This is a genomic window from Stenotrophomonas sp. STEN013 (genome assembly GCF_056760355.1).
Window position 1 is genome coordinate 171,903 of sequence record NZ_JBRREO010000004.1, and the last position, 115,343, is coordinate 287,245.

The 115,343-nt window shown below is 66.0% G+C and carries 79 protein-coding genes, 1 tRNA gene, 1 pseudogene and 1 riboswitch (2 of these 82 cut by a window edge); of the genes and pseudogenes, 35 read left to right on the plus strand and 46 right to left on the minus strand.

Features of this window, described 5'->3' with window-relative positions:
• The 3 genes from ACVOMH_RS10535 to ACVOMH_RS10545 all read right to left on the minus strand — a co-directional run.
• A protein-coding gene (locus ACVOMH_RS10535; protein ID WP_481551926.1) for a DUF885 domain-containing protein crosses the window boundary here: on the minus strand, positions 1–306 show its start. It extends 1,482 nt beyond the left edge of the window; 306 of the gene's 1,788 nt are visible here — the first part of the coding sequence; its start codon is at positions 304–306; its stop codon lies beyond the left edge, outside the window.
• A 111-nt stretch (positions 307–417) separates the two neighbouring features.
• Positions 418–753, minus strand: coding sequence for a lipid-A-disaccharide synthase N-terminal domain-containing protein (locus tag ACVOMH_RS10540; protein WP_054657716.1), 336 nt, complete (start codon positions 751–753; stop codon positions 418–420).
• 2 nt (positions 754–755) lie between these two features.
• Positions 756–1,478, minus strand: a complete 723-nt coding sequence (locus ACVOMH_RS10545; RefSeq protein ID WP_481551927.1) for a glycosyltransferase family 2 protein — start codon at positions 1,476–1,478, stop codon at positions 756–758.
• Positions 1,479–1,938: 460 nt separating this feature from the next.
• Between ACVOMH_RS10545 and ACVOMH_RS10550 the strand changes: the two genes are divergently transcribed.
• Complete coding sequence (locus tag ACVOMH_RS10550; protein ID WP_481551928.1) at positions 1,939–3,888, plus strand: LTA synthase family protein; 1,950 nt, start codon at positions 1,939–1,941, stop codon at positions 3,886–3,888.
• A 186-nt stretch (positions 3,889–4,074) separates the two neighbouring features.
• Here ACVOMH_RS10550 and ACVOMH_RS10555 read toward each other — a convergent pair whose 3' ends face one another.
• The 6 genes from ACVOMH_RS10555 to ACVOMH_RS10580 all read right to left on the minus strand — a co-directional run bounded on the left by ACVOMH_RS10555 (position 4,075) and on the right by ACVOMH_RS10580 (position 8,627).
• Complete coding sequence (locus ACVOMH_RS10555; protein ID WP_481551929.1) at positions 4,075–5,040, minus strand: SDR family NAD(P)-dependent oxidoreductase; 966 nt, start codon at positions 5,038–5,040, stop codon at positions 4,075–4,077.
• Entirely contained in the window at positions 5,037–5,339 is a 303-nt protein-coding gene (locus tag ACVOMH_RS10560; RefSeq protein WP_054657710.1) for a helix-hairpin-helix domain-containing protein, read from the minus strand. Before ACVOMH_RS10560 ends, ACVOMH_RS10555 begins: the two co-directional genes overlap by 4 nt.
• Before the next feature lie 33 nt (positions 5,340–5,372).
• Positions 5,373–6,287 (minus strand): ParB/RepB/Spo0J family partition protein, encoded by a 915-nt coding sequence (locus ACVOMH_RS10565; protein ID WP_057505670.1) that lies wholly within the window; start codon positions 6,285–6,287, stop codon positions 5,373–5,375.
• Positions 6,287–7,084: a ParA family protein gene (locus tag ACVOMH_RS10570; RefSeq protein WP_057505671.1), complete on the minus strand. Its 798-nt coding sequence runs from the start codon at positions 7,082–7,084 to the stop codon at positions 6,287–6,289. The genes ACVOMH_RS10565 and ACVOMH_RS10570 overlap by 1 nt, the downstream gene beginning before the upstream one ends.
• Before the next feature lie 165 nt (positions 7,085–7,249).
• On the minus strand, positions 7,250–7,888 hold the full coding sequence (rsmG, locus tag ACVOMH_RS10575; protein ID WP_057505672.1) for a 16S rRNA (guanine(527)-N(7))-methyltransferase RsmG: 639 nt from the start codon (positions 7,886–7,888) through the stop codon (positions 7,250–7,252).
• A 145-nt stretch (positions 7,889–8,033) separates the two neighbouring features.
• Complete coding sequence (locus ACVOMH_RS10580; protein WP_481551930.1) at positions 8,034–8,627, minus strand: 4'-phosphopantetheinyl transferase family protein; 594 nt, start codon at positions 8,625–8,627, stop codon at positions 8,034–8,036.
• 102 nt (positions 8,628–8,729) lie between these two features.
• Here ACVOMH_RS10580 and ACVOMH_RS10585 point away from each other — a divergent pair, with 102 nt between their 5' ends.
• Positions 8,730–8,984, plus strand: a complete 255-nt coding sequence (locus tag ACVOMH_RS10585) for a GlsB/YeaQ/YmgE family stress response membrane protein (protein WP_054661002.1) — start codon at positions 8,730–8,732, stop codon at positions 8,982–8,984.
• Between the two features lie 101 nt (positions 8,985–9,085).
• Here the strand turns inward: ACVOMH_RS10585 and xth are convergent, their stop codons facing one another.
• A complete protein-coding gene (gene xth, locus ACVOMH_RS10590; protein ID WP_481551931.1) occupies positions 9,086–9,853 on the minus strand; it encodes an exodeoxyribonuclease III in 768 nt (255 codons plus the stop codon).
• A 476-nt stretch (positions 9,854–10,329) separates the two neighbouring features.
• Between xth and ACVOMH_RS10595 the strand changes: the two genes are divergently transcribed.
• Both ACVOMH_RS10595 and ACVOMH_RS10600 read left to right on the plus strand, forming a co-directional pair.
• On the plus strand, positions 10,330–10,800 hold the full coding sequence (locus tag ACVOMH_RS10595) for a helix-turn-helix domain-containing protein (protein WP_481551932.1): 471 nt from the start codon (positions 10,330–10,332) through the stop codon (positions 10,798–10,800).
• A gap of 252 nt (positions 10,801–11,052) precedes the next feature.
• A tRNA-OTHER gene (locus tag ACVOMH_RS10600) sits at positions 11,053–11,172 on the plus strand.
• 149 nt (positions 11,173–11,321) lie between these two features.
• Here ACVOMH_RS10600 and ACVOMH_RS10605 read toward each other — a convergent pair.
• Positions 11,322–11,861 (minus strand): SHOCT domain-containing protein, encoded by a 540-nt coding sequence (locus ACVOMH_RS10605; RefSeq protein WP_481551933.1) that lies wholly within the window; start codon positions 11,859–11,861, stop codon positions 11,322–11,324.
• A 119-nt stretch (positions 11,862–11,980) separates the two neighbouring features.
• Between ACVOMH_RS10605 and ACVOMH_RS10610 the strand changes: the two genes are divergently transcribed.
• Both ACVOMH_RS10610 and ACVOMH_RS10615 read left to right on the plus strand, forming a co-directional pair.
• Positions 11,981–12,190, plus strand: coding sequence for a helix-turn-helix domain-containing protein (locus tag ACVOMH_RS10610; protein ID WP_481552030.1), 210 nt, complete (start codon positions 11,981–11,983; stop codon positions 12,188–12,190).
• Between the two features lie 299 nt (positions 12,191–12,489).
• The gene (locus ACVOMH_RS10615; RefSeq protein WP_481551934.1) at positions 12,490–17,349 is read left to right on the plus strand and encodes an AAA domain-containing protein; all 4,860 of its coding nucleotides are present in this window, start codon (positions 12,490–12,492) and stop codon (positions 17,347–17,349) included.
• A gap of 640 nt (positions 17,350–17,989) precedes the next feature.
• Here ACVOMH_RS10615 and ACVOMH_RS10620 read toward each other — a convergent pair.
• The 4 genes and pseudogenes from ACVOMH_RS10620 to ACVOMH_RS10635 all read right to left on the minus strand — a co-directional run.
• The gene (locus tag ACVOMH_RS10620) at positions 17,990–18,223 is read right to left on the minus strand and encodes a helix-turn-helix transcriptional regulator (protein ID WP_481551935.1); all 234 of its coding nucleotides are present in this window, start codon (positions 18,221–18,223) and stop codon (positions 17,990–17,992) included.
• Positions 18,224–18,323: 100 nt separating this feature from the next.
• Positions 18,324–18,911: a hypothetical protein gene (locus ACVOMH_RS10625; protein ID WP_481551936.1), complete on the minus strand. Its 588-nt coding sequence runs from the start codon at positions 18,909–18,911 to the stop codon at positions 18,324–18,326.
• Between the two features lie 36 nt (positions 18,912–18,947).
• Entirely contained in the window at positions 18,948–19,895 is a 948-nt protein-coding gene (locus ACVOMH_RS10630) for a tyrosine-type recombinase/integrase (protein WP_481552031.1), read from the minus strand.
• Between the two features lie 39 nt (positions 19,896–19,934).
• A pseudogene (locus tag ACVOMH_RS10635) lies at positions 19,935–20,237 on the minus strand (Arm DNA-binding domain-containing protein); the annotation flags it as partial.
• A 312-nt stretch (positions 20,238–20,549) separates the two neighbouring features.
• Here ACVOMH_RS10635 and ACVOMH_RS10640 point away from each other — a divergent pair.
• The 12 genes from ACVOMH_RS10640 (at position 20,550) to ACVOMH_RS10695 (ending at position 39,144) form a co-directional block, all read left to right on the plus strand.
• Positions 20,550–21,407 (plus strand): HpcH/HpaI aldolase/citrate lyase family protein, encoded by an 858-nt coding sequence (locus ACVOMH_RS10640; RefSeq protein ID WP_481551937.1) that lies wholly within the window; start codon positions 20,550–20,552, stop codon positions 21,405–21,407.
• 150 nt (positions 21,408–21,557) lie between these two features.
• Entirely contained in the window at positions 21,558–23,924 is a 2,367-nt protein-coding gene (locus tag ACVOMH_RS10645) for a sodium:solute symporter family transporter (RefSeq protein ID WP_481551938.1), read from the plus strand.
• Positions 23,925–24,010: 86 nt separating this feature from the next.
• Positions 24,011–24,892, plus strand: coding sequence for a LysR family transcriptional regulator (locus tag ACVOMH_RS10650; protein WP_057505676.1), 882 nt, complete (start codon positions 24,011–24,013; stop codon positions 24,890–24,892).
• Positions 24,893–25,138: 246 nt separating this feature from the next.
• A complete protein-coding gene (locus tag ACVOMH_RS10655) occupies positions 25,139–27,313 on the plus strand; it encodes a TonB-dependent receptor (protein WP_481551939.1) in 2,175 nt (724 codons plus the stop codon).
• 105 nt (positions 27,314–27,418) lie between these two features.
• Complete coding sequence (locus ACVOMH_RS10660; protein WP_481551940.1) at positions 27,419–29,554, plus strand: TonB-dependent receptor; 2,136 nt, start codon at positions 27,419–27,421, stop codon at positions 29,552–29,554.
• Positions 29,554–30,933 (plus strand): serine hydrolase domain-containing protein, encoded by a 1,380-nt coding sequence (locus ACVOMH_RS10665; protein WP_481551941.1) that lies wholly within the window; start codon positions 29,554–29,556, stop codon positions 30,931–30,933. Before ACVOMH_RS10660 ends, ACVOMH_RS10665 begins: the two co-directional genes overlap by 1 nt.
• Positions 30,930–31,883, plus strand: a complete 954-nt coding sequence (locus ACVOMH_RS10670; protein ID WP_481551942.1) for a ribokinase — start codon at positions 30,930–30,932, stop codon at positions 31,881–31,883. The genes ACVOMH_RS10665 and ACVOMH_RS10670 overlap by 4 nt, the downstream gene beginning before the upstream one ends.
• 37 nt (positions 31,884–31,920) lie before the next feature.
• A complete protein-coding gene (locus ACVOMH_RS10675; RefSeq protein ID WP_481522456.1) occupies positions 31,921–34,110 on the plus strand; it encodes a formylglycine-generating enzyme family protein in 2,190 nt (729 codons plus the stop codon).
• Positions 34,107–35,963, plus strand: a complete 1,857-nt coding sequence (locus ACVOMH_RS10680) for a glycoside hydrolase family 127 protein (protein WP_481551943.1) — start codon at positions 34,107–34,109, stop codon at positions 35,961–35,963. Before ACVOMH_RS10675 ends, ACVOMH_RS10680 begins: the two co-directional genes overlap by 4 nt.
• A 161-nt stretch (positions 35,964–36,124) precedes the next feature.
• On the plus strand, positions 36,125–37,315 hold the full coding sequence (locus ACVOMH_RS10685) for a CaiB/BaiF CoA transferase family protein (RefSeq protein ID WP_481522454.1): 1,191 nt from the start codon (positions 36,125–36,127) through the stop codon (positions 37,313–37,315).
• A gap of 16 nt (positions 37,316–37,331) precedes the next feature.
• The gene (locus tag ACVOMH_RS10690) at positions 37,332–38,291 is read left to right on the plus strand and encodes a transaldolase (RefSeq protein ID WP_481551944.1); all 960 of its coding nucleotides are present in this window, start codon (positions 37,332–37,334) and stop codon (positions 38,289–38,291) included.
• Positions 38,292–38,301: 10 nt separating this feature from the next.
• On the plus strand, positions 38,302–39,144 hold the full coding sequence (locus ACVOMH_RS10695; RefSeq protein ID WP_481551945.1) for an acid phosphatase: 843 nt from the start codon (positions 38,302–38,304) through the stop codon (positions 39,142–39,144).
• A 108-nt stretch (positions 39,145–39,252) separates the two neighbouring features.
• On the opposite strand, the gene ACVOMH_RS10700 is transcribed toward ACVOMH_RS10695, so the two are convergent.
• The 4 genes from ACVOMH_RS10700 to ACVOMH_RS10715 all read right to left on the minus strand — a co-directional run bounded on the left by ACVOMH_RS10700 (position 39,253) and on the right by ACVOMH_RS10715 (position 44,335).
• Positions 39,253–40,668 (minus strand): coniferyl aldehyde dehydrogenase, encoded by a 1,416-nt coding sequence (locus ACVOMH_RS10700; protein WP_481551946.1) that lies wholly within the window; start codon positions 40,666–40,668, stop codon positions 39,253–39,255.
• A 101-nt stretch (positions 40,669–40,769) separates the two neighbouring features.
• Positions 40,770–42,491 carry a cation acetate symporter gene (locus ACVOMH_RS10705; RefSeq protein ID WP_057505681.1) on the minus strand — a complete coding sequence of 574 codons (1,722 nt, stop codon included), beginning with the start codon at positions 42,489–42,491 and terminating at the stop codon, positions 40,770–40,772.
• Positions 42,488–42,805, minus strand: a complete 318-nt coding sequence (locus ACVOMH_RS10710; protein ID WP_054658381.1) for a DUF485 domain-containing protein — start codon at positions 42,803–42,805, stop codon at positions 42,488–42,490. Before ACVOMH_RS10710 ends, ACVOMH_RS10705 begins: the two co-directional genes overlap by 4 nt.
• Positions 42,806–42,955: 150 nt before the next feature.
• Positions 42,956–44,335, minus strand: a complete 1,380-nt coding sequence (locus tag ACVOMH_RS10715; protein WP_481551947.1) for a DcaP family trimeric outer membrane transporter — start codon at positions 44,333–44,335, stop codon at positions 42,956–42,958.
• A 249-nt stretch (positions 44,336–44,584) separates the two neighbouring features.
• Here ACVOMH_RS10715 and acs point away from each other — a divergent pair, with 249 nt between their 5' ends.
• The 3 genes from acs to ACVOMH_RS10730 all read left to right on the plus strand — a co-directional run bounded on the left by acs (position 44,585) and on the right by ACVOMH_RS10730 (position 48,137).
• A complete protein-coding gene (gene acs, locus ACVOMH_RS10720; RefSeq protein WP_054658385.1) occupies positions 44,585–46,528 on the plus strand; it encodes an acetate--CoA ligase in 1,944 nt (647 codons plus the stop codon).
• 128 nt (positions 46,529–46,656) lie between these two features.
• On the plus strand, positions 46,657–47,322 hold the full coding sequence (locus ACVOMH_RS10725) for a response regulator transcription factor (RefSeq protein ID WP_481551948.1): 666 nt from the start codon (positions 46,657–46,659) through the stop codon (positions 47,320–47,322).
• 58 nt (positions 47,323–47,380) lie between these two features.
• Positions 47,381–47,545: riboswitch (yybP-ykoY riboswitch) on the plus strand.
• 7 nt (positions 47,546–47,552) lie between these two features.
• On the plus strand, positions 47,553–48,137 hold the full coding sequence (locus tag ACVOMH_RS10730; protein ID WP_057505683.1) for a manganese efflux pump MntP: 585 nt from the start codon (positions 47,553–47,555) through the stop codon (positions 48,135–48,137).
• 28 nt (positions 48,138–48,165) lie between these two features.
• On the opposite strand, the gene ACVOMH_RS10735 is transcribed toward ACVOMH_RS10730, so the two are convergent.
• The 6 genes from ACVOMH_RS10735 to ACVOMH_RS10760 all read right to left on the minus strand — a co-directional run bounded on the left by ACVOMH_RS10735 (position 48,166) and on the right by ACVOMH_RS10760 (position 69,169).
• Positions 48,166–51,606, minus strand: a complete 3,441-nt coding sequence (locus tag ACVOMH_RS10735; RefSeq protein WP_481551949.1) for a hybrid sensor histidine kinase/response regulator — start codon at positions 51,604–51,606, stop codon at positions 48,166–48,168.
• Positions 51,607–51,792: 186 nt separating this feature from the next.
• A complete protein-coding gene (locus tag ACVOMH_RS10740) occupies positions 51,793–52,818 on the minus strand; it encodes an OmpA family protein (RefSeq protein ID WP_481551950.1) in 1,026 nt (341 codons plus the stop codon).
• Positions 52,819–52,828: 10 nt separating this feature from the next.
• Entirely contained in the window at positions 52,829–56,209 is a 3,381-nt protein-coding gene (locus ACVOMH_RS10745; protein WP_481551951.1) for a hypothetical protein, read from the minus strand.
• Positions 56,206–65,796, minus strand: a complete 9,591-nt coding sequence (locus ACVOMH_RS10750; RefSeq protein ID WP_481551952.1) for an SdrD B-like domain-containing protein — start codon at positions 65,794–65,796, stop codon at positions 56,206–56,208. The genes ACVOMH_RS10745 and ACVOMH_RS10750 overlap by 4 nt, the downstream gene beginning before the upstream one ends.
• 335 nt (positions 65,797–66,131) lie before the next feature.
• Entirely contained in the window at positions 66,132–66,866 is a 735-nt protein-coding gene (locus ACVOMH_RS10755) for a winged helix-turn-helix domain-containing protein (protein WP_481551953.1), read from the minus strand.
• A gap of 158 nt (positions 66,867–67,024) precedes the next feature.
• Positions 67,025–69,169: a S46 family peptidase gene (locus ACVOMH_RS10760; RefSeq protein ID WP_481551954.1), complete on the minus strand. Its 2,145-nt coding sequence runs from the start codon at positions 69,167–69,169 to the stop codon at positions 67,025–67,027.
• A gap of 97 nt (positions 69,170–69,266) precedes the next feature.
• Here ACVOMH_RS10760 and ACVOMH_RS10765 point away from each other — a divergent pair, with 97 nt between their 5' ends.
• Positions 69,267–70,649, plus strand: coding sequence for a hypothetical protein (locus ACVOMH_RS10765; protein WP_481551955.1), 1,383 nt, complete (start codon positions 69,267–69,269; stop codon positions 70,647–70,649).
• On the opposite strand, the gene ACVOMH_RS10770 is transcribed toward ACVOMH_RS10765, so the two are convergent.
• The 5 genes from ACVOMH_RS10770 to glyQ all read right to left on the minus strand — a co-directional run bounded on the left by ACVOMH_RS10770 (position 70,613) and on the right by glyQ (position 79,939).
• On the minus strand, positions 70,613–71,077 hold the full coding sequence (locus tag ACVOMH_RS10770) for a hypothetical protein (RefSeq protein ID WP_481551956.1): 465 nt from the start codon (positions 71,075–71,077) through the stop codon (positions 70,613–70,615). The genes ACVOMH_RS10765 and ACVOMH_RS10770 overlap by 37 nt on opposite strands.
• A gap of 103 nt (positions 71,078–71,180) precedes the next feature.
• Complete coding sequence (locus ACVOMH_RS10775) at positions 71,181–74,993, minus strand: translocation/assembly module TamB domain-containing protein (protein ID WP_481552032.1); 3,813 nt, start codon at positions 74,991–74,993, stop codon at positions 71,181–71,183.
• Positions 74,994–75,037: 44 nt separating this feature from the next.
• Positions 75,038–76,834 (minus strand): autotransporter assembly complex protein TamA, encoded by a 1,797-nt coding sequence (locus tag ACVOMH_RS10780; RefSeq protein WP_481552033.1) that lies wholly within the window; start codon positions 76,832–76,834, stop codon positions 75,038–75,040.
• A gap of 124 nt (positions 76,835–76,958) precedes the next feature.
• Complete coding sequence (glyS, locus tag ACVOMH_RS10785) at positions 76,959–79,031, minus strand: glycine--tRNA ligase subunit beta (RefSeq protein WP_481551957.1); 2,073 nt, start codon at positions 79,029–79,031, stop codon at positions 76,959–76,961.
• Positions 79,028–79,939, minus strand: a complete 912-nt coding sequence (gene glyQ / locus ACVOMH_RS10790; protein WP_054660686.1) for a glycine--tRNA ligase subunit alpha — start codon at positions 79,937–79,939, stop codon at positions 79,028–79,030. The genes glyS and glyQ overlap by 4 nt, the downstream gene beginning before the upstream one ends.
• A 107-nt stretch (positions 79,940–80,046) precedes the next feature.
• Here glyQ and ACVOMH_RS10795 point away from each other — a divergent pair, with 107 nt between their 5' ends.
• From ACVOMH_RS10795 to ACVOMH_RS10805, 3 genes are all read left to right on the plus strand, one after another.
• A complete protein-coding gene (locus tag ACVOMH_RS10795; RefSeq protein ID WP_481552034.1) occupies positions 80,047–81,837 on the plus strand; it encodes a GspE/PulE family protein in 1,791 nt (596 codons plus the stop codon).
• A complete protein-coding gene (locus ACVOMH_RS10800) occupies positions 81,834–82,562 on the plus strand; it encodes a glutamine amidotransferase (RefSeq protein ID WP_481522439.1) in 729 nt (242 codons plus the stop codon). Before ACVOMH_RS10795 ends, ACVOMH_RS10800 begins: the two co-directional genes overlap by 4 nt.
• Before the next feature lie 207 nt (positions 82,563–82,769).
• Positions 82,770–83,666, plus strand: coding sequence for a BPSS1780 family membrane protein (locus tag ACVOMH_RS10805; protein WP_054660930.1), 897 nt, complete (start codon positions 82,770–82,772; stop codon positions 83,664–83,666).
• A gap of 282 nt (positions 83,667–83,948) precedes the next feature.
• Here ACVOMH_RS10805 and tatC read toward each other — a convergent pair whose 3' ends face one another.
• From tatC to ACVOMH_RS10825, 4 genes are all read right to left on the minus strand, one after another.
• Positions 83,949–84,698 (minus strand): twin-arginine translocase subunit TatC, encoded by a 750-nt coding sequence (gene tatC / locus ACVOMH_RS10810; protein ID WP_481522438.1) that lies wholly within the window; start codon positions 84,696–84,698, stop codon positions 83,949–83,951.
• Positions 84,695–85,147 carry a Sec-independent protein translocase protein TatB gene (tatB, locus tag ACVOMH_RS10815; RefSeq protein ID WP_481551958.1) on the minus strand — a complete coding sequence of 151 codons (453 nt, stop codon included), beginning with the start codon at positions 85,145–85,147 and terminating at the stop codon, positions 84,695–84,697. The genes tatC and tatB overlap by 4 nt, the downstream gene beginning before the upstream one ends.
• Before the next feature lie 15 nt (positions 85,148–85,162).
• The gene (gene tatA / locus ACVOMH_RS10820; protein WP_054660714.1) at positions 85,163–85,390 is read right to left on the minus strand and encodes a Sec-independent protein translocase subunit TatA; all 228 of its coding nucleotides are present in this window, start codon (positions 85,388–85,390) and stop codon (positions 85,163–85,165) included.
• A 73-nt stretch (positions 85,391–85,463) separates the two neighbouring features.
• Positions 85,464–86,366 carry a lipid-binding SYLF domain-containing protein gene (locus ACVOMH_RS10825; protein ID WP_057505691.1) on the minus strand — a complete coding sequence of 301 codons (903 nt, stop codon included), beginning with the start codon at positions 86,364–86,366 and terminating at the stop codon, positions 85,464–85,466.
• 154 nt (positions 86,367–86,520) lie between these two features.
• On the opposite strand from ACVOMH_RS10825, the gene hemH reads away from it, so the two are divergent.
• The 4 genes from hemH (at position 86,521) to ACVOMH_RS10845 (ending at position 91,142) form a co-directional block, all read left to right on the plus strand.
• Positions 86,521–87,483 (plus strand): ferrochelatase, encoded by a 963-nt coding sequence (gene hemH, locus ACVOMH_RS10830; RefSeq protein ID WP_054660528.1) that lies wholly within the window; start codon positions 86,521–86,523, stop codon positions 87,481–87,483.
• Entirely contained in the window at positions 87,480–88,343 is an 864-nt protein-coding gene (locus ACVOMH_RS10835) for an alpha/beta fold hydrolase (RefSeq protein ID WP_481551959.1), read from the plus strand. Before hemH ends, ACVOMH_RS10835 begins: the two co-directional genes overlap by 4 nt.
• A 127-nt stretch (positions 88,344–88,470) precedes the next feature.
• Positions 88,471–88,959, plus strand: coding sequence for a hypothetical protein (locus tag ACVOMH_RS10840; RefSeq protein WP_481551960.1), 489 nt, complete (start codon positions 88,471–88,473; stop codon positions 88,957–88,959).
• Between the two features lie 14 nt (positions 88,960–88,973).
• Positions 88,974–91,142 carry a methyl-accepting chemotaxis protein gene (locus tag ACVOMH_RS10845; protein ID WP_481551961.1) on the plus strand — a complete coding sequence of 723 codons (2,169 nt, stop codon included), beginning with the start codon at positions 88,974–88,976 and terminating at the stop codon, positions 91,140–91,142.
• A gap of 190 nt (positions 91,143–91,332) precedes the next feature.
• Here ACVOMH_RS10845 and ACVOMH_RS10850 read toward each other — a convergent pair whose 3' ends face one another.
• The 4 genes from ACVOMH_RS10850 to ttcA all read right to left on the minus strand — a co-directional run bounded on the left by ACVOMH_RS10850 (position 91,333) and on the right by ttcA (position 97,853).
• The gene (locus tag ACVOMH_RS10850) at positions 91,333–94,683 is read right to left on the minus strand and encodes a GH92 family glycosyl hydrolase (RefSeq protein WP_481551962.1); all 3,351 of its coding nucleotides are present in this window, start codon (positions 94,681–94,683) and stop codon (positions 91,333–91,335) included.
• A gap of 436 nt (positions 94,684–95,119) precedes the next feature.
• Complete coding sequence (locus ACVOMH_RS10855) at positions 95,120–95,926, minus strand: M48 family metallopeptidase (protein ID WP_481551963.1); 807 nt, start codon at positions 95,924–95,926, stop codon at positions 95,120–95,122.
• Positions 95,927–95,978: 52 nt separating this feature from the next.
• Positions 95,979–96,887, minus strand: coding sequence for a recombination-associated protein RdgC (locus ACVOMH_RS10860; protein WP_054659591.1), 909 nt, complete (start codon positions 96,885–96,887; stop codon positions 95,979–95,981).
• Between the two features lie 48 nt (positions 96,888–96,935).
• On the minus strand, positions 96,936–97,853 hold the full coding sequence (gene ttcA, locus ACVOMH_RS10865) for a tRNA 2-thiocytidine(32) synthetase TtcA (RefSeq protein WP_054659589.1): 918 nt from the start codon (positions 97,851–97,853) through the stop codon (positions 96,936–96,938).
• A 68-nt stretch (positions 97,854–97,921) separates the two neighbouring features.
• Here ttcA and ACVOMH_RS10870 point away from each other — a divergent pair, with 68 nt between their 5' ends.
• A complete protein-coding gene (locus ACVOMH_RS10870; protein ID WP_089153165.1) occupies positions 97,922–98,116 on the plus strand; it encodes a YdcH family protein in 195 nt (64 codons plus the stop codon).
• Between the two features lie 130 nt (positions 98,117–98,246).
• On the opposite strand, the gene plsB is transcribed toward ACVOMH_RS10870, so the two are convergent.
• From plsB to ACVOMH_RS10890, 4 genes are all read right to left on the minus strand, one after another.
• Positions 98,247–100,871 carry a glycerol-3-phosphate 1-O-acyltransferase PlsB gene (gene plsB, locus ACVOMH_RS10875; RefSeq protein ID WP_199398888.1) on the minus strand — a complete coding sequence of 875 codons (2,625 nt, stop codon included), beginning with the start codon at positions 100,869–100,871 and terminating at the stop codon, positions 98,247–98,249.
• Positions 100,872–100,879: 8 nt separating this feature from the next.
• A complete protein-coding gene (locus tag ACVOMH_RS10880; protein ID WP_481522428.1) occupies positions 100,880–101,821 on the minus strand; it encodes a hypothetical protein in 942 nt (313 codons plus the stop codon).
• A gap of 390 nt (positions 101,822–102,211) precedes the next feature.
• Positions 102,212–102,931, minus strand: coding sequence for an orotidine-5'-phosphate decarboxylase (gene pyrF, locus ACVOMH_RS10885; RefSeq protein ID WP_057505698.1), 720 nt, complete (start codon positions 102,929–102,931; stop codon positions 102,212–102,214).
• Positions 102,928–103,818, minus strand: a complete 891-nt coding sequence (locus ACVOMH_RS10890) for a 5'-nucleotidase, lipoprotein e(P4) family (protein WP_481551964.1) — start codon at positions 103,816–103,818, stop codon at positions 102,928–102,930. The genes pyrF and ACVOMH_RS10890 overlap by 4 nt, the downstream gene beginning before the upstream one ends.
• Before the next feature lie 106 nt (positions 103,819–103,924).
• Between ACVOMH_RS10890 and ACVOMH_RS10895 the strand changes: the two genes are divergently transcribed.
• Positions 103,925–104,590 carry a YceH family protein gene (locus ACVOMH_RS10895; protein WP_057505732.1) on the plus strand — a complete coding sequence of 222 codons (666 nt, stop codon included), beginning with the start codon at positions 103,925–103,927 and terminating at the stop codon, positions 104,588–104,590.
• Positions 104,591–104,596: 6 nt separating this feature from the next.
• On the opposite strand, the gene ACVOMH_RS10900 is transcribed toward ACVOMH_RS10895, so the two are convergent.
• The gene (locus ACVOMH_RS10900; RefSeq protein WP_481551965.1) at positions 104,597–105,118 is read right to left on the minus strand and encodes a GNAT family N-acetyltransferase; all 522 of its coding nucleotides are present in this window, start codon (positions 105,116–105,118) and stop codon (positions 104,597–104,599) included.
• 76 nt (positions 105,119–105,194) lie between these two features.
• Positions 105,195–107,180 carry a UvrD-helicase domain-containing protein gene (locus ACVOMH_RS10905; RefSeq protein ID WP_481551966.1) on the minus strand — a complete coding sequence of 662 codons (1,986 nt, stop codon included), beginning with the start codon at positions 107,178–107,180 and terminating at the stop codon, positions 105,195–105,197.
• 242 nt (positions 107,181–107,422) lie between these two features.
• On the opposite strand from ACVOMH_RS10905, the gene ACVOMH_RS10910 reads away from it, so the two are divergent.
• The 3 genes from ACVOMH_RS10910 to ACVOMH_RS10920 all read left to right on the plus strand — a co-directional run bounded on the left by ACVOMH_RS10910 (position 107,423) and on the right by ACVOMH_RS10920 (position 109,798).
• Entirely contained in the window at positions 107,423–108,103 is a 681-nt protein-coding gene (locus tag ACVOMH_RS10910; RefSeq protein WP_481551967.1) for an SEL1-like repeat protein, read from the plus strand.
• 42 nt (positions 108,104–108,145) lie between these two features.
• Entirely contained in the window at positions 108,146–108,766 is a 621-nt protein-coding gene (locus ACVOMH_RS10915; RefSeq protein WP_054659739.1) for a thymidine kinase, read from the plus strand.
• 249 nt (positions 108,767–109,015) lie between these two features.
• Positions 109,016–109,798 carry an SGNH/GDSL hydrolase family protein gene (locus tag ACVOMH_RS10920; RefSeq protein WP_481551968.1) on the plus strand — a complete coding sequence of 261 codons (783 nt, stop codon included), beginning with the start codon at positions 109,016–109,018 and terminating at the stop codon, positions 109,796–109,798.
• Between the two features lie 97 nt (positions 109,799–109,895).
• On the opposite strand, the gene ACVOMH_RS10925 is transcribed toward ACVOMH_RS10920, so the two are convergent.
• Positions 109,896–112,550, minus strand: coding sequence for a TonB-dependent receptor (locus ACVOMH_RS10925; RefSeq protein ID WP_481551969.1), 2,655 nt, complete (start codon positions 112,548–112,550; stop codon positions 109,896–109,898).
• A 241-nt stretch (positions 112,551–112,791) separates the two neighbouring features.
• Between ACVOMH_RS10925 and ACVOMH_RS10930 the strand changes: the two genes are divergently transcribed.
• Entirely contained in the window at positions 112,792–114,312 is a 1,521-nt protein-coding gene (locus tag ACVOMH_RS10930; RefSeq protein WP_481551970.1) for a glycoside hydrolase family 30 protein, read from the plus strand.
• Positions 114,313–114,727: 415 nt separating this feature from the next.
• On the opposite strand, the gene ACVOMH_RS10935 is transcribed toward ACVOMH_RS10930, so the two are convergent.
• On the minus strand, positions 114,728–115,343 hold the 3' portion of the coding sequence (locus ACVOMH_RS10935) for a glycoside hydrolase family 3 protein (RefSeq protein WP_481551971.1). It continues 1,964 nt past the right edge of the window; the window shows 616 of its 2,580 coding nt (coding positions 1,965–2,580); the start codon falls outside the window, past its right edge — the gene reads right to left on this strand; the stop codon is at positions 114,728–114,730.

Sequence of the window (115,343 nt, forward strand, 5' to 3'; positions counted from 1 at the left end):
GAGCGTGGCCGGATCGATCGCCTCAAGCTGCGCGAGCACTTCCTCCCACACCTTCAGCCGCGCCTGCTGGGCCTCGGCGCCCACATCGGGCAGCCGGGTGGCATTGGCCGGGGCATCACCGTCCTCGCTGGCCTCGCCACCGCCGGCCTGACGCCAGGCCCATTCCTTCTCGTAGATCGCCTTGAACTGCTCATCGGCGCTGTACGCGGCCAAGGTGGCCGGCGCCGCGGATTTGGCCGGTGCGGCCTGCAGCGCGGTGGGCAGTGACAGGGCGAGCAGCAGAGCGACGGAGAGCGAGGTTTTCACGAGCAGCGGATTCCCGGATTGCGAGCACCGATCATGGCATCGCAGGCCGTTGCCTGACATGGTTCGAAAGTCCTGCCCGCACCCTCCGGCCGGCGGACCGCCCCATCCGCGTCAGTCGCCGGCCCTGTCCCGCTTCCAGCCGTGATGGCGGATATCCAGCCGCAGACTGTAGAGCGCGGTGAACGCCGGGAACAGGTTCTGGATCACCCCCACCGCGTCCTGCTTGGCGGAAAACAGGAAATAGCTCAGCGTCATCAGGCTGCCCAGCACGCTCATGTACCAGAACAGGCGCGGGATCACCGGCTTGCCGGCGCGGCGCGAGGCCGTGAACTGCACCAGCCAGCGGCCGCCGAACATCAGCGCCCCGGTCAACCCGATCAGCTTCCACGGCGACATGTGCACGCCGGTCCACTCCAGCCAGACCAGCGGCTGGTTCATGAACTCCATGCTCAGACCTCTTCCACTGCGGTGCGCCGGGAGCGCGCGATCAGCCAGGCCACGCCACGCAGGTCGCGGATGCCGACCAGCGCGCGGCCCAGGTTGTTGTACTTGGACACCCCGGCGGTGCGATGGCGATGGTTGACCGGCACGCTGACCGTCTTCCAGCCGGCGCGCTGCATCAGCGCCGGCAGGTAGCGGTGCATGTGATCGAAATACGGCAGTTCGAGGAAGGCCTCCCGCTCGAACAGCTTGATGCCGCAACCGGTATCGGGGGTGTCATCACGCAGCATGCGCGCACGGATCGCATTGGCCCATCGACTGGCCCAGCGCTTGGAGCCGCTGTCCTGGCGGTGGACGCGCCAACCGGCAAACAGTTTCACCGTGGCCGGGGCGGTATCCCGCTCGGCCAGCAGTCGGGGGATATCGGCCGGGTCGTTCTGGCCGTCACCGTCGAGGGTGGCGATCCACGGCGCCCGCGCCGCCTTCACCCCGGTCCGCACCGCGGTGCTCTGCCCGCTCTGGCTGACGTGGTGCAGCACCCGCAGCTCGGGATTGTCGGCCTTCAGCGCCCGCAGCAGCTGCAACGTGTCATCGCTGGAATGGTCATCGACGTAGACGATCTCGAACGCCAGCCGCCCGCGCAGCGCGGCGGTGATTTCACTGACCAGCGAGGCGACGTTGTCACGCTCGTTGAAAACGGGAACAACCACGGAAAGCGCGGGGTGATTCATTACAGGATCCGTAAGGCAGGCAGGGTCATGGGGCATGCGTATTAAGGAAACGGAACCGGCATTCTCCCGGGCACGACTTAGCACAGCGTGAAATCAGGCGCGCGATCCAGAGCAGGCGCAGCGCCCGGGCAGCGGAACACCCGACGGCCAGATACTGCCACGCCGACGGCGCGACGGGGACGGCGGCTGTAGCGCAGCCAACTGCCGAGAGTGGCCGCCGGAGGTGACAACCTCGGGAAGATAGCGGCGACGATGTCGGAAACATGTGTGAACTCACCCGGCCACCCGGCCTCACCGGTGCCACGTCCACGGCGGCGGTGGAGGGCAGGGGCGAGGCGCGTATTCAGGGTAATATTTCCCGGTTATGCGACGCCCATGACAGCCGGCCCGGGAGGTTTCCCCGGCGGTGCGATGAAGGGACTTCAGGCGTGTTGTGCACCACCTTCAACGGATCTCGGCGTTGCGTAAGCTCACCTGGCGTTTCCTGCTGCTCACCCTGGTTTTCCTGACCCTGTGCCGGCTTGGACTGGCGCTGTGGCTGTGGCCGCGGGTGCAGCCGGCCGGTGGACTGTGGCCGATCCTGGCCGGCGGCTGGCGTATCGATCTGAGCCTGCTGGCCATGGTCTGCGCCATTCCGGCGCTGCTCTCGCCCTGGCTGGGGCACCGCACCTGGCCGACCCGTATCACCGGCTGGTGGTACCGGCTGTGGTGGCTGCTGTTCGTGCTGCTGGAGGTGTCCACGCCGCAGTTCCTGCTGGAGTACGACACCCGCCCGAATCGGCTGTACGTGGAATACCTCAACAGCCCGCAGGAGGTCTCGGCGATGCTGTGGCAGGGCTACAAGGGCGTGCTGGCGCTGGCCGCGCTTGGCCTGGCGCTGCTGGGCTGGGCCGGATTCCGCTGGCTGCGGGCGCCGCGCGATGCGGCGTCGCTGAAACCCTGGCTGCGCGCGGCGGTCACCGCCGGCGCCTTTGTGGTGCTGTTCCTGGCCGCGCGCGGCACCCTGGACCACCGCCCGCTCAATGCCTCGAAGGTGGCCTTCAGTGACGATGCGATGATCAACGCGCTGCCGCTGAACTCGCTGTACAACGTGCTGCACGCCATCCGCGGCATGACCGGCGAACGCTCGGCCGCGCAGGTCTATGGCGCGATGCCCGAGCCGGAAATGCACCAGCTGGTGCGCGAGGCCGCCGGCATCACCGGGCCAGTGCTCGATCCGCTGCACCCCAGCGTGCACCGGCAGCAGGCCAGTGCCGCACCGGCCAAACCGCTGAACCTGGTGGTCATCGTCGAGGAAAGCCTGGGCGCGCAGTACATCGGCACGCTGGGCGGGCAGAAGCTGTCACCGCAGTTCGACGCGTTGGCCGAACAGGGCTGGCTGCTGGCACGGGCCTACGCCACCGGCACCCGCTCGGTGCGCGGACTGGAGGCGCTGAGCACCGGTTTCCTGCCCACCCCGGCCGAGGCGGTGCTGAAGCTGCCGCGCAGCCAGAGTGGCTTTTTCAGCCTGGCCGGCCTGCTCGGCCAGTTCGACTACCGCTCGCGCTTCCTCTACGGCGGCGAAGCGCACTTCGACAACATGAAGGCATTCTTCCTCGGCAACGGTTTCGATGAGGTCATCGACCGCCCGCGCTTTGCGGTCAAACCCGGCTTCGTCGGCTCGTGGGGCGCCTCCGATGAGGACATGTTCAACGAGCTGCATCACCGCCTGCTGCACGATGACGGCCAGCCGCGCTTCACGATGGCCTTCAGCGTCTCCAACCACAGCCCGTGGGAATACCCGGCCGGGCGCATCCAGCCCAGCACACCGGCCGCCAGCGTGGAGAACACCGCCCGTTATGCGGACTGGGCGCTGGGCCAGTTCTTCGCCCGTGCCAGGCAGTCGCCGTACTGGGAGAACACCGTGTTCCTGGTAGTGGCCGACCACGATTCACGCGTGTTCGGCGCCAGCCTGGTGCCGGTCAAGCACTTCCACATCCCGGCGCTGATCCTCGGCCCCGGGGTGCCGGTGCAGCGCGACGAGCAGCTCGTCAGCCAGATCGACCTGCCGCCGACACTGCTGTCACTGATCGGCATCAGCAGTACCCATCCGATGCTGGGCGTGGACCTGACCGTGCGCCAGCCGGGCCGCGCGATCATGCAGTACGGCGACAACTACGGCTATCTGCAGGGCGAGCAGTTGCTGGTCCTGCAGCCACAGCAGCCGGCCGAGCAGTTCCACTACCGGCGCGAGGGCGAGACGCTGACGCCTGCCGCGGTGGATCCGGCGCTGGCCAGATTGACCTTGGCCCACGCGCTGTGGCCCAGCTGGGCCTATAACCAGCAGCGTTATGCGGTGCCGGCCCGGGAACTGCAGCCCCGGTCAACCCCGCCCGCCCCTGGGCGCCGGCCGGTCGCTGCGGAACGATAGCCCGCCGGCCGGAGCCCTGAAAAACATAGCCGGGAAGTGGCGGGGTTATTCGATTCGAATTGAGGACGACCCGGCTAGCGGTCCGCCCGGTGGCAGCGCTCAACCAGATGCCTACCGGGCGCCTCGACCGCGCCTGCTGTCATCGAAACGGCGCCCTCGTACCCGTACCGGCGCGGCAACGCCGGCTCAGGCGGCGCTGCCGAAATACTCGCGGCACCACTGCACCACCGGTGGCAAGCCGGTTTCGATCGGGGTGCGCGGCGCGTAACCGAACGCGGCGTGGGCGCGGCGGGTATCGGCCATGGTTTCGACCATGTCGCCGGGCTGCATCGGCCGGTAGATCTTGTGCGCCGGGCGCCCGGCGGCGGTGGCGATCACCTCGATGAAATGTTCCAGTTCCACCGGCGTGTGGTTGCCCAGGTTGAATACCTGGTGCGGCGTGGGTTCGGCCGAGGGCTGCGCCAGCGCCCCAAGGATGCCGGCCACGATGTCCGACACATGGGTGAAGTCACGCCGCATGCGCCCCTCGTTGAAGACCTCGATGCTGCGCCCGGCCAGTACCGCCCGGGAGAACAGCAGCGGTGCCATGTCCGGCCGGCCCCACGGGCCATACACCGTGAAAAAGCGTAGGCCGGTGGCCGGCAGGCCGTACAGCTGGGCATAGGTGTAGGCCATCAGCTCATTGGCCGCCTTGGTCGCCGCGTACAGCGAGCGCGGCCGGTCCACCCGCTGGTCTTCGGAGAACGGCGGTGTGGCCGAGTCCCCATAGACCGAGCTGCTGGAGGCATACAGCAGGTGCTGCACGCCGCGATGGCGGCACAGCTCCAGCACATTGACGAAGCCCACCAGATTGCTTTCAACGTAGGCGTGCGGATTCTCCAGCGAGTAGCGCACCCCGGCCTGCGCGGCTAGATGGACCACGCGGGTCGGCTGGACCTCGTCGAACAGCGCGGCCAGGCCATCGCGATCGGTGAGGTCCAGCGTGCGGATATCCACCTGCGGACACAGCGCGGCCACGCGGTCGCGCTTGAGCTGCGGATCGTAGTAGTCGTTGTAGTTGTCCAGCCCGACCACCCGCTCGCCACGGGCAGCCAGCGCCTGGCAGGTGTAGGCACCGATGAAGCCGGCCGCGCCGGTGACCAGGATGCTCATAGCCTGAGCGGCTCCCGGGCCAACGCCGCCTTGCGCTCCTTGCTGAAGGCCCACCACGGCTGCGGCGCCTCGCCCGCCATGAAGCGCACCACCGACAGGAACACGTCGATCACGCAGGGGTCGTGCTCCACGCCGGTTTTCAGGCACAGCTGCGCGTACATGTCGTAAGGATCACGCCCGCGCAGATGCGCGGGAACCCGGATTCCGATCAGACGGAGATCCTTTTCACAGGCCGGCCCCACATTCGGGAGGTCGGTCAGACGCAGCAAATGATTGCGGTCGACCTTGGTGGGGTTCATTGCGGTAGGTGCACCTCGGAAAAGTGGATGACGTCAGCCCGGCTGGCGGACGCGCAGCCGTTCCAGCACGCCATCGAGCGTGTCCAGATCGGTGTAATGGATGACCAGTTTGCCCCGGCCACCGCGGCCGTGGGCGATCGCCACCTTGGTGCCCAGCGATTCGGACAGCTCGGTCTCCAGCGAGGCGATGTCGGCCTGCGGCGCGCTCGGACCCGGCTTGGCCTTGCGCGCGCCCGGCACCTTGCCGGCGGCGAACTGCTGCGCGCGGTGCTCGACTTCGCGCACCGACCAGCCCTCATCGGCCGCGTCCTGGGCCAGTTTGGTTGCCAGTTCCGGCGCCAGCGTCAGCAGCGCGCGGGCATGGCCCATTTCCAGGCGGCGGGTTTCCAGCAGCACGCGCACCCCAACCGGCAGATCGATCAGGCGCAGCAGGTTGGACACCGAAGCGCGCGAGCGGCCCACCGCCTGCGCCGCTTCGGCGTGGGTCAGCGAGAACTCGCTGACCAGCCGTGCCAGCGCTTCGGCTTCTTCCAGCGGATTGAGGTCTTCACGCTGGATGTTCTCGATCAGCGCCATCGCGATGACGGTGCGGTCTTCCAGCTCGCGTACCACCGCCGGCACTTCGTCCAGCCCGGCCAGGCGCGAGGCGCGCCAGCGGCGTTCACCGGCGATGATTTCGTATTTGCCGCCCTCGATCTGGCGCACCAGGATCGGCTGGATCACGCCCTGGGCGGTGATCGACTCGGCCAGCTCGGCCAGCTTGCCTTCGTCCATGTCGCGACGCGGCTGGTACTTGCCCGGCTGCAGGGCATCGATGGGCAGCTTGCGCAGCACTTCCCCCGGCTGCGGCTCGGCCACGGCGGCAACAGAGACCGGTGTCACCGCGCCGCGCGGGCCCAGCAACGCATCCAGCCCGCGGCCCAGACCGCGCTTCTTCGCCGTACTCATCAGACAGCCTCCGCGGCGTGGACGGCCGGTTTGCGTTCGGTGTTGCGGCGGATGATCTCGCCGGCCAGGCCCAGATAGGCCACCCCGCCACGCGAACCGCGGTCATAGCCGACGATGCTCTGGCCATGGCTGGGGGCCTCGGCCAGGCGCACGTTGCGCGGCACGATGGTGCGGAACACGCGGTCGCCGAAGTATTCGACCAGCTGCGCGGACACCGCGTTGGCCAGGTTGTTGCGCACATCGAACATGGTGCGCAGCACGCCTTCGATCTCCAGCGCCGGGTTCAGGTTGATCTTCAGCGCCTCGATGGTTTCCACCAGCGCGCTCAGGCCTTCCAGCGCGTAGTACTCGCACTGCATCGGCACGATCACCGAATCGGCGGCGGCCAGCGCGTTGAGCGTGAGCAGGGACAGCGCCGGCGGGCAGTCGATCAGGATGTAGTCGTATTCCTCGCGGATCGGTGCCAGGGCGCGCTTGAGCCGCTGCTCGCGCTCGCTCTGGTTCATCATCTGGATTTCGGCCGCGGTCAGGTCGATGTTGCCCGGCAGCAGGTCGAAGCCTTCCGGGGTCTTCACCCGCACGTCGGCAGCACTGATCTCGCCCAGCAGCAGATCGCAGGTGGACGCGGCGACCTCACGCTTGTCCACGCCACTGCCCATGGTCGCATTGCCCTGCGAATCCAGGTCGACCAGCAGCACGCGCTTGGGTGCGGCGGCAAGGGAAGCAGCCAGATTGACGGCCGTGGTGGTCTTGCCGACGCCGCCTTTCTGGTTGGCGATGGCGATGATGCGAGCCATGCAGGAGAGCCTCGTAGGCGGGTTGGGACTGGGCATTATGCGGCTAGCGGCGCGCAGGCGGAAATCGGCGCGCGCACCCGCGCGCCGGCAACCACCGGCAAACGGGGCCCGTCGGCACCGCTGACCGCGCCCTCGGAACGCTGCGGCGGAAGCGTGATGACGGTCTCAGCGGCGCTGGACCACTACCAGATGGCGGTCGCCCACCAGCCCGGGTACCTGCAGCGGACGCACTTCCAACACCTGCCAATCGGCCGGCAACTGCGCGATTTCCTCGTGCGGGTAGACGCCTTTCATCGCCAGCAGCTGCCCTCCCGGTCGCAGCAGGTGGCCACCGACGGCGATGATGCCGGCCAGGGTATCCATGGCGCGGGCGGTAAGGTTGTCGTAGGCGCCCGGCTCCTCCAGCGCCTCGGCCCGGGATTCGGCCACCCGCGCGTTGCCCAGTCCCAGCTTGCGCACCGCCTCGCGCAGGAAGCGGGCCTTCTTGCCGTTGCTCTCCACCAGCGTGACCTGCAGCTGCGGGTGGGTGATGGCCAGCGGGATGCCCGGCAAGCCCGGGCCGGTTCCCAGATCGGCCAGACTGCCGGAATCGACATGCGAGGCCATCGCCAGCGAATCGAGCAGGTGGCGGGTCACCATTTCGCGTGGGTCGCGGATGGCAGTGAGATTGTAGGTGCGGTTCCAGCGCACCAGCAGGGCCAGGTAGGCCAGCAGCGGTGTGGCCAGTGCGGTGTCCAGACCCATGGCCTGCAGGCCGCGCGCCAGATCGGTGGCGACTTCCGGCGGAAGGGAGATGTCATTCATGGGCGAATTATCGCAGGCCCGATGCCGCTTCCGCCGCCTCCCGCCTGGCTGACAGTAAAATAAGGCCCCGAACCAGGAGGTTCCACGACCTGCCGGCACCCTGTCCGCGCCGTACGACCGGCGCCCGCGCCCACGACGCCCGGCCTCACAGCGGATACCACGCCAGCGCCGCGCGAAAGTCCGCCGTGGCCTGCCACTCGTGCAGGCGCCAGTGGCGGGCCTGGCCCAGCCCCGGATCGCACCAGGCCAGCACCAGCGCGCCGGCGGCCGTCGGCGCGAACTGCAACTTGTGCAGGCCGAAGGAGATGCCATGCCCGTGCGCCTTGAGCAGCGCCTCCTTGGCGCACCACACGCGGAAGAACCAGTGCTCGCAGTCGGCGTCATCCAGTCCCAGCAGCCATGCGATCTCATCGGGATGGAAGAAGCGGCCGATCACCTCGCGCATCTGCCGGCGCGGGCGCTGCTGCTCCAGATCCACGCCCAGCCGCGCGCCCTTGCCCAGCGCCACCAGCAGATGCCCGCCGCTGTGGCTCCAGCCGGTGCCGTAATGGTCCAGCGTGCCGATCAGCCAAGGCCGGCCGCGCTCATCGCGGGTCAGCGGCAGCGCCTGCGGCGTCATACCCAGTTCGGCCGCCAGCACCTCACGTGCCTGCGGCTCGCCGCGGGTGCCGGGGGTATGCGGCAGCATCCACACCTGCACCGGTTCGAACCGCCAGGACGGCCATGGCCCCCGGTTCATGCTGAATGGAACCGGGCAGGGGTCGACAAGGTTTTCACGGCGCCGCGCGTTGACTGTAGGCCCCGCACCGGCACAGGTGCTTTTAGGCAGGGAGAATCAGGCATGGGCCTCATCATCTGGTTGATCGTCGGTGGCGTCGTGGGCTGGCTGGCCAGTCTCATCATGCGCCGCGATGCACAGCAGGGCATCCTTCTGAACATTGTCGTGGGCATTATCGGCGCGATGATTGCCGGCTTCTTCTTCAGCGGCGGCAGCATCAATGCGGCCATCACGCTGCGCTCGTTCCTGTTGTCACTGGTGGGGGCGGTAATTCTGCTGGCCATCGTCAACCTGTTCACCCGCAAAAGCGTGCGCTGAGCCCGGTGCGCAATCACGGATCGGCACGGCTCGACTGGCAACAGCCGGGCCGTGTCTGATTGCCGGCGCGAACCGCCCCACTCCGGCCAGGGCTGCAGCCGTCAGCCCAGTTGCACCCACGCCGGGGCATGGTCGCTGGGGCGCTCCCAGGTGCGTGGCTCGCGGTCGATGCCCGCGGCCACCGCACGCGACTTGAGCGCCTCGGACACCAGGGTCAGGTCGATGCGCAGGCCCAGATCGCGGCGGAAGCCGGCCGCACGGTAGTCCCACCAGCTGAACACACCGGCGGCGTCGTTGTGCAGCCGGAACGCGTCGTACAGCCCCAGGGCCAGCAATTTCTCCAGTGCGCCACGCTCCGCCGCCGAGGTGAGAATGTGCTCCTCGTTCCACACGGCCGGGTCGTGCACGTCGCGCGCGTCCGGGGCGATGTTGAAATCGCCCAGCACCACCAGCTGCGGATACCTCTGCAGCTCGGCGGCAATCCAGTCGTGCACCGCCTCCAGCCAGCGCAGCTTGTAGGCGTACTTGTCGGTGCCGATATCCTGGCCGTTGACCACATACAGGTTGATGATGCGCACGCCATCGACCGTGCCGGCGATCACCCGCTTCTGCTCGTCCTCGAAGCCGGGAATGCCGATCTGCACGTCCTCGATCGGTTGCCGCGCCAGCAGGGCGACACCGTTGTAGGTCTTCTGCCCGGCGAACACGTTGCGGTAGCCCAGTTCGAGCAGGCGTGTGTCCGGGAATTTGTGGTCCTCCAGCTTGGTCTCCTGGATGCCGACCACGTCGGGGGCGAAGCCGGCCAGCCACTGCTCCAGATGCGGCAGGCGGACGTTGAGCGAATTGACGTTCCACGAAGCGATTTTCATATTTTCTAATTTGACTTAGGTTTTCAGTAACTTACATAAAAAAATGGAAGAAAATTAATCAAAGCTACCCACCTGACTACCCTATAGACGTCCGTTGAGACAGCGCCGCCAAAGCGCCCTTGTGGAAAGCGCCCCTCTGTCAGCAGGGTCAAGCACTGATCATGCCACGGCCTTCACGCAGACACTGCCTCGCTTCCAAGCAGTACCAGGGACGCGCTGCGCCGGAATTCTGTAGGAAAAGAGGCGCCCCCTGGGGCATCAATGCCCCCAGGAGGAGGCGGTGCTGCCCTAGGGGGTAGGGGCACCAGCGCCTCCCTAAGTGGAAACTTCAAACTTGGAGCAGACCCTAGGTCAAGCGATATCCAATAGATCAAGAGGGGGGGAGGCCCTAGCGCCCTCAGGCATAGCCTCAAAAAGCCTTGTTTGGAAGCGCCAGCCTGACCACTATTCACACATCGACTTAGCGGCGGCATGACATGACCGACACGAAGACCAAGCCCAAAAGCGAAAGCACAGAGGTGGAAAAGAAGTGGACTAAACCCCTCACTGATGCGGGCTGGACTGCAATCCCCACGGTCATTTTCGAGCGCCAGCATGCACTGGGCCTCGACCCCCTGGATATCAACATTGTCCTCCACCTCGCCGGCTACTGGTGGAAGGCCGGGAATGAACCCCACCCGTCAAAAGCAACAATCGCGGCAGCTATCGGAGTTGACCCCCGAACAGTCCAGCGTCGAATCGCAAAACTTGAGGGAGCCGGATTTGTGACCCGCATCGCGCGTCACTCAAAAAAAGGCGGCACTACAACAAACCAGTACTCGCTCTCAGGGCTGATAAGGGCGGCAACCCCGTATGCGCTGGAGCGGATCGAAGAGAAGAAGAAGCGCATGAACGAAGCGACCGAGCGGGCGAAGCGGAAGAAGCCGCAGCTCACAGTAGTCAAATAAAACGTGCGGTGTAGCTCAACTGGATAGAGCAATCACGCAACGGCAACCGCGAAAGCTGCCTAGGACTGGATCGGCAAGTTCATCCTAAAGCGTGACAGGTCCCGGTTCAAATCCGGGCACCGTCCCCAATATCGACGGGGTTGCAGCTTCCCAAGTGCTGGAACGGTTGCAAGAGAAAAAGTAGTGAATCAACGAAGCAACCGAGCGGGCGAAACGGAAGAAACTGCGGCTCACAGTGGTCAAGTAAAACATGCGGTGTAGCTCAACTGGATAGAGCAGTCACGCAACGGCAACCGCGAAGGCTGCCTAGGACTGGATCGGCAACTTCATCCTAAAGCGCGACAGGTCCCGGTTCAAATCCGGGCACCGCCCCAATAGCGACAGTGCCGGCAGCCCATACTGGCTGCCGGCATTGCCATCCACCTTATTTCCAACCAAAAACCAATAGATAAACTTCAGCCTCGTTCGCTCTATCGAAAGACTTGAACGTGATGCTTCCGACTTCAACAATCCCGCCGAGCTTAGTCTGCACTACGACCGATCAAGCTAGCTACGCCATCTACGCGGATCGTGCTCCCCGGCCCACCCAGCGCGGGGTAACTTGGAACTACCTTGAAGTCATAAGTCGAATAGCTAGTAGTTCCGTCCGAATCCCAGTCGATCACTATCGAATCGCCACGAACCATCCAACAACCGTTAATTTTCGCTCCTAACCGTTGCGAAATATCGCCACTGGCGCTCGCCTGACCATCCGGACACACGCCTTGAATGTCGGATAGGACTACCTGGTCGCCCTCATGACTGTGCATGGTTGCAACTGTATCGGCCCCTAGCCCGTCGTTAGCTGCCTTTGAGTTTCGGACAATTGGCAACAAGATCGCCATCAAGATTGACAACAGAATGACTAGACAGAATGTAGCGATGATCCCAAGCAGGATAGTCAACCACCAAGGTCTCCTGCCCTTCAGAATTTGACGCTTTTTCTTGCTGAATTCAGTAGTAGTAATCAGCCCTTGATCTCTTAATTCCGCAAGTCGCCTAATTTCCTCTGCATCGCTCATCTGACTATCCATAGCTCACTGCCACCTGCAGCGCACGCTAATCGTAGTATGTCGAATCGTAGTATTCAATTGCCCACCATCACCCGATGGCTAGGGCTACCCACGAAACGCAATTGGTGATGGTTTTCGCAGGCAATGTGCGACGACTAAGGAGACAGCGCGGCATGTCCCAAGAACAGCTCGCAGAGGCCGCAGGCGTCCACCGCACATATGTCGGCATGCTGGAACGCGGCGAAAAAAACGTCACGATCTACAACATCGACAGGATTGCTACCGCGCTCGGCGTGGACGCTTCAGCTTTACTGAAGCACTCAGACCGCCCAGTCTGAAGCAAGAATTGCCGCGTAGCCTCGCCTATCTCGAACATCCAAACCGCAGGATGCCACCCGAGTACTACGGCGATGGCTGAACTGGAACGATTCCCATCGCGAAAGGATTCTCAAGAATCACAGCGAAAAGAACCCTCTTACGATTAGATGGAATGCCTCTAGCAAAGCTCCGCCAGGCAGAGGCCGGCTACCTATTCGCGCTAAAATCGACATCATTGGTAGCCTCGCTACCAAGCGCAGTTCAAAGATCTAAGAGCTAGCTTGATTAACTTCGAATCTCCAAGGTGGTACGCGCGTCCATGAGCACAAGGCCCCATTTCAATGCCAGTACGCACGAACTTGCACAGCTTTTTGATAGCGCATCTTCTCAAAAGGATCTGTCTGCCTTAAAAGAATTGGCCTACGAATTGGAGCATCGTGATCGGCCTGCGGCCTTGGAGCTAAAGCACAAGATCAACAGCTTTGTAGAAGCCAACATGGCATCCCTGCAAAAAAAAACGCTGCTAGAGATGTCCGTCAAGGAAAAATCTGCAGAAATCACTCCCCCTGAACTACCCGCTGCATCAGTTCCTCAAGCCAAGGCATCGAAACGTATGACAGAGTCCCACATCATCGAGCGCTTGAAGGGCCTGCTGGAGTACGTACGACAGACCGCCTACCTGAAGGGAAAGCCAAGTCGTCAGGTCGAGCAGCACAGCAATTTTAAAGCCTACGAGCACGAGTTGCGCGGACTGCCCGGGATTCACTTTGATACCAACACTGCAGACGACGACACTTGGCTGCGAGTGGAGCGCCTGCACGAAAGCAAGCCGCCGAGCCCGCAAACGCCGCTATTGGCTGCACTTATCACCCAATCCAACACCCCGACCAAAGAACCGGGACTAGCTTTGCATGTCCCCCGCACGCGGCTAATCACCCTCGGGATTGAAGCACCTGCCCTGTCGGAAGGCGAAAATCCTGAGCAGACATTGGCAATTGCCACGCTGCCGATCAAAGAGCAGCTGCATAGCGAACTGAAGACCTATATCACGCACGTTTGGCAGCCTTGGGCCGAGCGGGAGAAGGAAGTCCGCAAGACCATTTCAAAGTATGCAGACCTGTTTGCCAGCTACCAGATGTTGCAGGGCAACCTTGTAGATTCACCGCTGGAGCTGGTGCTGGGTGTTGGCCTTGCAGTATGGGACCTGCCGGACGGAAAACTGGGTTATCCGCTGATCTCACAGCTGATGGAGCTGTCGATTGACGAGCACAGCCACGCCATAGAAGTGCGCCCCCGCTCGCTGGATGCACGCCTGGAGCTGGACGTGTATACCGCGTTGGACAACCCGGGAGTGGCCGAGGTTGCTCGCCTGGGCAAGGAACACTTCAAAGCCGGCGACGGACAGGTCAACCCATTCGTACCCAGCACCTTCGAACCGGTCCTGAAAGCCGCCTCGTCACTGCTGGACAGCAAAGGAGCGTATTGGCCATCGCACACTACGCCCGAAGATCGGCAGCTACCGAAAGCCGGGGAGCACCTGTTGGTAACCGACACCTGGGTACTGTTTGTGCGACCACGCACCTCCAACTTGTTCGTGCAGGACCTGGAGCGTTTTGAGGCCTTGGTGGAAACGGGGGTGGATCTGGAAACGCTCTCTCCGGCCACATTGGCACTGCTGGCCGATCCATCGCAGCAGATACGTGAGCCAGCACCGGCCAACTACCGTGGGCTGTCAAATATCGACCGTCAGGCTGGCACCTCGGCCAAGGCCAAGGATCTGTTCTTCCCGATGCCCTACAACGATGAGCAGGTGCAGATCGTGCACATGCTGGACCATCAGGACGGCGTCGTCGTGCAGGGCCCTCCGGGTACCGGTAAGACCCACACCATCGCCAATGTCATTTCGCACTACCTGGCTTTGGGCAAGCGTGTGCTGGTCACATCGATGAAGGATCCCGCATTGGCAGTGTTACAGGAAAAGCTGCCGACTGAGATTCGTCCGCTGGCAATCAGCCTGCTCAGCAGTGAAGCCGACGGAATGAAGCAGTTTGAACACGCCATCCGGCATATTGCTGCTGAAGTCAGCCGCATCAACAAGCAGGAGATGCGCACGCAGATCGATCAGTACGAATTGGATATTGACCGCCTTCATGGGCAGATCGCCAAGACCGAGTACCAGATCGGACAGTGGGCAAAGAAAAATCTAGAGCCCATTTCGCTGGACGGCGATGTACTGCAACCACTGGAGATCGCGAAGGAGGTTGCCCTGCATCCGGCTGAGGCCACATGGATCTCCGACCCCCTGACCATCGCAGCCGAACATCGCCCTCAGTTTGGAGATGCTGACATCATTGCGCTTCGCAATGCGCGCATGGCCTTGGCTGAAGACCTGCCGTTGCTGGAGCAGCGCCTGCCTGCGCTGGATGCGTTCCCGGAGCCAACAAAGCTGCAGCAGGTGCACTTGGACCTGGGACGCCTGGTGGAATTGAATGCGCAGGTGAGTAGCGCCGCGTTGCCCCCATTGCGAGATGCAGAGCAGACCACGCTGGACGAGGCGATCCTCCTGCATACCCGCGTTTTCGGGCTACGTGAGAGCCGCGAATGGGTGGATGACGTAGGCCATGACTGGCTGAAGCTGTTGGAACGGCGGATGCGTCAAGCCGATCCACAGGATGCGCTGCTCAAGCTTCTCTCCGCGATCCGCATCGAGATTCGTGATTTGCTCGCCTACCGCACGCAGTTTGTCGCGCGTCCGGTGACCGCGCCTGAGGGTCTGGCGAACAACCCAGAAGTGATCGAGGCCATTGACAACCTCGCGCAGGGCAAAAAGCCGTTTGGTTTGGCTGGCCTGTTCGGCAAGTCCGCTGAGAAGAAGCTGATCGAACAGATACAGCTGGTTGGAAAGGTGCCTGAAGGAGAGGGTGATTGGGCACACGTACTGCAGTACCTGCGCTTCCTGCAGAGCTGCAGTGCGATGGTTGTGCGCTGGGATGCCTTGGCTCTGGAGCTGGGTCTACCCGGTTTCACCACTCCGCAGGCACTGATCGTGCAAGGCAGCGATTACCTGTTGGCGTTGGATAAGCTGCAACACCTGCTGCGGGAAGAAAAGGCGGTCGCAGATCTGCTCCAGGCGCTATTACCAACGTGGCAGGAGGCGGGTAAGAGACCATACGACCGCGAGCATATGCAGCAAGCACTGGAGATTCTTGACAAGAATCTAACCCGCAACAGGCTGGCCGACACTTGGAAGGTAAAGAATCGCTTTACTGAAGCGCTGAGCGACGCCAAGGGAGAGATTGTTGATGCGATCAGTGCCTTCTTGAATAATCGGCTGGGCGACAGTGCGGTGCTAGAGACCGAGTTGATGGCCGAGTGGACCACACTGATGACGGAACTGCGTCGTCAGCATGGCAAACGGCCACAGTTGCAATGCGTGCAAGATGCGACCGCAAAGATTGCAGCATCAGGTGCGCCGAAGTGGGCGCAGCAGCTGCGAACCGAGCTGGCAACAGCAGCACAAGACCCTCAGCTTCCCGACAATTGGAAAGAACTCTGGCGCTATCGCCGCCTACTCACCTTGGTCGAATCCATGGATGGCAGGGCCGAGCTCGCAGTGTTGTCACAGCAGCGTAATGAGCTTGAGAAAGACCTATCCCGCCTTTATCAGAAGGCGGTAACAACACGCACTTGGCTGAAAATGGCTGAGAAGGCGACACCGATGGTTCGGTCTGCGCTGGAAGCCTACCGCGTTGCGATCTCACGCATCGGCCGTGGAACCGGCGTTCGCGCGCCGCGCTACCGAAAGGATGCCCGCGATGCAGCCGCACAGGCTAGTCCCGCCATTCCTTGCTGGATCATGCCGCACTATCGGATCAGTGAATCCTTGCCCGTTGCACTGGGAGAGTTTGACCTGGTCATCATCGATGAGGCCTCGCAGTCCGATTTGAGCGCAATGCCAGCGCTACTGCGCGCAAAGAAGGTTTTGATCGTCGGCGATGATCAGCAGGTTTCGCCGGAAGGCGTTGGACTGGAGGAAGAGAAAATCCGGAGTCTGATGGGACAGTTCCTAGGCAAGCAGGTGGGCCTGTATCGGCCGCAGATGTCGCCGGATAAATCTATCTACGACTTGTTCAAAGTGGTATTCGCGCAAGGCCAGATCATGTTGCGCGAGCACTTCCGCTGCGTTGGCCCAATCATCGAATACTCCAAACGCGAGTTCTACAACCACGAGTTGCGGCCGTTGCGCATGCCGCTTGCCTCTGAGCGCATGGATCCACCGTTGATCGACGTGCATGTCATCGACGGGCAACGCGGCAACGGCAAGACCAATCAGGGTGAAGCGCTCTTCATTCTGGAAGAGATACGAAAGATCGTAGGCGATCAGAGCATGAGCCGCCGCACCATCGGCGTTGTGTCGCTGCTGGGCAGTGAACAAGCCCAGCTGGTTTGGGGCCTCGTCGTAAAGGAACTCGGGGAGGACGCGGTCCAGCGCCATCAGATGGCTTTCGGCGATGCCCGTACCTTCCAGGGCAAGGAGCGCGACATCGTGTTCCTGTCCATGGTTGATTCCGGCCGTGCTCAAGCCTCGTCGCAAGATATGTTCCGCCAACGCTATAACGTCGCAGCCTCACGCGCCCGCGACCGGATGTATCTGGTGCGTAGCATCACCCAGGATGAACTCAGCAAGACCGATAAGCTGCGAAGCAGTCTGATACAGCACTTCCAGACCCCATACACCCAGAACGAAGAGGAAGTGAGCGACCTGCGCCAGTTGTGTGAGTCGCCCTTCGAGCGGGAAGTGTTTGATGCATTGGTTGAGCGCGGTTATCGCGTGCAGCCGCAGGTGAAGGTCGGTAGCTACCGCATCGATCTTGTCGTGGAGGGTGAATGGGACGCGCGCTTGGCTGTTGAGTGTGACGGCGACAGATATCACGGGCCAGACCAATGGGAACACGATATGCGGCGTCAGCGCGTGTTGGAGCGCGCGGGTTGGCACTTCTGGCGCTGCTTCGCGTCGAACTTCGTTCTTCATCGTGAGGCACTGCTCGCAGACTTGATTGCCACGCTACAGCGCCGAGGCATCGAACCTGTTGGCGGACAGAGTGTGGTTCGCAGCCTGCATAGCCAGAGTAGGACTTACGAAGCCTTTCCAATCGAGGGAGCTGAAGCTTCGTGCTAGTCCACGTTGTGCTTACAACACTACAGGGTAAAGACAAGCCAGACTTCTTTGACTTTTCTCCTATGAGTATCAAGACGCTCGCTAGGCGGCCGATGCTCAGCCTAGCTCGTATCTTGAATTTTGTGCCCCTGATGGGGTCAGATACGGCCAAAGTTGTGGGAGAGGTCCAACTCCCCACGCAGTGAGTCGCCCGCATGCTTGACCAAGTAGCGGATCACATCTTCTTGTGCCCGAGGGATCTCCGCCTCTGAGAAGCCGTAGCGCGCCCTCCACCAGCTCCTAATGAACCGACTCAGCTCTTCGGTCGGCTGATAATTCGGCGTTCGAATCAACACATGAGCGTGCAGCACCCCATCGAGATGAGCCTCGAACGCTCTGACCCATACCACCCCCTTGTGGCTAGTCTTCAGCCAACGCCTTCCATAGGTTTTCTCATTGATGCTGCAGATGAGACCTCGAAATGCCCTGTCTACCCACTGAGGCTTGACCGCAAAAGACGGGGCACCATTACTGCGGTCAAACGTGAGAGTCACTACGTAGTGCCACTCATGCCTGTCCAAGAAGGCTGCCCACCCTGCCCTGAGTTTCGCGATCTCGATCTCACTAGTTCGCATTGGGGCACGAGTCACCGCGCAGGCCACTATGCTTTTGACTCCGCTGCACTCCTCGCCCAAGAAACCGGATCATCGAGCCAAGCCCTGATCTGATCCGATTTCCAGATCGTCAACCTAGGAGTAAGACGAATAGATTTCGGGAAAGCATTGCGCTGCTCCATGCGCCAGACCGTGGAGCGCGCCAACCCTGTCATGCGGCTGATAGTGGGCCAGCGGACATGGCCCTCCTGTGGCAGGTCCTTATTACTGAACTTTTCCATTGAGCTGCTCCTCGCGTCGTAACCGTGATGGTCATTGCACCGAGAGAGCGGCCTTGGAATCTATAGTCCTCAATCCTAGGCCTTAGGACGCTGAACTAGGCTAAGAGCCGTCAGGGGCGTATTTCAAATCCCCTACGTTGATCGCTTGATCCCAGGCGTTTTTGAACTGCCCCAGCGACAAGCCCCCGCTCTTGCCGGAAGCAACAAGAGCCTGTTGAACCACTTTCCTAGCAACACTCCTACCCTTTTCTTTGGGAGGGAGTGACAAAGGGTCGTAATTGTTCTTTTTCAAAGAATGCACAATCTTCGCCACATGAGCGGCCTGTGCTGTGATTCTCTTTGAAGAATCCGGCTCATTGCTTACCTCGTAAGAAAGAACAAGCTCGATCACGTCCAAGTATTTCCAGTCTGCCTGCATTCCACGAGCAGCCTTAGCTATCTCGCCAGCCGTCTTCCCATCAGACATTGCGGGCACGTCCTTGAAGGTATAGGTCGTCAAAACTTCACGAAGATGTTCTTGAAGTCGATGATACGGCGCACTGGTTATTGCCAGGCGAAGCAGGGCCTCTTGTTCACCTCGATGTATCTGAGCAAGCAATGTACACACTTCAGGGGATTGGCTGGACAACCCTCGATTGGCAAGATAATGGACAAGCGAAATTCGCTCGACATTGGAGTTTTTACTCATGTTTTTTACTCCAAAGCTAGTTCCAAATACTTTGAGCTACGAATTCGCCGCTTTGCTTACGGGCTGACCACGCTCGCACGCGACGAGGAACTCTGCCCACTGCTCCATGGCTTTGCGACGCTCCCAAATGTCTTCGCGAACGTCGTAGATAGCCTCCATACCTTGCAAAACATGATTGAGTGCCAGCTCGGAAATTTCACGAGAGATCCCCATCTCGCGCATATGACCCTTAGCTGTGGATCGAGTGTCGTGAGGGGTGAATTTGCGAACATCGATGTCCCTACGTTCAAACGCGCGCCGGATGGCTGCCCATAGCGTTGTAATGCCCACATGGGTATCGCCACCCTGATTGCGCCTGCGCCTTTCATGGCGTGCGGGTAGCACGTAGTCGGAGCCACCAGAAAGTTCGAAAAGCTGCCGAAACCAGTCAGCGACCGTTGGCGTTAACGGAACAAAGAACCCCGCTCGCGTTTTCACATTTTCTCCCGGAATCCACCACCGACCCCTCTCAAAATCGACGTCCGCTTTCTTGGACTTAGCCAGTTCGCTGCTGCGGACGCAAGTTGCCAACAGCACGCGGAACGCGAGCGCATTTTCAGATCCAATGCAATCGATTCCTGGAAGTAGCGCGCGGAGTTCCTCTTCCGTCAACATAATTCGCTTACGGATGGGCGGCCTATTGCCCTTCAAGGCAGTCACATTAATGCCGACGCAAGGGTTCGACGCCATGAGCCTGAGTGCGACAGCGTGATCGAATAGCTTGGACATAGATGTCAAGACTCGCCGAGTAATCGTCCAGGTCCGCTTCATGTCGGTAAGGACCGTCACAACGTCCATGGGGGAGATACGGCCGATCTCACGCGATCCAAGTCGAGGGAGTACGACGCCGTCGTAGTCATAGTTTCGGTATTTGATCGTGCTACTTGAGAGTTCGGGCGTCTTTAGGCGCTTTTCTCGATAGTCGGCAACCAAGTCGCGGACCAACCATGCCTTCCTTGCCCTTGTCTTTCGCTCTTGCTTCTCAGCAGCTGGGTCACGCCCATCATCGACTGCGACACGGTGAAGACGAGCCCTCTCTCGAGCCAAGGAAACACCAAGATCGGGATAGTTGCCAAGGGTGAGCTCTCGTCGCCGGCCATTGACCCTGTAACGCAGGATCCACGAAGCAGTCGCTGCAGTGGAAAGCGTAAACGTGAGCCCGTCGCCATCCGATTTGGCGATAGGCTCGCCCTTAGCGATCCAGCGTCGGATTTGAAGATCAGTAAGTAGGTTGGTAGTTCTTGCCACAGTTGCAAACCTCTTGCATCTAGTGGGTAGCTGCCTCACCGAAAAGCCAAAGCTACCCAGCTAGCTACCCTATTTAGATGCAATTGTACGAAACAACTAGAGGCAACGGAGAAAGCATTTCTCTAAAGAAACAAGCATTTGCTTCACCTGCTCGGTAGACATGCAACCCCCGGAAACGGAAGTTGAAATTCCACGAAGCGATTTTCATGGCGGTGATTCTAATCCGGCGCCCTCGCAAAGGGAGACCAGTTCCCCTGCAAATGGCAACAAAGCCTATCTAGTGAATATTGGGGAATACACTTTTTCAGCGTTCCGATTCGCGCAGACTGCCCGTGGAGATGAGGGGAAGCCATGCGTAGCAAGCTGTTTGTACCCGGCGCACGTCCGGAACTGTTCGACAAGGCGATGGCCGGCCCGGCCGACGCCTTGTCCTTTGATCTGGAAGATTCGGTACCCGAGGCGGGAAAGCAGGCCGCCCGTGAAGAGGTGGCCAGCTTCCTCGCCCGCACCGACATCACCGCCCCCGGCAAGCGTCTCATCGTCCGCACCAATGGCAGTGACAGCCCGTACTTCGCCGCCGATCTTGCCGCAGTGGCTGTGCCCGGCCTGTGGCTGCTGAACGTACCCAAGATTGAATCGGTCGCGCAGGTTCACCACATCGCTGCCGCGCTGGACCAGGCCGAGATCGCCAACGGCGTCACCCGGCCGATCGGCCTGCTGCTCAATATTGAAACCCCGCGTGGCCTGCGCCTGGCTGCTGAGCTGGCCACGGCGCATTCGCGCGTGGCCGGCCTGCAGCTCGGTCTGGGTGACATGTTCGCGCCCAACGGCATTGCGCGTGATCCAGCCAACGTGCACTTCACCCTCTCCGTATTGAAGATGGCCGCCGCCGAAGCGGGTGTGTTCGCCTGCGATGGCGCCTGGCCAGATGTGGCCGACAGTGAGGGTTTCCGTATCGAAGCAAAGATGGCGCAGAGGCTGGGCTTTATCGGCAAAAGCTGCATCCATCCCAGCCAGGTGGCATTGGCGAACGATATCTTCCGCGTTCCCCAGGCGCTGATCGAAGAGGCAGAGCGGATTGTGGCCGCGGCGGCCAAGGCCAGTGACAGCGGCCGCGGCGCATTCCTGTTCGAAGGCCGGATGATCGACCTGCCTTTTCTGCGTCGCGCCGAAGCATTGCTCGCCGCAGCGCGCCCCGTCTCAATCTAGATCGCTTCCGTCGACGTTCGAATTCCTTCTGCCTATCGTGCGGCGGCCCTGTCCGGACCCGCCCACCTTTTACCCGGTCCTTCCATGTCCAAATCCGCGGCCTGCGCTTTCGTCCCCACCCTGCTCCGATACTGCGCACACCCGCTGCGCATGATCGCCATCACCATGCTGTTCATGGTCAGCAGTACCGTGGCAGCCGAGAGCCTGACTACGGTAAGCGCCGGCACCCTGCCGCCGTTGCCGGGGAATGTCGCCCCGGAGGAACTGCTCAGCATCGATGGCCGTACCGTGGCGCTCGGCAAAGGTCAGGCATGGGCACTGCGCGCCGACAACAAGGCCTGGGAACTGCTGACGGGCAAGATCGATGCAACGGTACACGGGGCCATAGCCGCAGGCGGACGGGCCTATCTGCTGGAAGGCAGCGCCGCAGGCACCAGCGATCGCCTGCAGCCACTCCAGCTGCAAAAGAACGATCTGAAGAAGGGCAGTGCGGTGCCACTGCCGCTGGCATTGACCTCGACCCATGCCACCGTGCTGGGCGATACGCTGTACCTGAGCGGCAATGACGATACGGGCGCTACCCGTCTGTACAGCCGCAGCCTTGCAGCCTCTGCCACCAGCGCCTGGCAGCCGCAGACCGTCTGGCCGCAAACCGGCACACCCAGCGCGCTGCAGGCCCAGAAAGGCAGGTTGTATGCCGTGGTGGGTGGTTCACAGGAAAACGACCAGTTATGGCGCTGGTCCACTGAAGACGGCTGGCAGTCGATGCCACCGCTGCAAGGCAAGCTCATCGACGGATCGATGCGCGCCCTGGGCCAGGCCCATCTGCTGATGCTGGTGAAAACTCCAGGCGGGAAGATCCAGGCCCGGACCTTCCACTCGATCACCAGTGCCTGGAACACGCTCGAAGATGCACCCACCATTGCCGCACCGCAGGCGATCACCAGCTGGGGCAATGGCCTGCTGTGGGCCAGCACCGGCGCTGGCGGCAGTCAATTCCAGTACGCACAGATAGAAAGCAGCAAACACCTGCTGCGCTGGCTCGACTGGGCAGTGATCATCGTCTATCTGGCAGCGATGCTCGGCATCGGCGCCTGGTTCTATTTCCAGGAAAAACATGGCAGCACCTCCGACTTTTTCGTCGGCGGTCGCAGCATTCCTTTCTGGGCCGCCGGCATCAGCCTGTATGCCACCAACACAAGCTCCATCAGCTTCATCGCCATTCCTGCCAAGGCTTTCGAGACGAACTGGCAGTACATGACCAACAACCTGATCGCCGTTCTGGGCCTGATGTTCGTGGCGATCTGGATCGTGCCACTGTTGCGCCGCCTTGATCTGATGAGCGTCTTTTCCTATCTGGAAACCCGCTTCCATCCGACCATCCGCATGCTGGCCAGCGGGCTGTGCATCGTCATGCAGATCGGCAGCCGGATGAGTGTGATCCTGTTTCTGCCGGCGCTGGCGATCTCCACCATCACCGGTATTGATGTGGTCTGGAGCATCCTGCTGATGGGGGTGTTCACCATCATCTACACCACGATGGGTGGCATGAAAGCGGTGATCTGGACCGACTTCGTGCAGGTGTTCGTGATGTTCGGCGGCGCCATCTTCGCCATCGGCTTCATCATCCAGCAGATCAACGGCGGCATGCCGGAGTTCCTGTCCACGGCCATGGCCGAAAACAAGACCCAGCTGTTCGATTTCAGCTTCGATCTGACCAAAGCCACGGTCTGGGGCTTCATCTTCCTGGTCGTGTTCGACGTGGTGCTGACGTTCCCCAAAGACCAGGTGTTGATGCAGCGCGTGCTGTCGACCAAGTCCGACAAGGAAGCCGGACGTTCCATCTGGACGTTCGCGGCGATGATGATTCCCGGTGGCTTTGTTTTCTACGGCATTGGCACCGCTTTGTGGGTGTATTACAAGAACAATCCGGAACGACTCAATCCCCTCCTGCCGATTGATGCCACGTTTCCGCTGTTCATCGCGGCCGAACTGCCGATGGGGGTGACCGGACTGATCATCGCCGGTATCTTCGCCGCCGCGATGTCCACGCTGTCGAGCATCATCAACAGCGTCTCCACACTGGCCTCTGTCGACTTCTACGAGAGGCTTAAAAAGAATCCGACTCCCAAGCAGAGCGTCCGGTTTGCCGAGTGGATCGGGGTGCTGGTGGGTTTGATCGCCATCGGTATCGCACTGGTGATGAGCAGGTATGACATCCATTCGCTGTTCGATGTTTCCATCGAACTGGCGGGCCTGCTCGGCGGCGGTTTCGCTGGTGCCTACACGCTGGGCATGTTCACCCGCCGTGCCAACTGGCAGGGCGTGGCGATCGGCGTAGCCGGCAGCATTCTCATCACCCTGATTTTCTGGTCGATGAGTCTGGTCCATCCGTACTTCTATCTGGCCATCTCCATCCTGCTGTGCATCGTTATCGGCTATCTGGCCAGCCTCTTCTTCCCACCGCCGGCAGCCTCGCTGAAGGGTCTGACCATCTACAAACAGGACACGGCATAACGACCCCTGGGCGTTGAACCATGACCTTGGTCCATCGCACCGGCTGGTCGGCTGATGTAGCGTGCTTTGCAGCTGAGAGGTAGATCGTGGAAACCCAGTTCCTCAATACATTCGTCACCGTGGTCGATCGTGGCTCGATGGCCGCCGCCGCACGTTTGCTGCACATCACGCCGGCCGCCGTGGCCCAGCAGATTCGCACCTTGGAACGCGAACTGGGCGTGCCGCTGATCGCCCGCGCCGGACGTACGGTGAGCGTGACCGAGGAAGGCGCGCGCATCTTGCAGCGCGCGCGCGACCTGCTGCGCAACGTCGCCGACCTGCGCAGCGTGGCGAACGAGAACGATCTGGCAGGCGAATTGCGTTTGGGCGCGTGCCCCACCGCACTGGCCGGACTGCTGCCGGACATCCTGTCGCGGATGGTGGCCACATTCCCCCAGATCAACGTCTTCATCAAACCCGGTTATTCGGCGGACCTGTACCGCGCGGTGGAAGGCGGCGACGTGGATGCGGCGATGGTGATGCAGGCACCCTTTCCGCTGCCCAAGACCTGCAACTGGCAGCTGCTGCGTGAGGAACCACTGGTGGTACTGGCGCCGGCCCGTTTTGCCGGGCGCGACCCACACGAATTGCTCTGCGAGCAGCCGCTGATACGCTACGACCGCCATGAATGGGGCGGCCGGCAGGCCGACGAGTATCTGCGCCAGGCAGGGATCGTGCCGCGCGAGCGTTTCGAGCTCAACGCCTTGAACGCCATCGCGGTGATGGTGGACCGGGGCCTTGGCGTATCGCTGGTTCCGGACTGGGCCAGACCGTGGCCCGAAGGGCTCAATGTCGTGCGCATCCCTTTGCCGCTGCCCAGCGAACCGCGCCGGATCGGCGTGGCCTGGTCGCGGTCTTCGGTGCGGATCCGGCTGGTCAACGTGTTGCTGGAAGAAGCCCGCGCCGCGTTGAACGAGCGTCAGCGCTGAAACAGCGGTCCTGCGCCTGTGCGCAGGGGGCGATAAGCAACAAACCCTAGGGAATGAACATAGATAGCCTCGGTTCTATCACCCTGGGGCCGGCTCTAGTCTCACGCGTATTGCCGGTTGTGCTTGCAGCGCCCTGGGAGGGACGTACACACGGGTCGGCGACCTGGACGCTTGCGTCCATGCAAACCATTCGGCGCTGACAATCCCCAATTGTCCCCGCTGTTTTTTCCAACGGGGGAGAAATCAATGATCAAGCCACTTTCCGCAGCCATCAGTGCGGCACTGCTCGCATGCGTGATGAGTCCTGCCCAGGCGCAGGACAAGAACGCCACCGACCTGGACCAGGTCATCGTCACCGGTACCCGCACTCCTGTTGCGATCGACAAGGTCCCCGGCGCGGTCACCCTGGTGACCCCCGAACAAGTACAGCGCACCCTCAACCTGACCGAAGACGCCACTGCGGTGCTCGCACGCATGGTGCCGGGCTATTCCGAATCCTCGCAGGCGATGAGCAACTCCGGTGAGACCCTGCGCGGCCGCATCGCGCTGCGCCTGTTCGATGGCGTGCCACAGGGCTCGCCGCTGCGCGAGGGCAACCGCAACGGCACATTCACCGACATGGGCGTCATCGGCCGGATCGAAGTCATCAATGGCCCCTCGGCCGCCGAGGGCATCGGTGGTGCCGGTGGCGTGATCAACTACCTGTCGAAGAATCCGGACGTGGACGGCCACGAGACCACCGTGAGCACGCGCTACGGCACCCAGTTCAAGGATGACAGCGCGCAGTCCAAGATCGGCATCATGCATACCTACAAGGGTGATGCGGCCGACTTCCTGGTCAGCGGTGCCTACATCGACCGCGGCGTAGCTTACGACGGCGACGGGCGCCGGGTTGGCCTGAACACCTCCGGCTCGCTGTCCGATTCGTACAGCAAGAACCTGTTCATGAAGGGCGGCTACAACTTCGGCGACGGCCAGATGCAGCGCATCCAGGCAAGCTACAGCAACTTCCATATCGGCGGTAAGCACAACTACAAGCCGGAGGAAGGCTGCCGTTTCGATCCGGTCGAATGTCCGGTGCCGTCCACCAACACCGCCGTGAAGGGCTCCATCGCCGGGTCACTGGCCGAGTTCAATGATTTCGAACAGTTCGCTGCCAAGTACACCAACGCCGACTTCTTCGGTGGTGACCTGAGCGTGGATGCCTATTGGGCGCAGCAGGCCATGCGCTACGTGCCTGAGAACGGTTCGGATCGCCAGCTGGTCAAGCCGGCGCCACCGGAAGCCGAGCGTATCTGGGACCAGTCCGAGATCAACAGCGAGAAGAAGGGCCTGCGCTTCGGCTACGCCTACAACGACCTGTTCAAGGTGGAGGGGCTGCGCCTGCGCGCCGGCCTGGATCTGGTGGAAGACACCGCTGAACAGCGCCTGGCACTGACTAACCGACTGTGGGTGCCGCCGATGAAGTACACCAGCCTCGCTCCCTACGCCCAGCTGAGCTGGGATATCGGTCCGGTGACGCTGGATGCTGGCATCCGCCGCGAAGACGGCGAGCTCGAGATCGACAGCTACACGACCGTGGCCTTCCGCGACAATACGCGTGTGCAGGGCGGCAAGATGGATTACAAGGCCAACATGCCCAACTTCGGTGCGATCTGGCGCATCAGTGATGAGTGGTCGGTGTTCGCGTCGTACTCGGAGGGCTTTGGCATTGCCAACGTCGGTATTCCGCTGCGTAACATCCAGGCCAACAGCCCATGCAAGGCCGTGTCCTGTATCGCCGACCTGCAGCCGTTGATCACCGAGAACAAGGAAATCGGCTTCAACTGGCGTGGCGCCAAGGGCCAGGTCGGCGCGTCGGCGTACCGCTCGACCTCCGACTTCGGCTCCACCTTGACCATCGACAAGGTCACCGAAGACTTCATCCTCACCCGTGCTCCGGTGGAGATCGAAGGCATCGAGCTCAACAGCGCCTGGACGTTCAACGACCAGTGGAAGGCCACCTTCCTGTACTCGCGCATCCGCGGCCAGACCCAGTACTACGCAGGTTCGGGCCTGGTGAAGGAAATGGGCATCCTGGATATCTCACCGGACAAGGTGAACGCCTCGCTGACCTGGACCCCGGCCGACAACCTCAACGCCACGCTGGGCGTGAGCAAAACCTTCAGCCGCGACCTCCGTGAGACCTTCACCAATCCGACCAACGGCGATGTCTATGAGAACGAAGAGAGCACCTACGGCTATGCGCTGTGGGATCTCAGCGTGAACTACGACACCGGCCGCTATGGCCAGCTGTCTGTAGGCATCGAGAACCTGTTCGACAAGCAGTACGTGCTGACCTGGTCGCAGCTGCCGGGCTGGCAGAACTACTTCTCCGGCCGTGGCCGGATCGTTTCTCTGAGCCATACCATCAAGTTCTGACAGAGGCTTGATGCATAGAGCGCCGCCGCTTTGGTGGCGCTTTTTTTTCGCGCGCCCCGTTGGCGCCAGCCGCACCACCACCGCGTTTTGGAGAGAGAGCGCACCATGAAGAACCTGTTGTCATCGAGCATCACCCTGGCCTTGCTGCTGTCGGCAAACGCACAAGCACAGGACACCGCTGTGGCAGATCGCGACAAGCCCAGCGCCACCACGCTGGACAACGTCATTGTCACCGGCACCCGTGCGCCCAAGGCGGTGGACCGCATCCCGGGCGCAGTCAGCATCATCAGCCTGCAGGAGTTGAACAATTCGCTGAGTCTGACCGAGGACGCCACCGCGGTACTGACCCGCACGATTCCCGGCTACTCCGAATCGACCCAGGCACTGACCAACTCCGGTGAAACCCTGCGCGGCCGCATCGCGCTGCGCCTGTTCGACGGCATTCCACAAACCTCGCCGCTGCGTGAGACCAACCGTGCCGGCAGCTTCACCGACCTGGGCGTGATCGGCCGCATCGAAGTGGTCAACGGCCCCTCCGCGGCGGAAGGCGTGGGCGCGGCCGGCGGCATCATCAACTACATTTCCAAGACACCGGAAGAAGGCAGCCACACCAACGTCAGCACCCGCTACAGCAGCCAGGGTCGCGACGACAGCGAGGGCTGGAAGGTCGGCCTGACCTTCGGCCACAAGGAGGACGCCTACGACCTGCTGCTGTCCACCTCGTTCGTCGACCGTGGCATGGCCTATGACGCCAAGGGCCGCAAGATCGGCATGCGCGGCTCAGGCACCATCAACGACTCCGAGTCGAAGAACCTGTTCCTGAAAGTGGGCACCAACTTCGGCGAAGCGGACATGCAGCGCCTGCAGGCCACGCTCAGCCGCTTCAATCTGACCGGCAAGGGCAACTACACCGGCATCAACGGTGACCGTGCCAACAACATCACCTCGACCTCGATCGCCGGCACCCCGCTGGGCGCCAAGACCGAGTTCAACAATTTCAACCAGTTCTCGCTGTCCTACAGCCATGCCGATTTCTTCGGCGGCACCCTGCTTGCCGACGCCTATCGCGCCGACCAGGCGATGCGCTATCCGGCCGAGAACGGCTCGGACAAGCAGGACCCGCTGTTCGCACCGCTCGGCCAGCTGGTCGACCAGTCCGAAGTCAATTCGGAAAAGCGCGGCGTGCGCACCTCGTGGACCCGTGGCGAGCTGTTCGGCGTTGAAGGGCTGGAACTGCGTGCCGGTGTGGACGTGGTCAAGGACCTCACCGACCAGCGTCTGGCGCTGACCCAGCGCGTGTGGGTACCGCCGATGGAGTACACCAGCACCGCGCCGTATGCCCAGCTGTCGTGGGATATCGGCCCGCTGACGGTCAGCGGCGGCCTGCGTCAGGAAGACGGCGAGTTGAGCGTGGACAGCTACACCACCACCTACTACAACAAGCGCGTGTTCGTGGAAGGCGGCAAGCTGGACTACAAGACCGACCTGCCCAACCTCGGTGTGGTCTATCGCTTCACCGACGAACTGTCGGCCTATGCCTCCTACTCGGAAGGCTTCAGCCTGCCCAACGTCGGCATCCCGCTGCGCAACATCAACAAGCCGGGCCAGAGCGTCAGCGGCATCCTCGATCTGCAGGCGATCATCGTCGAGAACCGGGAAATCGGCTTCAACTGGCGCACCGGCAACGCCACATTCAGTGGCTCCTACTACCGCAGCGACTCGGACTTCGGCGTGTCGCTGAGCACCGATCCGGTCACCGGCGATTTCGTCATGAACCGCGGCCCGGTCAAGATCAACGGCATCGAGTTCAGCGGCAGCTACGACTTCAGCGATGACCTGAAGGTCAATGCGATGTACTCGCACATCGTCGGCAAGACCTGGTTCACCAAGAACGGGCCGCTGGACAAGCGCATGGGCGCCAACGATGTCAGTCCGGACAAGATCGGTGTGAACCTGTTCTGGCGCCTGGCACCGCAGGTTGACCTGAACCTGGGCGCGATGACCCTGCTCTCACGCACCCTCAACCAGGGCAAGAGCGGCGCCGAACACACCTCCGGGCGCACCCTGCTCGATGTGAGCATGAACTACGACACCGGCCGTTTCGGCAAGCTGACCCTGGGCGTGGAAAACCTGCTCAACAAGCAGTACATCCTCACCACCTCCGAGGCCAGCAACAGCAACGACGACTGGATGGCCGGTCGCGGTCGCGTGTTCTCCCTGTCGCATAACATCAACTTCTGATGAGCGACCTCACAGCCCGGGGCGTGCGCCTCCGTCATCGCGATCATGCCGGCCCCCGTGGCCGGCGTGACGCGGTGTGGCTGTACCGCGGTGCCCGGGGCCTGGCCCTGGGCGCCGTGCTCTGTTTGACGGGATTGCCGCTGGTGGCCTGCTCCACCGCGCCCAGCCGCGCCGCGCTGACAGTGGCACCGGTGGCCCTGACAACGGCACCAACGCTGCCGGCAATCGACGACTTCCTGCGCGATGCAACTGCCGAGCGCGGCTATCCCGGCGCGGTCGCACTGATCCTGCACAATGGAAAGACCGTGCATGCCGCCAGCTATGGCTGGCAGGATCTGGCACATACCCGGCCGATGCGCCGCGACAGCATCTTCCGCATCTACTCGATGACCAAGACCGTGGCCTCGGTCGCGGCACTGATGTTGATGGACGAGGGCAAGCTGGGTCTGGATGATCCAGTGGCACGTCACCTCCCCGAATTTTCCAAGCTGCAGCTGTTCACCGGCGGCAGCGCCGCCGCCCCACAACTGCGCCCGGCAACCCGCACCCTCACCGTGCGTCATCTGCTCACCCACACCGCCGGCTTCGCCGCCGGCGGCGAGGGGTTCGAAGCGGTGACGCAGCTGCTGGAACAGCACCGGGTGCGCGAGGTGGACACGCTGGCCGAGTACACCGCACGCTTGAGCCAGGTGCCGTTGGCCGCCGAACCCGGCACCCGCTTCCGCTACGACAGCACCTCCACCGAGACCCTGTCGCGGCTGGTGGAAGTGGTCGCCGGTATGCCCTTCGAGCAGTTCCTGCAACAACGCATCTTCACCCCGCTGGGCATGCTCGATACCGGCTTTGAAGTGCCGCTGGCACAGCGCGCGCGGGTGGTCGAGCTGACCACGATGGGCGATGGCGCCACGCTGGTGCTGGCCGATGAAGCGCATGCACGTGCACCCGGCACCGCATTGCGGCCCTATCGCAGCGGCGCCGGCGGGCTGTACTCCACCGCCGATGACTACGGCCGTTTCGCGCAGATGCTGCTCGATGGCGGCCAGTCCCATGGCGTGCGCCTGCTCCGCGCCGATACCGTGGCGCTGATGCTGCAGAACCAGCTGGTGCACATCGCGCTGCCCAAGCCGGTCACCGAATTCAGCGACGCCGAGGGCTTCGGCCTGGGCGGCTCGGTGCTGTTGGATCCGGCATTGAAAGGCCGCACCGCCGCGCCCGGGGCGTTCGGCTGGTCCGGTGCCGCCTCGACCTATTACACGATCGACCCGGGCAAAAAACTGGTCGCGATCCTGATGCTGCAGCACCTCCCCGGCGGCGCACAGGATCTGCCGCGCATCAGTACCCGGTTCTACAACCTCGTCGATGAGGCGATACACCCATGATCCAGATCCAGCCCCGCACTGTGCTCGTCGCCGGTTCGGCCAATCTCGATTTCGTCGTACGTGCCTCGCACGTGCCGGCCCCGGGTGAAACCGTGCTCGGCCGGGAGTTCGGCACCTTCCCTGGCGGCAAGGGTGCCAATCAGGCGGTGGCCTGCGCGCGCGCTGGTGGCACCGCCACGCAGATGCTGCTCGCCCTGGGCCAGGACGACTTCGCCAGGCCGATTGAAGCTTCGCTGCATGACGCCGGCGTGCTGCTGCACACCGTGCGTGACGCTGCATTGCCAACCGGCACCGCCTTCATCTGTCTGTCCGACGACGCCGAGAACGCGATCACCGTCGCGCCCGGCGCCAACATGGCACTGCGCGCCGAACACCTGCCAGCGCTGGACGGCATCGGCTGGCTGCTGCTCCAGCTGGAGACGCCGTTGGACACGGTCACCGCCTATGCACGCGCCGCGCGTGCGGCCGGGGTCAAGGTCGCGCTCAATGCGGCCCCCGCGCAACCGCTGCCCGATGCGCTGCTGGCGCTGCTGGACATGCTGATCGTCAACGAGGGCGAACTGGCGGTGGTAGCCGGCAACCCTCCGGCTCTGGCCACCGGGCTGGCGCGCGTGGACGTGCCATGCGTGATCGTGACGCTGGGGTCACGGGGGTGCCTGGCACGCGTGGACGGGCAGATCCTGCTGCAACCGGCATTCCGGATAGAGCCGCTGGATACCACCGCTGCCGGCGACACCTTCTGCGGCGCGTTGATCGCATCGCTGGCCCGCAATTCCCGGCTGCAAGATGCCCTGCTGATGGCCAGTGCCGCTTCGGCGCTGACCTGCACCCGGCTGGGCGCGCAGTCGAGCATTCCTACCTTCCCCGAAGTCGCCGCGTTGCTGGCGGACCGCACCCGCCGACCCGGTGATGACGCCCATGCCGCGCTCGCGGCATGGTGCGCGCTTTGATGCTTTTTCTTTCCGTTCCCTGCTGGATGCCTCGCCCATGACCATGCCTTATCAGATCCCCGACTACGACAATGAAGCAGCCGATCACGGGCGTGAGGCAGTCACCACCGAGTACAAGTTCTCGCACGTCACCACCGGCCGCTACCTGCCCACGCCGGGCAAGGCGCCGGCCTGGCCGTTTGCCGATATCGGCAGCTGGATGATCGACGCCAATGCCTCGGCTTCCGACTGGCTGACCGAGCTGCGCGACTGGCGCACCGAGCACCTGGTGCGTCTGGGCTACACCGACGTCAATTACCGCCGCCCGGAACTGCAGTGGGCCCAGCGCAACTTCGTCCATGCGCAGATGATGGTCGAGGACCGTTATTTCTACGACGTGGAAACCGCGCAGTACACCGTCGACAAGTACCTGGACGACCTGGAGGCGCGCTTCGGCGGGCTGGATTCGGTGCTGATCTGGTACATCTACCCCAACATCGGCATCGATGACCGCAACCAGTTCGACCTGGCCCACACCCTGCCCGGCGGCATCGATGGCCTCAAAGCCGCGGTGCAGGCCTTCCAGGCCCGTGGGGTGAAGGTGTTCCTGCCGGCCAAGCCCTGGGACCACGGCACCCGTGACCCGGGTGTGACCCACTGGGATGGCCTGGCCGAAATCATCCAGTACACCGGTGCCGATGGCATCAACGGTGACACCTTCAACGGCGTGCCGCGTGCGTTCTTCGAGGCCTGCGATGCCCGTGGCAACCCGGTGGTGGTGCAGCCCGAATCGACCATCAGCTCCGAAGAGCAGCTGATCTGGAACGTGCAGAGCTGGGGCAAGAAGGCCCCGGACGGCCCGGTGCCGCCGGTGTCCAAGTGGAAGTGGCTCGAACCGCGCCACATGGTCAACTACGAGAACCGCTGGGGCCGCAACCGCAACCACGACCTGCAGTACTGCTTCTTCAACGGCATCGGCTACAACGCCTGGGAAAACATCTGGGGCATCTGGAACCAGTTCACCGAGCGCGACGGCGAAACCCTGCGCCGCATCGCGCGCATCTACCGCCAGTTCCCGCAGCTGGTGGTGGCCATGGACTGGGCGCCGTACCAGGTCTGCCTGCAGGGCGGCATCTTCGCCAGCGTGTTCCCGGTCGAGGGCCTGGCCCTGCGCACCTTCATCAACCGCTTCGAGTACGACGTGTGCGGCGAGCAGATCGCCATCGACCACGTCGACGGCACCCGCTACTTTGATGTCTGGAACGGCCGCGAGCTGAGCCCGGCGATCCGTGATGGCAAGGCCTACCTGTCCTTTGATATCGAAGCCCGTGGCTTCGGCGCCGTGCTGAGCGTTGCCGCCGGCACCACCGTCGATGGTCTGGAAGACTTCATTGCGTTCACCGCCGAAGCCAACGCCAAGCCGCTGTCGGCTTATTCGGGCGCCTGGAAGGCGCTGCCGCAGCAGATCGCGGAGATCGCCCCGACCGCGCCGGCGGCTACGGCTCCTGAAGGCATGGTCAGCGTGCCGGGCGGCGAGTTCGTGTTTGCCGTCGGTGGTGTGGAAATAGAAGGCTTCAACTGGGCCGGCCAGGACGTGCAGTACCCCTGGGAATCGGTGCCGCGCCGCCACCACCGCCAGGTGATGGACATCGCCGCCTTCCACATCGACCGCCACCTGGTCACCAATGCCCAGTTCAAGGCCTTCATCGATGCCACCGGCTATGCACCGGCCGACAGCATCAACTTCCTGGTCCACTGGGTCGATGGCGCCCCGCGCGCCGGCTGGGAGAACAAGCCGGTGGTATGGGTGTCGCTGGAGGATGCCCGCGCCTACGCCGCCTGGGCCGGCAAGCGCCTGCCGCACGAATGGGAATGGCAGTACGCCGCGCAGGGCACCGACGGCCGCACCTATCCGTGGGGCAACGACTGGGATGCCAGCCGCGTGCCGCGCATCAACCGTGGCCGCCGCATCCTCCCCGCCGAGGATGTGGGCAGCTTCCCACAGGCGGCAAGCCCGTTCGGCGTGGAAGACCTGGTCGGCCATGTCTGGCAGTGGACCGAGGAATTCGGCGATAAGCACACCCGCGTGGCGATCCTGCGCGGTGGCTCCAGCTACCAGCCGCAGACCTCGCACTGGTACTTCCCGCAGGCCTACCGTCTGGACCAGCACGGCAAATACCTGCTGATGGCCCCGGCCAAGGACCGCAGCGGCATGCTCGGCTTCCGCTGCGTGGTGGATGCGGCATGAGCGCATCCATCACCTTCGGCCAGCAGCTGATCGCCCCGGCCGCCGTGCAGCTGGGCGGCGTGTTCGGCGACATGCTCGCGGCCAACCGGTCCGGGCGCCTGTCCAGCTTCATCGTGGACGAGAACAGCCCGTCGATCTCGATCTTCGGCCAGGCCCACAAGCAGCAGAACCAGGAAGGTGACTGGTACGGCGAGCACGCCGGCAAGTGGCTCTCGGCCACCGCCCGTGCCGTGGCCCAGGGCGGCCAACCGCAGCTGGAAGCCAACCTGCGCCGCGTGGCCGACTGGCTGATCAGCCAGCAGGATGCCGATGGCTACCTGGGCAATTACGCCGAAAACCGCCGCTTCACCGTGCCGCAGCCGCCCAAGCCCGAGAGCTGGAACGGCGAGCCGGCGCTGCGCACCTGGGACACCTGGACTCACAGCTACCTGCTGCTGGGCTTCATCGAGACCTGGCGTGCGCTGGGCGATGACGCCTACCTGCAGGCGGCGCGCCGCATTGCAGACCTGTGCTGGGACACCCTGGAAAGCGGCATCGACATCACCACCCTGGGCAACCATCACGGCATGTCGGCCACGGTGTTGCTGGACCCGGCTGCCGACCTGTACCTGGTCACCGGCGAGCCACGCTATCTGGCGCTGGCCGAGAAGATCCTGCAGCAGGCCAATGCCAATCCGCGCCTGGCCCTGCTCGACAAGGGCATCGCCAACGAAGACGCGGCCTTCATCGCCACCGGCAAGGCTTACCAGCTGTCGTGGAACCTGGTGGGCCTGGCCAAGCTGTACAAGGCCACCGGCAACGCTGATTACAAGCGGGCCATCGACAACCTGTGGGACAACATCCGCGAGCAGCACCTGACCCTGGGCGGGGGCCCGTGGGGCGGCGTGGCGCATCGCTCGCGCGAGGTATTCAACGCACCGCGTACGTTCTTCCCGCAGGCCTATGTGGAAACCTGCTCGGTACTGGCCTGGATGCAGCTCAACCGTGAACTGCTGGCCATCAGCGGCCACGCCCGCTATGCCGACGAGCTGGAGCGTACCGCCTACAACGACCTGCTGGCCGCGATGGCACCCAACGGTGAGGACTGGTGCTACTACACCTTTCCCAACGGCAAGCGCGTGCACACCACGTACTGGCGCTGCTGCAAGTCCTCCGGTGCAATGGCGGTGGAAGAGCTGCCGCAGATCGCCTATGGCGTGGCCGCTGATGGCGGGCTGCGGGTAAACCTGTACGGGGCCGGCGAAGCCACGCTCCATCATGCAGATGCCGGCAAGGTGGTGCTGCAGCAGCAGACCCGCTATCCGTTCAACGGCGATATCAGCCTGCGGGTGACGCCCGAGCACAGCGCCAGCTTCGGCATCGGCCTGCGCATCCCGGCCTGGGCCGAGGACGCCCGCATCCAGGTCAATGGCATCAACGTACCGGTACAGGTTGGCGCGGATGGTTACGTGCAGCTGCAGCGCCAGTGGCAGGCCGGCGATCTGGTCAGCGTGAAGCTGCCGATGCAGCCGCAGCTGCACCGTGCCGCCAACATCAATGTGCAGGAATCGCGTGCACCGGACGGTTCGCCGGTGGCACAGGAAGTACTGCGCTGGGAGTACATCGGCCTGAGCTACGGCCCGCTGGTCTATGCGACCACGCTGATCGATGGCTTCAAGACCGATGAAACGATAAAGCTGCCGGAAGGTGATCCCTCGCGCTGGCTGCAGGTGGGCCGAGACGACGGTGAAGGCGCGCCGGTGACAATGCAGCTGGAGTGCCGCGCGCCGCTGGCGTTCACACCGTACTACCGCTGCGGTGGACGTGAGCACGGTGCATGGCGCCTCACGTGGCTGTCATTGGCACCGCAATAAAGCTGTTGCCACCGTCTGCCCCCTGCACGGTGCAGGCAGCGGTTGAGAGGAAGGCGTTGGCAAGGCGATCCCTGCTTTTTGTCCTCGCTGAAAATACCCGCACGATATGTTTCCTGCCGTGCACGCGGAGGAAACTGCGATCAAGGATTCGAGTGCAGCCCATGTCAGCAAGCAACAACCCATCTCCGTTCGACATCGCCCGGCGCGATGGTGCCCGCGGCCCGCTCAGCGGCGTGCGCGTACTGGACCTGAGCGCCTATATCGCCGGGCCGTACGGCTGCACCCTGCTGGCCGACCAGGGCGCGGAAGTGATCAAGGTGGAGCCACCGGTTGGCGACAATCTGCGCCAGTACCCGTCCACGCTGGAAGCCGAAAGCCGCGCGTTCCTGGGGGTGAACCGTTCCAAGCGCGGGGTGGTGCTGGATCTCAAGCAGTCCGACCAGCGCGCAGTACTGATGCGACTGGTGCGCGAAGCCGACGTGCTGGTGCACAACTTCCGCCCCAGCGTTCCGGCCCGTCTTGGCATCGACTTTGAAAGCCTGCACAAACTCAATCCGCGGCTGGTGTATTGCTCGGTCACCGGGTACGGCGAGCAGGGTCCGCTCAAAGACAAGGCCGGATACGACCAGGTGCTGCAGACCATGACCGGCATGTGCATGATGCAGGGCAAGGCCGGTGGCGCCCCGGAAATCCTCTACGGTTCGGTGGTGGACTACTACGCCGCCGCGCTGGTGGCCGCCGGGGTGTCCTCGGCGCTGTACGAGCGCGAGCGCAGTGGCGAAGGCCAGTTCGTTGGCGTGTCGTTGCTGCGCAGCGCCTTGACCATGCAGTCGGCGCGGATGATCTGGGCCGAGGGTGAACCCGAAGTGGTGGGCCGCGACATGCGCTCGGGCGGTGTCACCGGCATCCACCCGACCGCCGATGGCTATCTTTATGTCTCGGCCAATACACCGCGGTTCTGGCAGGCCCTGTGCGAGAAGACCGGGTTGGCCGAACTGGCCAGCGACCCGCGTTACGACACCGTGCGCAAACGCGCCGAACACGCCAGCCTACTGCTGTCGCAGCTGCATACCGCACTGGCCGCGCGCAGCGCGCTGGAATGGGAAGCACTGTTCGGCGAAGAGGTGCCGTGCGCGGCCGCGCGCAAGGTCGAGGACATGTTCGACCACCCGCAGGTGCTGGCCGAGGACATGATCGCCTCGCTGCCGCACCCGCTGCTGGGCAGCTACCGCGGTATTACCCGCCCGATCGTGTTCGGCCGCACGCCCGGCCCGCAACCGTTCGCCGCTCCCGTCTTCGATCAGGACACCGCTGCCGTGAGCGCGCTGTTCAACGCCCCGTCTGCCGATTGACCGCAAGGAACACCGCATGACCTCGCCCTCCAAACTCGCCCAGCTGCGCGAACTGTCCGTTGTCGTCGCCGATACCGGTGATTACGAGGCGATCAAACGCCTGCAGCCGGTGGACTGCACCACCAACCCGACGTTGGTGAAGAAGGCGCTTGACCTGCCGGTCTATGCCGCCCTGATCGAGCGGGAACTGGACTGGGGCCGCCAGCAATCCGGCGAGCACGCTGTCATCGTCAATGCCGTGGCCGACCGCCTCACCGTGGGTATCGGCACGATGCTGGCCGAACTGGTGCCGGGTCGCGTTTCCACCGAAGTGGATGCCGACCAGGCCCACAACACCGAAGCCACCATCGCCAAGGCGCGCGAGTTCATCGCCATGTACGACGCCGCCGGCGTGCCTCGCGACAAGGTGCTGATCAAGATCGCCGCGACCTGGGCCGGGGTGGAAGCCGCGCGCGTGCTGCAGGCCGAAGGCATCGACTGCAACCTGACCCTGATCTTCAACCCGACCCAGGCGCTGGCCTGTGCCGAAGCCGGTGCGTTCCTGATTTCACCGTTCGTCGGCCGCATCCTGGACTGGTATGTGGCCAACGGCCAGACCCCAGCCAGCATCGACGAGGACCCGGGGGTGAAGTTCGTGCGCGGCGTCTACGCCGAGTTCAAGCGCCGCGGCTCGCCGACCGTGGTGATGGGCGCCTCGTTCCGCTCCACCGCACAGATCGAGGCGCTGGCCGGTTGCGACCGCCTGACCATCTCGCCGGACCTGCTGGAAACGCTGGACGCCGATTTCGGCGAACTGCCGCGCAAGCTGGTTGCTGGCGCTGCGGAAGCGGTGAATGCCGCCGCGATCGACCAGGCCCGGTTCGACGCCGATCTGGCCGCCGATTCGATGGCCACCGAAAAGCTGGCCACCGGTATCGATGCTTTCGCCAAAGATCTGAATGCGCTGCGGCAGATGATTGCCCTGCGTCTTGCCTGAGGTTACTGCCATGTCCCTGCGTATCCATGGTCCGCTTTCCCGCATCATCGCCCTCGGCCTGTGCGCGCTGGGTAGCGCCTGCGCCACCCACCCGGCGTCTTCCTTCAGCGTGCCGGAGATCCGTCCCGGCGTTGCCCAAGGCTATCTGGAAAAAGCACAGCTGCCCGACAGCATCGCGCTGCTGCCACCACCACCGGCAGCCGGCTCGGCCGCGTTCGCGCTCGATGAGCAGGTCAACCTGGCCCGCAATCTGCGCGGCACCCCGCGTTGGGAGCAGGCCATTGCCGATGCCAACCTGCAGTTCCCGGCGGCGGCATCGATCTTCGCCTGCGCCATCGGCACCGACGTCAGCGAACAGACCACGCCGCGCCTGTACGGCCTGCTGCGGCGTACCCGCACCGATGCCGCCGTGGTCAGCGACGCCGCCAAGCACCACTACAACCGCACCCGTCCGTTCGTGGCCAACGGTGAGTCCACCTGCACGCCGGACAAGGAAGCCGGTCTGGCCGAGAACGGTTCCTACCCTTCCGGGCATACCTCCATCGGCTGGGCGTGGGCGCTGATCCTGGCCGAGCTGGCGCCTGATCGCACCGACGCCATCCTGGCGCGTGGCCGCAGCTACGGTGAAAGCCGGCTGGTGTGCAATGTGCATTGGCACAGCGATGTGCTGTCGGGCCGCTTGATGGGCTCGGCGGTGGTTGCCCGTCTGCATGCCGATGCCCGCTTCCGCACCGATATGGACGCGGCGCGGAGCGAACTGGCGGCGCTGCGCGCCCGCAATCCGGCTCCCCCTGCGAACTGCGCGGCCGAGGCGGCCGCGTTGGCGCAGCCGCTGCCGGTTACCGCGCACTGATTTCTTTAGGTGTTTCGCTGCCGACCGGACTCTCCCCCACCCGGCACACCGCGATCGGACGCAGACTCCACCGCGCCCGGTCGCGGCTTTTTCTAACCGCCAGACGCCTCAGCGCGAGATCAGGTCGATGAAGCGCGCCACCTTGCGGTAGGGCGGACGCAGCAGATCGCTGCCGGCGCGCCGGCTCTGCCACAGCACCGGCAGCCGCTTGCTCATCGCATCGAAGCCGGCCCTGCCATGGTAGGCGCCCATGCCGCTGGCGCCGATGCCGCCGAACGGCAGGCCGTTGATCGCAAAATGCAGCAAGGCATCGTTGACGGTGACGCCGCCGGCCAGGGTCTGGCCGAGGATCGTCTCCACCGTGGCCCGCTCATGGCTGAAGGGATACAGCGCCAGCGGGCGATCGCGGCCGTTGATCATGGCGATGGCCTCCTCCAGCGTGCGGTAGCTGCGGATCGGCAGGATCGGCCCGAAGATCTCCTCCTGCATCACCTGCGTGTCATCGCCGGGCTGGAGGATCAGCGTCGGCGGGAACAGCCGCTCGCGGCGGGCGCGCTCGCCATCGATCATCGCCAGTTCCACCACCTGCGCGCCGCGCGCGCGTGCATCGCAGACATAGCCGTGCAGACGCTGGTACTGCGCGTCGTTGATGATGCGGCTGTAGTCACGCGGGTCACTGAAGTCGCCGTAGCGCTGGCGCACCTGCGCGCGCAGCGCCGTCACCAGCGCGGCCACGCGCGCTTCATCGATGAGCACATAGTCCGGGGCGATGCAGGTCTGTCCGGCGTTGAACCATTTGCCCGTGGCCAGGCGCGCGGCGGCCGTCTCCAGCGGATAGTCCGCGGCGATGATCGCCGGCGACTTGCCGCCCAGCTCCAGCGTCAGCGGAGTCAGATGCTGCGCGGCGGCGGCCATCACCTTGCGGCCGACCGCGGTGGAGCCGGTGAACACCAGATGGTCCAGCGGCAGGGCCGAAAACGCAGCGGCCACGGTGGCATCGCCCTGCACCACACGCACCCGTTCGGGCGGAAACACCTCGGCCAGCAGCGACTGCAGGAACGCCGAGGTCTGCGGCGTGTGTTCGGAGGGCTTGAGCAGCACGTGGTTGCCGGCGGCGATGGCCGTGGCCAGCGGCACCAGCGCCAGGTTGACCGGATAGTTCCACGGCGAGATCACCCCGACCACGCCCACCGGCAGCGGCCGCACCTGCGCCCGCGCCGGCCAGAAGCGCCAGCCCACGCCGACCCGCTCGGGCTTCATCCAGCCGCGCAGGTGCGCAAGCAGGTGATCGATCTCGCCGGTGACCGTCATGCCATCGGCGATCACCGACTCATGGTGCGAGCGGTGGCCGAAATCGGCGGCGATGGCCTCGCTCATCGCGCCGATGCGGGTCTTGAACACCGCGCGCAGCCGGCGCAGGTCATCACGGCGCTGGCGGTAGTCGGGCCGCTGCCGCAACCAGGCCTGGCGCAACTGCGCCAGGGTCTGGGTCAATGTGGTCTGTACGTCGCCGGGCGAATCCATCACAACCTCCCCAAGGTCAGCGGCCACTGTAAACCAGAGTGCGTCGCACAAAAAAAGGGCCGCCCGTCGCCGGGCGGCCCTTGGCCATCACTGCCGGAACCTCAGTGCGAGGACGCCTTGCTGGCGCCGATGCCGGTTTCGGCACGCACCTGCTGGGCCGGATAGGCGGCACGTTCGGCCTGTGCGTTCTTGCTCTTGTCGGTGATCGAGAACAGCCAGATGCTGACAAAGGCGATGGTCATCGAGAACAGCGCCGGGCTGGTGTACGGGAACGGCGCGCTGCCGGCCGGATTGCCCAGCGTGTCCACCCACACCGACGGCGAGAGCAGGGTCAGGATCAGCGACGAGGCCAGACCGAGCGAACCGCCAATGACCGCGCCGCGGGTGGTGCAATCCTTCCACAGCAGCGACAGCAGCAGCACCGGGAAGTTGGCCGAGGCGGCGATGGCGAAGGCCAGCGACACCATGAAGGCCACGTTCTGCTTCTCGAACACGATCCCCAGCAGCACCGCGATCACGCCCAGCACCAGGGTGGTGACACGCGAGACGCGCAGTTCCGTGCCTGCCGGCGGCCTGCCCTTCATGATCACCGTCGCGTACAGGTCATGCGACACCGCCGAGGCACCGGACAGGGTCAGGCCGGCGACCACCGCCAGGATCGTGGCGAAGGCCACCGCGGAGATGAAGCCCATGAACAGGTTGCCGCCCACCGCCTTGCCAACCAGCACCGCGGCCATGTTCGGGCCGCCCTGGATGGTGCCGGTGACCGGATCGGCATACTCGGGATTGGTCAGTACCAGCGCGATGGCGCCGAAACCGATGATGAAGATCAGGATGTAGAAGTAACCGATCCAGGTGGTTGCCCACAGCACCGACTTGCGGGCCTGCTTGGCATCGGGAACGGTGAAGAAGCGCATCAGGATATGCGGCAGGCCCGCGGTACCGAACATCAAGGCCATGCCGAAGGAGATGGCCGAGATCGGATCCTTGACGAAACCACCCGGGCCCATGATCGCCAGGCCGGTACTGGCCGCTTCCTCCGCGCTCTTGCCGCTGTTGGCCGCGATCTGGGTCTTCACCCGCACCGCCTCGCTGAACAGCGCCTCGAAACTGAAGTTGAAGTGCCACATCACCATCACCGCCATGAAGGTGACGCCGGACAGCAGCAGGCAGGCCTTGATGATCTGCACCCAGGTGGTGGCGGTCATGCCACCGAACAGTACATAGACCATCATCAACACGCCCACCAGCGCCACCGCGACCCAGTAGTCCAGGCCGAACAGCAGCTTGATCAGCGCACCGGCGCCCACCATCTGCGCGATCAGGTAGAACAGCACCACCACCAGCGTGCCGGAAGCGGCGAACATGCGGATGGGCTTTGCCTGGAAGCGGTAGCCGGCGACGTCGGCGAAGGTGAAGCGGCCCAGGTTGCGCAGGCGCTCGGCCATCAGGAACGTCAGGATCGGCCAACCGACCAGGAAGCCCAGCGCGTAGATCAGGCCGTCATACCCGTTGGTCATCACCGCGGCGGTGATACCCAGGAACGAGGCGGCCGACATGTAGTCACCGGCAATGGCCAGGCCGTTCTGGAAACCGGTGATGCCGCCACCGGCGGTGTAGAAGTCGGACGCGGACTTGGTGCGGCCCGCGGCCCACTTGGTGATGCCAAGCGTGAACACCACGAAGGTCGCGAACATGATGATCGCGGTCCAGTTGGTCGGCTGGCGCACGGTCTGGCCGATGTCGCCCCCGGCGGCCATGGCCGCACCGCTGGCGATCAGCAGACCGAGCAGGGCGCCGGATCGCAGGACGGAGTAGGTCATTGTGCTTCCTCCATGATCTGTTCAGTCAACTTGTCGAATTCCCTGTTGGCACGGCGCACGTAGAAGCCGGTGATCAGGATGGTGAACACCATCAGGCCCAAGGCGATCGGAATGCCGACGGTGGTGATCTTGCCGGCGCCGATCGGCGTGGCCAGGAAGGCCTTGTCGAAGGCGATCAGGCCGATATAGCCGTAGTAGGCCAGCAGCATCACGATGGTCAGGGTCCAACCCAGCTTGTTGCGCGTGCTGCGCAGCCGTTGGTATTTGGGGTTGGAAGCGATCCGCTCTACACGGGGATCGGCGGAAGCAGTCATTTTGATTCTCCGGAGGAAGGGAATACCGCGGCCACAACGCGCCAACGCGCTGCCGCTGCGACATGAGTGCTCCCCGTGGGGGTAGGGAGAGAGGCGTACTGCGTTTTCGGACGCGGTACCGGCGGCACTGCACCGCCGGTACCGGAGGGGTCAGAAGCTGTACTTGGTGGTGAACTGCACGCGGCGGATGTCGCCCTTGCGGCCGTCCTCGATCTCGCGCACGCCGTACATCAGCTCGGCGCCGATATCCACCTTGGGCATCGGGGTGTAGAACACATTGCCGCGGATGGACTGCACGCTCTTGGTCACCAGCGGCCCGGTGATCGTCGCGTCGTTGTCGTAGTCGCTGCGGGCGTAGATCAGGTTGGTGCGCAGCTGCGGCGAGAACGCATGGCGCCAGCCCACGTAACCGGCCAGCACACCGGTGGGATCGAGTTCGTCGCGCGCCGCGTCATAGGCACTGTCGGCGGTGATGCCCAGGCCGACATAGCGGGCGATGCCTTCGCCACCGGTGAGCTGGTAGTGCAGGCTGTCGCTGTCGGCCATCACCCACTTGCCGCCCAGGGTCAGGCCGCCGGCGATCTTGCTGGCATCGGCGCCGGTGACCTGGTTGTCCACTTTCAGCTGGCGCAAAAGACCGGCCACTCCGAACGTGCCCCAGTCGCCTTTCCAGCCGTAGCGCACGGTCAGGTCCGGCACCGAGCCGCGATCGGAATTGGGCGCGCCGATCAGCGTGGTTTCCGGATTCTCCAGCGCCACGCTCAGCCCGCCCTTGGTGTAGCGCACCTGCGCCTGGCGCACGAACAGCACGCCATCGGTCGGGCCGACGAAATCCACCGCCTCGGGAATCGACGCGGCGTCCATGAAGTTGGACCAGGTCTGGCCGGCCAGCCAGTTGTTCCAGTACATGTAGGCATGCCGCAGGGTCACCCCATAGGTGTTGGTGGCGGTCTGGTTGCCCAGCGCATTGCCGAAGAAGTCCATCTCCACCAGCGCGCCGGCCTTGTCGCCGTTGTCGGCCACATGGTCCACACCGAGGTTGAAACGCGAGAACTTGGCGTGGGCGTTGTAGTCCACGTCCGAGCGCTCGCCCGAGCCGCCGGCGCCCTGCACTGGGGTCTGCCCGGGCAGGTACAGCGCACGGCCGGTAGCATCGTCGGCCAACTGGCCATCCCCGGTCTGGGTGGCCAGGAAGTCGGCCTTGATGAAGCCGCCGAACTTGAACGTGGTGCCGGGCGTGGCGCCCGGGGTGATGCTGGTGACCTGGATCGGCTGCTTGCCGGCCGGCAGCGCCGGTGTGGCGGCGCGTTCGGCCTGCACGGTGCGCACCTGCTGCACCTCGCTCTGCGTCTGCGTGATCGCCCCCTGCTGTTGCTGCTGGGTGGACACCAGCAGCTGCACCTGCCGTTCTAGTTCGGCCACGCGCGCTTCGAGCGCTTTTTCCCTGGCCGTTTCCGCAAAGGCCACACCCGGTGCAACCAGCGCGAGCAACAGCGCGGCAGCCAGCGGGCGGCGGACGGTTTTCAACATGTGTCGATTCATCGGATCAGCCTCTCTCCAGGCGGGCAGCGGCCGCCACCAGTTGCACGGTCGCAGCCAGCGTGCGCGGCAAGCAAGACGCCCGGCTATTCGCCATTAGTCGAACCCGGTGCCGTATTCGACCATCGTCTAACCCGGGGGGCAGCGCGCGGTGGAGCGTATGCGGCACACTTGGGAAGTTCCGGCTGTGCCACAAACACAGCTCCCCCATTGGTTACAAGTGCAAAGGTGAGGGTTGCCATGACTGATGTTTATCCCGTTGATCCCGCATTCGCCGCGAAGGCGCGGATCGACAAGAACACGTACCAGCAGCTGTACCGCGAATCGGTGGAAAACCCCGACGTGTTCTGGGCCAAGGCCGCCGAGCGCCTGGACTGGTTTGTAAAGCCGACCAAGATCAAGAACGTCAGCTACCAGCTTGATGATTTCCGCATCAAGTGGTTCGAGGACGGCGAACTCAACGTCAGCGTGAACTGCCTGGACCGGCAGCTGGCTACCCGCGGCGACAAGACCGCGCTGCTGTTCGAACCCGACAGCCCGGACAGCCCGGCGCAGAAGGTCAGCTACCGCGAGCTGTACGAACGCGTGTGCCGCCTGGGCAACGCGCTGCGTGCGCTGGGCATCAAGAAGGGCGACCGCGTCACCATCTACCTGCCGATGATCGTCGATGCCGCCGTGGCGATGCTGGCCTGCGCCCGCGTCGGTGCGATCCACTCGGTGGTGTTCGGTGGCTTTGCCGCCAACTCCATCGCCGACCGCGTCGGTGACTGCGGCAGCAAGCTGATCATCACCGCCGATGAAGGCCTGCGCGGTGGCAAGAAGGTGCCGCTCAAAGCCAACGTCGACGCCGCGCTGAAGCTGCCGGGCACCCACACCGTGGAAACCGTGCTGGTGGTGCGCCATACCGGCGCGGCGGTGGACATGCAGGCCCCGCGCGACCGCTGGTTCCACGACGTGGTCGATACCCAGCCGGCGGTGTGCGAACCGGAGCGCATGAACGCCGAAGATCCGCTGTTCATCCTCTACACCTCCGGCTCCACCGGCAAACCCAAGGGCGTGCTGCACACCAGCGCCGGCTACCTGCTGTACGCGGCCTACACCCATGAAGCGGTGTTCGACCTGCGCGAGGACGACATCTACTGGTGCACCGCCGATGTGGGCTGGGTCACCGGCCACAGCTATATCGTCTACGGCCCGCTGGCCAACGGCGCCACCTCGGTGATGTTCGAAGGCGTGCCGAACTACCCCGACACCTCGCGTTTCTGGGAGGTGATCGACAAGCACCAGGTCACCATCTTCTACACCGCGCCGACGGCGATCCGTGCGCTGATGCGCGAGGGCGAGGCACCGGTCAAGCGCACCTCGCGCAAGAGCCTGCGCCTGCTCGGCAGTGTCGGCGAGCCGATCAATCCGGAAGCCTGGCGCTGGTACTACGAGGTGGTGGGCGATGCGCGCTGCCCGATCGTGGATACCTGGTGGCAGACCGAGACCGGCGGCATCCTGATCTCGCCGCTGCCCGGCGCGATCGACCTGAAGCCGGGCTCGGCCACGCTGCCGTTCTTCGGCGTGCAGCCGGCACTGGTCAACGCCGACGGCGAAATCCAGCACGGTGCGGCCGAAGGCAACCTGATCATCCGCGACTCCTGGCCGGGGCAGATGCGCAGCGTCTACGGCGACCACCAGCGCTTCATCGACACCTACTTCCGCACCTACCCGGGCAGCTACTTCACCGGCGACGGCTGCCGTCGCGACGCCGACGGCTACTACTGGATCACCGGCCGCGTCGATGACGTGATCAACGTCTCCGGCCACCGCATCGGCACCGCCGAGGTCGAAAGCGCGCTGGTCAGCCATCCGAAGGTGGCCGAAGCGGCCGTGGTCGGTTTCCCGCACGACATCAAGGGCCAGGGCATCTACGCCTACGTCACCCTGGTGGCGGGCGAGGCGCAGACCGAGGAGCTGCTCAAGGAACTGGTGGTGTGGGTGCGCAAGGAGATCGGCCCGATCGCCGCACCGGACCACCTGCAATGGGCGCCGGGTCTACCCAAGACCCGCTCGGGCAAGATCATGCGCCGCATCCTGCGCAAGATCGCCGAGAACGCGCCGGACCAGCTGGGCGACACCTCCACCCTGGCCGATCCCTCGGTCGTGGCCTCGCTGGTGGAAGAACGCAAAGTGAAGTGACGTTCGACCACGCCGGCGCGCCGCGGTGCGCCGGCTGCCGGTCCGCGCGGAGGGCGTGGACCGGTATGCCCTGCCGTTATCCTGTTCCACCGGAAGGGCGCACCCCCTTCCCCCGCATTGGACCTTACATGCCCACCCTCCTGATCGCCGATGACCATCCCCTGTTCCGCGAAGCCCTCAAGGGCGCGGTGCAACGGATCATTGCCGGCGTGCAGCTGCTGGAGGCCGACAGCGTGGAAGCGCTGTACGCGCTGGCCGAACAGCATCCCGATGCCGACCTGGTGCTGATGGATCTGAACATGCCCGGCGCGCAGGGCTTCAACGCGCTGGTGCACCTGCGCGCGTTGCATCCGCAGCTGCCGATCGTGGTGGTATCCGCCCGCGAGGAGCCCACGGTGATGCGCCGCGCGCTGGACCATGGCGCGTTCGGTTTCATTCCCAAATCCGCCGACTCGGACACCATCGGCCACGCGCTGGGCACGATCCTGGACGGCGAGCGCTGGGCGCCGGCCGAGGCGTACAACGTGCCGCCCACGCCGAACGAGGAGCGCGAGGTCGGCCAGCGCCTGCGCGAGCTCACCCCGCAGCAGTTCCGGGTGTTGCAGATGCTCGGCGTCGGCCGCCTGAACAAGCAGATCGCCTACGATCTGGGCGTGTCCGAAGCCACCATCAAGGCCCATGTCACCGCGATCCTGCGCAAACTCGGCGTCACCAACCGCACCCAGGCGGTGCTGATGGCCGGCAAGCTGGCCATCGACGACGACAGCATCGTGCTGCCGCCGGAAGAGGACTGAGGCGTCCGGCACACGCCCTGACAGAGCCGGTCCGGTCCCCGGGCTGCTACAATCCGCGCTCCCTTGGGGAGTAGCCTGCTTCCAGCAATGGAAGCGCCCACGTCAACATACTCGGCCAGTGCGCCGTGGCGTGGGCAGCCAGATCCGGTTGGCGAGACCAGCGGCCTGCGTGCGCAACGACGGTTGGGCGCCACGCGGGTCGTTCGTGTCCGCCCAACCAGGTAATCCAGATGTCCCCTCTTTCGATTGTTCTCATCGGCTTTGCCATGTCCACCGATGCCTTTGCCGCGGCGGTCGGCAAAGGTGCGGCGATGCGCAAACCGCGCCTGCCCGATGCCTTGCGCGCCGGCCTGATCTTCGGCGTGATCGAAGCCATCACCCCGGTCATCGGCTGGCTGCTCGGCCGCGCCGCCTCGCAGTATGTGGAAGCCTTCGACCACTGGATCGCGTTCGGCCTGCTCGGTGTGCTCGGCGTGCACATGATCGTGGCCGGGCTCAAACCCGATGACGGGGAGGACGCCGGCAGCCCGGAAAGCGGCAAGGCGCGGCACGGTTTCTGGGCACTGGCCGCCACCGGCTTTGCCACCAGCATCGACGCGATGGCCATCGGCGTGGGTCTGGCGTTCCTGGATGTGCATATCGGCGTGGTCGCGCTGGTGATCGGCCTGTGCACGCTGACCATGGTGACGCTGGGCATCATGCTCGGCCGCGTGCTGGGCGCACTGGCCGGCAAACGCGCCGAGATCATCGGCGGCGTGATCCTGATCGTGATCGGCAGCTCGATCCTCTACCAGCACCTGGGCGGCGCGGCCTGAGCCGTCAGGGCGGAACGATCCGCGCCGGCTACTTGCGGCGCGGCTCGTGCAGGGCGGTGAGGAAGGCGCGCAGCGAGGCCGGCTTGACCGGCTTGGTCAGCACCCGGTAGCCGCGCTCGCGCGCCAGCCGCTTCAGTTCGTCGCGGCCGTCGGCGGTGAGCAGCGCGCCCGGCAGCGGCCGGCCGGCGGCCTCGCGCAGCGCCACCAGCGTATCCAGGCCATCCAGGCGGTCATGCAGGTGGTAGTCCACCAGCATCACATCGGGTTGTTCGGCCAGCTTCTGCAGCGCCATGTCCACGGTGCTGGCGGCGATCACCTGCACCTTCCAGCGGCCCAGCAGCGCGCGCATGCCGTCCAGGATCTCCTGGTCGTTGTCCACGCACAGCACGCGCATGCCGGCCAGCGAATCGTCATTGCCGAATACCGAGGACGCCCGTGGCACCGGCGGCGGTGCCGCCGGCGTCGGCACCCGCGGCAGGGTGATGGAGAACATGCTGCCGTGACCGGGCTGGCTGCGCGCGTTGAGCGCGTGGTCGAGCAGGCGCGAGATGCGCTGGCAGATCGACAACCCCAGCCCCAGCCCCTGCTCGCCCCAGTCGAACGGCTGCTGGTAACGGTGGAACTCGGTGAAGATCTGCTGCATGTGGTGTTCGGGAATGCCCGGGCCGGTATCCCAGACCTGAAGTTCCACCTGCCCACCGCGCACCCGCAACGCCAGCACGATGCGGCCGCTGCGGGTGTAGCGCAGCGCATTGGCCATGAAATTCTGCAGCACCCGCCGCAGCAGCCGGCGGTCACTGCGCACCCAGGCCGGACGCGCGAACACGTGCAGGCGCAGGCCGCGCCCGGCGGCAATGGGCGTGTACTGCGCGGCCAGCTCGCGCACCAGCACGCTGGCGTCGAACTCGCTGAGGGTCGGGCGCAGGCCGCCGGCATCGAGCCGCGACACGTCCAGCAGACCGTCGAGCAGCTCCTCGGCCGCGCGCAGCGAGGCGTCCACGCGCTCGGCCAGGTGCCGCTGCTCGTCGCTCTCATGCAGGCTGTCGCGCAGCGCCGAGGCGAACAGCCGCGCCGCGTTCAGCGGTTGCAGCACGTCGTGGCTGATCGCGGCCAGGAAGCGGGTCTTGGACTGCTGCGCGGCCTCGGCCGCCCGCGAGCGCTCGGCCACGCGCTGCTCCAGCGTCTCGTTGGCTTCCCGCAGCGCCTGTTCGGCCTGCTTGAAATCGGTGATGTCGTTGTAGCTGGTGACATAGCCACCGCCCGGCAGCGCCTGGCCACGCAGCTCGATCACCTTGCCGTCGGCACCGGTGCGCTCGAACACATGCGGCGAGCCGGCGCGCATGTAGCCGATACGGCGGTTGATCTGGATCTCGATATCGCCCTCGCCCAGCTCGCCGCGCTCGGCGTTGTAGCGGATCAGGTCCGCCACCGGACGACCGACGTAGAGCATGCCGTCGGGGTAGCCGAACATCTGCTGGTAACGGCGGTTCCACGCGGTCAGGCGCATCTCCGGATCGACCACGCTGACCCCGCCGCTGATGTTCTCCAGCGTGGTGGAGAGGATCTCGCGGTTGAAACGCAGCTCCTGGCCGGCCTCGTCCAGCACCGCCACCACCTCACCCAGGTCCATGCCCGAGCCACGCAGCAGGCTGGTCAGCAGCAACCGCGCCGAGGCCGCACCGATGGACGCGGCCAGCAGGCGTTCGGTGAACTGCACCCAGACGCGGTCGGCGGCCGCGGCCGGCTGCAGTTCGCGGCGCAGGGACTGGGCCTGTTCGGCGAAGGAACGGCGGGCGCGGTTGTCGCCGATCACCCGGGTGGCCAGCGCCAGCAGATCGCGTACCTTGATGTGTGCCGGCCAATCGCCGGCCACCACCGGGCGCTTGGCGTAAGGATCCAGGAACGGTGCCGCGCGCAGGCGTTCGGCCACATCCGGACGCCAGCGCATCGACACCAGCAGCATCGTGGCGGTGTTGAGCAGCAGCGACCAGAAGGTGCCGTGGGTCAGCGGATCCCAGCCGGCCAGCCCGAACAGCTGTTGCGGCCGCAGCCAGTCGATGCCGAACGGCCCGGTCCGCAACAGGCTCTGGTCCAGCCAGCCGCCCTGCGCCAGCGCTGGCACCAGCAGCGTGTACACCCACACGCAGAAGCCGGCCACCATGCCGGTTTCCACGCCGCGCCGGCTGGCGCCGCGCCAGTACAGGCCGCCGATCAGGCCCGGGGCGAACTGCGCCACCGCCGCAAACGCCATCAGTCCGTAAGTGGCGAGCATGGTGTCGTTGCTGCTGCCGCGGTAATAGCCGTAGGCCACCAGCGCCAGCAGCAGGATCGCCAGGCGGCGGATCCACAGCACCCGTGAGGCGACGCTGGCCGCTTCGCGGTGGTCGCCACTGCGCCGCAGCAGCAGCGGCATCACCAGGTCGTTGCTGATCATCGTCGCCAGCGCGATCGAGGAGACGATGACCATGCCGGTGGCCGCGGAGAAGCCGCCGACATAGGCCACCAGCGCCAGCGCGGTGTTGCCGCCGGCCATCGGCAGCGCCAGCACCAGGGTGTCATCGGACGCCAGACCGGTGCCGAACAGGGCCGCGCCGGCGCTGGCGATAGGCACGATCATCAGCGAGATCAGCACCAGATAGCCGCCGAACATCCAGCGCGCGCGGCGCACGTCACCGGCATCGGCGCATTCCACCACCGCCACGTGGAACTGCCGCGGCAGGCAGATCAGCGCCAGGAAGCTGAGCAGGGTCTGCGAGACGAAACCCACCGGTGGCATGCCCTCGAACAGGGCGCGGGCCGAACGCACCACCGAATCGCCACGGTCGGCCAGCCAGACATAGGCGAACACGCCCACCGCCACGATCGCCAGCAGCTTGATCATCGATTCCAGCGCGATCGCCAGCATCATCCCGTAGTGGTGCTCGGTGGCATCGACCTGGCGGGTGCCGAACAGGATCGCGAACAGCGCCATCAGCAGGGCCACATACAGCGCCGGATCGGTGAACACACCGCTGCCGGCGGCATTGCCGGTCAGCACCTGCAGGCTCATCGCCACCGCCTTGTACTGCAGCGCCAGATACGGCACCACGCCGACCAGCGCGATCAGCGCCACCAGCGCCGCCAACCGCCGCGAGCGGCCGAAACGTGAGGAGATGAAGTCGGCGATGGAGACCACGTTCTCGCTGCGCGCGATCAGCGCCAGCCGCTCGATGATGCGCCAGCCGAAGATCAGCATCAGCAGCGGACCCAGATAGATCGGCAGGTAGCCCACGCCGTAGCGCACCGCGCTGCCGACGCCGCCGTAGAAGGTCCACGACGAGCAGTACACCGCCAGCGCCAGGCTGTAGACCACCGGCCGCAGCCACGGCCGGTCCGGGTACAGCGGACGGCGGTCACCCCACCAGGCCACGCCGAACAGCAGCGCGGCATAGCCGAGTGAGACCAGTAGCAGGATCCAGCTGGAGACCAAGAACACTTCCCGTGCGACGGAGCGCGCCCAGTGTAGCCATTCCGCCGGCCGCCACGTCCCTGCCCCGCTGCTGAATCGAGGCGACGCACACGCCGGCAGCGGTACTTCCTGCAAGACCAATGCGCGCCCGCAAACGCCAACGCCCCGGCAGGACCGGGGCGTTGGGGGGGAACCGCGGGCGCGGAATTACTGCGCCAGCTGGAACTGCACTTCCACGCGGCGGTTGGGCAGCAGGCATTCCAGCAAGGCCGCACGCGGCTTCACGCCGTCGCACTGCTGCACCTGCTGGGTGTCGCCGCGGTACTCGTAGCTGATCCGGGCCGGATCGATACCACGGCCAATCAGCAGCTCGCGCACGGTCTGCGCCCGCCGCTGCGACAGGCCCTGGTTGTAGTCGAAGCCGCGGCCCTGCATGCGGTCGGCATGCCCGACCAGGGTCACCCCGGCCAACTCGCGCTTCTCGCTCTCGATGGTGGCCAGCGCACGGTCCACGCTTTCCAGCGAGTAGGTGCGGATGTCGCGGTACTGGTCACGGTCGAACTCGAACACGACATTGGCGATCAGCGGGCCCATTACCGGGGCCGGACCTGCGACCGGGCCGCCCGGATCGACACCGCACAGGCGCGCGGCGGCCTCGGCCTCGTTGACCAGGTCCTCGGCGATCTGGATGTAGGGCTTGGAGTGGCGCCACTGCTGCTGGTTGAACTCGTTGCCGGCGTGCACCAGCTCGACCTCGCCGCAGGCCACCTTCTGCGCGGCGCAGGCAAAGCCCGGCGTACCGTGGATGACCTTCAGCCGCTGCCACAGGTCGGCGCGCAGGTACTTGGCGTCGTTGACCAGGGCGGTGTCGGTGGGGATCGGTGAAACCCCGTTCTCCATGTCCACGATCAGCTTCTCCGACTCGGTCAGCGCTTCCTGCGGGAACGCGCTGCGGTCGTTGCGGGTGTATTCGTGGAAGGACACGTCCAGCCAGCACTGCGCCTTGGACAGGTGGTAGTCGCGGATCGGGCGACCGCCGTCGTTGAGCGCCTGGATGCGGCCCTGCGTGGCCTCGTAGGACGCCAGGTCGGCATGGATCGCCTCGTCGCTGATGCGCCTGGCCTGCGGGTTGAGCTGGGTCTGCTGGGCGCCGGCGACACCGCTGACGGCAGCCAGGACAGCACCGGCCAGCAGCGTGCGGAACGAACGGTTGTTGATGTGCATAAGGGTCATGGTGTCGTCCTCAGCGGGTCGGATCGCGGTAGCGGACCGGGTCCCGACGGAAAAGGTCTTCGTCGAACTTGAAGCGCAGACGCAGGAACAGGCCCTGCTGCGTGTACTCGTAGCCATTGAGATCGCGATCGCCCGCAAAGCCGGTCCAGTTGTAACCGGCCGACAGCCACAGGTTCTGCCGCAGCAGGCGGCCCACTTCCATGCCGTAGGCGTACTGGTTGGCACCCTGCTGGCCACGGAAGGTCGAGCCGAGCACACCGATATCCCAGTTCTCGGTGATGTCGTAGACGATGCGACCGGATACCAGCACCGCGTTGAAGCTGCTGTTGACGCGGCTGCCGTCGCCATAGGCGAACTGGTCGCGCTGCCACTTGCCGGCGATGCGCCCGGTCAGCCACCACGGCCGCGACGGGTGCCAGTCGGCATGGGTGGAGACGATATGCGCTCGCGTGCGCACATCCTGGCTGGTGCCATTGACCACGTCGCCGTCGAGCAGGGTCAAGCCGCTTTCATCACGCTCGAGCTTGTACTCGTAGCGCATCAGCGCATTGACCCGGTTGCGGTCGGTGTCGCGGTAGGCCAGGCCCAGCTGGAAGCGGTCCTGCAGCACATCGCCGCGTTCCTCGTAGTTGGTCGCCAGCAGGTAGTTGCGGCCGAGCAGGGTCCAGTCGCGGCTGAGCTTGCGCGCGAGCATGAACTGCAGCAGCGAGGTCGTGAACGCCTCGTTGCTGTCCACGGTGCCGGGCACATCCTCGGAGATGCGGTGCTCGGCACGGATCGCACCGCGCCACAGCGGATTGGCGCTGTAGTCCAGCGCCAGCGCCAGGCCGGTGCTGTCGCCGGTATCACCGGCCACCACGTTGACGCGCTCGATCGAGCTGCTCAGGCGCAGGCCCTGGGCGATATCCCAGTTGTTGCGGATGCCCGAGGCGGCCTGCACGTCGCGGCCACTGACCGCATCCCGCAGGCGGTACTCGGAGAACGCCTGAGTGTCGCGGAGGTAGCTGCTGTCGATACCGAACACCAGCGCATCGGCCTCGCGGTCGGTGGTGGTGATGCCATAGGCGCTGGTCAGGCCGGTCTGCTTCTCGTAGCGGCCATACAGGCGGCTGCGCTCGAACAGCTGGTAGTCCACGCCAGCGGCAACGCGTTTACGGTCCTCGCCACTGACGCTCTGCTCCACTTCCGCCCCACCGCTGAAGCGGTCATTGAAACGGTAGCCCAGGCCGAGGCGGGCGCTGTCCGATTCCAGCTCGGTGCCGACCGGCAGGTCGCTGGTGATCGGGCTGCCGCTGGAGGAGCCGTTGATCACCATCAGGCCGGTAGCAGGATCCAGTGCCTGCTGGCCGTAGCCCAGTGCACCGCCACCGGAACCGGTAGCGAAGCCGCCGGTCAGGCCGCCCATCTGCCCGAACGGTGCGCCCGAGGACCACGGCGAGGTCACGCCGATGGTCTCGCGGATGCTGCGCAGGCCGACGTCCACGGTCAGCCGTTCGGTGGCACCGATGCGCACGCCGGCGCCGCCGGCATCACGTTTGCCGCCGTCGGGATTGCGGTCTTCGCTGCGCAGGGCTTCCACGTACAGCTCCAGGCGCGGACCCACGGCATAGGACATGCGGCCGCTGTATTCGCCACGGCCGCCGTACAGCGGCGAGGCCGGGTTGTTGAACGCCGGGTCGGTGCGCGCACCGAACAGGCGCGCGTCGAACCTGGCGCCGTCGTGGGCGAACTCGACGCGCCAGGCATCGCCTTCGACTTCGCCCACCACGTCCTTCAGGCCCTGCGAGGTCACCTGGTTGAGCGAGTTGGTGTTGACCTCGCTCCGGGTGCGGGCGAACTCGGCCACCAGCGCGGTGTTCTCACCGAAACGGTAACCGGCGTTGACGCTGCCCATCTTGAAGGCGGCATACGGGTTGCGATCTTCCACCGCAGAGGCGCCCACTTCCAGCTTGTCGGTCAGCTTGTACTGGCCATCGGCCCCGACCACCCAGAACTTCTCGGTCTGCTGATCGAGTTCATAGGTGATGCGCAGCGAGACCGGGTTGAGGTCACTGTCGAAGGACGGCAGGAACTGGTTGAGCAGGATGCGCCCGGAGAACGGCTCGAAGCTGTAATCCACCAGCCGCGCCAGCGGCTTGACCGAAACGATGCGGGTGGGCTGGTTGCGGTCGCGCACGATCATTTCCACGCGCTCGCTGCCTTCCAGCACCGCGTTGTTGCGCAGCGCATAGGGGCCACTGCCCTGGCTGCGGAACTCCTCGATGATCTGGCGCAGCGAATCTTCGATGGCGAACACGTTGCTACGCACGCGCTCGCTTTCGAAATGCCAGCCCAGGCCGGTGGCGGTGCGGTTATAGGTGCTCAGGCTGCGCTGCGGGATTGGCCCGCTGCCGCCCACGCCGGTGACCGTGGCCAGCGTGTCGCCGGTCTGGAAGTCGCCGTACAGCAGGTAGCTGCGCTTGTTGTCGATACGCACGTACAGGCGTTCGGCCGAGCGCGCATCGAAGCCGCGCAGCGAGGAGTCGCCGTAGACCGGATAGAACTCCTCCGGCTGGATGTCGCGCAGCAGCCGGCCGCGCACGTCCTTGTCCGAGTCGTAGGCGGCGGTGAGCAGGTACTCGCCCTTGATCTGGCCCTTGACGAAGAACGCGGTGCGCGCACTGGCGTTGGCCTTGCCGTTGTTGAACTGCTTTTCCCAGCGGCGGATGTCGCGGTCGAACGCATCGTGGTGCTGGACCGGCGAGATCAGGCTGGCGTTGGTTTTGTTGCGGAAATTGACGATGCCTTCGATCAGGCCGGTGGCCAGCAGCTCGCGCATTTCCGGCAGGAAGCCGAGCGTGCCTTCGGCGGTCTGGCCGCCGGCGGTGATGCGCAGCAGCACGTCCTGCGGATCGTGCGGGGCGATCAGGTCGAACTCGGCCACGCCGTTTTCCACCTCGAGCTGGATGCCCGGCATCACCTTGTCGGCGTCGGTCGCGCCCGGACCGAACTCGTCGGTGCGCGAACCCGGCAGACGGATGCGGCCACCGCTGTGCTCGATGGTGGCGAACGCCTTGCCGGCCAGCGGCTTGTCGTCGGCACCGAGCAACCGCACGGTGATGTGCACCGGGGTCTGGCCATCGGCCGGCACACCGTCACGCTCCACTTCCACCGAGACCCGGTCGACAGCGGCATTGCGGCTGTAGTCGGCCTGGCCCGAACGGGCCGCGACCACTTCCGGCGGCGTGTCGGTGGTGACCAGCGAACGCGGATACAGCGTGGTGGCATCACCCAGCACCGGGGTGAAGCGGGTGCTGCTGCCCACGTTCTGGGCCAGCGCCGGCGCAGCCGCCGTTGCCAGTGCGCAGGCCAGCAGGCTCAGGCGCGGGGTCTTGCGCAGGGCGCGGCTCATGGCTGCACCTCCTGCGCGGCGGCCGCCGGGGGCGGGTTGGGTCGGGGTTGCACGATCGGTCTCTGGTTGGCCGAGTCCGTGGCCTGTTGCGGCGCACGGGCGGGCTTGCTGTCAAAGCGCAGCGGCGACTGCCCGGCTTCAGTCTCCGGCGCGCGCACCTCACCCTGGGTGCGGCGGGCCTTGACCTGTTCCAGCAGCGGGTTGGAGCAGCTGCCCTCAACGAAGTCGGCACGGTGCAGCTCGCCGTTCTTCAGGTCCAGGAACAGGCTGTCGGCATCGCCGAGGTTGCGGTTGGAGCTGGTGGTCAGGCGCGAGCCCACCGGCAGGGTGGACGGATCCACCTTCAGGGTGTGGCTCTGCGGCGGCAGGCCGCAGTAGCTGTACTTGCCCTCGGAATCGGAAACCATCCAGGTGCCGTTGGAGAAGTACAGGCGCACGCCCGGGATACCCAGCTCTTCTTCGTCCTGCACGTGGTTGTTGTTGCAGTCCACGAACACCTTGCCCAGCACACAGGCTTCCTCGGTGAACACGCCACCGGTGACACGCACGCGGTACTCGGCACGGTTGGACGGGATCGAACCCGGCAGCGGCGTCAGCCCGACCGGATCGATACAGCCGCCGGCGATGGAACAGCCATGGGCCTGCGCGCGGTTGACGCCATCGCCCTGCTGCGCACCCACCCCGACACGGACACGGTAGGTCAGCACCAGCTGGCCACCGACGTCGATGCCGCCCAGGTCGAAGCCCAGACGCGGGCCCGGACGACCCAGCGGATCGGCCACCGCACGGCCACCGACGCGGCCGGTGCCCTCGATGTAGGTGAAGCCGCGCGGCAGCGTGTCGACGATGTTCACCGTTTGCAGCGCACTGCCGGCGGTCTGCCGCACGGTGATGGTGTACTGCACGGTGTCACCGATCTCGGCGGTCTGGCGGTCACCGGTCTTGGTGATCACCAGGCCGGTGGCTTCGGCCGTATCCAGCGGGATGTGGTTGTGGATGATGCCGGCCGTGGCCGAACCGGAGAACAGGGTCAACCAGTACTGCGTGGCCGTGCCGACCGCACCGGTCGGCGCGGTGGCCTGCGGCTGCACCAGGTGGTTGCTGCCCTGCGCACCCGGCGGCGACAAGGAGCCGTCCTGCGGCGGAATCATCGACGACACGAACTGGTAGCCACCCGGCGGGGTCACCGTCAGGCGGAATTCGCAACGCGCCGGCGCGGCCGGACCGAACACGAACTGGTAATAGCCGTTGCTGCCGACCGTCATCGAGATCGCATTGCCTTCCACCGTGTAACCACCGGCGGCGGCGTTGAGCACCGCGCTCAGCGGGTCGTAGCCGTTGCACACGCCCACCGGGGTCAGGGTGACGATCGAACCGGGCACCGGATCGCGGGTGGTGGCGTCATACACCACACCCGACGGATCCACCGGCAGGCTCTGCTGCGGTAGGTGTTCGCCCGGCTTGAGCACGACCTGCAGCTGGCTGCTGCCGTTGTCGCTGGTGCGGCAGGTACTGGCATGGCCATTGGCCAGGGCGCTGTCCACATCGCAGCTGACACCGTGGCCGGCGGTATTTTCCTGGCTGACCGGCCAGGCCCAGATCACGCCCGAGCTCGGGTCGCGGAACTGGATGTGCCAGGTCACGCCCGGCACCACATCACCGAAGTGGTAGCTGCCGTCGGCCGCCGTGGTGGTGGTCCGGGTCACCGCACCCGTCGCCGGGTCGACCAGTTCCACGATCCACGAATGCAGTCGGTCGTCGCCGCCATCGAGCAGCGCATCGTCATTGCCGATGTCGAACCACACCGTGCCGCCGACCGAGGCCGCAAGCTGCACTTCGTTGGGCACCCGGCAGGCGTTCTGGGTGATCGTCGCATCGCAGACCGGCAGGCCGTTGATATCGCCTTCGAAGGTGCTGCGCTCGGTAGGGGTCGGGGTACGGAACTCGTTCTCGCCGCCACCTTCGATCAGCACCGCATTGTTGACGGTGCCGGCCTTGGCCGCCTCGGCGTTGACGTTCACCTTGACGGTGATCTCCGACAGCGAGGTGGCACCGGCGTTGACCACTTCCGCGCTGCGGCATTCAAAACGCGTATCGCCCACCGCACCGGAACACGTCCAGCCGTTGCCGGCCGGTACGTCGGCCAGGGTCAGGCCCACCGGCAGGCGATCCTTGACCACGTACTCGCCAAAGGACGGCTTCTGCCCGCCGTTGCGGACACGGATGGTGTAGGTCGCCACATTGTTGACGGTGAACTTCACCGTGCTGGACGACTTGCTCACCCGCATGTCCGGCGAATCACCGATCTCGCCGAAGTTGTTGTTGACCGAATCGCCGCCGATGGGCAAAACGAGCTGGCCGATCTTGGACGGGGTGGTTTCCTTGCCGGTGGCCACACCCACGCTGGTGCCGTCGATGGTGCCGGCGGTGGTGATGCCGTTGAGGGTTTCCGGCGGCTGGTTCGGCTCGATCACCTCATAGGTGCCCGGACGCAGGCCGTCGAAACGGTAGTTGCCGTCGGCATCGGTGGTGGTGCTCAGCTTGACCGGGTTGCCCAGGTCATCGGTGCCCACCAGCTCGATCACCACAGTGGCAATACCGCCCTCGTCGTTCTCGGCGATGCCGTTGTCGTTGCTGTCGTTGTAGACCTTGCCGCTGATCGCACCAACCGGAATCTCGCCGAAGTTGTTGTTCTGCGAAACCTCGCCCACCCCCACGGTGATCGTGGTGATGGTCGACGGGTTGGCGTCGGTGGCGCTGCCGGCGGTCGAGCCGGCGCCACCGGTGGTGCCCGGCACGGTCTGGCCGTCGGCAGTGCCTTCCGGCTGCCTGCTCTCGGTCACCGTATAGGTGCCCGGCGGCAGGTTGCTGAAGCTGTACTCGCCATTGGCATCGGTCACCACGGTGACCGGGGTGACCGGCTCGCCATTGATGTCGGTACCGGTCAGCACCATTTCCACACCCGGCAGGCCCTTCTCGCCCGGATCCACCACGCCATCGTTGTTGCGGTCTTCCCAGACCTTGCCAGTGACGCCGCTGTTGGTCGGCAGCTCGCCGAACAGGTTGTCCACCGAGGCACTGCCCGGAACACTCAGGTCAATGGTGGCAATCGCGCTGGGGGTGGTGGTCACCGGGGTGGCGGTGCCACTGCGGGTGCCGTCCACGGTACCGGCGGTGGTGATGCCGTTGGCGGTGCCGGCCGGCTGGGTCGGTTCGGTCAGGGTGTAGCTGCCCGGACGCAGGCCCTCGAAACGGAAGGTGCCGTCAGCGGCCGTGGTGGTGCTCAGGCTGACGGCCTGCCCCAGGTCATCGGTACCGGTCAGGGTGATTTCCACACCGCCAATGCCGGTTTCGGCCACGCCGGCCATCGTGCCGTCGTTGTTGACGTCAAAGAACACGGTGCCCGACGCGGCCACCGGCAGGATCTCGGCAAAGTCATTGCCCAGCGAGGCCTTGCCAGCCGGCAGCACGATGCCGCTGATGCTGCTGGGCACGGTGCTGACTGCCGTGGCGGTACCGACGGTCAGGCCGTCGATGCTGCCGGCGGTGGTCACGCCGTTGAGGGTGGTGGTGCCGTTGTAGACCGGCTGCGCGGCCTGCTGGGTCAGCGTGTAGTTGCCGGCCTGCAGGTCATCGAAGCGGTAGCTGCCATCGGCGGCCGTGGTTGCACTGGTCAGCGTATTGCCCAGCGCATCCACGGTGCCGGCAGGCAGGCTGACCTGCACGCCCGGCAGCGCCGGCTCGCCGGCATCACGCACACCGTTGTTGTTGCTGTCCAGGTAAACCATGCCAGCCAGCGACGCGGCCAGCTCGCCGAAGTTGTTGTCGGTCGAACCGGTGCTGGGCAGGTTGGTGATGCTGATCAGGTTGCCGCTGTTTTCCTGGCCATCGGCCAGACCGGCCGGCTGGGTTTCAGTGATGCGGTAATCCTGGCCAGCCACCGCGCCGCCATAGCTGTAGTTGCCATTGGCATCGGTGGTGACGGTGGCGGTGGTGTCATCGGCGGTGCCGAACACGCCATCCGGGCCGGCACCTTCAATGGTGATGGTCACCCCGCCGATACCCGGCTCGCTGCCGGCCTGCTGGTCGCCATCGTCATTGCGGTCCAGGTAAACCGTACCGCTGATCACGGCATTGGCCAGTTCACCGAACAGGTAGCCGGTGGCCTGCTGGCCGGCACCGAGGCTGATGCCGCTGATGACGTTGGCCACGGCGTTGCTGCCCGGCACCACGCCATTGCCGGCGGTGTGCTTGCCATCCAGGTAAGCACCCGGCTGGGTTTCGGTCAGCACGTAGCCTTGGGCATCGGCCGGCATCAGGTCATCGAAGCGGTAGCTGCCATCGGCCACGGTGGTGGCGGTCTTGTTGACCGGGTTGCCGTTGAGGTCGGTACCGGTCAGGGTCAGGACCACGCCCTGGATCGGCTGCTCGCTGTTTTCAAACAGACCGTTGTTGTTGTTGGCGGCGATGGCCGAGAAATCCTCGAACACGAAGCCGGCCAGGCTGCCCAGACGTTCGCCGAAGTTGTTGCCCGACGAGCCAGCCAGCGGCAGGTTGTTGATGGTGATCCGGTTGCCTGGATTTTCCTGCCCGTTGGCATACCCGGACGGCTGCACTTCCACCACGATGTAATTCTTGCCGACCACCAGCTCGGCAAAGCTGTAGCTGCCATCGGTAGCGGTGGTGGTGGTGGCGATGACCGTGCCGTTGCCATCCTCCAGATTGATGGTGACCCCGGCAATGCCGACATCACCGGCGCCGTTGTCCAGGCTGCCGTTGTCATTGCGGTCCAGGTAGACGGTGCCGCTGATCGAGGTCACCGCGTCCTCACCGAAATTGAAGTTGATGCCATCAAAGCCGGCGGACAGGTCAATGTTGCTGATGCGGTCGGTGCTGACGGCATCACCGCCTACCCCGCTGCCGGCCACACAGCCACCTGCCGCACAGGCCTGACCGTTGATGGTGCCCGGGTTGATCGCACTGGGACGGTTGCGGTAGCCACCGGTCGGCAGTACCTCACGCAGCGTGTAGGTGATTTCCGGATCCAGATCGTTGAAGCGGTAGTTGCCGGTGGCATCGGTGATGCCGGTGGCGATCACACTGCCGTCGGCGGCGTTGAGCAGCTCCACGGTGGCGCCGGCAATCGGCGTATCGGTGCCACTGGTGTAGGTGTCATTGAAGTTGACATCGACATACACCACACCGGACAGGCTGGGACGGCGCACTTCAGGGAAGTCGTAACGCACCGCGTCCACGCCGCCGCCCAGCACGATTGCGCTGTAGCTGGAATCGGCCGAGCCCCCTCCACGGGCGTAGTCGCCGCCTTCGCTGGGCGCATTGGCCCCACTGGTCGGCGGGGCGACCGGGCCGTTGCTGTGGCTGGCCGGCTGGGTCTGGGTAATGGTGTACCCGTCGACAGCGGATGGCGGAAGGTCGATGAACTTGTAGTTGCCCGCACTGTCGGTGGTGGCGGTCTTGCTGACCGGGTTGCCCCACTGGTCATTGCCGCTCAGGGTCACGGTGACCCCGGACAAGCCGGTTTCCGCGCCCTGGAAAATGCCGCCGTTGCCGCCCGCACGGTCACTGTCCTCGAACACGCGCCCGGCCAGCGAGGACACCTTGATGTCGTTGGTGACGGTGCTGCCATCGTTGCCCGGGGTCGGGTCGACCTGCTCGGTCTTCAGGGTCACGCTGTTGCTGCCCTTGCCATTGGCCGGCAGGGTCACCCAGCGTGCCGGAATCAGCACACGCGCCTTGCCGTCCAGGGCAAGGTCGCCGAGCTGGCAGGTCAGGGTACGCCCGGCCTGTGCACAGGTACCGGTACCGGCAGCGGCCAGGTCGCCGTCATTGCTCGGCGTCGGCGAGTCGATCTTGCGCCAGGTCACCTGTGCGCCCTCGATCAGCTCCAGGCCAGCGGCCAGCACGTCGGTCACCACGGTCCCGGTGCCATTGAGCGGGCTGCTGCCATTGCGGTCAACCGAACGGCTGTGGCCCGGGCCCAGGTTGGTGATGTCCAGCACATACCACAGCGGCTGGAACAGGAAAGCCTCGGTGTTGGCCGTGATGGCCACCGACGGGTCGGCGTCCGGCGCACTGGTGGTCATCAGCTTGACCACCTGCAGGTCAGAGCGGGTGCGGATCGAGGTGGTCTGCTCGGCCTTGTTGTTGCTGCTGTCGGTTTCGGTCTCGTTGGAAACGGTCTGGACCTTGTTGACGATGGTGGCACCACTGGCCGGCGGCGCGGTCAGGTACTCATACACCAGGTACAGGTAGCTGGTCTGGTTCACCGCGATCTGGCCACTGCCGGCGATGCCGACACCGGCATTGGGCATGCTGCAGCGCAGGGTCTGCTCACCGCCCAGCGCCGTCGGGTTGGCACCACTGATCACCTGGCACGGTGCACCGGCATCGCCGATGTCCACCACCGGGCCGCTGGGCACAGTCAAGCTGCCTCCCTGGCTGCCCAGCAGCCGGATCTGCGCGCCCACCGGGGCCTGGATGGTGTCCTCAATGTAGGTACCGGTGGCCAGCGAAGGGCCAGCATTACGCACCGCAATGCGGTACTTCAGGATGTTGTTGGCGTTCTGACCCGGGCGCGAGTCAAAACCGAGCGGGTCAATGCCGCCGGTAAAGCCCCTGTCTTCCTTTTCAACCGACAGGTCCACTCGACCGGCCTGGAATACCAGGCTCGCGCTCTGGCTGTCATCGGCGGTGCTGGTGTTGTGGTTGAACGGAATGCCGTTGGCATCGGTGCCGGTGGCCGGGTCGGCCACGCCGTCACCATCACGGTCCAAGAAGAAGTCCGCCACGTTGGTGAAGGTCCGCCCGGTATTGAGCGCATCCACATTCGGGCGGATCTTGATCGTCAGGTTGCGGGCTTCATCGCCCACCAGCGTGACCGGCGTACAGGTGATGGCCAGGGTTGCGGGTGAGGCCGAGGTGTTGGCATAGGACATACCGCCGGCTGCCGGGGTCGCCACGATGCCCGTCGCCAGCGGTGTCAGCACCGAACAGCTGCTGCCAGGCTTGGAGCTGAGCGCCGAGATCAGCACGAACCCCGCATCGTCGGCCGGCAGCGTGAACACATCACGCATCACCACACCGGGCGCGGTCGACGCCTGGGTGTTGCGGTAACCGATGACGTAGGTGGTTTCCACGCCCGCACGGCCCGGGTTGCCCGAGGTGATGGTCTTGCCGGTGGTGGCCACATTGGTCACCGGGTAAACGGCAAACCAGTCGCTGGCGCGGTCATCGGTCGTGTTGGTCGTGCCGATGGCGCTGGCAACCTTCAGGTCAATACCGACGCCGGCGGTGTTGCAGAAGCGCCCGGCCACATTGCCGGTGCAGGCACTGGCCGCCTGGCCCAGGCTGTCGGCCAGCGGGCGGGGAGCTCGCACGGTGACCGTGAATGCGTTGGCAAGGCTCGGCAGCAGCAAGGTGGTGCCCGAGGCACAGCTGAAGCTGCCGCCATTGGTGATGCAGTTCCAGGCCGGGTTGCTCTGGCTGACAATGGCCAACTTCCCACCGGCATGGCCGGGCAGGGTGTCATTGATCACCACACCACCGGTGGCGGCGCTGTCGTCCGAGCTGTGGACACTGATGGTGAAGTCCACATGGGTATCGTTGATGTTGACGATATTGTCCGCATCGCCCGCGGCATTGGTGCGCTTGCTGATTTTCAGGTCAACGTAGCCATTGGTGGCGGTGGCGCCCGCACCAGTACAGTTGTTGGCCAGGTTCGGGTCGCGATTGACCCCGCCGGCAGTCAGCGGCGGAAGGCTGCCGCCCGCCCCGCCCGTACACACGGTGTTGCGCAGTTCACCCACCACCAGCGGCAGGGTGTGAAGCCTCAAACCGGCTGTGGCGTCCTTGGCCACCGGATAGCCGCTGACCATGTCGCAGGTCACCACCTGCTGGCTGCCGGCCGTATAGGCCGAATCGACCGAACACTGCCAGTTGCCGACGGTCACCGGGATGCCCGGCAGCAGCTCGTTGCCGGCTGCATCCACCCACTTTTCGCCAACGGCCAAGGTTTCCACCACCTGCAAATCGCCGCTCACCGCCCGCGGTCCACCGTTGGTCACTGTGATGTCCGAGGTCCAGATGCTGTCGGCCAGCGGCTGGCCCGGCTTCCACACCGGCACCCGTTCCTTGGTCTTGCTCTTGCCGATGCTCAGGTCGGCGCCGTCGGCCAGCACGTCGAAGGTGGCCGAACCCTGGTTGTCCTTGCCCTGGTCGAACGGGTCCGGGGTATCACTGCTGATGGTGGCGGTATTGGTGACCTTGCCGCTGGCATCCAGCGGCACCGTCGCCACGATGGTGATGACCTGCTGCTCATCCTTGGCCATGCTGCCAAGGGTGCAGTTCACCGTCGTGCCGCCGGTGCAGCTGCCCTTGCCGGGGGTGGCACTGACAAATGCAAAACCTGCCGGCAGCGTGTCGGTCACCTGCACATTGCTGGCGGCACTGGGGCCCATGTTGCGCGCGGTCAGGGTGAAGGTGACCGCCTCACCGGCAATCGCCGGTAGCGGGGCAGCGGTCTTGGTCAGGGTCAGGTCGGCACCGGTGGTGACATTGGTGGTCACCGTGTCGCTGTTGTTGTCCGGGTTGTTGTCCGGATACTTGCCTGCACCGGTGGCAACCACCGCGCCATTGGTCACCGTGCCACTGCCGACATTGGCCTTGGCCTTGAAGGTGTAAGTGGCCGAGGCCCCCACGGCCAAGATGCCGTTGTAGGTACCGTTGGCGCCGTCAAAAACCCAGCCGGCGCCAGCGGCCGAGCCGGCCACGAAGCTGGTGTTGCTGTCCAGGCTGTCGGTCACCTTGAACCCGGTTGCCGCCGATGGACCGTGGTTGGTCACGCTCAGGGTGTAGGTCACCTCACCGCCACCGACCACCGGGTCGGGCGTAGCGGTCTTGTCCAGTGCCAAGTCGGTGGCTTCGGTCAGCGTGGTGCTCTGGCTGAGCACGTTGTTGGCCTGGTTGGTGTCCTTGTCGGTGCCGACACCGAAGAAGGCGTCACCCTCAGACAATCCGCTGAGTGGCGTGGTGGCCGCCGGCGCGTTGGCCGCATAGCCAACGGCCGCGTGCACCGTCATTCCCGCTACCGGACGCCCCAGAGTGGTCACCGGCAGGATGAAGTCATGCGGTGCATCCAGTGCGCTCATTGACGCCGGGTTGAGGCAGGTCACGCGGGTGCCGCCGTTGCTGCCCGGTTCGGAGGTGCAGAACGGCGGCGCACTGGACGCCAGCGCAGCACCGGCCGGCATGTCGAACAGGGTGACCGTACCGGCGGCAGCGCCGGTGGCGCCGTTGGTCACACTGACCGTGTAATTGACAACCGTGCCCACCGGGCTGGGGTCAAAGCCGGTGTCCGAGAACTCGCTCACCTGCAGGTCCACCGCCAGTGCCGAGAACGGCATGGCAAGCAGGGTGGTCAGCACGGCCGCATTGCGCCGCCGCAGTGCTGGCAGCACTGCGTTGAGCCGGCGTCGCAACTGCTTCCAGATGGCCCGGGCATCATGCACCGGGGCCGTCACTGCATCGGAGTTGTGTGCGGCCATATCCTGCTCGAACTGGTTGTTCACCGGGCAAACCTCTTGCAAACGCTGCGCTCTCGGGCCGCCCCGCTGATGGGCAGCCCGTGAGTTGTTGAATTCGTGTAGTGGGAATCCGCCCCAAAACGGATCCGCAGTCAGCACCCGTCGGATGCTGGGTCGGCGCGGATTCTTACGGCGGGCACGGCCAGATGCAGTGCCTTTTTCTTGCAGAAACTCTCACTTGCTCTCGAGGTGAACCCGCCCGCTTTTCCTATTTCTTAACATCCCATTGATTTCACGATGATTTTCATGAATACCGACACGTGAAAATGAACGGGGGTCTCTTCAAAAACGTGAAACGGAACTGAACCAAAAACTGTGACTCAGAGCATCAACCGGTAGCCGGCGCCCCGGATTGCGCGGATCGGCACGGCGCTTTGGGTGGCATTCCGGACCCGGTTGCGGAGCCGGTGGACCAGCACTTCGATCCGGTGCGGGTCGAAATTCCACGGCTGGTCGGTCATGGCCGCGATCAGGCGATCCCGGCTGACGGTCTGCCCGGGTGCGGCAAAAAGCACGCCGAGGAAGGCGCGCTCGGCTTCGGTCAGGGCCAAGGTCCGTCCACTGGGGGTGTGCAGCAGATCCCAGCCGTCGGTCTGCAGCTGCCAGTCGACCACCGGCTCGGCGGCAGCCGCTTCGATGAGCTGCACCGGCTCGCCGGGCAGGCGCCGACGCAGGCTGTACAGGCGTGCGGCCAATACCTCCGGCTCCGGGCGATGGGCCATGCAGGCATCGGCGCCCGCCCACAGCCCTTCGGCGATGGCCTGCGGCGTGGCCGGGTCCACCAGCAGCACCACGCCCAGATCCTCGCGCCGGCGCAGATGCACCACCGTCCCGGCCAGGTCGGCCGCGGCGTAGGCGGTATCAATCAACACGATGTCGCACGGCACGATCGCCAGTTCGCGGTACAGCGCCGCGATGCTGTCCAGCGCATGCACCTGGGCGCCGTGGCACTCCAACGGCTGGACGATTTCGCTATCTCCGACAATCCATATCCGCAGCGGTGCAAGCGCCAGATGGCCCCTCGCACCGCTCAATGCGTTCTGTTGCAGTTGCACGACAACACGCTCCTGGACGCAGGCCAAGCGGGAGAGGGAAGCCTGCGTATTCAGGGGATTCTAGCGTGACGTAATTCCAATTACGCGCCTTCTCTGGTCGGCCGTGCGTCCCGACGGCAACGAAGAAGGGGAGCGATGACCGCCCCCCTTCTGTCTGCTTACTCGGCCGGGACGCCCATTTCCCTGAGCAGTTCCGGTGCCGGGTAGACCTTGGCCAGCAGCCAGCGCAGGTAGCGCATGTCCACGTGCACGGCCCGCTTGTAGCGTGGATCGAACCACCAGCTGGCGCTGACCGATTCCCAATTGGAATCGAAGTTCAGGCCGATCAGCTCGCCCTTGGCATTGAGCACCGGCGAGCCGGAGTTGCCGCCGGTGGTGTCCAGGTTGGTCAGGAAGTTGACCGTCTGGGTCTTCAGTGCCGGATCGGCGGTGCTGCCGAAATCACCCTTGGCGATGGCCGCCAGCAGCGGCTTGGGCGCATCGAACGGCACCGTGTTGGTGTTCTTCTCGACGATGCCGGCCACCGTGGTCACCGGCGCGTAGCTGACCGCATCACGCGGGTGCAGCGCCTCGACCTTGCCATAGCTGATGCGCAGGGTGCTGTTGGCATCGGGGTAGACCGCACGGCCCTGCTTGGCACGCCAGGCGAACAGCGCCTGCATGTAGGACGGACGCAGGCGCAGCTGCTCGCCCTGGCGCTCCTTGCTCTGCCGCTCGTCGTTGAGTTGCGCCATCACCAGCGCCGAGGCCACCGAGACCAGCGGGTCGGACTCGATGAAACCGCCCTTGCGCGCGGCCTCGAAGCGCGACAGCCGCTGTGCCTCATCCCCCAGCGTGGTCTGTGCGTACAGCTCGTCCAGGTGCTTGGCCAACTCGGCCGGGGTACGCCCGAACAGGTTGTCGTAATGCGCATCGCGCTGGTCGTCGGGCAGCTGCTGGTAGCGGGTCAGCAGCGCGGTGAGGATGGCCTTCTCCACCGTCGGGTCGTAGCGGCGCTGTACCTGCTTGAGCACGCCTTCGATCAGCGCCTGGTCGCGCTGCTGGTAGCCGCTCTCGCGCTCGGCATCGGGCTTGGCCGATTCGATGCGCAGCCGCTCCAGCAGCAGCGCCGAGCGCAGCAGCTGGGTCTGGCTGGACATCAGCGTGACCAGGAATTCGCGGGTACCGGCCTGGCGCTCGGCGGCCAGCGAGGCGAACAACGCATCGATGTCGGCTTTGTAACTGGCATCGGTAGCGGCCAGCATCGCCTGTTCGTCAGCGGCGCGCTGGGCCTTGGCGTCGCTGCGCAACAGGCCTTCCAGTTCACCGGCGGCGCGCTTGCGGTTGTTCTTCAGCGACTGCAGCTGCGAGGCGTAGCGCGTGCGGGCATCGGCATTGCCCTTGCCGACCGCCTCGATGGTGTCGATCAGCTGCTGGAACACCTCCACGCGGCGCGGCAGCACGGTATCGATCTGGTTGGCGAACTCGTCGGCGGTGCGCAGCCGGTAGGTGGTACCCGGGTAACCGGCCAGCATCGCGTAATCGCCTTCCTTGGGGCCATCCAGCGCCATCTTCAGGTGCGCCGGCGGCTGGTACGGCACGTTGTCCTTGCTGTACGGGGCCGGCTTGCCGTCCTTGCCGACGTAGGCGCGCAGCAGGGTGAAGTCACCGGTGTGCCGCGGCCACATGAAGTTGTCGATCTCGTCGCCGTAATTGCCGATCGCACGCGGCGGTGCATAGACCAGGCGGATGTCGGTCAGCTCCAGCTGGCGGATGCGGTAGAAATCGCTGCCGTAGTACATGTTGGCCACCGAGCAGCGCACGCCGCCTTCGGCCTCGCAGTCGGCGACGATGCGCTTGCGGGCGCGCTCCACCGCATCAAAATAGCCGCGGCCGGTCTTGCCGCGCGCGTCCTTGAGCACCTCGTCGGTGACCTTGTCGAAGCCCACCGTCACCAGCACCCGGTAATCGGGATTGGCCGCGCGCTCATCATCGCGGTCGCGGGCGATGAAGCCCTCGTCGATGGTGTTGTGGTCCTTGGTCGCGTTGTACTGGATCACGCCATAGGCGACATGGTGGTTGGTCAGCAGCAGGCCATCGCCGGAGACGAACGCGCCGGTGCCACCGCCGACCCGCACCACCGCACTGAGCGGCGGCGCGGTGACATCGGCCAACTGCTTGGGATCGCCCTTGAAGCCGGCCTCCTTCAGCGTTCTGGCCAACTCCGGCAGCTGCGTGGGCATCCACATGCCCTCGTTGGCATTGGCCGCAGCGGCCAGGCCCATCCCCAGCGCCAGCGTGGCGGCAAGCGGTTTACGCGTCATCGAAAACTCCAGCAGACCTTCAGAACAGCCGCCGACAGTAGCGGCCACCGCGCGCAGCGGCAACCATCGTTGGTCACGAGGGGGCTATCCTGCGCGGATGCGTATCTTTGCCGCTTCCCTCGTCGTGATGGGCCTGTTGCTCGGCGCCTGCTCCGGTCCGGACCGGTCCCGCTCTGCCCACACGAGCGCACCTGCGCTGGCGCTGCGAATCGAGCCGTGGACGCTGCCGGCCGATGCGGTCGCCGCGCAGCCGGATCTGGTCACCGCGCCCGATGGCAGCGTGCTGCTGTCGTGGCTCTCGCCCGATGCGCAGGGCCACCGGCTGCGCTATGCACGCTTTGCCGGCAACCGGTGGCAGCCTCCGCAACAGATCGCCCGCGGTGACGACTGGTTCGTCAACTGGGCCGATACCCCGCATCTGCTCGCCAGCGCCGATGGCGCGCTGTGGGCGCAGTGGCTGCGCAGATCCGCCAGCACCCCGTATGCCTACGACGTGCAGCTGGCACGCTCGGCCGACGGCGTGCGGTGGTCGGATCCGGTCACCGTGCACGATGACGGCACCGCCAGCGAGCACGGCTTCGTCTCGCTGTGGCCCGAAGGCGCCGAGGGCCTGGGCATCGCCTGGCTGGACGGGCGCAACACCGTCGGCAGCGCCGGGCATGCCCATCACGGCGCCGGCGCGATGACGCTGCGCAGCGCGCGCTTCGATGCCCGGCTGCACAAGCACGACGAGGTCGAACTGGATGCGATGACCTGCGATTGCTGCCAGACCGCCGCCGGCATGGCAGCCGACGGCCCGCTGCTGGTATACCGCGGCCGCGATGCCGCCGAGATCCGTGATATCCAGCTGCGCCGCCGCAGCGGCAGTGACTGGCGCCCCACGCAGCGCGTGCATGCCGACAACTGGACCATGCCGGCCTGCCCGGTCAACGGTCCTGCGGTGGCGGCTTCTGGTCGCGATGTCGTGGTGGCCTGGTACACCGCGCCGCAGGGGGAGCCGCTGTTGCGGATGGCCTACAGCGGCGATGGCGGCGCCACGTTCGCCGCGCCGGTGGAGCCGGATCGCGGGGCCGGACTGCAGGGGCGGGTGCAACTGGCCGTCGATGCCGGTGGTGTCTGGCTGGCCTGGCTGCGCGAGGACGGCCGCGGACAGTCGCTATGGCTGGCCCGCTATGCGCCGGCACTGCAGCGCGAGCTCGGCCGCCTCCAGGTGGCGGCGCTGGAAGGTCGCGGACGCGGCACCGGCTTCCCGCGCCTGCTCGCCGAGCCCGGTGGTGCGCGGCTGGTCTGGACCGATGTGGTCGCTGGCAAACCACAGCTGCGCGGCGCACGCGTCCGGGAAGTGGAGCCGATGGCGGCAAAGCAGGGCCGCACCGCCGCGGCCACCCCCGGGCCGCACCGCACGGATCTGCCTACAGCGGCGGATCCGGCCACCGCGGGCGATTACCCCGCGTCGCCGGGCAGCCGCGCCGTGCAGTAACGCCAGCGTTTCACGTCGCGGTAGTCGCGCCCATCCGTTTCCACGGTCAACCGCTTTCCCTCCAGCAGAAGCCGCAGATCCACCGGCGACGCGTCCCCGGGCTCGGGCAACTGGTCGATGCCGAGCCACGCGGTGGCCTGCCAACGGCCGGGAGCGCGCAGCCGCAGCTGCTGCAGCTGGTAGAACGTCCCTTCGCCGTACTCGGAGAATTCGTGCAGATAGCCTGGCCGGACCAGCAGCATTCCCACCATCGCCGATCCGGCGTGCTCCCACGGATCGGCCAGCACACGATAGCGGTCGCACTGCGCCTGGCCTTCAGGGTCATCGCTGACCCACAGGCCATGCAGCGGCGCCGGCACCGCCGGCGGCTCGGGCAGCTGCGCAGCGGCATGGGCCATGCCCATCGCGCCTCCGGCAAACAGGGCCATGCCCAGGCACCGTTTCCAGAAAACCGCTGTTGTGGATGACGTCATCGCCCGTTCCTGTGGCAGTTGAGGGTTACCGGGTCGATCCGGCCGGCGCGGTGCTTGCCTACTTCTCTTTGCGCCAGTTCACCGAGCCGCGGTTTTCCACCGTGGACGACTCGATTTCCACGTCGAAGCCGCGCCGCAGCAGGTACTTCAGGGTGAGCACCGAGCCGCTGCCGACCAGCGAGACGCCGTAGCCGATGTACAGCTTGGGGGTGATGTATTTGCCCACGCCGATCACCGAACCGCCCAGCGCGCGCGACTGGCTGACCCCGGCATCGTCCAGCCCCAGTTTGGCGCCGACCTGCGCGGCCAGCAGGCCGCTGCCGGCCGACAGCGCCGCCGAGGCGGCATTGACCTGCTGCGCCTGGTCGCTGCTGGCCATGCTCAGACTGCGTCCGAGCACCAGATAGGCCAGCGATTCGGACTGCGACATGGCCGGGTTGGACCATACATCCACCCGCGGCGCCTGGGCGCGGCCGGTCACGTGGATGCCGGCGGTGACCTCGCCGATCTGGCGCTCGGCGCGGATATTGATACGTGGATCGGACACGATGCCGTGGTTCCACAGCAGCTGGCCGTCGGTAATGGTCAGGTCCTGGCCGTAGGCCTTGTAGCGGCCGGTCACGTCCAGACCGCCGTTGGCGGTCATCTCGCGGCCGGGAATGGCGCGTACCTGCATCTTGCCGGTCAGGGCGCCCTTCAGGCCGAAACCACTCATCTTGACCTTGTTGCCGAGGCTGATGGTCAGGTCCATGTCCAGCGGCGAGGCCGGGCCCTCTTCCGGATCAACCGGATCCAGCACCACGATGTCCTCCGAGACCGACGTGCCGCGATCCAGCCGCTCCAGATCCAGATAGGCCTCCGGCACATGCACGCGCCCGCTCAGCGCCATCGCGGTGCCGGCCAGGGTGAAATCCAGATCCGGGTTGCCGACCAGGCGCAGCTCGCTGGTGTTGGACAGCAGCACGTTGTCACCGAAGATATGCAACTGCAGCGGCTGCGCATCGCCGAACCAGGACAGCCCACCGTCGACCCGCAACACGCCTTCGCCGCCGGTGTTGGCCGAGGCGCCGATCCGTGCCGAACCATCGGGTTGGGCGATGAAATCGGCCTTGCCCTCGCTCAGGGTCAGCCCCAGCGCCGGCAGTTCGCCGGTGAAGTTGCTGAGTTTGGCTTCGCCGCCCAAGGTGGGTTGCGCACGGGTGCCACGCAGACTCACGTGCCCTTCGATCAGCCCATTGGGCCGCACCAGATCCGGCGAGAACAGTTCCATCCAGTACAGCCGCGACATGTTCAGGTACAGCTCGCCGTTGAGCGCCGCGCCGGGCTCCCACGCGGTCTGCACCTTGGCGTCGATGAACCCATCCCCCTGGAAGCCCACGCCCAGATAGCCCTTGATGCTGTTGGGCTGCATTTCCACGTTGACGGAGAAATGGTCGTAGCGCACCAGTTCGCCGCGGGCGTTGTCGCCCAGGCGGATGCCGCCCTCGGCCGAGGCGACCTTGAACGCCCCCTCCCACGCATTGCCGCGCGGACGCAGGCTGCCGTCCAGGGTGATCTCGCCACGCAGATGGATGCGGCGACCGGCATTGGGCGGCAGCCACGGCTGCACCAGCGCCAGCGGCAGGGCGTCACCACGCAGTTGCACGCCCTCGCGCGGCCAGTTGGCCGCCACGCACAGTGCGCCGCCGGTGGCGGAACCCAGACAGGCATCGCCCAGGGTGAGGGCGCTGCCCTGCACGCTGAACGCCGCCGGCGCGCGCAGATCCCACGGCGCCCCCTTGACCGGCACCAGCCGCAACGAGGACAGCTCGCCACGCCACGTCGGTCCCGCCTGGCGCAGGTGGCCGGCCAGGGCCAGCGTGCCCAGTTCATTGCGGGTGTCGGCCTCCAGCCGCAGGTCGCGCAGGCTGCCGTGGGCGCTGACGCGCAGCTGGTCGAGCAGCATCCCCGCCTCCACCGCGCTGGCGTGCAGCTGCAGCGTGCCGTTGTCCCCGCTCCACGGCAGTTGGCCGGTGAGGCTGACCTGGCCGGCCTTCCAGTCCTCCCATTGCAGGCCACTGCCGTGCAGATCGGCGGTGATATCCGGCTGACTGGTGGTACCGCGCAGGCGCAGCGTGCCGGCCAGCGTACCGCTGCTGCCGGGAAGAAGATCGGACAGGTGCAACGGCTCCAGCCGGGCATCCACGTCCAGCCGATCGCCCACCTTGCCCGTGGCCTGGAGGCGGCTGTCGCCCATCACCACACGCACATCGCCCTCGCCCTGGGTACCCCGCAGGGCCAGCTTGGCGCGTGCGTCCACCGCGCGACCGCGCAGCCGGCCCTTCAGCTGCGGCACGTCCAGCGTGGCCTCGAAACGCAGCTCGTCACTGCCCGCCGGTGCGGGCAGCTGCGTGCCGGTCGAGGCCAGCGTGCCGGACAGCTCACCCTCCCAGCCGGGCACGAAATAGCCCGGATCGAAGCGGGCCAGGGTGGCGTCCACATCCCATGCCAGCACCGGGGCCCACGCCGCCGAACCGCTCAGTCCCAGTGAACCGCCCGGCGTGGTGGCGGTGAGCTGCTCGATCCGCGCCTGCTGGTCGTTGCCGCGCACATCGAAATCGAGCTGCGCGCCCTGCGCCTCGCGCGCCACCTCGGCCTTGCCGATCGCCGCCCAGTTCTTCAGGTTGCCGGCCACGCCCAGGCGTGCCTCCTTCAGGTGCAGTGGTACCGGCGTGCGGTCGGCCGCAGTGGGATCCGGTTCGGGGGTGAAGGTCAGCTGCTGGGCCACCACGGCAAAGCGGAAACCCGGATTCTGCGCATCACTGAAGTCGGCCGTGCCCTGCAGCCGGACGTTGCCACCGAAGGCCTCGGCCACCAGCGGGGCGACGGTCAGCACCTGGTTTTCCAGCATCACATGGGACGGCGCCAGCACCAGTTCGTTCTCGCCCTGGCGCACCCGGCCGCGCAGCTGCGCCTTGCCGCCGCGCCCGCGTGCGGTGAAATCCAGCGCCAGCGGCGCCGGCGCCTGCGCCAGGAACGGCGCCGGCACCAGCTGCCCGATCTCCAGCTGCTCCGAACGCGCGGTCAGGTTCCACACCGGATCATCGCGGCCATCGAACACCAGCCGCGCATGCAGCGGCTTGGGCGCATAGCCGGCCAGCGCCACGTCCATGTGCGCCAGATCGCCGCGCGCGACCAGCCCCAGCCGCGCCGGCGCCTGGCCCGGCCGCGCCGGCATCAGCGCACGCACGGTCAGGTCGGTGGCGTAGTCCTCACGCGGCAGGTAATGGCCGTCGATGCGGAAATCACCCAGATTGCTGTTGATCCTGAGCTGGCTGGCGCTGAACTCGCCCTCGGCCGCCTCCAGCCCGCCGCGGATGCGGGTGATGTCGATCAACGGCTCCTGCAGCCGGGTGATGCGCAGGCCATCGATCACGATGCTGTCGGCCTGCAGCGCCAGCGGCAGCGCGATGGGCGGCAATACATCCGGCCAGCGCGGCAGCTCGAACGGCTTGTCCTCCGGCGGCCCCAGCTCCAGCGTGGCCTCGGTGATGCGCAGCGCATCCAGGCGCAGCTTGCGCCCCAGCAGCGGACGGATATCCGGATCCAGGTAGGCCTGGGCGGCGCTGAAATGCAGGTCCTGATAGCGGAAGTCCAGGTCGTGCAGGATCAGCGGCCCGGCCAGCGGTCCCTCGGCCTTGCTCCAGGTCAGCGAGGAACCGGCCGGCAGCCGTGCCACCACCTGCGCCAGCAGCACCTCGCGCCCGGCCACGGTCTGCAGCAGCCAGTACAGCGCGAACAGCGCCAGCAGCAGCAGCGCGGTGACGGTGATGCCACTGCGGATCGCCAGCGTGCGCAGCCGCGCCTTGCGCCTGGCGCGCAGTTCGGCGATACGCGCCTCGCGTTCTTCGGGCGTCACCTCTTCCGGCACCCGGCTCACAGGTCTGCTCCGATGTTCAGATACAGCTGGAACTGCGAGTCGGGACTGTTCAGGCCGTGGGCGATGTCGATGCGCACCGGGCCCACCGGCGATTTCCAGCGCACGCCCAGGCCCACACCGGTATGCAGGTCGATGGTGTTGTCAAAGGCGCTGCCGGTATCGACAAACACCGCCGCGCCCCAGGGACCACCGTTGAAGTAATGCTCGTATTCGGCCGAACCCACGACCAGGTGCTTGGCGCCGAGCGCGAACCTGTCCGGCGCCGGCGTGCGCGGGCCGACTTCCCGATAGGCGTAGCCGCGAATGGAGCGGTCGCCACCGGCGAAATAGCGCAGGCTCGGCGGCATCGCCACCAGATCACTGGTCCAGGTACTGCCGGCCTGGCCGCGCAGGATCAGGCGGTCGGCCGCACCGACCGGCAGGTACCAGCGCAGCGTCGCATCGGCCTGCAGGAAACTGGTGTCCGAGCCGGCGCCGCCGATACCCCCGCGCAGCGTCGCGTTGCCACTGATGCCGCGGCGCGGAAAGCGCTCATCGTCCACGTCCACGTAATCGGTGGTCAGCTGCGGATAGATCAGCGTGGAGTACTGGTACAGCGCATCGTTGACCGCATCACCGGAGCTGTAGCGCCAGCGCTCGCGCAGCGCGTTCATCGACACGATCGCGGTCCAGTAGTCGTTGATCTCGCCGCTGCGGCTGGCGATCAGCTTGACGTTGCGCAGGTCGATGTAATCGGTCTGCTCGTCATAGGCGCTGAGCGCGTAGGTGTACCAGCCATCCAGCCAGCGGAAGCCGGGCACGCGGTAGCTGGTGATGAAACTCTTGCGCTTCTGCGCATAGTCCAGCTGGGTGTTGAGCTTGTGGCCGCGGCGGTTGACATAGCGCCGCTCCACGCCACCGCGCACACCGGCGCCACTTTCCGAGCCGTAACTCAGGCCGGCGGTGTAGATGGTGCGTTTGGCACGGGTGAGCTTCACGTCCACCGGCACCTCGCCATTGTCGTCGGCCAGCTCCGGGTGCGGCTGGATATCGATGACGCTGAAGTAGTCCAGCTTGGTCAGCGATTCGCGCAGGCGGTCCAGCTTGCCTTCGTGCCAGTAGCTGCCCTGCTCCCAGTACACCAGCGGCTCGAACAGGTCCGGCCGGAAGTAGTCCTGCTCGAAACGGATCGGCCCCATGTTGTAGCGGCGGCCGCTGTCCCAGGTCAGGAAGATATCGGCCGCGTTCTCGGCACGGGTGACCTCGACCCGGCGCTGGGTGAAATCCGCATCGAAATAGCCACGCTCGGCCAGACGCCGGGTGATGGTGACCTTGCTGGCCTCGTAGTTGACCGAATCGAACACCTGGCCGCTTTTGGGTTCGAAGGCGGCCAGGTCCTTCTGCAGATACTGGTCGCGTGCCGCCGGGCCGGTGATGATCACCTCCTCCTGGCGCACCCGCACCTGCTCGCCCTTGTCCACCTGGATCACCACCTGCAGCGTATCGCCCTGGCGCGGCGCCTCCACGGTGATGGTCGGATTGTAGAAACCGAACGGCTCCAGCGCCTTGCGGGTCTGCCGCTCGGCCTGCGACAGCAGGTATTCCAGCCGCGATTCGCCCTGCACCTTGCCGATCGCGTCATAGACGGACAGCGATACCTCGATGTTCTCGATGATCTCGGCATCGCTCCCCTTGTCCAGCCCCTTGAGCTGCACCTTGTCGATCGTGCCGCGGGCGTGGGACAGGGGCGCGGCCAGCAGGGCGGCGAACAGAAGAGGCAACGTGATTCGTAGAGGCGGCATGGGCAGCAGCATACCGGCCTGAACGTAACCGGCAAAATCGCGGTTCACCACTCAAAACCGGCGTGAAATCCACGTAAAGAAAAATAAAAACAAAGCCCGCTCGCGCGGGCCTTGCTCAACTCGTGCCAGACGGCCGTCAGCTCGACAGATGCTCGATCGCCGCGACGCTGCCGAGGCGGTCACCGAGCGTGCGCAGCAGCGCCAGCCGGTTGCCACGCAGGGCCAGGTCGTCGGCGTTGACCATCACCTGGTCGAAGAACGCGTCCACCTGCGGACGCAGCCTCGCCAGGCGGCCGAGCACGGCCACATAGTCCTTCTGCGCCAGCGCGATGCCGGTGTCGTCGATGGCCGCGGTCACCGCTTCGGCCAGTTCGCTCTCGGCCGGCTCGCGCAGCAGCGAGGCATCGATGCTGCCCGGAATGGCGCCCTCGGCCTTGCGCAGGATGTTGCGGATGCGCTTGTTGGCCGCAGCCAGCGCCTCGGCTTCGGGCAGCTGGGCGAAGATGCCGATGGCGTCGAGGCGACGGTCGAAGTCGTACAGCGAAGCCGGCTTGAGTTCGGCTACCGCGTTGAAGTGGGTGGCCGGCACGCCCTTGTCGGCGTAGTAGCCCTTCAGGCGATCGAGAATGAAGTCGTACAGCTCGTTCGCATCGGCCTGCACCGTGCGCTCGACCAGTCCGGCATTGGCTGCGGCAAGCAGCGCGCGCAGATCCAGATCAAACCCCGACTCGATGAGCGTGCGCGCCAGACCCAAGGCATTGCGACGCAGCGCGAACGGATCCTTGTTGCCGGTCGGCTTCAGGCCTGCGGCAAAGCCGCCGGCCAAGGTATCCAGACGCTCGGCAATGGCCAGCACCTTGCCCAGCGTCGAGGCGGCGATGGCATCGGCGGCAAAGCGCGGCTGGTAGGCCTCGTCGATGGCCAGCGCCACCGCCGGCGACTCGCCACCGGCCACGGCGTAATGGCGGCCGGCGATGCCCTGCAACTCGGGGAACTCGCCCACCATGCGCGACTGCAGGTCGTTCTTGGCCAGTTCGGCGGCACGCCTGGCCTGCACCGGATCGGCGCCGACCTGCGGTGCGATCACCTGCGCCAGCGTGCTGACCCGCTGCACCTTGTCGGTCACCGTGCCCAGCTTGGCCTGGTAGGTGACGGTCTTCAGGCCGTCGCCCATCGCTTCCAGCCCCTGCTTTAGGTCCTCGTCGAAGAAGAACTTGGCGTCGGAAAAGCGCGGACGGATCACCCGCTCGTAGCCCTTGGAAACTTCAGCCACGTCCCTGGATTCGATGTTGGCGATGCCGATGAACTTCTCGGTCAGCTTGCCGCCGGCATCGAGCACCGGGAAGAACTTCTGGTTGATCTCCATCGTCTCGATCAGCGCTTCCTGCGGCACGGCCAGGAACTCGCGCTCGAAACTGCACAGCACCGCGGCCGGCCATTCGACCAGGTTGACCACCTGCTCCAGGTTGTCCTCGGTGATGCGGGCCACGCCGCCAGCCTGGGCAGCTGCGGCATTGACCTCGGCAACAATGCGCTCGCGACGTGCGTCGGCATCGACCAGCACGTTGGCCGCTTTCAGCGACTCCACGTAATCGTTCGGATGGCTCAGCCACACCTGCTTGTCGGCCATGAAGCGGTGGCCACGGCTGAAGCGATCGGCGCTCAGGCCCAGCAGCTCGGCCGGCACGATGTCGTTGCCGTGCAGCAGCACCAGCCAGTGCACCGGTCGGGCGAAGGCGTACGCGTGCGCGCCCCAGCGCATCGGCTTGGGAATCGGCATCGCGGCGATGGCTTCGCGCACGATCTCCGGCAGCAGCGCGGCGGTCTGCGCGCCCGGGGTCACCGAGCGCAGCACGAAGCGCTCGCCCTTGGCGTCGGTGGTGCGCTCCAGCGCGGTCCAGTCGATACCGGCCTTGGCGGCGAAACCGGTCAGCGCCTTGGTCGGCTCGCCATTGGCGTCCAGGGCGATGTTCAGATACGGGCCGAACACTTCCGAGTGCTGCTCGGGCTGTTCGGTTTCCACGCCCGGCAGCAGCACCGCCAGACGGCGCGGGGTCGACAGCGGCTTGGCGCCGTCGCGGTCAAAGGCGATACCGCGCTTGGCCAGGCCGTCAATCACGCCATCAAAGAACGCCTGCGCCAGGCCCGGCAGCGCCTTGACCGGCAGCTCTTCCACGCCCAGTTCGATCAGTAGCGGCTGCATGCTCATGCCTGCACCTCCTTGGCGGCCACGGCTTCAAGGCGCTTGGCCTCGTACAGTTTGGCCACGGCCATCGCCAGGGTGCGCACGCGCAGGATGTAGCGCTGGCGCTCGGTCACCGAGATGGCGCGGCGCGCGTCCAGCAGGTTGAAGCTGTGGCTGGCCTTGGTGACCTGTTCGTAGGCCGGCAGCGGCAGGCCGGCGTCGATCAGCTTCTGCGCTTCGGCCTCGCAGGCGTCAAAGCGGTGGAACATCTCGTCCACGTCGGCATACTCGAAGTTGTAGGTGCTCTGCTCCACCTCGTTCTGGTGGTAGACATCGCCATAGGTGACCGGGCTGCCATCCGGGCCGTAGGTCCAGACCAGGTCATAGACGTTGTCGCAGCTCTGCAGGTACATGCACAGGCGCTCCAGACCGTAGGTGATCTCGCCCAGCACCGGCTTGCATTCCAGGCCGCCGGCCTGCTGGAAGTAGGTGAACTGGGTGACTTCCATGCCGTTGAGCCAGACTTCCCAGCCCAGCCCCCAGGCGCCCAGGGTCGGCGATTCCCAGTTGTCCTCGACAAAACGCAGGTCGTGCACCAGTGGATCGATGCCCAGCGCCTTGAGCGAATCCAGGTACAGCTGCTGGATGTTGTCCGGGCTGGGCTTCATCGCCACCTGGTACTGGTAGTAGCGCTGCAGGCGGTTGGGGTTTTCGCCGTAGCGGCCGTCGGTGGGACGGCGCGAGGGCTGCACGTAGGCCGCATTCCAGCTTTCCGGACCGATCGAGCGCAGGAAGGTGGCCGGGTGGAAGGTGCCGGCGCCCACTTCCAGGTCCAGCGGCTGGATCAGCACGCAGCCCTGCTTCGCCCAGAAGTCGTTGAGGGTCTGGATCAGGCCCTGGAAGGTGATCGGAACTGTCGGGGTCGCGGACATGCTGCGGATTGCCGTACGGAGGGGTGCGCTAGTATAGCGACCGGCCGCGCGGTGGCCGGGCAAGCAAGGGGTGGGCAGTGGAACAACAGGCCGCGCACGGCGCGCAGATCCCCTCCGCGGCCGTCCCGATCGCCCCCGGACGGCTGCAGTTCTCCAACGTCGCCGCCGCCCTGTTCGCCGACGGGCTGGTGGCCGCGCACGACCACGAACGCATCCGCTTTTCCGCGCAGGGCGCGCGCAACGCCAGCGAGGTGCATCCGCTGGTGCTGCTGGCCAACCTCAAACTGGCCGCCGCCGCGCCGGCCTCCGGCGAGCTGGGACTGGAACGGCTCACCGAATGGCTGGCCCAGCGCACCGGCACCCGTTACCTGCGCATCGACCCGACCCGCGTGGACGTGGCCGCCGCCACCGCCGTGGTTTCCCACGCCTACGCCCGCCGCCACCGGATCCTGCCGCTGGCGGTGGACAGCGAACGCGTGCTGGTGGCCACGTCCGAGCCGATGGCGCGCGACTGGGTGCCGGACCTGCAGCACCTGAGCCGGCGCCGGATCGAGGTGGTACTGGTCAATCCGCTGGACCTGCACCGCTATTCGATGGAGTTCTTCGGCGTCACCCGCTCGGTGCGCGGCGCCCGCGGCGATGCCCGCGACGGCGGCAACGGCAGCGCGCTGCCCAGTTTCGAGCAGCTGGTGGAGCTCGGCCGCGCCGGTGACGTCACCGCCGACGACCACCACATCGTCAGCATCGTCGACTGGCTGCTGCAGTACGCCTACGAACAGCGCGCCAGCGATATCCACCTGGAACCGCGGCGCGACATGGGCCGGGTCCGTTTCCGCATCGACGGCGTGCTGCACAAGGTGTTCGAGGTGCCACCGTCGGTGATGACCGCGGTGGTCAGCCGCATCAAGGTGCTCGGACGCATGGATCTGGCCGAGCGCCGGCGCCCGCAGGACGGCCGCATCAAGACCCGCTCGCCGGGCGGACGCGAGGTGGAGATGCGCCTGTCGACGATGCCCACCGCCTTCGGCGAGAAGTGCGTGATGCGCATCTTCGACCCGGACTCGGCGTTCAAGAGCATCGAGCAGCTGGGCTTCAGCCCCGAGGAGGCCGCCGGCTGGAACGAACTGGTGGCACGTCCGCACGGCATCGTGCTGGTCACCGGGCCGACCGGTTCGGGCAAGACCACCACCCTGTATTCCACGCTCAAGCGGCTGGCCACGCCGGAGGTGAACGTGTGCACGGTGGAGGACCCGATCGAGATGATCGCGCCGGAATTCAACCAGATGCAGGTGCAGACCAACATCGACCTGGACTTCGCCACCGGGGTGCGCACGCTGCTGCGCCAGGACCCGGACATCATCATGATCGGCGAGATCCGCGACCTGGATACCGCGCACATGGCGGTGCAGGCCTCGCTGACCGGGCATCTGGTGCTCTCCACCCTGCATACCAACGACGCGCCCTCGGCCATCACCCGCCTGCTGGATCTGGGCGTGCCGCATTACCTGATCGCTTCCACCGTCAACGGCGTGCTGGCGCAACGGCTGGTGCGCACCCTGTGCCCGCACTGCAAGATCCCCGACATGCTCACCGATGCCGACTGGGCACCGCTGCGTGATGCCCATGAGGCATTACCTGATGTCGTCACCGCATATGCACCGGTCGGTTGCCTGGAGTGCCGGCACACCGGCTACCTGGGCCGGATCGGCCTGTATGAGCTGCTGCCACTGGGTTCGCGGCTGCGCGCGCTGATCACCCGCGACATGGACCTGGCCGGATTCAGCCGTGCCGCACGGGGGGAAGGACTGCGCACCCTGCGCCGCACCGGGCTTGAAAAGGTGGCCGCCGGGCTGACTACAATCGAGGAAGTCCTGTCCGTACTGCCGCCCTCGGAATGAAGCCCCAGCCGTTTTTAATCCTCGAAACCGGGCAACCGTTCCCGACCCTGCGCCGCTATGGCCGCTTCCCGCACTGGATCCGCGTCGCCGCCGGGCTGGAGCAAGCCGAGACGGTGGTGGTCAATGTCGAACGCGGCGAACCCCTGCCCGGGCGCGACGGATTCGCCGCCACCATCGTCACCGGCTCGGCCGCCTTCGTCACCGACCGCGCCGACTGGAGCGAACGCAGCGCGCACTGGTTGCGCGAGGCCGCCCACGGCGGCATGCCGCTGCTGGGCATCTGCTACGGCCACCAGCTGCTGGCCCATGCGCTGGGCGGCCAGGTCGACTACAACCCGGCCGGGCGCGAATCGGGCACGATCCGGTTGGAACTGGAAGCACCGGCCGCGACCGACCCGCTGTTTGCCGGTCTGCCGGCCAGCTTTCCCGCCCATGCCACCCACCTGCAGACGGTACTGCGCGCCCCCGAAGGCGCCACCGTGCTGGCCCGCTCGAACCAGGACAACTGCCACGCGTTCCGCTGGGGCGCGCAGACCTGGGGCCTGCAGTTCCACCCCGAGTTCGCCACCCACCACATGCGCGGCTACGTCCAGGCGCGGGCCGACTGCATCGCCCGCCATGGCGGCTGCGCCCGCCGCGTTGCCCGCGAGGTCAGCGCCGCGCCGCTGGCCCGGCAGCTGCTGCGCCGCTTCGTGCGCCACGTCCGCCACGGCAACCGCCACTGAGCGGACCGCAAGTGCTGCAAACCGTTGAGGCACTGCTCCGGCAAGCCGCCTCTACCCTGCGGCCAACCGCCCCATCGCCATCGGCTACGGGCAACGTTTACCGCCGGAACGCAGATACGCCAAAGGTCACTCGCCCGGGGCCCGGGTTCCAGCGATAATCGTGCGGTGTCAGGCCGGTCCTGGCATCCCCCCTGTTTCGGAATTGCAATGAGCGAGATTCGCAAGGTGCCGGCCTCTGCCGGCGCGGAATGGTTGTTGACCGGGTTCGGCCTGCTCAAGCGCGCGCCGCTGGCCCTGGGTTCGCTGGGCATCCTCTGGGGTGTGGGCACCTGGCTGGTGCTGTCGTTGTCGATGCTGGTGCCGCTGCTGGGCACGGCGGTGCAGTTCCTGCTGCTGCTGGCCGGCCCGTTGTTCATGGGCGGCCTGCTGTGGGCGATCCGCGAAGTCGACCAGGGCCGCATCGCCCGGCCCTCGCACCTGCTGCAGGGCATCCAGGAAGGCCGCGCGCCGCACCTGCTGATCGCCCTGCTGCCGCAGCTGGTGGCCGCCTTGCTGCTGGGCACGCTGCTGCTGGTGCTGGTGGGCACCGCCGGCCTGCAGCAGCTGTCGGAGGTGATGCTCAAGCTCAACGAGATCAGCCAGTCCGGCGCGCAGCCGGACCCGGCGCAGATCGAAGCGCTGGTGGCGACGCTGCCGGCCGGGCGCATCCTGCTGTGGCTGCTGCTGTTGCTGGGCACCTTCGCCGCGCTGACGCTGGCACTGTTCGTGATGCCGCCGCAGGTGATGTTCGAAGGCCGCACCGGCTTCCACGCCTTGCGTGAGAGCCTGCGCGCGAGCCTGCACAACCTGCCGGCGATGCTGGTGTTCTTCGTGCTGGCCTTCATCGCGATCTTCGCGATCTACTTCGCGGTGATGATCGTGGCACTGATCATCGGCCTGATCGCCGGCCAGGCTGCGGCCATGGCGGTGGCGCAGCTGGTGCTGATGGCGGTGCTGATGCCGGTGTTCGCCGGCTCGGTGTATGCGGCCTGGAAGCAGATGCTGGCGCCGGCGGGTACCGGCACACCGCCGCCGGCGACGGCTGGACACGTGATCGAAGTCTGACAGCGGCGCCGGTGCGCGCTGGCCGGCGGGTGGGCGGGCTTGAAGGCCTGCGCCCGAGCCGGACCGGTCGCGCGCACGCCTTGCCTTGGCGTCCAACGCGCGGACGCTCTGCGCGCCAGCCACTGGCCGACGGATAGTCCGGATAGCAGGCCACCGGCAGGCGCCATCCCCACCTCAAGTCACGGCCCCGGGCCGGGGGCGGGAGCAGCGCCTGCCGCCGCTACGGCGAACGCGCCGGGGACCGGTTGGCCACGACTGCCGGCCTGGGCCGACCCAGCGGTTTCAGGAAGCGGCGGCCTTGTTCGGATCGCGCGGCTGCAACCAGCGCGCGGCATGGATGCCGAGCTCGTACAGGATGCACATCGGAATGGCCAGCATCAGCTGCGAGACCACATCCGGCGGCGTCAGGATCGCGGCCAGCACGAAGATGCCGACGATCGCGTAGCCGCGCCCTTCGCGCAGCTGCTGCGGCGTCACCCAGCCCAGCAGCACCAGGATCACCATCGCCACCGGCAGTTCGAAACTGGCGCCGAAGGCGAAGAAGATGGCAAGCACGAAATCCAGATAGGCGTTGGCATCAGGGGTGATGGCGATCACTTCCGGGCGGAAGGTGGTCAGAAAATGGAACACCGTCGGCAATACCAGAAAGTAGGCGAACGCACAGCCGAGGTAGAACAGCGCCACCGCCGAGCCCAGCAACGGCACGGCCAACCGCTTCTCGCGCGCATACAGGCCCGGCGCCACGAACGCCCAGGCCTGGTACAGCAGCCACGGCACCGCCACGAACAGCGCGGTGAAGAAGGTCAGCTTCAGCGGCGCGAAGAACGCGCCGGCCGGATTGGTGGCGATCATCGACTGCCCGGCCGGCAGCTGCGAGACCAGCGGGGTGGCCAGGTGGGTGTAGAGCGTGCGCGAAAACGGCAGCAGCGCCAGCAGCACCACGCCCAGCCCCATCAGCCCGCGCACCAGCCGCGCGCGCAGCTCGACCAGATGCTCGATCAGCGTGCTGTCGTTGAAATCCTGCTCGCTCACGGCTTCGGCTCCGCAGCATCGGCCGGGGCCTGCGGGCTGTCAGATGGAATCGCGTGATCGCCGGCGGCGCTGCCGGTGCCGGCAGGCGCAGGCACCCCGGCCACCCTGTCCGCCGTGATCGGGCGCGGTTCGATCACCGGTTCGGTCGCCGGGGCGGGCTGCTCCACTTCCTGCCTGAAGCCATCCACCTCGCCGCGCACCTGTCCGGCCTGATCGCGCAGCCCGGCCTCGGTCTGCTGCATCGAGTGGCGCACGGCCTGCAGGTTGCGCTTGAGCTCCTCGGCGTGCAGTTCGCGTTCGAGTTCCTGCTTGACCGAATCCCACTGGTTGCGGGCACGCCGCACCCACAACCCGGCAAAGCGGGCCGCCTTGGGCAGCCGTTCCGGCCCCAGCACCACCAGGGCCACCACCGCGATCAACAGCAGTTCACTGAAGCCGATATCGAACACGCCCGGAACCCCGGATCAACGCGCGTCGCGGTCGTGCTCGGCCTGCTTGTCGCCGCTCTTCTGCGCATCGCGCGACTGGTCGCCCAGCTGCGCGGCCGGCTTGTCCTCGTCACGCATGCCTTTCTTGAACTCCTTGACGGCACTGCCCAGATCCTTGGCGCCGCTGGTCAGACGCTTGGTGCCGAACACCAGCAGGACGATGACCAGCACGACCAACCAGTGCCAGATGCTGAAACTGCCCATGATCCGCTCGCGTTATCTGTGTGGAGGGGGTCGAGCATAGCGCACCGTGCCTGCTCGATCGCTATGCCGAAGGTCAGTGGCCGCCGTCCAGCGATTCGGTGCGGATTTCACCTTCCGACACCGGCTGGAAGCCCTGCTGCGGCGCGTGCTCGGCCGTGGCCGGCTGCAGCGGTGCGGTGGTGGCGGTATCGGTGCCGCCGCTGACCACCGGCGCCTGCACGCTGACCGGCGCGCTGCGCGCGGCCGAAGCGGTCACCGGTGCCGGCGCGCCCTGGGTACCGCGCTTTTCACGCGCGGCGTAGGTCGATTCCTCCAGACGGTCGCGGAAGGACACCACATCACTGGACGGCGCCTCGTTCAGACGGCCTTCCAGGATCATCCGTGGCGTGGTGTTCGGGCCGTAAGCGTCGAGGTTGGCGGCATCGTCGATCTGCAGCACCGCGCCATCGAGCGCGACCCCGGCGAACAGGCCGCGCGCGCGCGACCACGACCAGATTTCGGCCTTGAGCTGGCCGTCGGTGGCGGCGGCGGCACTGCGCCCGACCGGACCGGCGGCCACACCGGCGTCGGCACCGAGGGTGAACTTGCCGTTGACGATGTTGTCCAGGCTGCGGTCGTTGCGGAACACCAGAATCACATCGGAGGACTGCACGCCGGCCTGGAAGCCGATGCTGCCGCCGGTGAGCTTGATGAACACCGGGTTGGACCAGCTGCCATCGGCCATCTTCACCGACATCAGACCGTGGCCACGACGGCCGCCGAGCACCAGCCCGGCCTTGATCGTGTCGGGAATGACGATGACCGCGCGGCCCTCGTCCAGCAGTTTGTCGGGAATGGCCTGCTCGGGAATGTTCTGGATCTCGCTCAGCACGCGTACCGCATTGCGGGCGCGCTGATCCTCCTGCGGGCCGGCAACGGCGTTGGCGGACAGCAGGCTGGCAGACAGCAGCAGGGCAAGGCACGGCAGGCGGCGCATGGTGAACTCCGTAGGTCGGTGCACAGGAAGATAAAGCAAGTGCCTGAAAATAGGAGCGCCGCTCTGAATACGCAGTGAGCGGAGATATCCGGCGCCGCGTCCGCGTTGCCATCTCCGCATCGCCGGCAGCGGCGGGACCTGCGAGAATGTGCGCATGTCCGACGCACCCATCACCGCGCTGCTCGCGGTCAATCTAGGTACGCCCGAGACGCCCACCGCTCCTGCGGTGCGTCGCTATCTGGCCGAATTCCTCAGCGATCCCCGTGTGGTGTCGATCCCGGCACTGCTGTGGAAACCACTGTTGTACGGGGTGATCCTGCCGCTGCGCAGCAGTCGCTCGGCCGCCAAGTACGCGCAGGTGTGGCTGCCGGAAGGCTCGCCGCTGGCGGTCTACACGCAGCGGCTGACCGCGCGCCTGCAGCAGGAACTGCCGCACTGGCGCGTGCGTTACGCGATGCGCTACGGGCAACCGGCGCTGGACAACGCGCTCGATGCGCTGGTGGCCGAAGGCATCCGCCGCATCGTGGTGCTGCCGCTGTATCCGCAGTACTCCACCACCACCACCGCCTCCATTGAAGACAGGCTGGCGCGCTGGCAGGCCCGCAATCCATCCATCACGCTGCAGACCATCCGCGACTACGCCACCGATCCGGCCTGGGTGGCGACGGTGGCGGGCTCCATCCGTGATTACTGGCAGCAGCACGGCCGCGCCGAGAAGCTGGTGTTCTCTTTCCATGGCATTCCGCAGCGGGTGGCCAACAATGGCGACCCCTATCCGCAGCAGTGCCAGGCCAGCGCGCATGCCATTGCCGCGGCGCTGGAACTGCAGCCACACGAATGGGCCATGGGTTATCAGTCGCGCTTCGGCCGCGAGCAATGGCTGCAGCCCTATGCCGAGCCGATGCTGTGGGAGCTGGCCGCCGCGGGCGTCCGGCATATCGATGTGGCCTGCCCCGGCTTTGCCACCGATTGCCTGGAAACTCTGGAAGAAGTGGCGATGGGGTTCACCGAGACCCTGGCCGAACGTGGCGCGCAGATGCGCTACATCCCCTGCCTGAATGATGCGCCGGCGCACGCCCGTGCTCTGGCCCGCCTGGCCGCAGCGCAACCGGGATGACTGTGCAGCCGCTGGAGTTGATCGCCGATGGCCTACCGGTCGCGGCGCTGCGCAGCGGCACGCCCGGTGGGCTGAAGGTGCTGGCCCTGCACGGCTGGCTGGACAACGCGGCCAGCTTCCTGCCGCTGGCCGCGCAGCTGCCGACACTGGATCTGGTGATGGTGGATCTGCCCGGTCACGGGCTGAGCGATCACCTGCCGCCGACCACCCCCTACACCACGCCCTACGCGATCGTGCAGACGCTGGCCATCGCCGATGCGCTGGGCTGGGACCGCTTCGTGCTGCTGGGCCATTCGATGGGCGCGGCGATCGCCAGCCTGGTCGCGGCGGTGGCGCCGGAGCGGGTGCAGGCGCTGGTCTCGATCGAGGCCCTGGGCGGGCTGAGCGCGCCGGCCGATGAGACGGTGCAGCGACTGCGCACCCATGTCGAGGCCCTGCGCAAACTCGACGGCCGGCCGTTGCGGGTGTTTCCCGACCTGGCCGCCCCGGTGCGGGCACGGATGATGGTCAACCAGCTCAGCGAAGCGTCGGCGCGGTTGCTGGTCGAACGCGGCGTCAAACCGGTCGAGGGCGGCTGGAGCTGGCGCAGCGATCCGCGGCTGATGCTGCCCACCGCGGTGCGCATGAGCGAGGAACAGATCCGCGACGTGGTCGGCGCCATCGCCTGTCCGGTGCAGGTGATCTACGCCACCCCGGCGCAGGACTACTTCCCCGAGCCCGAACGCAGCCAGCGCGCGGCGCTGCTGGCCGATGGGCGGCTGGCAACTCTGCCCGGCCACCACCACGTGCACATGGATCAGCCCGCCGCGGTGGCGGCGATCCTCGCCTCGTTCATCGCCGCGCTGCCCGACGGCAGCTGAACAAAGCCGCGTCATCCGCCGCACGCAGAGGTCAAGTGGCGGCGATTGCGGCCGATATCCGGATAACGCCGTATACCGAGATGATGTTCCGCGCAGGCCCGCAAGCGACCTGCCCAGTTCCTGCCCCATGCGCGCCCCCCTTACCCGCCGGACCGGTGTCCTCACCGGTGTGATCCTGCTCGCCTGCTGGCTGGGCTGGACCGCCACCAGTTTCGCCGCCCTGGGCACGCGTCCGGTCGGCGACGCAGCGGCGGTCGCACAGCTGCTGGCACGGCTGGAAGGCAGCGGCCTGCGGCTGCCGCCGGGACAGCCGCTGGCGCTGCGGTTGCCCTCGTCCGGTTGCACCTGCCTCGACGGCCACGCCACATGGCGGCAGACGGTGCTGGCCATCGAAGCCCAGGGCGGCCGCGCCATCACGCTGCCGGCAGCGTTTGTCGATGGCCACGGCTACGCGCTGCTGGTGCTCGATCAGCGCGGCCAGCCGGTCTACGCCGGTCCCCTGGCCTTGCCCGCGCTGTACTGCGGACAGGGTCGCGCCGCACTGGCCGACTGGCTGCCGGACCTGCTCTCGGCGCACACGCCGCCCCTGATTCTTCCTCCCCGCTGTTCCTGCTGAACCGGAGTTCCCCGATGCCCGCCCGTCCCCACACCAGCGCCCCCGCGCGCGATGCCTATTACCAGCAGTTGGCCTGTGCGGCCGACCGCCTGTTTCTGCTGCTCGGCCTGATCCTGGGCGCGGCCTCGCTGGGCATCGCCGCGTGGAACGGCAGCTGGCTGCCGTTTGCCGCGATCAGCGCGCCGTCGCTGGTGCTGATGGCCGTGCAGCTGCGCCTGGCACCGGGCAGCCTGCTCAGCCGCGTCACCGTGGCGCTGGTGCTGATGGCACTGGTCGCCGCGACCATCCAGCAGACCCAGGGCCTGGTGGAAATGCACTTCGGCGTGTTCGTGGTGATCGCGCTGCTGCTGTTCTACCGCGACTGGATACCCGTGGCCGTGGCCGCCGCCGCCATCGCCGTGCATCACCTGGCGTTCTACTGGATGCAGACCCGCGGACTGCCGGTACGCGCCTTCACTCCGGGCAGCGGCACCGGCATCGTGCTGCTGCATGCGCTGTATGTGGTGGTGGAAGCCGGTTTTGTCTGTGTGATGGCGATACAGCTGCGACGCCAGGTCCTGACCCTGGGTGCGTCGCCCGAACAGCTGCGGGCGGTGGTCGACGCGCTGGCTGCCGGCGACACAAGCAGTTCGGCGACGGCCGCGATCCAGGCCGCCCCCGGTACGCTGGCCGACGGCGTGCTGCGCATGGACACGCAGCTGCGCGCGCAGCGGGCGCAGGAGCAGGCGCTGAACCACGAGAACGCACAGATCCGCGCATCACTGGACGCCTCGCGTACCGGCATGATGATCGCCGATGACGATCACATCATCCGCTACGTCAACCGCTCGGTGGTGGCGCTGTTGCGCAACCAGCAGGAAACGCTGCGCAAGGCGTTCCCCGGCTTCGACGTCGACAACCTGGTCGGCAGCAGCATCCACCGCTTCCACGCCAACCCCGGGCGCATCCGCGCGATGCTCGATGCGATGCAGCAGCCGCATTACGGCCGCATCCAGATCGGAGGCGTGCATTTCAGCCAGGCGGTGACGCCGGTGCTGGATGCTGCCGGTACCCGCATCGGCTTTGCGGTGGAGTGGCACGACCGCACCCAGGAAATCGAACTGGAAGACAGTGTCGCCACGCTGGTCGGCGCCGCCGCGCAGGGCGATCTGGGCCGGCGCCTGCAGCCGGTGGCGGAGCCCGGTTTCATCCGCACCCTGACCACGGGTATCAACCAGCTGCTCGACACGCTGGCCGGCGCCACCGGCGAGATCCGGCAGATGCTGTCGGCGCTGGCGCAAGGCAACTTGGACCACCGCATCGAACGCGACTACGCCGGCGACTTCGAGGCGATGAAGCGCGATGCCAACCTCACCGCGCAGCGCCTGGCCGACATCGTCGATCGCATCAAACAGTGCTCGGGGGCGATCAATACCGCCGCGCGCGAGATCGCCGTCGGCAATACCGACCTGTCCGGGCGCACCGAGCAGCAGGCCGCCAACCTGGAGGAAACCGCCGCCTCGATGGAGGAGCTGACGTCCACCGTGCGCGCCAATGCCGACTCGGCGCGGCACGCCAACCAGCTGGCGATCGGCGCGGCCGATGTCGCCGCCCGTGGCGGCCAGGTGGTCGGCCAGGTGGTGAACACCATGCAGGCCATCGAACAGTCGTCCCACCGCATCGCCGAGATCATTTCGGTGATCGACGGTATCGCCTTCCAGACCAACATCCTGGCGTTGAACGCGGCGGTGGAAGCGGCGCGCGCCGGCGAGCAGGGCCGCGGCTTTGCGGTGGTGGCCTCGGAGGTGCGCACGCTGGCGCAACGTTCGGCCACGGCCGCGCGCGAGATCAAGTCGCTGATCGATGATTCGATGACCAAGGTCGACGATGGCGCCGCGCTGGTCGCCCAGGCCGGCAGCACCATGGCCGAGATCGTCGGCTCGGTGCAGCAGGTCACCGACATCATGGCGCGCATTTCCGCCGCCTCGCAGGAGCAGTCCACCGGTATCGAGCAGGTCAACCACACGGTGATACAGATGGATGAAACCACCCAGCAGAACGCCGCGCTGGTGGAGGAAGCCACCGCCGCGGCGCGCACGCTGGAACAGCAGGCCGATGCGCTGGCCGACGCGGTGTCGGTGTTCCGCTACGGCGGCACCGCCGATGACCACCCCAGCAGCGCGCGTCGGGTGGCTTCGTACTGATCCAGCGCGAGGCGATTCCGCCGGCCGGCTGCGCTCAGCCGCGTGTACCAACAAGGCCCGCCGTGCGGGCCTTGTTTATGCCTCATCCCTTGCCATCTGCCAGCATCGCCCACGCGGGCCGGGCACGGTGGCCAGTGCCAGCAACGCCGCGCCGGCAACCGGCGCGGCGTTGCACATGCCGCCTTGCGGATCAGGGCGTGGCCGGTGCCAGCAGCTCGACTTCGGCCAGGCGCAGCGAGTCGCGCGAGGCCAGGCGCAAGCGGTATTCGGCATGCTTGCCCGGCTGCGCGATGCGGAACGGCCGGGTCTGCCGTGCCCAGGCGAAGGCTTCGTCGCTGCGCTGGTCGATCACCTGCCACTGGCCGCCGGCACTGCGTGCCTCCAGCGTCCAGCTGGCGCTACGGATCGGATCACCGCCGCTGGTCAGCGTGTACATCGCCGCCGCACCCGGGGCCGCGCCAGTGAAGGTGACCGTGGCATTGCCACGTAGCGGGCTGTCGGTGGCCGCATCGTCATCCAGCAGCGCCGGTGCCGGGTCGCCCTCCCCCACGGTGGCCTTCGCCCCTTGCAGCAGATCGCGCTGCGGCGTCGGCTGCTGGCCCGGTGCCGTCAGCGAACGCGGCAGCGCATCGGCGCCGGTACCCCAGCGTGAGGGCTGCGGCCCCATCTCGAACTCCAGCACCGCTCCCCCGGCCAGCAGCGCGTGCGGCACCCAGACCTTGTTCCACGGCTTGCCGTTGATCTTCAGCGACTGCACGTAGACGTTCTGCGGCGAGTTGGCCGGTGCCTTGATCACCAGCTGCTTGCCGTTCTGCAGGCGCACGCTGGCCTCGCGGAACAGCGGCGAACCGATCACGTACTCCGGCGCGCCCATGCGCAGCGGATACAGGCCCAGCGAGGCGAACAGGTACCACGCCGACATCTCGCCGTTGTCCTCGTCGCCCGGGTAGCCCTGGCCGATCTCGCTGCCCAGATACAGCCGCGACAGGATCTCGCGGGTCAGTTTCTGCGTCTTCCACGGCTGCCCGGCATACAGGTACATCCACGGGATGTGGTGCGCCGGCTGGTTGCTGTGCGCGTACATGCCCAGGCGCACGTCACGCGCCTCGGTCATCTCGTGGATCACGAAACCGTAGGAACCGGACAGCGCGCGGCTGGCGGTTTCCGGCGTGCTGAAGAACTGGTCCAGCTTGGCGGCCAGCTGCGCGCGGCCACCGTACAGCGCGGCCAGGCCCTCGCCGTCGTGCGCGGCGGTGAAGGCGAACGTCCAGCCGTTGGCTTCGGTGTAGTCATAGCCCCACTGCGCCGGGTTGTAGTCCTTGCCCTCCACGCGCCAGCGGCCTTGCGCGTCGCGGCCGATGAAGAAGCCGGCGTCACGGTTGAATAGGTTGGCGTAGTCGGCGGCGCGATGGCGCAGGTACTGCGCTTCGGTGGCGTAACGCTCACGCGCGGCCGGCGTGCCGGCCCGCTCGGACAGGCCCTGGGCCAGGTTGGCCAGGCCGAAATCGTTCAATGCGCCGTCCATCGTCCACGACAGGCCTTCGTGGATACCGGCCTCGACATAGCCCTGGAAAGTGGAGCGGGCCATGCCCTTGCGGCCGACATGGCGGTCCGGCGGCACCACGGTGGCGTTCTTCAGGCCGGCCTCGTAGGCCTCGGCCGGGTCGAAGCCGCCGATGCCCTTGAGCCAGGCGTCGGCGAAGGCCACATCCGAGCTGGTGCCGACCATCAGGTCGGCATAGCCGGGCGAAGACCAGCGCGCGATCCAGCCGCCGGCGCGGTACTGCTCGATGAACCCCTGCACCATCTGCCCGGCATCGTCGGCACTGAACAGCGCATAGGCCGGCCAGGTGGTGCGGAACGTGTCCCAGAAGCCGTTGTTGACGTACATCCTGCCGTCACGCACGCCGACATAGCTGCGCACCGCGCTGCCGTCGGTGTTCTGGTCCGAGCCGCTGGCCTGGTTGGCGTAGCGCCAGTCCGGCGCGGCCTTGCTGCCGACGTTCTCATGGCCCGAATTCGGGTACAGGTACAGGCGGTACAGGTTCGAGTACAGCGTGGTCTTCTGGTCGTCGCTGGCATCGCCGATGTCGAATGCGCCCAGGCGCTGGTCCCAGGCGTCCTGGGCGCGCGCGGCGACGCTGTCCAGATCGTCGGCGGCGCTGATTTCCAGCGCCAGGTTGTGCTTGGCCTGCTCCACCGAGATCAGCGAGGTGGCGATGCGCATCTGCACCCGCCGCGCACTGCCGGTGTTGAACTTGATGTAGCCGGTGGGCCGGCCGGTGTCGATGCGGCCGCTGGCCTGCCAGGGCGTATCGAAGGTGGCATAGACGTACATGCGCGAGGCGCCGTTGGACAGCCCGCTGCGCACGTCGGTGTAGCCGCTCAGCGTCTGTGTGGCCGCATCCAGGGTCAGGCCGCCACGCGCGTCGACATTGTCGAACAGCAGGTTGGCGTCACCATCCTGGGGGAAGTCGAAACGGAACACCGCGGCGTGGTCGGTCGGGGCGATGGCCGCGGCGATGCCATTGTCGAAGTTCACCGCGTACCGGTACGGGCGCGCCTGCTCCTGGTCGTGCGAGAACGACAGCGCGCGCTTGCCGCGGTCGGCTTCGGGCACGCCACGGTCCAGCGACGGCATCACCTGGAAGGTCTGCCGGTCGCCCATCCACGGGCTTGGCTGGTGGCTCAGCGCCAGCGCCTGCAGCTGCGGCCGGTTGTCGGCGTTGCTGCGCTCGTTCCAGTGGTAGAGCCAGCTGATCGAACCGGCATCGGTCACCGGCGTCCAGAAGTTGAAGCCGTGCGGCACCGCGGTGGCCGGGATGTTGTTGCCGCGCGAGAAGGTGCCGTTGGACTGGGTGCCACGGGTGGTCAACACCCAGTCCGACACGCGCTGCGGTACCTGCCGCGGCTGCGCGTCCAGGCGCACATCGTCGATCCAGCCGGAGACCGGCGTGCCGGCGGCACTGGCCACTTCCAGCTCGACCGCGACCACGCGGCGCCCGCGCAGCGCGGCGATGTCACCCAGCCGCACCGACTTGCGCGTCCACTGTTGCGGATACAGCGTCTTGGAATCACCCTGCGCCCGCGCACCGAGCGCCATGCCGTGCTGGTCGCGCGCCGGCGTGGCCGACAGCCGGCTGCCGTCATCGAGCAGCAGATCCAGCGAGACGTAGGTCGAGGCCATGGTGTCGCCGGCGACGATCTCCGGCAGCACCAGCCACGACAGCGTGGTATCGGCCTCGACCAGCACGTCGGCCTCGAGCAGCCGCTGCCGCGCCTGGCCGCCACTGCTGGCGTAGTGCAGCGCCTGCAGGCCGCTGTAGCCGGCCTTGGCCTTGGCCGCGTACGGCGCCTGCGGACCGCTGCCGACCTGCAGCGAAAGCGCCGTGTCAGCGGCGCTTGCCGGCGCCGGCTGGCCCGGCTCGAACGAGGTCCACAGCCCCGGCGTGGCGGCATGGCCCAGCAGCGGCAGCAACGCCAGCGCAAGCAGCAGCGGACGGGGGGAGGGCGTGACGCGCGGGATGGCAGGCAGGTTCAAGGACGTGTCTCTCGGAGCCAGGTTGAAATCAGGTGCCAGCCCGGCAGACGCACCCCCGGCGCACGCCGTTGGGCATGCGCCGGGGGTGCGAGGACACCGGCCCAGCAGTATTTGAATCGATTCAAATCGTGCCCGGATCGTGCCGTAAACGCCGGGTCCGGGCAACCGATATCCGCGTGGAAAACTTGCTGCATTGCGCAATATCCGCCGGCATCGCCGCCGTTTGTACGGCGCCGCTCCGGACCACGGATCCGGCGCAGATGCCGCTGCGGCTGGAGGGACGCCGGCTGCGCAAGTGCCGGCCACACCCGGACAAAACGATGCCGCAACGCACCACAGATGAGGGCCGCCCGGTGCCAAATCGTGCGGTGGCGGGCTCAAAACGGCGGGGGATCGGCCGTGCCCGGCGCCCCTCCTCGGGACCGGCACACACTGCTCAGCGGTCCGCTGGCGGGGTGATGCTCAGCAGCATCCGCAGGGTCGCCTTCAGCCGCCGGCCCTCGGCGTGGAAGTAATCACGTTCCTGCCGCCAGCGCGGGAAGCGCGCCTCCACTTCGGCCCAGAACGCCGGCGAGTGGTTGGCCTGCAGCAAGTGGCACAGCTCGTGGACCAGCACGTATTCGAACGCCGCGGGACGGCCGAGGATCAGCGCCAGATCCAGCGCCATCGAGCCGTCCGGTGCCAGCGATCCCCACTGCGAGGACATCACCTTCAGCCGCAACCGCGACGGCGCCCGCGGCAGCCCGGGCAGATACGCCGGCAGCCAGCGGCCGACATCGGCCCGCATCTGCGCCTCGTAGAACTCGCGCAGCGCGCGCCGCAACGCCGGCTCACCGGCGCGCGCCGGCAGCTGGATGCAGGCCACCTCCGCGCCGAGCTCGACCCGCGCAAACCGCCCTACCTGCCACTGCACCGGCAGGTAGTCACCGCGCAGCGGCAACTGTCCGGGCTGGCGCAGGCGCAGGGTCGGCACCGGCAGTGCCTGGTCGCTGAAGCGGGCCAGCTGTTGCTGCAGCCACTGCCGGTTGGCGTGCAGGAACTGCTCGCCGGAGGCCAGGCTCGCGCGCAGCGGCAGGGTCAACCGCGCACCACGCTCGTCGACGCTGAGCTTCAGACGCCGCGCCCGGGGATCACGCACACGCAGCACGTCGATCTCATCGCTTTCGCCCAGCCGCAGGCGCACGGTATCGCGCTGGATCACCGGTGCGGCGGGTGCGATCAGGCGGCGGAGCAGACGGGACATGGTCGCAGCTTAGTCCCCGCCGCGTTAGCAGCGCGGCAGGAACACGGTGGCGTCAGGCGTCGGCCTTGCTCAGCTTGAACGCCTGTTCCAGCAGCAGGAACAACCGGCGGATCTCGCCACTCTGCAAGGCGAAGCGCGCTTCCAGTTCGGCGCGGTGGCCGTCCTCATCGATATGCTCGAGCTGGTCCAGCGCACCATCGAGGAACTTGAGCTTGCGCACGATCAGGTCATCGCCGAGCACGAAGGACAGGTTGTCCTCGAACACCAGGCCCAGCTTGGTGACCTGCTTGCCCGCATCCAGATGCTTGTCGATCTCGTCGCAGCGCAGTTCCTGGTGCTGGCACTTGACCACCGCGCCGCCCTCGGCCGGATCCTTCATCTCGCACTCTTCGCCCAGGCTCAGGCCCTCGGGCAGCGGTTCGCCGGCGATCCACGCGGTCAGGATCGAACGCGGCGCCACTTCGGCGTTGAGCGGCATCGCCGGGAAGCTGCCGAGCACCCCGCGCACATCGCTCATCACGTTCTCGGCGGTCTTCTGGCTGGAACCGTTGACCACCACATAGCCGTGGACCAGATCGAAGAACGCATCCACGCGGGAGGTCTTGACGAAGGCGCGCGGCAGCAGTTCGTGCAGCAGATCATCCTTCAGCCGCTTGCGCTCGCGCCCACCGGGCCTGCGGCCCTCCTTCTCCTCGATCTCCTCCAGCCGGCGCTCGAGCAGGTCGTTGACCACGGTGCTGGGCAGGATCTTGTCCTCGCCGCCGATGGTCAGCCACAGCGCCTCGCCCAGACGGTGCGAGAACTGCTCCTTTTCCTCGCGGCCGAACGGCGAGATGAAGCCACGCGAGCTCATCTCCAGCGCGCCCACCGGTTTGAGCACGGCCGGCGGCAGCAGCGTATCGATCTCGGAAAAATCAACGGACGAGGGGAAGCGGAAGAACGTCAGGTTTTTGAAAAACATGGATTGCCTGTAAAGAGGAATTCAGAAAAAGACGCCAACGGCGTCCGCTTAGGCATCGGCGGTCTCAGCACCCGCAGCGGTGATACCGGCCAGCCACGCATGCGCGTCCGGCAACGGCGCCGCCGCGCGGCGGCCCAGCGCCATGAAATCGAACAAGGCCGGATCGGCCAGCTGCGAAGGCCGCACCGTCCCCAGCGCGCGCGATATCTGTTCCACGCGACCGGGGTGCTCCTTCTCCCATTGCTGCAGCATCAGTCCGACCTGCTTGCGCTGCAGGTTCTCCTGGCTGCCACACAGGTTGCACGGAATGATCGGGAAGCGGCGCGCGGCGGCGTACTCGATGATGTCGGCCTCGCGGACATACGCCAGCGGGCGGATCACCACATGCTTGCCGTCATCGCTGAGCAGCTTGGGCGGCATGCCCGACAGTTTGGCGTGCTGGAACAGGTTCATGAAGAACGTGGCCACCATGTCGTCGCGGTGGTGGCCCAGCGCGATCTTGGTGAACCCGTTCTGCTCGGCGTAGTTGTACAGCGCACCTCGCCGCATCCGCGAACACAGCGAACACATCGTCTTGCCTTCCGGGATCACCCGGCTGACCACCGAATAGGTGTCCTGTTCGATGATGTGGTACGCCACGCCCAGCCCGGCCAGGTAGTCGGGCAGCACCTGCTCGGGAAAATCCGGCTGCTTCTGGTCCAGGTTCACCGCCACCAGCTCGAACGGCACCGGCGCCTTCTTCTGCAGCTGCAGCAGCACATCGAGCAGCGTGTAGCTGTCCTTGCCGCCGGACAGGCACACCATCACCTTGTCACCGGCCTCGATCATGCCGAAGTCGGCGATGGCCTGGCCCACCTGGCGGCGCAGGCGCTTGGCCAGCTTGTGGTGCTCGCGCTCGGCCACGCGCGGGTCGCGGGCGCGCGGCGCGGGATCGGGAAGGGGAATAACAGCAGTCATTGGCGCCATTCTACCGGCTTGGCGACGCCGCTCTCGCTGAACCCGGCAACCGGGTATGCTCGACAGCTGTGGACACCATGACCCTAGACCAGATCAGCCAGCGCATCGCCGAACTGCGGGCCGAGCACCGCAGTCTGGACGAGCGCATCGCGCGGCTGGCCGCCAACCCGGACGACGAGCTGGAAGCCAAGCGGCTGAAACGGCGCAAGCTGCAGCTCAAGGACTGCATCGGCAAGCTGGAAGCGATGCTGATCCCGGACGAGCCGGCCTGAGCCCCTCCCGTATCGGATGACCGCCCCCGACGGCGGACAAGCGGGCGGCGAGTGCCTGCAACACCCCGGCACCGGCCCTGCGGAAGTCCGCCGCGCCGGCATCCGCCCCCCCCTGCGCTGGCCGCATCGCTCAGCCCTGCGGCGCAGGCGCCTCGGGCTTCACCGCTTCGGGACTGACCCGCTCGATGGTGTGGCGCAGTTCGCGGCCAAGAATGAACTTGGCGTCCTTGGCCCAGGCGTCCAGGCGTTCGTCGAACAGCAGCTTGCTGTTCTCGTCCGGCCACACCAGCCGCAGCTGGCGCAGCTTCTGGATGAAGCTGCGGAACAGGGTGCGATCGAAGAACTCCGGCGCGGCCGGCGCATAGAGCAGGCTCAGGCGCTGCGCGGCCTGTTGGCACAGCCCTTCCAGCTCACCGGCACCGAGGGTACCGGGGCCGTTCTTCACCAGTACCGAGATGGCGATGTAGTAGCGCTCGAAGGCCTGTTGCAGCGAATGGCCGATCGCACGCAGGCGGAACACCTCGTCGGTCTGGCCGGTGCTGCGCGCGAGCATGCCGCCGTCGTCCTCGCCGACATGCTGCAGCAGGCCTTCGCGCACGAACACGTCGATGGTCTGGTCGATGCGCGCGGCGAACTCGTCCTCGCTCCATGGCAGGAACAGCTCCTGCTGCAGGAATGGGTACAGCCCGCGCCCCAGCCGCAGCAGACCGCCGCGGCTCATGCGGCGGTTGTTCTGGAAGCAGCACGCCACCCACGACGACGCCGTGAACAGGTGCAGCACATTGTTGCGGAAGTAGCTCAGCAGCACCGCGGTGTCGCCACTGACGCTGAGCACGTCGCCCAGCGGGTGCTTGACGCGGGTGAGGACGTTGATCTCCTCGGCGTGGGCGATGATCCGCTCGGGCGAATGCGGGGTGACCGTGACCCGGTCCGAATACGGCATTTCCACCAGCAGCTTCTTGCACAGCTCGATCTGCGCGATCAGGTCGGCCTCACCCATCGCGTGCTTGGGCGTGGACAGCAGCGCCAGCGCCAGCAGGTTGATCGGATTGACGTCGGCGGCGCCGTTGATGTGCACCTGGATCTGCGTGGCCAGCGTGTCCACGGTGCCGGCCAGCCAGCCCGGCTTTTCGTCCTCGGGAACCGGCTGCCCGTCCCACTCCGGCGCCATCCTGGCCAGCACGTCGTTGAGCGCGATCGGCTCGCCGAAATTCACCACCACCTGGCCGTAGTTCTGCTTGAGCACCTTGGGAATACCCCACAGCAGCGCCCAGATCGACTCCTTCTCCTTCGGCCGGCCGGACAGCTCGTCCAGATAGCTGTTGCCCTCCATCAGCTTCTCGTAGCCGATGTAGACCGGCTGGAACAGCACCGGCTTGCGCGGCTGGCGCAGGAACGCGCGCAGCGTCATCGAGATCATGCCGCCCTTGGGCTGCAGCAGACGTCCGGTCCGCGAGCGTCCGCCCTCGATGAAGTATTCGATCGAGTAGCCGCCGGACACCAGCTGCGCGACGTACTCGCTGAGCACCGCCGAATACAGCGCATTGCCCTTGATCGAGCGGCGGATGAAGAACGCGCCGCCCTTGCGCAGCAGGGTGCCGACCACCGGCAGGTTGAGGTTGATGCCGGCCACGATGTGCGGCGGCACGATGCCGCGGTCGTAGAGCAGGTAGCTCAGCAGCAGGTAGTCCATATGGCTGCGGTGGCTGGGCACATAGATGACCTCGTGCCCGGGCGCGGCTTCCTTGAACTTGTCCAGGTGATGCACCAGCACGCCGGCGTAGATGCGGTTCCAGACGTGGCTGAGCATGAAGCTGGCCGAGCGCACCACCGGGGTGGAGTAGTCGGCGGCGATTTCCCAGGCGTAGCCCTGCGCCTTCTTCCAGGCCTCGGTGGTCTTGGAGTTGTCGCGCTTGGCCTGCACCGCGATGGCTTCGCGCACCGGATCGGACTCCAGCACCTTGTCCACCAGCAGGCGGCGGGTGGACAGATCCGGGCCGATGATCGATTCGCGGATCCGGCGGAAGTGGGTGCGCAGCACGCGCTGCAGCTTGCGTACGGTGCGCTCCGGCTCCAGGCCTTCATCCACGGTCTCGCGCAGCGATACCGGCGGAGCGAAGCGGACGATGGTGTCGCGACCGTTGAGCAGGATCGCCAGCAACCGGCGGAAGCGGCCCACCAGCGCCCAGTTTTCCGAGAACAGCACCGCGAACCAGCCGCTCTGCTTGTCCGGGGCGCGACCGACGAAGATCGATACCGGCACCAGGTGCACATCCAGCGCCGGATTGGCACGGTGCGCCTGCAGCAGCTTGGCCAGCGAGTCCGAATGGGTCTTGGCGCCGCGCTGTTCGGGAATCAGCGCGCTGTTGCTGGAGCGCCGCGACAGTGCCACGTAAGCGCGTTTGCGCCCGGTCAGGTCGCCGGCCAGCGGCACCAGCGGCGAGGGCAGTCCCGCGTCGCGGCAGGCCTTGTCCAGGATCAGCGCGTTGGACAGGCCGTAGTTTTCCAGCACGTACACCACCGGCCGGCCGTCATCGTGGTCACCGGCCTGCTCCGGTTCGATCTTCAACCCCAGCCACGGCTCGATCAGCTTGCCCAGCAGGCGCGCCCACAACGGGCGGCGACCGGCGGCGCGGACATGCGGCGCACGCGCGGCGGTGCCGGCCGCGGAGGCGGCAGGAGAGGCGGACGGCGCATGGGCGGTGTCCGGCGGCAGCAGCTCGCCCTGGTCGGGCTGGGATTTCTGTTTCGACATCGGCGCCATTATGGCTTAGCCGCTGTACCAGCGTTATCGCCGCCGTCCTGCGCGGCGGTTTCCGGCACCGACGGCGCGGCGGCCGCGGCCTCTTGCACCCTGGCCTGCTCGGCGGCCTGTGCGGCGGCCAGCAGCGCGTCGACCTCGGCCAGCGTCTGCGCCGGGTACCAGTGGCCATCGCGCCGCACCAGCATCACCTGCAGATCCAGTTCCGTGCCCGCCAGCGGGTACTGCACGCGCACGGTGGCCTGCTCGCCCTGCTGCGTGACCAAACCGGTGCGCAACTGGTCGATGCTGTCATCCAGCCGCAGTCCGTAGCTGGCCAGCACCTGCTTGAGCGCGGCCGCGAACGGCCCCAGCCGCTGCAGGCTGGCGGTCATACCGGCCTGCTGGAAGGCCTGTACGCTGTCCAGCCCGGTCGCGCGGGCGGCGGTCGTCAACGTGGTGATCGCGCTCTGCGCCAGCGTGGGATCGGACAGCGGCGCGGCCTGCGCCCAGCCACTGAGCGCGGCGACCAGCTGCACGTAATGGGCACGCTGGGCCGGGCTGTAGTCGCCCTGATGGGTGATGTACTGCACGCCGAACAGCTCCAGCGAGTGCGCGGCCTGACGCACGCTGGCGGCCTGCCCTTCCAGTTGCGCCTTGAATGCGCGCCGCAGCTGCTGCTCGGCATTCTTCTCGGAAAGCGCGGCCAGCAACGCCGGCAACTTTTCATCCAGCGGCAAGTCGCTCAACGGCCAGCGGCTGTGGCCCTGCGCCCAGGCAGTTTCCAGCGCGGCGTACTGCGCCGGCGGTACCGCCGCGCGCGCGTAGCCGACCAGATCGTTGTTGCGCAGATGCATGGCCAGCTGGCGCACGGCAGCGGCCGGCTCGGTGGCCGCGCCGGGCAGTTCCTGCGGCGTGCGACCGCACGCAGCCAGCAACAGCAGCGCGGTCAGCGACACGGACATCAGGTACGGGCGGCGGCGTGATGAAGAGCGTGGCATGGCGTTGTCGGTCCTCCCCCGGGGGCGGTGGCATCTTGAGGCCTGCCCGGTGAGCCCAGCAAGCACAGCCATCACGTGCGGGCGCCGGCGCTCCTTCCCCCGTCCCGCCGCGCCCGCCTCATGGCGCAAGCGCAAACCGGCCGGCGGAGACCGGGGGCTTACGTCCCGGCGCCCGTCCAGCGGGTGAACAGGCAAAAAAAAGAGGCCGCACCGGTACCCGGCAGCGAACCTCCTCAAGCCGGCGCGAGCCGGTGGACAGTTTTGACGCATGGCCGGCAACGCCGGACGGGACGTAGCCTACGCGCCCGATTAAGTTAATGCAACACTTCATGAATCACAATTCAAGTAATTGATTTACTTGAATGATTCTGCGATTTCCGCCTGGATGAGCTGCGCCGCGACGTACGGATCGGCCGCCAGCCGGATCGGCCGCCCGACCACAATCGCATCGGCGCCGTCGGCAAAGGCCCGGGCCACGCCCACGGTGCGCTGCTGGTCATCCCCGACCGGGCCGCCGGGACGGATGCCCGGGCAGACGATGGAGAAACCGGCACCGGTGGCGGCGCGGATCGGCGCGGCCTCCTGGCCGGAGGCGATGACCCCGTCAATGCCGGCCCGCTGCGCGGCCAGCGCGCGTTCGACCACCACGTCCACCGGCTCGCGGTCGATGCCCATCTGCGCCAGATCCGGCCGCCCCATCGAGGTCAGCACGGTCACCGCCAGCAGCCGCATGTCCGAGGTGTTGGCCGCGGCGGCGGCCTCCATCATCGCCGGATGCCAGCCGTGGATGGTGCAGTAACTCACCGGCCATTGCGACAAACGACCGATAACACCGGCGATCGTGGCCGGAATATCGAAGAATTTCAGATCGACGAACACACGCTTGTCGCGTTTGGCCAGTGCCTCGAGCACATCGAAATATTCGCCCGAGGCGAGCAGCTCCATGCCGATCTTGTAGAACGACACGGCATCGCCCAGGCGCTCCACCCACTCGATGGCCTGCGCCTTGCCCGGCACATCCAGGGCGAAGATCAGGCGTTCATCGGTGCGCAACGGCAGCGGCGCGCGGCTCATCGGGCCAGCTCCAGCGCCTCGCGCTTGGCGCCGTTGCGCAGGTCCGCCGGCAGCGACCAGGCATTGTTGAACGAGGCGCCCTCCCAGCCACCGTAGGTGGGGTTGGGCAGGATCCACCAGCGCGAGCCGATCCAGTCCTGGTGCTTGTCCAGCAGCGCGTCGCGGTTGGCCAGGGTGTTGTCCTCGATCTGCAGGAAATCGGTGAACTGGTCACCGACCTGCATCAGCACGCGGTACTGCCGTGCGGCCAGCTGGCGGCGGCAGCCCTTCTCGCTGCCGACCTCGGTGCAGCCCGGCACCGGCGTGCCCAGACCCAGATAGACGCTGTCATCGGCCACCGGGAAGCCGACCTTGCGCAGGTTGGCCACGGTGGCGTCCTTCATCGCCGCGGTGCGGTTGCTGATGTAGATCATGGTCACGCCCTTGGCCGCGGCCAGCTGGGCGAAGGCCACCGCGCCCGGTACCGCCTGCGCCTGCTGCTCGTCCACCCAGGCCGCCCAGGTGGCGTCGTTGTAGCTGGTGCCGTCGCGCACCAGACGGGCCTGGTAGGGCGAGTTGTCCAGCACGGTCTCGTCCACATCCACCACCACCGCCGGCTTGAGCGTGGCCGACTGGTGGTTGCCGCCCTCGTCCGGCAACAGTGCGGTCCAGTCCGGATCGGCCAGGGCGCGGTCCAGGTGCTCACCGGCCGATTTCCAGGTCTGCAACGCACTGGCGCGGTATTCCTGCGAGCGCTGCACCCACAGCACCGCGTTGAGGTTGTCGTGGGCGCCGTGGGCAGCCATGGCAACCGGCGCCGGCTCGCGGTGGAGACGGTCGGTGGTGGTGCAGGCGGCCAGCGACAGCATGGCGCCGGCCAGCAGGGTGAAGGCGGGGATACGGGACATGGGACTACCGGACTGTTCGAAAACCCGCGCAGTTTACCGGCTCCCCGCCTTGCCCGGGCCGGCGGCTCGGCTATCCTTGCGCCCCCGTGTGACCGGACCACCGATGATGACCGACGCCAAGCAGCCCGCCGACCTGCCCGTACTCGATGCCGCCCAGGCCCGCGTACTGGGCTGCCTGATCGAAAAAGAGGCCACCACGCCGGATACCTACCCGCTGACGGTCAACGCCGCGCAGGTCGCGGCCAACCAGAAGACCGCGCGCGAGCCGGTGATGAACCTTGCCGCCGGCAACGTGCAGCACGCGCTGCGCCAGCTGGAGGGCATGGGGCTGGCCCGTCAGCACTTCTCCTCGCGCGCCGAGCGCTATGAGCACCTGCTGGGGACCAAACTGGACCTGCCGCGGCAGCAGGTCGCGCTGCTGGGGCTGTTGCTGCTGCGCGGCCCCCAGACCGTGGGCGAGCTGGCCGCACGCAGCGAGCGCATGGCCCGCTTCGCCGACGCCAATGATCTGCGCCATCAGCTCGAGCGCCTGCAGCAGCGCGGGCTGGTGATCCTGCTGCCGCGCGCGTCGGGGCAACGCGAGGACCGCTTCATGCACCTGCTGTGTGGCCCGGTGGATGGGGAGGCCCTGGCCGCGCAGTACCGCGCCCCCGCCGGCGCGGCGTCAGCGGCGGACAACAGTGCGCTGGAAGAACGCGTGCTGCAGCTGGAGGCGGCGGTGGCCCTCTTGCAGGAACAGCTGGCCCGGCTGCAGCAGCAACCGGGCGGCTGACGGCCCTCAGTTCCCGGCAAGGACGAACAGCAGCAGCGGTTCGTCCTTGCCCGGCAGCAGCACGGTGCCGTCACCACGGAAACCGAGCTTTTCCAGCAGCGCCACCGAGCGGGCGTTGTCCGGCGACACGACCGCGCGCAGCTCGCCCAATCCCAAGGTGTTGCGCGCGTAGTCCAGCACCGCGCGTGCCGCTTCCAGCGCATACCCCTGGCCGGTGTAGGCGCCCAGCAGGGCGTAGCCAAGATCGGCACAAGGCAGACCGTCACGCCGCACCAGTCCGGCATTGCCCAGCCAGGCGCCGTCACTGTGCCGCTCGATGGCGTACATGCCGAAGCCATACATGGCATAGCTGCTGAAGGTGTGATTGCGCAGGTAATCGCGCGCCTGCTCCAGCGTACGCACGCCGCGGTCACCGATGTACTGGTGGAAACCCGGGTCGTTGAGCAGCTCCAGCATCGCCGCCGCATCGGCAGCGTCATCACGCAGCGGCCGCAGCCGCAAACGTTCGGTCTGGATCACCACCGTCATCGCAAATCCCCGGGTTGAACGCCCCCGGCAAACTGCCGCCGACGCGGGCGGCTGGCAAGTGCCATCAGCCGGCGGCTCAGTCGAACAGCGCCTCGATCGCCGCCAGTCCGGCCTTGGCGCGCTCCTGCTTGTGCGCGGCATCGGCAACCGGATCGGCGCCATCGCGCTGGATCTCGGCCGCCGGCAGCTCGGCGAAGAAGCGGCTGGGCTTGAGCCGGATGTGTTCGCCGAACTTGCGGGTGAGCTTGCTGTAGCTCATCCACAACTGCACCTTGGCGCGGGTGATGCCCACATACAGCAGGCGCCGCTCCTCCTGCAGATTGCCCTCGTCCAGGCTGACCTGGTGCGGCAGCACGCCATCCTCGCAGCCGACGATGAACACGTAGGGAAACTCCAGGCCCTTGGACGCGTGCAGGGTCATCATCCGCACCTGGTTGCCGCCATCGTCCTTGTCGTTGCGCGAGATCAGCGCCAGCTGCGCGGCCATGTCGGCGGCACTGGCGCCGCGCGGGCCGCTCTCGAACCACGACGCCAGCTCCTCGATGTTGCCGGCACGGCGCTCGTAGCTGCTGGTGTCCTTGGCCTGGTTGCGCAGCTCCGACAGCAGCCCCGAATCCTTGGCCACGCGCCGCACCAGGTCGCCCGAACTCAGCTGCCGCATGTCCATGCGCAGCGCGCGCAGGATGTCGGTGAACTTGCTCAGGCTGTTGGCCGCCCGCGGTGGCAGCTGCGCCAGCGCGCCCATCGCCTCGGCGGCCTGCGCCATCGGCATGTCCTTGGCCGAGGCCAGCTCGGCGAGCTTGGCCAGGGTGGTGGCACCGACATCGCGCTTGGGCGACTGCACCGCGCGCATGAACGCGGTGTCATCGTCCGGATTCACGATCAGCCGCAACCACGCCAGCGTGTCTTTGACCTCCTGCCGTTCCAGGAACACGGTGCCGCCGTTGAGGTGGTAGGGCACACCGACCAGCTGCATCGCCTTTTCCAGCGGCCGCGACTGGAAGTTGCCGCGGAACAGGATGCAGAAATCGCTCCACGGAATGCGCCGGCTGGTGGCCAGGAAATGGATTTCCGCGGCGACCTTCTCGGCCTCGTGCTCGGAGTTGCGGCATTCCCACACGCGGATGCGCTCACCATCGGCCTGGTCGGACCACAGCGTCTTCAGGTGCTCGTGCGGATTGTGTGCGATCAGCGCATTGGCCGCGCGCAGCACACGGTTGGAGCAGCGGTAGTTCTGCTCCAGCTTGATGATCTGCAGCGCCGGATAGTCCCGGCCCATCTGCTGCAGGTTTTCCGGATTGGCGCCGCGCCAGGCGTAGATCGACTGGTCGTCATCGCCCACGCAGGTGAAGTTGCCAGCCGGCCCGGCCAGCTGCTTGAGCAGGCGGTACTGGGCATCGTTGGTGTCCTGGCATTCGTCCACCAGCAGGTAGCCGATGCGCTCGCGCCAGGCCAAGGCGATGTCCGGGTTCTCTTCCAGCACCTGCACCGGCAGCCGGATCAGATCATCGAAATCCACCGCGTTGAAGGCGGTCAGCCGTGCCTGGTACAGCGCGTAGACCATCGCCGCGTTCTTCTCGCGGCTGCTGCGCGCCGCCGCCATCGCCTGCTCCGGCGACAGCCCCGCATTCTTGGCGCGCGAGACCAGGTTTTTCACGTCCTCGATGTCGTCGGGCTTGGCATTGCTGCCGCCGAGCAGATCCTTGATCTGCGCGGCCGCATCGTCGGCGTCGAAGATCGAGAAGCTGCGCTTCAGGCCGACATGCTGGTGCTCGATCTGCAGGAACTTCAGCCCCAGCGCATGGAACGTGCAGATCGTCACCTCGGCCGCATCCTCGACGCGCAGACGCTTGGCCACACGCTCGCGCATCTCCTTGGCCGACTTGTTGGTGAAGGTGATCGCCGCGATGCGCTTGGCCGGATAGCGGCCGATGCCGATCAGATGGGCGATTTTCTCCACGATCACGCGCGTCTTGCCACTGCCGGCACCGGCCAGCACCAGCAACGGCCCCTGGGCATGGAGCACGGCAGCACGTTGGGGAGGATTGAGCTTGTCGAGCATGAGCGGTTCCACAGGCAGACGGCCATTTTAGCCAGCCCAGGCCGACCCGGCCTGTACCGGGGGAATGAATGGAGGGCAGCGCCATTGCCCACTAGCGGGTGTGCTAGGTTTGGCCGGTCACCGACATGATCCGGAGCCTGACCATGCCGTCTGTCCGCCCTGTTGTTGCAACACTGCTGCTGGCCTGCCTGGGGGCTCCGCCTTCGCTGACCGCTGCGGACAGCGAAGGACCGTCCATCCACATGGACGAGGACCTGCTCATGGCCGGCCTGGCGAACAGCCACGGAGACCTGTACTTCCGACGCACGGCCCAGCTCTCCCTGGAGGCCGGCAGAAACGACCAGGCGATGCGCCAACTCAAGCGGGCGGCTCATTTCGCCGACAAGCCGTCCCAGGCCCTGGTGGCTGAAATCCTGTGGAATGGCTCACACGGCCAGCCACAGGACCGGCCGGCGGCCTACGCATGGATGGATCTGGCCGCCGAACGGGGTTACCCCGAGCTGCTGCGCCTGCGTGAGGCCTACTGGGCGGCCCTGTCTCCGGCCGAGCAGGCCCAAGCGCTGGCCGTGGGTCGCAAGTTGTATGAACGCTATGGCGATGATGTCTCTCGCCCGCGTCTGGCGAGGCAACTGCGCCGGCAGGCAAACAAGGTCGCCGGCAGCAATACCGGGTTTGCCGGCGGGGTCACCATCCTGGCCCTGTCACCGGGGGGCAGTGGCGTCCGGCGTGCGGCGGCGAGCACGGGAATGGAAGGTGACAATTTCGCCCCGGTGGTAACCATCGCCGGAAGCCGCTTTTATGCACCCCATTACTGGAAGCCTGAACTGTATTTCCAGCATCAGGACCGCAACTGGCGCGTCGGCGTGAGCGAGCAACCCATCGGCTCGACCGAGGTCGGTCCCCTGACACAGGTCAAACGCTGACTGCGCCACGAGCCCCCTCCCATGTCGCGGTAAAATCCCGCCATGGCCAAGCTCTATTTCTATTATTCGGCGATGAATGCCGGCAAGACCACCACCCTGCTGCAGTCGGCGCACAACTACCGCGAGCGCGGCATGCGGGTGGCGATCCTGACGCCGCATCTGGACCACCGCGCCGGTACCGGCATGGTCGCCTCGCGGATCGGCCTGCAGGCGCAGGCCACCGCCTTCGAGCGCGATACCGACCTGGAGAAGCTGATCCAGCAGGACATTGCCGCCCACGGCAGGCTCGGCTGCGTACTGGTGGACGAGGCGCAGTTCCTGAGCAAGGCGCAGGTCTGGCAACTGTCCGAGGTGGTCGACCAGCTGCGTATTCCGGTGCTGTGTTACGGGCTGCGCACCGATTTCCGCGGCGAGCTGTTTGAAGGCAGCCAGTACCTGCTGGCCTGGGCCGACGAGATGCAGGAGATCAAGACCATCTGCCACAGCGGCAAGAAGGCGACGATGACCGTGCGCGTGGACGAGAACGGCTTTGCCGTGCAGGACGGCCCGCAGGTGGAGATCGGCGGCAACGAGCGCTATGTGTCGGTGTCGCGTGCCGAATTCAAGAAGATCACCCGTGGCGAAGGCCGGATCGACCCGATGCAGGCGCCGTTGCCGTTGTAGGTACGCGCAGCCGATGGCGAGGTGGCCTTCCAGCATTTCACGGCCGGGGCGTGCCTGACGCAATCGAGTCGGTGTCCGGTACCGCATCACCGATTATCCGTCGCACACCGGCGACGGCGGCCCCGCAGCGGCGGATGCAACGACGGCCCGATCTAGGTGCTTGCACGCTTTTCCAAGGCACTTGCCGCTTTTGCTGATGGACGGCACGTGGCAATGTAGTGGACCCGTCGACAACAAGCCTGATCCATGATGAAAAGCAGCTCGCGGAACGTGGTATTTCTCCTGGTCGCTGCGTTTTCGCAAGCCCATGCCGCCGAACCCACGCTCGCGGTAGACCCGCTTTATCTCGCCCCGGCCGGCACGCTAGAAGCCGGACGCGTCGAGGAAATGCAGCGGCGCCTGCTTGACTGGCCACAGCTGGGTCGCTACCGCGCCGAAAACGCGGCATTGCCGGTAGCAGCCAAGGACACCCGGCGGGTGGTGTTCTTTGGCGATTCGATTACCGAAGGCTGGGGGCCGACCGGCAGCGACCGTTTCTTTCCCGGCAAGCCCTATGTGAACCGCGGTATTTCCGGGCAGACCACCGCGCAGATGCTGGTCCGTTTCCGTCAGGACGTGCTGGCGTTGAAGCCGGCCGTGGTGGTGATCCTGGCCGGCACCAACGATATTGCCGGCAATACCGGGCCAGCCACGCAGCAGATGATCGAGGACAACCTGCACTCGATGGTCGAACTGGCCCAGGCAAACGGCATCGAAGTGGTACTGGCATCGGTGCTGCCGGTCAGCGATTACCCGTGGCGTCCCGGCACACAGCCGGCGCAAAAAGTGCGCCAGCTCAACGCCTCCCTGCAGCAGTATGCGCAGCGACAGGGGCTGGTCTATCTGGATTACCACACCGCAATGACCAACGCCGAAGGCGGATTGGACAGGGAGCTGGCTGGCGACGGTGTACATCCAAGTGCCGCAGGCTATGCCCGCATGGCGCCCCTGGCCGAACAGGCCGTCGCAAGCGCATTGGCGGACAAGCACTGATCCACCGTTTTCCGAACGCCCGCGCCACGCTGCAGGTAGCCGGAAATGAAACGGGCCGTCATCAGGACGGCCCGTTGCACCGATATTGCCCGGTCGGTCAGAACGCGTAGCGCACGCCCAGCAGGTACTGGCGGCCGTACTCCTTGTACTCCAGCGGCAACCAGATCTTCTGGTCGATGCCGCCGGCCGTGGTTTCGGTCCGGTAGGGCTCGTTGGTCAGGTTGTTGACCTGCAGCAGCACCGACAGGCCCGACAGCGCGCCGGCATCCGGGAAGTCATAACCCAGCTGCAGGTCCACCGTGGTCTCGGCCCTGGTGTTCTGGTAGATGCGGTCCCCGAACAGCGAGGCATATTCACCCCGGTACTTGTCGCGGTACCGCTGGCTGATCCGTGCCGAGTAGCCGTGCTTCTCGTAATACAGCGTGGCATTGGCTACCACCTTGGACAGGCCCGGCATGGTGTCGGTGCTGGTGCTGTTCGGACCCTCCGGCTTGATCGACGACTCGGTGTAGGAGGCGTTGAACAACACACCAAAGCCATCCAGCGTCGGGTGGATCACATCACCGCCCAACGCTCCGCTGAGCTCGGCACCACGCATGTAGCCACCGCTGCCGTTGGCCGGGGTGTAGAACTTGCCCCAGTTGGAAAGGGGAGTGATTCCCAGATTGTCATACCCGGTGAAGTCCCAATCCACTTCCTGCTGGTAGATGTAGGTTTCCAGGTCCTTGTAGAACAGCGCGAACGCGGCATAGGTGGTCGGGCCGAAATACTTCTCCAGCGACAGGTCATAGGCGGTGGCGCGGTACGGCTCCAGCCTCGGATTGCCGCCACTGCCGCTCCAGGTGCGCGTGGTCGGATCGACGGAGGCCATGCTGTAGGCACCCATGTCCTCGATCGGCCCGCGCATCAGGGTCTTGGCTGCAGCCATGCGGAGCTGCGTGCCCCCACCGAAGTCCAGCGACAGGTTCATGCTCGGCAGGAAGTCGCCATAGGTCGTGCCGATCTTCTGCGCACCGGCGATCATCCACTGGCCGGCAGCGTCCTTCTTGACGGTCGGGCCGGTGGAACTCTGCTCGGTATGGATCAGCTGCGCACCGACGTTGCCACGTAGGCGGATGCTGTCGGTGACGTCCATATCCAGATTGGCCTTGGCGTAGAACGTACGGACGTTTTCCTCCACGCCGTAGTTCTTCATCAAGTCGTTTTCGCTGGGCATCAGGCGGGTCACCAGGTAGTCGCCCAGCAGGTCGCGCGCGTTGAAACTGACCATGTCGCCGAGGCCAACGTAGTCCATCGACGCCATGCCGTGCGGCACCTTGTCCAGCGTGATCGGCGTGCCATCCTTCAGGTCAAGGTAGTAGCCGATGTACTCACGGTCCTTGTTGCGCCGCGTGACATTGAAACCGAGGTCATAGCTGCGCAGGAAATCGGAGGACTCGACCACGCGATTGAGCTCAATCCGGCCGGACTTCAGCGTATCGGTGGTGGAAGCCATGTCCATGCGGCCATCACGTCCCCAGCCCATTGCATCCAAGCCGAACCAGATCCGGCCCGGGTCGTTCAGGCCCGGGATCGAAAAGCGATTGAAGCCGCTGCCAGTGGTGAGGTTGAAATCGATATCCACAGGCGTGGCGAAGGACGATTGCACTTCCATCGTCGAGCGCCGGCTCTTGGCACGCGAATAGCTGAGATCCGTCTTGAGCGTATACAGGTCGGCCCACTTGAAGATGTTGGCCCAGCCGGCCGAGGTCAGCTCGTTCTTCTGCCAGTTCAGGCCGTTGAGCATGTTCAATGCGCCAACGCCCTTGAGCGTGCCACTGGTAACCACCGGAACGCCATCGACCAGCGTGGTGCCCGCGTTCTGGTAGGTCACGCCACTGCCATTGGCGCTCCACCACGGATCGTTGTTCCACATGATGCTGGCCTGGTTCTCATCCTGGTCGAACTTGGAGTGGTACACGTCCAGGATGCTGTGGAAATGTTCGTTGGGCTTGAACTCGAACACGCCCATCACGCCATCGCGGGTGATTTCGCGCGATCGCAAAGTGGCTTCGCCGGCCTGGCGTGCCACGGCACCGTCGGGCTTGCCCGCCTGCGGGGCGCCCCAGGCATCGGGATTGCCCCACCACCAGGCCTTTTCCTGCTGCTCCTGGAATGGCGAGCTCATGCGCGCCACCCCGATGGCCACGCCAAAAGTGTCGTTGGCGAACTGGTCGACATACGAAGCACTGGCCCGATAGCCCTTGTCACTACTGCCGTTGATCAGCTTGCCCAGCGAGTTGTACTCGCCCTGACCACTGAAGGTCGCGCGGCGCTTACTGAAATCCAGCGGGCGGATGGACTGCATATCGACGGTGCCGGACAGGCCCTGGCCCACCAGCGTGGCATCCGGGGTCTTGTAGACCATGACACCATTGATCAGTTCTGCCGGGTACTGGTCAAGTTCCACGCCACGACTGCCGCCGGTGCTGACCTGTTCGCGGCCATTGAGCAGGGTGCCGCCGAACTGCTCGGACATCCCACGGATATGGATGACCTGCGCACGGCCATCCACGCGCTGCATGGTCAGACCGGGCAGGCGGGAGATGGAGTCGGCAATACTGATGTCCGGCAGCTTGCCGATGTCCTCGGCCGAGACAACCTCGACGATCGAGGTGGATTCGCTTTTGGCTTCCACCGCGGTGGCGATGGAGCCGCGAATACCCGTCACCTGGACAGCGTCGAGGTTGGTGGCGCTCTTGTCCTGTGCCATTGCCGGTAGCGACAGAATCAACGCTGCGCAGCAGGCCAGCGCAAGCCGGTGCGGCTTCGGCACGGAGCCGTTCGCGCACAACAAATGACGTGGAATGTAAGTGGGGTGTGTCGTTGCTTGCATCTGACCGCTCCTCTCCTGCGGGCTGGTTTGTGCACTGCCACATACCCTTATGACAGCGCTGCCATATGATGCTCCGGGATGAACAGCGTGTAACCAAATATTTAAGGGAAACAGCGGAATGAAGTTTTTCCATTCGCAAAAACATGGACTTGCGTCGGGCAGGAGAACACAACATGCTGCATCGCAGCACGATCTGGGCGTTTTTCCGCGTCACACCCTCCTAGGGCTCGGCCTGGTTCTGCTGACGGGTATGACGGCCTGCACGAGTACTCCGCCACGCCCGGCACTCGAGCGGGGCGAGGTGTGGATCACCACGGAGGACCGGCAACTGGCGTTGACGCGTGGCGAGCTGACGATGCAAGCCGATGATGCGGCGCAGGTCACCATCGTCATCGACGCCGGAGCGCGCTATCAACGCATGGTCGGCTTCGGCGCGGCGATTACCGACGCGTCAGCATGGTTGCTCAGGCATCGGCTGGACGACAGCAAGCGTGCGGCCCTGCTGCACGAACTGTTCGCGCGCGAAGACGACGGCATCGGCCTGGACTTCGCGCGCCTGACTATCGGTGCATCGGATTTTTCGCGCTTCCATTACAGCCATGGCGATACGCCCGATGGCCGGCCCGATCCGGAATTGCACCATTTCAGCATCGACCCCGGCACGGATGACGTTGCGGCAGTGGTCCGCCAGGCGCTGGCCATCAATCCAAACCTGCGGCTCATGTCCTCACCGTGGAGCGCCCCGGCATGGATGAAGGACACCGGACATCTGGTCAAAGGCCATCTGCTGCCCGAGTACTACCCTGCATTCGCGCGTTATCTGCTTGCCTATGTCGATGCACGCGCCGCACAGGGAATCCCGATCTTCGCAATCACCGTGCAGAACGAGCCGGACCACGAGCCGGACGACTACCCCGGCATGCGTTTCAACGCACCCGAACGCGCGCGGTTCATAGGCGAGCACCTTGGCCCGTTGCGGGACGCACGCCGGCCGACCTTGCAGATCCTTGACTGGGACCACAACTGGGACAAGCCACAGGAACCACTGGCCGTTCTGGCCGATCCACAGGCGTCCGGATACATCAGCGGCGTCGCCTGGCATTGCTATGGGGGCGATGTTTCGGTGCAATCGCAGGTGCATGAGGCGCATCCGGACAAGGACACCTACATGACCGAGTGCTCATCGGGCGACTGGGAACCGGTGCGCAGCGGCGGGCTGCCCTTGCAGGCGCGACTGCTGATCCGGGCCAGTCGCCACTGGGCACGGGGGGTGCTGCTGTGGAATCTCGCGCTGGATCAGGACAACGGCCCCCACGCCGGCGGCTGCCACACCTGCCATGGCGTGGTCACCATCGATTCGCACAACGGTGAAGTGACCCGCACCAATGATTACTACGCCTTGGCCCACGCCAGCCGCTTCGTGCGCCGCGACGCATGGCGGATCGGCTCGACGCAAACCGACGATGGCATCGACAACGTGGCGTTCGAAAATGCCGATGACGGGACACGCGTGCTGATGGTCAGCAATGCGAATGACGCTGCGCGCACCGTCCACATTCGCGATGGACATCGCAACTTCAGTTATCCGATGCCGGCCAGGAGCGTGGCGACATTCCGCTGGAATACCCAGAAGATGTGAAGAGGCATGCACGCGCGATGCGGGGGCGCACCTCCCGACCAGAACCGCAGAATCCGGTTGCCTGTACGCGCTGATCCGCAGAAAGCTGGACGGATACCAGAGTCCCCACCACCGGATCATCGGGTGTTCGCCGGGAACGCCCGGCAAGTGGCACAACGGCAACGCGCCCCTTGCCAACCGCAGCGGGCGGACTGCATCCGCCATGATCCGAAAGTACGGGTGTTAGAGCGCCGCTCCGATTGAGGGCGGAGGAACCGGACACCATGGAAGCAGCACGAGCGCTTGCTCAACTTATGCCTGCAGTGCATCCATGGCGTCTTCCGGACCGGTTGCGCACAAGACCGTGAACACGTTGCCAAAAAGACGGCCGCCATGCGGCGGCCATCTCACGTTGCATCCGGTCAGCTACGCACGATCAATGGACCGCACAGTCCACTTTGTGGTCGAACTCGGTGCCCAGCGCGACGCGGGCCAGGGCGATCTTTGCGCCATCACCGGTCTGCAACGCGAATGGCACGTTCAATTTTCCGGTCTCGGCGCCCGCCGTACGGAGGCAGCCCAGGTGCACACCCAGCCGTGTCCACTGACCACGTGGCAATTGCGCCAAGGCCGCACCGATCGGCAACCCGGCACGGCATCCCTTGCCGCACTCGACATCAATCATAGCCTTGCCGTCGGCGGGCAGCGCATCGACACGCAAGGTGGCAACCATGAACACATCGCCACTGCTTTCGCGCTCCAGATCCAATGGTGCGTTGGCTCGCAGCTCCACCGCGGCGTTGCCCTTCCAGGTGAACGCGCGCGCGCCTTCCTGGACATCGGTGTTGATTGCCGCCATGGACAGCGTGCCGTCACCGGTGGTCGCCTGCGGGTGGATGATATCCATGCCCACACCATTGCTCCCGACCAGGCGCAACGTCAGACCGGTGGTCGCCACGCCCCGATCGAACCAGGCATTGCTGCGTGAGGCTTCCGGGTCGATGCCCGGATCTTCCGAGAGCGCGTCGAGGTTGCCGTCATCGGTGTAGCTC

Excerpts from the sequence above, each read along its gene's own strand:
- ACVOMH_RS10540 (WP_054657716.1), bottom strand. The coding sequence starts at position 753 with ATGGAGTTCATGAACCAGCCGCTGGTCTGGCTGGAGTGGACCGGCGTG.
- ACVOMH_RS10545 (WP_481551927.1), bottom strand. The coding sequence starts at position 1,478 with ATGAATCACCCCGCGCTTTCCGTGGTTGTTCCCGTTTTCAACGAGCGT.
- ACVOMH_RS10555 (WP_481551929.1), bottom strand. The coding sequence starts at position 5,040 with ATGAGCATCCTGGTCACCGGCGCGGCCGGCTTCATCGGTGCCTACACC.
- ACVOMH_RS10560 (WP_054657710.1), bottom strand. The coding sequence starts at position 5,339 with ATGAACCCCACCAAGGTCGACCGCAATCATTTGCTGCGTCTGACCGAC.
- ACVOMH_RS10565 (WP_057505670.1), bottom strand. The coding sequence starts at position 6,287 with ATGAGTACGGCGAAGAAGCGCGGTCTGGGCCGCGGGCTGGATGCGTTG.
- ACVOMH_RS10570 (WP_057505671.1), bottom strand. The coding sequence starts at position 7,084 with ATGGCTCGCATCATCGCCATCGCCAACCAGAAAGGCGGCGTCGGCAAG.
- rsmG (WP_057505672.1), bottom strand. The coding sequence starts at position 7,888 with ATGAATGACATCTCCCTTCCGCCGGAAGTCGCCACCGATCTGGCGCGC.
- ACVOMH_RS10580 (WP_481551930.1), bottom strand. The coding sequence starts at position 8,627 with ATGAACCGGGGGCCATGGCCGTCCTGGCGGTTCGAACCGGTGCAGGTG.
- ACVOMH_RS10585 (WP_054661002.1), top strand. The coding sequence starts at position 8,730 with ATGGGCCTCATCATCTGGTTGATCGTCGGTGGCGTCGTGGGCTGGCTG.
- xth (WP_481551931.1), bottom strand. The coding sequence starts at position 9,853 with ATGAAAATCGCTTCGTGGAACGTCAATTCGCTCAACGTCCGCCTGCCG.
- ACVOMH_RS10595 (WP_481551932.1), top strand. The coding sequence starts at position 10,330 with ATGACCGACACGAAGACCAAGCCCAAAAGCGAAAGCACAGAGGTGGAA.
- ACVOMH_RS10605 (WP_481551933.1), bottom strand. The coding sequence starts at position 11,861 with ATGAGCGATGCAGAGGAAATTAGGCGACTTGCGGAATTAAGAGATCAA.
- ACVOMH_RS10610 (WP_481552030.1), top strand. The coding sequence starts at position 11,981 with ATGGTTTTCGCAGGCAATGTGCGACGACTAAGGAGACAGCGCGGCATG.
- ACVOMH_RS10615 (WP_481551934.1), top strand. The coding sequence starts at position 12,490 with ATGAGCACAAGGCCCCATTTCAATGCCAGTACGCACGAACTTGCACAG.
- ACVOMH_RS10620 (WP_481551935.1), bottom strand. The coding sequence starts at position 18,223 with ATGGAAAAGTTCAGTAATAAGGACCTGCCACAGGAGGGCCATGTCCGC.
- ACVOMH_RS10625 (WP_481551936.1), bottom strand. The coding sequence starts at position 18,911 with ATGAGTAAAAACTCCAATGTCGAGCGAATTTCGCTTGTCCATTATCTT.
- ACVOMH_RS10640 (WP_481551937.1), top strand. The coding sequence starts at position 20,550 with ATGCGTAGCAAGCTGTTTGTACCCGGCGCACGTCCGGAACTGTTCGAC.
- ACVOMH_RS10645 (WP_481551938.1), top strand. The coding sequence starts at position 21,558 with ATGATCGCCATCACCATGCTGTTCATGGTCAGCAGTACCGTGGCAGCC.
- ACVOMH_RS10655 (WP_481551939.1), top strand. The coding sequence starts at position 25,139 with ATGATCAAGCCACTTTCCGCAGCCATCAGTGCGGCACTGCTCGCATGC.
- ACVOMH_RS10660 (WP_481551940.1), top strand. The coding sequence starts at position 27,419 with ATGAAGAACCTGTTGTCATCGAGCATCACCCTGGCCTTGCTGCTGTCG.
- ACVOMH_RS10665 (WP_481551941.1), top strand. The coding sequence starts at position 29,554 with ATGAGCGACCTCACAGCCCGGGGCGTGCGCCTCCGTCATCGCGATCAT.
- ACVOMH_RS10670 (WP_481551942.1), top strand. The coding sequence starts at position 30,930 with ATGATCCAGATCCAGCCCCGCACTGTGCTCGTCGCCGGTTCGGCCAAT.
- ACVOMH_RS10675 (WP_481522456.1), top strand. The coding sequence starts at position 31,921 with ATGACCATGCCTTATCAGATCCCCGACTACGACAATGAAGCAGCCGAT.
- ACVOMH_RS10680 (WP_481551943.1), top strand. The coding sequence starts at position 34,107 with ATGAGCGCATCCATCACCTTCGGCCAGCAGCTGATCGCCCCGGCCGCC.
- ACVOMH_RS10685 (WP_481522454.1), top strand. The coding sequence starts at position 36,125 with ATGTCAGCAAGCAACAACCCATCTCCGTTCGACATCGCCCGGCGCGAT.
- ACVOMH_RS10690 (WP_481551944.1), top strand. The coding sequence starts at position 37,332 with ATGACCTCGCCCTCCAAACTCGCCCAGCTGCGCGAACTGTCCGTTGTC.
- ACVOMH_RS10695 (WP_481551945.1), top strand. The coding sequence starts at position 38,302 with ATGTCCCTGCGTATCCATGGTCCGCTTTCCCGCATCATCGCCCTCGGC.
- ACVOMH_RS10700 (WP_481551946.1), bottom strand. The coding sequence starts at position 40,668 with ATGGATTCGCCCGGCGACGTACAGACCACATTGACCCAGACCCTGGCG.
- ACVOMH_RS10705 (WP_057505681.1), bottom strand. The coding sequence starts at position 42,491 with ATGACCTACTCCGTCCTGCGATCCGGCGCCCTGCTCGGTCTGCTGATC.
- ACVOMH_RS10710 (WP_054658381.1), bottom strand. The coding sequence starts at position 42,805 with ATGACTGCTTCCGCCGATCCCCGTGTAGAGCGGATCGCTTCCAACCCC.
- ACVOMH_RS10715 (WP_481551947.1), bottom strand. The coding sequence starts at position 44,335 with ATGTTGAAAACCGTCCGCCGCCCGCTGGCTGCCGCGCTGTTGCTCGCG.
- acs (WP_054658385.1), top strand. The coding sequence starts at position 44,585 with ATGACTGATGTTTATCCCGTTGATCCCGCATTCGCCGCGAAGGCGCGG.
- ACVOMH_RS10725 (WP_481551948.1), top strand. The coding sequence starts at position 46,657 with ATGCCCACCCTCCTGATCGCCGATGACCATCCCCTGTTCCGCGAAGCC.
- ACVOMH_RS10730 (WP_057505683.1), top strand. The coding sequence starts at position 47,553 with ATGTCCCCTCTTTCGATTGTTCTCATCGGCTTTGCCATGTCCACCGAT.
- ACVOMH_RS10740 (WP_481551950.1), bottom strand. The coding sequence starts at position 52,818 with ATGACCCTTATGCACATCAACAACCGTTCGTTCCGCACGCTGCTGGCC.
- ACVOMH_RS10745 (WP_481551951.1), bottom strand. The coding sequence starts at position 56,209 with ATGAGCCGCGCCCTGCGCAAGACCCCGCGCCTGAGCCTGCTGGCCTGC.
- ACVOMH_RS10760 (WP_481551954.1), bottom strand. The coding sequence starts at position 69,169 with ATGACGCGTAAACCGCTTGCCGCCACGCTGGCGCTGGGGATGGGCCTG.
- ACVOMH_RS10765 (WP_481551955.1), top strand. The coding sequence starts at position 69,267 with ATGCGTATCTTTGCCGCTTCCCTCGTCGTGATGGGCCTGTTGCTCGGC.
- ACVOMH_RS10770 (WP_481551956.1), bottom strand. The coding sequence starts at position 71,077 with ATGGCCCTGTTTGCCGGAGGCGCGATGGGCATGGCCCATGCCGCTGCG.
- ACVOMH_RS10780 (WP_481552033.1), bottom strand. The coding sequence starts at position 76,834 with ATGCTGCTGCCCATGCCGCCTCTACGAATCACGTTGCCTCTTCTGTTC.
- glyS (WP_481551957.1), bottom strand. The coding sequence starts at position 79,031 with ATGAGCATGCAGCCGCTACTGATCGAACTGGGCGTGGAAGAGCTGCCG.
- glyQ (WP_054660686.1), bottom strand. The coding sequence starts at position 79,939 with ATGTCCGCGACCCCGACAGTTCCGATCACCTTCCAGGGCCTGATCCAG.
- ACVOMH_RS10800 (WP_481522439.1), top strand. The coding sequence starts at position 81,834 with ATGAAGCCCCAGCCGTTTTTAATCCTCGAAACCGGGCAACCGTTCCCG.
- ACVOMH_RS10805 (WP_054660930.1), top strand. The coding sequence starts at position 82,770 with ATGAGCGAGATTCGCAAGGTGCCGGCCTCTGCCGGCGCGGAATGGTTG.
- tatA (WP_054660714.1), bottom strand. The coding sequence starts at position 85,390 with ATGGGCAGTTTCAGCATCTGGCACTGGTTGGTCGTGCTGGTCATCGTC.
- ACVOMH_RS10825 (WP_057505691.1), bottom strand. The coding sequence starts at position 86,366 with ATGCGCCGCCTGCCGTGCCTTGCCCTGCTGCTGTCTGCCAGCCTGCTG.
- hemH (WP_054660528.1), top strand. The coding sequence starts at position 86,521 with ATGTCCGACGCACCCATCACCGCGCTGCTCGCGGTCAATCTAGGTACG.
- ACVOMH_RS10835 (WP_481551959.1), top strand. The coding sequence starts at position 87,480 with ATGACTGTGCAGCCGCTGGAGTTGATCGCCGATGGCCTACCGGTCGCG.
- ACVOMH_RS10840 (WP_481551960.1), top strand. The coding sequence starts at position 88,471 with ATGCGCGCCCCCCTTACCCGCCGGACCGGTGTCCTCACCGGTGTGATC.
- ACVOMH_RS10845 (WP_481551961.1), top strand. The coding sequence starts at position 88,974 with ATGCCCGCCCGTCCCCACACCAGCGCCCCCGCGCGCGATGCCTATTAC.
- ACVOMH_RS10855 (WP_481551963.1), bottom strand. The coding sequence starts at position 95,926 with ATGTCCCGTCTGCTCCGCCGCCTGATCGCACCCGCCGCACCGGTGATC.
- ACVOMH_RS10860 (WP_054659591.1), bottom strand. The coding sequence starts at position 96,887 with ATGTTTTTCAAAAACCTGACGTTCTTCCGCTTCCCCTCGTCCGTTGAT.
- ttcA (WP_054659589.1), bottom strand. The coding sequence starts at position 97,853 with ATGGCGCCAATGACTGCTGTTATTCCCCTTCCCGATCCCGCGCCGCGC.
- ACVOMH_RS10870 (WP_089153165.1), top strand. The coding sequence starts at position 97,922 with ATGACCCTAGACCAGATCAGCCAGCGCATCGCCGAACTGCGGGCCGAG.
- plsB (WP_199398888.1), bottom strand. The coding sequence starts at position 100,871 with ATGTCGAAACAGAAATCCCAGCCCGACCAGGGCGAGCTGCTGCCGCCG.
- ACVOMH_RS10880 (WP_481522428.1), bottom strand. The coding sequence starts at position 101,821 with ATGTCCGTGTCGCTGACCGCGCTGCTGTTGCTGGCTGCGTGCGGTCGC.
- pyrF (WP_057505698.1), bottom strand. The coding sequence starts at position 102,931 with ATGAGCCGCGCGCCGCTGCCGTTGCGCACCGATGAACGCCTGATCTTC.
- ACVOMH_RS10890 (WP_481551964.1), bottom strand. The coding sequence starts at position 103,818 with ATGTCCCGTATCCCCGCCTTCACCCTGCTGGCCGGCGCCATGCTGTCG.
- ACVOMH_RS10895 (WP_057505732.1), top strand. The coding sequence starts at position 103,925 with ATGACCGACGCCAAGCAGCCCGCCGACCTGCCCGTACTCGATGCCGCC.
- ACVOMH_RS10900 (WP_481551965.1), bottom strand. The coding sequence starts at position 105,118 with ATGACGGTGGTGATCCAGACCGAACGTTTGCGGCTGCGGCCGCTGCGT.
- ACVOMH_RS10905 (WP_481551966.1), bottom strand. The coding sequence starts at position 107,180 with ATGCTCGACAAGCTCAATCCTCCCCAACGTGCTGCCGTGCTCCATGCC.
- ACVOMH_RS10910 (WP_481551967.1), top strand. The coding sequence starts at position 107,423 with ATGGACGAGGACCTGCTCATGGCCGGCCTGGCGAACAGCCACGGAGAC.
- ACVOMH_RS10915 (WP_054659739.1), top strand. The coding sequence starts at position 108,146 with ATGGCCAAGCTCTATTTCTATTATTCGGCGATGAATGCCGGCAAGACC.
- ACVOMH_RS10920 (WP_481551968.1), top strand. The coding sequence starts at position 109,016 with ATGAAAAGCAGCTCGCGGAACGTGGTATTTCTCCTGGTCGCTGCGTTT.
- ACVOMH_RS10925 (WP_481551969.1), bottom strand. The coding sequence starts at position 112,550 with ATGGCACAGGACAAGAGCGCCACCAACCTCGACGCTGTCCAGGTGACG.
- ACVOMH_RS10930 (WP_481551970.1), top strand. The coding sequence starts at position 112,792 with ATGAAGTTTTTCCATTCGCAAAAACATGGACTTGCGTCGGGCAGGAGA.